Below are 115,343 nucleotides of genomic sequence, written 5' to 3' on the forward strand. Positions count from 1 at the left end.
ATATACAGGAGATACATCAAACCTCTGGAAACCTATGAATACTTACACTTTGAGGGATTCTAAGACGATATTTAACAATCTTGCTTTCCAGGGAGATGTAGGTTTGGATCATAAGTTTGATGATAAAGGTCAGAATTTATCCGTATCATTAAGTTTACAGAGAAACAGAAGCAATAACAATGGTGACATCCAAGAAAGTGTAGACCATGTTCTTTCTGTACAAGATATTACAAGAAGACATTCTGTAAGTAAAACCGTGATAGGAAAAGCAGACTATGAATTACCAATCGGTGAAAATTCCAAACTTGAAGCTGGTTACAGATTGGATATTAATAACAATACCTATGATAATTTTGTAAGCACGACATCTAATAATCCTTTTATTTTAGATTATAATAATAATACGGACTATAAGGAAATGTTCAATGCGTTCTATTTACAATTTAAAAGTAAAATTGGAAGCTTTGCCTACCAGGTAGGATTAAGAGACGAGGTTTCCAATGTTAAGATCAATTATATCAGCCAAAATCCAAACACCCCCCCAATTGATAAAACCAAGAATTACAATAATTTATTTCCAAGTGTATTCTTAAGCTATGATATTGCTAAAAATAATCAGATCTTAGTGAACTATTCGCGCAGGATAGACAGACCAAGATCATTCTTTATGGTTCCTTTCTCAAATTATGTCAATAACCAGAATATTTTTGCGGGAAATATTGATTTAAATCCATCCTATGTAGATTCTTATGAAGTAGGTTATAACCTTACAAAGAAGAAGTTCACCCTGAACCCTACTTTGTATTACAGACATGCCACAGAAGATACGAAAATGTTAGTCTACAGACCGGATGAAAGACAAACGGTATTCTATACAAAACCGGAAAACCTGGGTAATGATGATCGTATAGGTTTGGATCTGAACTTTACCTATGATCCTTTTGCATGGTTCAAAATCATGGGTAGTGCGGATATATTCAGATACAAAACTACAGGAATCACTTCTTACGCTACAATAGATAGAGATGGCTTAGCCCAGACAAGAACATTAGACTTTACAGGTAGTGGCTTCTCTACAAGATTACGTCTTAATACAACCTTCAGACTGGATAAAACGTTAAGTGTACAATTGCAAGGTTTCTACAGAGGAGGACAGAAAACGGTAAACCAGGACAGAAAAGATATGTATGCTCTAAACTTTGGGGCTTCCAAAACGATATGGAAAGGAGACGGAACTATTACTTTCAATATTCAGGATATCTTTAATACAAGAGGTATGGAAGTATTTAATTACACTAGTGACTATACCCGAAGCAGCTTTATGCAATGGCAGCCAAGACAGTTTTCTATCTCTTTAACCTATAGATTCAAACAAGGTGAGAAAATAGAACAACCTAAAAGGAAAAAGGATATTAACTCCAATGAAAATAAAGATGACCAACAAGGTCCAATGTAATACAAAAAGCCCCGAAATTTAAATTTCGGGGCTTTTAATTTTATTTTACTGGTTCTGCTCTTTCTGCTTTTTCTTTTTCAGCTTCGTAGATCCTTTTTCTTAAGTCGCTGGTGGAAAACCTGTGATCTCTTTTGTTATAAAAAATTTCAATTCCCTTTTCTTCACAGTATTGCTTACCTGTAAAATCTCTGTCCATATAATCATCACCAATGATTCTTATGTCGATTACAAAAGATTTTAAGATATCCAGCAAGTCTTCTTCTGTATAGTAAGGGATAATTTCATCTACAGCATTTACTGCTTTTAGTTGAATATAACGTTCAACTATTGTTTGGCTTGGCCTGTTCTTATTGGGTCTGTCATGGGATGGATCAATCTGCAGACCAACAATCAGATAATCACACACTGTTTTTGCTTCTTCAAGCATTTTGATATGCCCAGCATGTAATAAATCAAATGAGGAAAATGTAATACCTATTCTTTGTGTCTTCATATTAATGTTAAAATTAAAATTTCGCTGAAATAAACGTTCTCTTAAATGGATAAAAGACCGGTGATTCAGGGAAGGTGTTTTGTAATTGTTGTTTATAATCGTTTTTAAATTCTTCTTTCAATTCGTTAGGAAGCCTTTCTATATAAGGAAGCATTGCTGTTCCGGAAGCCCAGGTATATACAGCTTCTGCATCTTTAAGAATATGAGGAAATACTTTCTCATATACCGTAATTTCTCTTCCTTTACTTTCAAACAATATCCGGGCGTAGTCTTCAATTGTTAAAACTGTATATTCTCTTTTCCAATCATTATAGGCACTTTTATAGGGTTCTGTATCTGCAACTTTTCTAAGAAGCTGATGTACCACATATTCGTGATTAGAAGGAATCTGCACTGCCAACTGTCCACCTTCCTTGATCTTGCTTATGATTCTTGGAAAAAGCTCTTTATGATTGCTACACCATTGGATGGCAGCATTGGAAATAATCAAATCATAAGTATCTCCCAAATGAAGCTGCTCTTCAATACTTCTTTTTTCAAAGGTCAATCTACTGGTCTTGAAGTGAGCTGCTTTTCCAAGCATTTCTTCAGAAGAATCGATCCCTAAAACCTTTGAGTCTTCCAAATAATCCAAAAGTTTTGAGGTAAGCTCTCCTGTTCCGCATCCTAAATCTATAACGGATATTCCCGTTCTCGATTCTACAAGCTTTAACAGGTCAAAAAAAGGTGCTGAACGTTCTTCTTTAAACTGGTCATATACTTCAGGATTCCAAGCGATAATGATTGTATTTTATAAGTTTAGTTTCTTGAGTTGAGATATTTCTGCCATTCCCAAACTGTCCTTAAAGATTCTTCCAAAGATGTTTCAGATTTCCAGTTAAGCTCTTTTTCTGCTTTAGCAGGATTGGCATAAGCAATCGTAATATCTCCTGCCCTTCTTTCAGAGATCTGATAAGGTACATCTACTCCATTCGCACTTTCAAAAGCTTTTACGATTTCCAAAACAGACGATCCTTTTCCTGTTCCCAAGTTATAAGTATCAATTACGGTTTCATTAGATTGATCTTCCATCAATTTTTTCAGGGCTGCCACATGAGCTTTAGCCAGGTCTACAACATAGATATAATCACGAACAGCTGTTCCGTCTTCTGTTGAATAATCGTCTCCCCAAACATTTAATTTCTCCCGAACTCCCGCAGCGGTCTGCATTACATAAGGAACAAGGTTATTTGGGATTCCTATTGGTAATTCTCCAAGTTTTGCAGATGGATGTGCCCCAATCGGGTTAAAGTACCTTAACAAAGATATTTTACGGTGATAGGCCTTAGCAAAATCAATAAGGATTTCCTCACCCATTTGCTTCGTCTTCCCATAAACGCTTTCAGGCATTTTTAAAGGTGTATTTTCATCAATAGGCATCACATCAGCCTGCCCATATACGGTACATGATGAGCTGAAAATAAAGTTGGAGATTTCTCTTTCTTTAAATTCTTGTAAAATATTAATAAGAGAGAACAGATTATTTTCATAATAATCTACAGGTTTTGCCTGGCTCTCTCCTACAGCTTTAAAAGCTGCAAAATTAATACAACCCTCAATATTATGAGCGTCAAAAACCTGATTAAGAAGTTCTTTACGCTTCAAATCAAAAGGATAAAAAACGGGTTTCTTACCTGTAATTTCCTCAATATTATTTAAAATAAATCTCTCCGAATTAGACAGATCGTCTACAATAACAACATCAAAGTCATTATTAAGAAGTTCCACTACAGTGTGAGAACCAATATATCCAAGTCCTCCGGTAACAAGTATTGCCATTTTTTAATATTCTTTTTTACTCATTATGTGTTCCTATTTCTTCTATTTCGCTTTTTGCGGGATAATGTTTAAAATAATTTATCAGGACTACTGGGCCTACAACAAATAAAACATTTGAAACTATATACAAAAATAAATATGTTTCATGATTTGTCGTTCTTTGATATTTAACATAAAAAATAATTGCATGAAAAATAATCATTAAGAATAAAGAAATATTTAAGTAAGTAAACATTTTTCTTGATTCTTTAAAAATACTCACAAATGTAATAATCAATAAGGGAAAGATTAAAAAGTACAATACATAAATTGGTATTTTAAATGTATTATACTCTTCTCTCAATCCAGCGCCTATTACAAAGATTTTAAACATATTATATGCAAAAAAGATCATCCAGCAAAGGACAAAAATAATTGCAAAAAAATAAGCAAACTTATGCTTTAATATTCTCTCATCATGAAGCATCTCTTATCCCATAAACTCAAGTACAGCATCCGTGATATACTTCAACTGCTCTTCGTCTAATTCAGTATGCATTGGTAGAGAAATTACCTGATCCAAAAGCTTATCTGTATTCACAAAATCAGCAGCATTGCTTTCCTGGAAATATGCTTTTTGCTTTCTTAATGCAACCGGATAATAGATCATTGCAGGAATTTCTTTTTCAGTAAGGAATTTCTGAAGCTCATTACGTTTTCCGTTCAGAATTCTCAATGTATACTGATGAAATACATGAGTAGAACTCTCAGATCGCTGCGGCGTTAAAATATTTTCGTGACCTGCAAATGCCTCATCATAATAATCAGCTGCTTTTCTTCTCGCTTCGTTGTATGAATCCAGGTGTGGTAATTTTTTTCTTAAAACAGCAGCCTGAATACTATCCAGACGAGAATTTACACCCACCTCATCATGATAATATCTTTCGTACATTCCATGGTTTACGATTCCTCTTAAACGGTGTGCCAGTTCATCATTATTGGTGAAGATAGCCCCTCCGTCACCGTAGCATCCAAGATTTTTGGAAGGAAAGAAAGAAGTTGTTCCTACTGTTGCCATTGTCCCGGCATATTTTGATGTTCCGTCAGAGAATGTATATTCTGCACCAATTGCTTGTGCATTATCTTCAATCACATATAAATTGTGCTCTTCAGCAATTTTCAGGATTTCTTCCATATTCGCACACTGTCCGAAGATATGTACAGGAATAATGGCCTTTGTTTTTGGCGTAATTGCCTTTCTCAGAGCCTCTGTTGAAATGGTAAATGTATCATAATCAACATCTACCAAAACTGATTTTAATTTAAGCAGATGAATCACCTCTACAGTTGCTGCAAAGGTAAAATCAGCAGTAATTATTTCGTCTCCCTCCTTCAGATCCAACGCCATAAGAGCAATCTGCAATGCATCAGTTCCATTAGCACATGGAATCACATGTTTTACGTCTAAATAAGACTCCAATTCATTCTGGAAAGACTTCACTTCAGGACCGTTGATAAAAGCTGCGGAATCCATTACATTTAAAACTGCATTGTCTACATCATTCTTTATTTTGTAATACTGACTTTGCAAGTCAACCATCTGAATTTTTTTCATAAATAAATTATTTGTGTAAAAATAAGGATTTTAAAATCCTATCAAAAATTTTATTGATTTTGTTTTTATCTTTATACAAAAATTTATATGAAAAAAATTTTACTCTTTTGTTTCCTAACAGGTTACTCCTATACTTTTGCCCAAACTCAGCTTGTTTTTGTTTATTTTAAAGATAAGCCTAATAAAGCGGCATTTTACGCCAATCCTCTTTCTGAACTTAGCCAAAAATCCCTTAACAGGCGTACAACTTTAGGTCTATCTCTTAATGATCAAGATGCCCCTATAGAACAATCTTACATACAAAATCTTCAAAATCTGGGATTTACCGTTACAGATTATTCGAAATGGCTTAATGGAGCCGCTGTAAATGCTACCACGGCACAAATCACCCTTTTACAAGCACAGCCTTTTGTACTTTCTGTAGAAAGTTTTATCCGAAATGGAGGACCTGTGTTAAAATCAATGGCTGTAAATAAATGGCAAAATACTACAGATACTCAAAAAACACTTACCAATTTTGAATATGGCTCAGGAGAATTGCAGGTTGACCAAGTCAACATAAGACCGCTACATCTTGCTGGCTATACCGGGACCGGAGTCTCTATCGCTGTTATTGATAGCGGATTTCCTACTGTAAATACAGGAAATGCTTTTCTGAGATTACGAAACAATAACAAAATAAAAGGAGGATATGACTTTGTTACTAAATCCAATGACATTTACAATCCATCTCTGAATGCGCATGGCACTGTAGTACTGGGAGCTATAGGTGGTTATCTGGAAAATATATTTGTAGGCTCTGCTCCCGATGCTGATTTCTACCTGTATCGCAGTGAAAATTCTGCTGCTGAAATTCCCGAAGAAGAACTCTACTGGATTGAAGCCGCTGAAGAAGCAGATAGAAAAGGAGTGGAAATTATTACGACCTCACTTGGATATAATGTTTATGACAATCCTCAATACAGCTACACGTATGCTGATATGAACGGGAGCACCTCATTTATTGCAAGAGGAGCAGGAATTGCCGCTGAAAAAGGAATCTTTGTATTGGCTGCAGCAGGAAATTCCGGAGATAAACCCTGGCACTATCTTCTGACCCCGGCAGATAATGCTAAGGTATTTACAATCGGAGCTGTGGATTCTTCAGGAAACACATCTGTATTTTCATCTTTCGGTCCTAATTCTGCTGGGGTTATTAAGCCGGACGGAAGCGCAAGAGGAACAGCTACAGCCACTGTTTTAGGTGATACAACTTATACCAGTACAGGAACTTCTCTTGCCACCCCTATTGCTGCCGGAGGTGTAGCCTGCCTCCTTCAGGCATTTCCCGTTATGAATAGAGATCAGCTCAAAACAAAATTGAGGCAAACCGCTTCTATTTATCCTAATCACACAGATCAAATGGGATACGGCATTCTAAATTTCGGAAGTCTGTATAACAGTGTTCTCAATACCTCTGAAATTGTTAAAAAAGAGAAATTTGCCCTATTCCCAAACCCTGTTAAAAGCATCCTGAATATTGCATCAGAGAATAAAATCAATTCGCTGGAAATTTATGATAACCTGGGAAGATTAATAAGAAAAGCAGACCATCAAAAATCTGTAAAGGTTGATGATTTTGCAAAAGGAGTTTATTATCTGAAAATTCAGACCAATGATAAAGTATATTATGAGAAATTTATAAAGGAATAACTTCTATTTGAACTGATTATAAATTAAAAACGGGCATTGAAGCCCGTTTTTTTTCTTTATATAGATTCTTAAGAATATCCTTTTATTAAGGATAATTTAAGCTGAGTTCCTGCTTGCATTAATGTTTCCGAATAAGGATCTTGTCACTAATTTTTCATAAGCTTCTTTATTTCCCTCTCCTTTCTGAATTTTAATCAGGGCATATTGCTGAATGCTTAGCAATGGTAGAACAATCTTCTCACGGATCTTCACAGATTTTCTGGATAACGGGTCCTCTTCCTGGAGCATTTTGAAACCTGTCAGTTCCAACATGATTTCTTTTGAAAGCTCATATTCACTGAAAAGGATGTTCCAGAAAGCTCCAAATTTGGGATTGTTTTTGATGTAGTAAGTTAACGGGAAGTAAGACTTATTCATACTCATCATTGAGTTCAACACCAAGGTCTTAAAGAAGTCTGAACCTCTATACAATTCTCTTACTTCTTCAAACCTTCCTTGCTCCTTCATCTTCTGCATGGCATAGCCAAAACCAAAAAATCCGGGAACATTCTGCTTCAATTGTGACCATGAACCCACAAATGGGATAGCTCTTAAGTCTTCAAACTTCAGTTCACTTCCGTTTCCTCTCTTCGATGGACGGCTTCCGATATTGGTTTTCCCATAATACTCCAAGGTACTCATCTCCTGAAGATAAGGAACAAACATTGGATGAGCCTTCAGGTCTGAGTATTTCTGATAACTGATATTAGCCAGCTCAATAATCAATGCTCTTTCTTTTTCTGTCAGGTCTTTTTTAGCATTCTTGAATACATCATTTTCAACTCCTGCTGTCAATAACTGTTCAAAATTGTATTGTGCCTGCTCTTTATTTCCAAAAATACTCGTAATGGTCTGTCCTTGAATCGTAAGTTCAATTTTATTGTTAGCAATTGTTTTTCCCTGAGAAGCGTAGAAATCGTGAGTTTTTCCTCCACCTCTTGCCGGAGGCCCGCCTCTACCGTCAAAAAATACTACTTTGATATTATTCTGCTCTGAAAGTTTTGTCAGAACTTCTTTAGCCTTATAAATTTCCCAGTTAGCTTTTAAATATCCACCATCTTTAGTTCCATCAGAGAAGCCCAACATAATTGTCTGTTGATTTCCTCTTCTTTCAAGATGTCTTTTATATACAGGATTCTGATACAGTTCATTCATCACATATTCTGCATTATCAAGCCCTTCCATAGTTTCAAAAAGCGGTACAATATCCATATTGATATCTTCATCCTTATATCTGCAGATCTTAAAGAAGGCATAAACATTCATTACATCTTTCACTGCATCAGAATTAGAAATAATATAACGGTTCATTCCTCTTAATCCGTTGAGATTCTGAATTTCAGAAACCTGAGATACAGTTAATAAGGTGTCTTTTACAATGTCTTCAAAATCATGTGCATTTACAAAATCTGAAGTCTGAATCAATCTGTTGAATTTTTGTTCGTAATCCGCTTCTTCATTTCCATATAATTTTGCAAAAACCTCATCAATAACTTTCTGATGAATTCTACTATCCTGACGGATATCCAACGTCGCGAAATGAGTTCCGAAAATCTTCACACGATCTCTAAAATTTACTAAAAGATCCAAAAACAGAGCATTGTGCTCATTAATTAATATCTTTTCAGCCTCATCGGCTTTCTTTAAAATTGCTTCTGCGGTAATGGTCTTTCCGTTAAAAATGGCCGCATACAACTCCTCACTCAACGCTGTCAAGACTTCAGAAACCCCTCTAAAGCTTAATCTTCTTCTGATAAATTTTAAATGACTGTAATAAGATTTCAGAATTGCTGAGCGAAGTTCTTCTGCTACTCTTTTGGTAACATCTGCTGTCACAAAAGGATTTCCGTCACGATCTCCTCCCGGCCAGAATCCAAGCTGAATAATATCTTCATGCAGATGGAAATGTTCATTTCCAAAAGTCTTTTTAATTTTGGTAAATAGCTCCCCAATGGTATCGTAATATACATATCTCAAATAGGAAATAATACTCAAAGCCTCGTCAATAGGTGTTGGTTTTTCTTTATTCACAAAAGGAGTTTTTCCTAATTGCTGCAAAAGCGTATCAATCTGTGTAACAGAATCACTGGTAATGGCTCCTCTCAAATCCTGAATGATTCTCTGCACTGAACTTGGATAAAACTGAGTTGGATGCGCTGTAAACACCACTTTCACACTGAAATCCTTTAGTTTTTCACGTACTTTTTCAATTTTATGGTCCTGAAAAGAACGTTCAAAAAGATTGGTAACGGTTCCACTATCACTTTCTGAGTGCAGGTTTGGAAATGCAGCATCTTCGATACTATCAAATAAAACTACTTGTCTTTCTATATATTGGATAATCTTAAAAAGCAGTTCAAGTTTCTGCTCTTCGTTCTGTAGATCCGTATGGTTTTTAAAAAATTCTTCAACAATTTCTTCGGGGGTCTTCCCTTCATCATAGCCGGTTTTGCTTTCCTCATAAAGAAAAGGGAGCAACATCCCGATATTCGTCATTTTATCATAGGGCAGGCTCATAAATAATGAATTGTAGATCTGGAATTTGTTCTCCACGATCTGCCTGAATTTTTCTGCGCGTTGGTCGTGTCTCATAATAACAAATGTAAGCGATTTTGGAATTAGTTGAGTTGACAAATGGCAAAAAATAAAAACTTTATTATAAGCTTAAAATTAAAAAATAGTGATGGTAATTACAGTTTATTTAAAACATAGAAAGTAAGTTATTTATAAATCATTCTATCTATATCTTCAATTAAACATTTCGTAACTTTGAATTTTAATTAAGACTTGAATATAACATTATCAGTTGTATTAAAATTTTTCGAAAATGGGTTACATCAGAGAATATTACGAACAAATCGTCAAACTACAGGAATCTGAATGGGAATTCATCGCAGGGTATTTCCGTAGAAAAGTGTATGCTAAAAACGAGATCATTACCCAACAAGGTGATACGGAAAACTTTCTGTCTTTTATTGAATCCGGATTGGTAAGATTTTATATTCCTGATGATGAATATGGTTATACTTTCAGCTTCAGTTTTGAAAAGGAGTTTACTTGTGCGTATGATTCTTTCCTTACCCAAACTCCTTCTGAATACGAGATGCAGGCACTTACCGAAACAGTGGTATGGCAAATTTCTTTTGATGATTTACAGAAAATCTACAGTCAAACCAATGTGGGCAATCATTTAGGGCGTTTTGCTTCCGAGAAACTTTTCCTGGCTAAAAGCAAAAGAGAGCTTTCTTTATTGAAACTTACCGCGAAGGAACGCTATTTAAAGCTATTTACTGAACAGCCTGAACTGCTACAGCGTGTCCCTCTGAAATATATTGCTTCTTACATCGGAATTACTCCGCAGGCTTTAAGCAGAATCCGCAAAAACATTAATTAACATAGGTTCATTGTATACCTTTCCTCTTCTGCTGAACTTTGCAGAAAAAGTATTTCAATGAATTTACCTATTATTGCCTATGGAAATCGCATTTTAAAGCAAAAATGTATACAGATTAACAAAAACAGCCCGGAAATCCAGGACCTGATTACCAACATGTGGGAAACCATGGAAAACTCCAACGGGTGCGGCCTCTCCTCTTCTCAGATCAATAAACCTTTACAGCTTTTTATCGTTGACAGCCAGATTACTTTTGAAAACCTCGACACTGAGAGTCAACTTGTCTATTTCGAAAAGAATGACAAAAGAATCAAAGAAACTTTTATCAATGCCAGGATTATTGATACCTCTGAAGAAACCTGGGAAGATTATGAAGGATGCCTAAGTATTCCCGGTTTGTCTCAAAAGGTAGAAAGACCCTGGAAAATTACTGTCGAATATTTTAATCAGGATTTTATCAAACAAACCAAAACCTTCACCGGATTAACGGCTAGAATTATTCAGCATGAGTACGATCATACACAGGGTGTTTTATATATTGATCGCCTAAAATCACTGACAAGAAAAATGATAGAGTCGAAACTCAAAAAGATTGTCAATGGAAATATTAAAACAGGGTATCCAATGAAATTTTTATAATCTTTCTGAAGCATTAAGAAGCATCAGTAATTTTCGTAAATTTGTCCTGAAAACACCTTTCTTTATGAAAATTATCATCACACTTTCCCTGATCCTTACCAATCTGCTTTCTGCACAGATCACGGTTCCTGATGATTATAAAAAGATCCCGGATATTCTGGATACCACAGAATACCTTTACCCTTTTGTCATTCCCAATAAAGATTACGAATATTGGAGAGTACTTACCAATGATGATGATCCGGACAAAGCTATTATCTATGAAAGCCAGGCTCCTCTTTTTATGACGATTAATGATCCGGCTCCTGAAAAAGGATTCTTTCAGAAATGTATTGGCAATCATTGCTTTTCCTATATTCTTGCCTGCAAAAAAGACAGAACCGTTTATTTTTCCAATGAACAGCAATTAAGGGATTTCATCGGAACAGTTGACAACCTTCCCGAAGCCATTTTAATGGCTAAGACGTATGGTTACTCTATTGATACGCAAAACCGTTTTACAGGGTCTTATAAAATTGAAGACCAATTTATTTCACTGTACGCTTTACAGGCTAAAGGCTGTCCTGTGACGAAGGAATCATTTTTAATTAAGATCAATAGAAAGACAGGAAAACTGGAAGCCAAAAGCAAGGGTATTTATTCAAAAAGTGAAGATTGTACCACTTTATAGCTTTCATAATATACACCCATTTTTTCATAAAAAATATATGTTATTTTTTGCCACGAATGCACCAACAATTTTATTTGTGCATTCGTGGCAATTTAAAGCATTTAGCATTAGATATTAATAGCTCCTTGTCCTGATGCCATCAGATACGCTTCTTTCAATGTTTCTGAATACGTTGGATGCGCATAAGAAATACGGAACATATCTTCTGCTGTCACCTCATATTCCTGGGCAATTACCCCCTGAGCAACCAGATCTGCTGCTCGTGCTCCGATGATATGTACCCCAAGTACCTCTCCATATTTTGGATCCACTAATACTTTTGCAAACCCATCCGTATCCATGGAAGCTCTTGCTCTTGCACTCGCTGAAAACGGGAATTTACCAACATGATAAGCTATATTATTCTTTTTTAGATATTCTTCAGTGTATCCAACGGATGCTACTTCCGGCCAGGTATATACCACAGATGGAATTCTGTCATAATGGATATGATGTTTTTGTCCGTTAATTGTTTCTGCTACCAAAACACCTTCTTCTTCCGCTTTATGGGCAAGCATTGCTCCGCCTATTACATCCCCTATCGCATAGATATTTGAAACGGAAGTACGATTGCTTTCATCCACTTTAATGAATCCACGATCATCCAGCTGTACATCTGTATTTTCTAATCCCAATCCTTTTACGTAGGGACTTCTTCCAACTGCTACCAGAATATAATCAACCTCTAATTTATTTTCTGTCCCATTTTTATCTTTAAAGAATACTTTTGCTTCCGCATCTGAACTTTCAGTTTTATAAACAGCCTGTCCTAAGCGGATATCAACTCCTTCTTTTTTAAGGATTTTCTGAAGGGTTTTTCCTAATTCATGATCCATCCCCGCAATCAGATGATCTGCATATTCAAGAATGATAACCTGAGTGCCAATTCGATTAAAGATGGAAGCCATTTCTACTCCTATGACTCCTCCGCCAATGATAACCATAGATTTCGGTTTTTCTTTCAGAGATAAGGCTTCTGTGGAAGTAATAATCCTCTTTTTATCAATTTCTACTCCCGGAATGGTTGAGGGTTTTGAACCTGTTGCAATAATATAATTTTTGGCAGTGATCTCTTTGGATTCTGTTTCATTAACAACTTTAATATTTGTATTACTGATAAAGCCAGCGGTGCCTTTCAGACGGGTAATTTTATTTTTACTCATTAAAAAATCAAGTCCGTTGGTGTTTTTAGCTACTACTTCAGATTTTCTTTTGTACATCTGGGCAAAATCAAGCTCAATCTTATCAAGTTGAATTCCATGTTCTTTAAATGTATGATGCGCTTCTGCATAATGATGAGTGCTATCCAGCAAAGCCTTTGTTGGGATACAGCCTACATTGGTACAGGTTCCGCCCAATGTTTCATATTTTTCAATAATTACTGTTTTATAACCTAATTGTGCACTTCTTATCGCTGCAACATATCCTCCGGGTCCTGAGCCAATCACGGCAATGTCATAATATTCCATTTGATTTATTAATTATTTATGATTAAATTTACTTGCAAAATAAAAGTAAATTTAATTAAATACTTTCATTTTGCAAGTAATATTTTTAAAATAAAAAATAATGAGTAAAAAAAGGTCAGACTGTCCTATCAGCTGTTCACTGGAAATATGGGGTGATAAATGGTCTTTGCTAATCATCCGTGATCTGATGCTGAATAAAGAATGCACCTACGGAGACCTTCAGAAAGCTGATGAAAAAATAGCATCCAATATTCTGGCGACAAGACTTCAGAATCTATTGGAAAATGGAATTATTGATAAAAAAGATTATCCTGAAAATAAGTTGAAGATATTATACCATCTTACAGAAAAAGGCATTGATCTGATTCCTATTATTGTTGAGATCAATCTGTGGGGAGACAAGTATCTGATAATTCCCGAGGAAAGAAAAAAACTATTGGAAGATATTAAAAGAGATAAAGAAGCTTTCATCAAAAGGGCAAAAATTTATCTTTCCAATGAGGTTAAATAAAGACACTCAAACCATTATCAGTAGAACCGGATTAGGAAATAAGTATTTGATAGCTTTCATGAAATTAAGTCATAGCAATTTTAAAATTTCATTAACTTAATTTTCTCTTTTCATTCCGTAAATTTGGGTTAAATAAATTTAGAACAATGCTTAATTTCGAGTTTAAAAATCCGACCAAAATACTTTTCGGAAAGGGCGAAATCGCTAAAATTTCCAATGAAATTCCTAAAGATGCCAAAATATTAATGATCTACGGTGGTGGAAGCATCAAAAATAATGGGGTTTATGACCAGGTAAAAGAAGCTTTAAAAGACCATGATCTTTATGAATTTGGTGGAGTTCCTGCCAATCCTGAATATGAAGTTTTAATTAATGCCATCAGCTTCATCAAGGAAAATAATATCAACTATCTTCTTGCCGTGGGTGGTGGATCTGTAATTGACGGAACGAAATTCATCTCTGCAGCAGCCCATTATGATGGTGAACCGTGGGATATTCTGAGAAAGCAGGTAAGAACTTTTGAAGGGGAAGGAATGCCGTTTGGCAGTATTCTAACCCTTCCTGCAACCGGTTCGGAAATGAACTCTGGATATGTAATTTCCAGAAGAGAAACCAATGAAAAGTTATCTTCAGGAGGTCCGGGACTTTTCCCACAATTCTCTGTTTTAGATCCTGAAGTCATCAGATCTATTCCTAAAAACCAGATTGTAAACGGAATTACGGATGCCTATACTCATGTGTTGGAACAATATATGACTGCTCCATCTTCTGCTGATCTTCAGGAAAGAATTGCTGAAAGCATCCTGATTAGCCTTCAGGAAACGGCTCCAAAAGTACTGGCTGATGATTTTAACTATGACGCTGCCGGAAACTTTATGTGGTGCTGTACTATGGCATTAAACGGTTTGATTCAAAAAGGAGTTATTACAGACTGGGCTGTACATGCTATGGGCCACGAATTAACAGCTTACTTCGGTATAGACCATGCCAGAACCCTAGCGATCATTGCACCTTCTCACTATCGTTACAACTTTGAGGATAAAAAAGGAAAACTGGCTCAATATGCTGAAAGAGTATGGGGAATTAAAGAAGGAAGCACTGAAGAAAAAGCGGAATTAGGAATTAAAAAACTTGAAGAATTCTTTCACAGCCTGCATATCAAAACCAAACTTTCAGAATATACAGAAGACTATAAAGGAACTGCTGAAAGGGTGGAAAAAGCTTTTACAGATAGAAAGTGGCTGGGACTTGGAGAATATAAAAAACTGACTCCTCAGGATGCTTCCAAGATTGTGGAAATGAGCTATTAATAAGTTTAAAATTCAAAATTTAGAGTTATTTTATTACTTTAAGTTTTGGCTAAAGCATATGATAAAAATGAAAGAGAGAGCGGGCTTTAGTCCGCTCTTCTTAATATTAGAACTTAGATAGTAATGAATGAAAAATGTCTAATAATCTACCCTATTTCCAATTTCTAAATCTTTTAACTCCACAATCACTTAAGCCATATTATTTACAAACATTCGTTTAAAAAAAGATCATTTCATTACATATATTTCAAATTTATTTATATTTTAGCATATTCTTAAATTTGTGAAAATGAAAAAACAGCTACTTTTATTTGCCTTTTCAGCTCTGGCACTTACTTCATGTAATGATGATAACCTTACAGCTTATGAAATGGATATTATGAAAGGGGATTGGAAAGAAGTAAAGACAGAAATTATTTCAGGAAAAGATAATAAAACTGTGCTTGAAACAACAACTCCGGAAGGATGTAGTGCTAAAAATACACTTTTCTTCAGAACGGATTATTATGTAAGTTATACTGCGTATGACGGAAATCCAGATGGAACCAATTGTCAATTTGCCGCTAAAAATGAAGGAAAATACACTTATAATGCAGACTCTAAGGTCCTGAATATCCAACTTTCAGGAGATGAAGAGCTTGAAAATATGAGCTTCAGAGTTGATATGCTTACGCAAACTGAGCTTAGGCTAGCACAATTAGTAGGGAATTATGATAAAGATAAAGACAAGATTATAGATATCACGTACATTACTTATAAAAGATAAAACTTAAACTCCCGCTGATCGGGAGTTTTTTATTACTTTTATCTCAAATTTTAAAACTGAATACAATGAAGAAGATCCTATCAGCATTTCTGTTGCTGTGTTTCACTATTGCCTTTTCTCAGGAAAAAAAGCCAATGTTCTGGCAGGACATCCAGGAATTTAAAAAACAAGATCAGCAAAACCCGCCGCCTCAAAACGCTATTTTATTAATAGGAAGCTCGTCTTTTACCAAATGGACTGATGTAGCGGATTATTTCCCAACTAAAACCATCATCAACAGAGGTTTCGGGGGTTCAAGGCTTACAGATCTTAATTATTTTGCGGATGATCTTTTATCGCCTTATCAACCTAAGCAAATTATTATCTATTGCGGTGAAAACGATTTTGCAGATAATCATCAATTGAAGGCACAAAAAGTAGTAAAGAGATACAAAAGCTTTTACAAAAAAATCCGTGAAAGATTCCCTAATATTGAAGTAGATTACATTTCAATGAAATACTCTCCTAGCAGAGAGAAGCTTTGGCCTCAAATCAAAGAAGCCAACGCCAGGATTGAAACTTTTATGAAAAAACAGTCTCATGCTGAGTTCATAGATGTTACCAAAGCAATGGAAGATGCTAACGGAAAGGTAAGAAGAGATATTTTTGTGGAAGATATGCTTCACTTTAAGCCGGAAGGATATCAAATCTGGACTAAAGTAATGACTCCTTATATGAAATAAAAAAACGGCTGAATATTCAGCCGTTTTTTATTATTTTTTTCTCTTCGATTTAGAGATTGCTTTCTGCTGTGCTCTGTTGGTTCCAAACTTCTTAGGTGCTTTTCTTTTTGAAGGACCACCCCAGTTTTCTTTGGTATTTTTCGCTTTTTTCTCATGGAAAGCTCCTCCACCCTCGTTCAGTTTTACCTGTGCAGGATTTTTCATTACCACTTCATCTTTCTCAGAAGCAATTTTCACAGGATTAATTTTAACATCTTCCGGGAAGTCGTTAAATTTTAGATCTTTATCCATTAAAAGCTCTATATCCAAAAGTAAAGGCTCTTCTTTTTTAGTAACAAAAGTCATTGCCTTACCTTCTTTATCTGCTCTACCTGTTCTACCGATTCTGTGGATATACTGTTCCGGGATATCAGGGGTTTCAAAGTTGATAACATGGGTAATATTTGAAATATCAAGACCTCTTGCCATTACATCTGTTGTAATCAAACCTCTGACCTCTTCATTTTCAAAACTCTTCATGGCCTTAAGCCTGTAGTTTTGAGACTTATTGGAGTGAATTACATCAAACTGCCCAGGGAAAAGCTCATCAATCTTAGTGAAAAGCAGGTCTGCATGTTTTTTATTATTATTAAAAATCAACACCTTAGACATATCTGCATTATTTTTCAGTAAATGCTCAAGAAGGTTGATCTTGGTATTGAAATTCTCAACTTTATAAGCAGTCTGCTCAATTTTTTCAAGCGGAGTTCCAGATTTTGCCAATGAAATTTCTATAGGATTTGCAAAATATTCATCCAACATATCATCTACAGCTTCTGTCATGGTTGCAGAGAAAAGTATATTCTGTCTCTTCTCTTTCATCATTTCAAAAATGTGAGTCAATTGTGGTCTGAACCCAAGGTTAAGCATTTCATCAAATTCATCAATGATAAGCTTCTGAACTTCTTTAAGGGAAATAGCATTGTCTATGGAAAGGTCCATCACTCTACCTGGTGTTCCTACTAAAATATCACATCCGTCATTGAATAAAAGTTTCTGTGTATTGATGTTTTTACCACCATATATTCCAATAACTCTTGCTGTAATATTTTCAGTCAGCTTCTCAAGAATCTCTGTTACCTGTACCACCAATTCTCTTGTAGGAACAAGTACTAGAACCGTTGGATTTCCTGTTTTACTGTATTTCCAAGTCTTCAGAACAGGTAAAAGATAAGCCAAAGTTTTCCCTGTTCCGGTTTGTGCAATTCCCATTACATCTCTCCCGGAAAGGATAGGCTTTAAGCTCTTCTCCTGAATAGGAGTAGGTTCAAATAATTCTAAATCTGCTAAAACATCAAGAATTTTAACCGGCAGGTCAAAATCTGCAAAAGTGAGTTTTTCCATTTTGCAAAGATAGGTATTAATATTAAAATGTAAAATCAGGTTTCAGGCAACAGAAATGATGGTTTGAAAAAAAAAGCAGCCCCAAAATTAAAGTTGAAGCCTAAGATTTAAACCAGAAATCTTTAAACTATCAATTGACCTTTACACTTTTACTGCTTATTTTAATATCATCATCTTTCCATTCACTGGTGGTGATAATCACATTTCCTTTCTTTTTAGGATCTTTTTTAATCGGAAATTTATCTTCTTCCCACTGGTTGCAATGTGTTGAAATAGGATCTACAAGTGGTTTCCATCCTGTTTTTCCTAATGTATAGGCATAGAAAGAATGCCAACAGCTTGTACACCAATTGGGATAAAAACCAATTTCATCCTTACCGTCATTGTTAAGGTCTCCCAGATTGTATAAAACTCCTCCTTTAGCCATCGAAATCGTGAACGGCTTTATATTTTTATCACTGAAATAGATGGTAGTGTCACATTTACCGTCACATTCATCGGTACAGTCACTGATCTTAGCATAAACGTATTCTTTCGTTCCGTTTCCGTCAAAATCCCCTTGAATTTTCTCTTGATTTCCTTCCTGAGCCATAGCAAATACGCCACAGAAAAGCATAATAGGTATCATTAGTTTTTTCATTGTTATATTTTTAATTGGTGTGGGACACGAAGTTCTGGGCTCAAAGCAAAAAATATGTGTCTTAACAACTTGAATCACTTAAATTGTCTCACGATTATTTCCTGGTTACTCTCAGTAAAAGTATGATTATTAAAATAATTGAGAATACAAATCCTAAAACAGCCACTAAAGATAATTCTCCAATTCTCGGTCCTGATTCTGAAACAAAAACAATTGCTGTTGCAATGATATTAGCTCCTAAAATCATGGCTAAAATGAGATTAATAATACTTGATTTTATCAGCTGATTGGTCTTTTCAATATTTTTAATCTCACTGGAAACCGTAAATTTATTTTCATCCAGTTTTTGAAGGACTGAGCGAAGTTCTTTAGGAATTTCATCTACATTATCTGTAAAGTTCATCATCCTGTCCATTCCGGTCTTTAAAAGATTTTTCGGACTGATCTTTTTAGTGAATATCTTTCGAGTATATGGATGAAGACTTTTTACTATATCCAAATCGGGGTTGATATTTCTTCCTACTCCTTCTATCAGGCTGATTCCTTTAAATAAAAGATAGAAATAATCAGGCATATACAACCTGTTATCTTTTAAAATATCCTTCATCTTATTGATAATGACCTGAACATTAATATCCTTTAATGATGAGCTGTGAACAAAGTTCAGAATGTCTTCCACATCGTTTTCAAATCTTCTTTCGTCAGGAATTTCGTAGCTCACCGCCATTTTTTTAAGATAACGGACTATTTTATGTGAATTTTTGGAAACAAAACTTACAATCAGGTTTTCCAAAATCTCTTTATCATTGGGCTGAATCTTTCCAACCGCTCCAAAATCAATAAATACAATTTTTCCATCTTTTTTTACTAAAATATTTCCTGCATGCGGGTCAGCATGGAAGAACCCGTAATCTAAAATCTGGGAAACAAAAAGTCTTAATCCGGTTTCAGAAACTTTTACAGGATCAATATCATTAGCCAGAAGAACAGCTTTATCCGTAACCTTGATTCCATCAATGAATTCCATGCAAAGAATATTGTTGTTTGAAAATTCTTCGTACACTTTAGGAACATAGGTTTCTTTATTATTTTTAAAATTGAGGCGAAACTGTTGGATATTATTCTTCTCATTAATTAGAGAAACTTCTTCTAATAAAGATCTTTCAAATGTAGAAATAGCCTGCTTAAGATTCAGCTTCTCTCCTATTTCCGAGTAGGTTGAAATTAATTTTTCAATATCTTTAATGAGCAATAGGTCATCTTCAATGACTGACTGAACATCAGGCTTTCTAAGTTTCAAAATAACCGGGCTTCCATCCAGTAAAACAGCTTTATAAACCTGTGCGATAGAGGCTGTGGCTAAAGGCTCTTTCTGAATTTCCATGAAATGATCCTTTACAGAGATATTAAACTCACTTTCCAGTGCATCTTCCACATCCATATCTACGGTTTCCACTTTATCCTGCAGTTTTTGCAATTCCTGAATCAGTTCCGGAGGCAACAGATCTTCCCTATTGCTGAATGCTTGTCCAAGCTTTACAAAAGTAGGTCCCAATTCTTCTAAAGCCAGCCTGATTCTTTCGTAAACGGTTCCTTTTGAAATAATCTCATCAGAATTACCGGAAAGATCTTCCTGTTTATTCCCTCCATTCATTCTTGCAAGAATATCTTTAAAGCCGTATTTACTTAACACGGAGATCAGTCTTGCAGATCTTTTCAGTTTTCTTTGTTGCTTATCAAACATAGTGTATCAATAATAAGTGCAATTTACTCCAAAAACTATTCCTAATCATTTTTAATTAAAAGACAAACATAACATTACGATCATAGGATTAAAAATTTCATCACATAATCAACATTTTATATCATTATTTCTAAACATAGTGAAAAAACAATGCTATATATAGTAATATTTTATATATTTACAGAGTACAAACATCAAAACAAACCAATAAAAGTATTAAAACATGAAAAATTTACGCAACAGCAAACTTTCAAGAGAACAATTAAAAAATGTTTCAGGAAGCGGAATCATTATCGGTGGTGGAAAGTGCTCATATCAGTGCTGTCCTACTGATGGACTTCCAAAATGTCCTGGCTTAATTTGCCCTGCAGTGGTTTGCCCCGCAATATAAATAATAGGCTCAAAAAATTTTAGGTAAAACAAAAACAGAATGCTTTTGCATTCTGTTTTGCAATATAGCTTCGTTATTTAAGAAATAAGAGATCCTATTTTATAAGGTACTATTAAACTCATCAAAAAAATAATATGAAAAATTTACACAAAAGCAAACTTTCGAGAGAACAATTAAAGGGAATTTCAGGAAATGGTATTATTATCGGTGGCAACTGCTCAAATCAGTGCTGTCCTACTGATGGAAGACCAACATGCCCAGGACTTATCTGCCCTGATATTCTTTGCCCGGAGTATGTATAAGATATTTTTTTAAATTTTAGGTAAAATTAAAGCAGAGTGCAGGAGCACTCTGCTTTGTTTTTTTAAACAAGTAAAAACATCTGTTGTAGGCTACTCCACACAACAAATCAATATCATTAAATATAACCCAGAGTGATTATTCAGAATCTTTCAAATATAAAAATTCTTTTTATTTAGGTTATATCTTAAGCTCCGCCCAGTCAACAACTTTTATATCTGACACTCTATAACAATAAAAAGGATACAATATCGTTTTTCTAATAAGAATAGTCTTCTTAAATTTTACACAACTTAACCAAAAAAAATATTAAAATGAAAAATTTACACAAAAACAAACTGTCAAGAGAACAGCTGAAAGATATTTCAGGAAAAGGTCATATCATTGGCTGCACATATGAGTGCTGTCCAGCTGACGGAAGACCTCTTTGCCCAGGTTATTATTGCCCTGCTGTAGTATGTCCGAAGTATGTATAGCTTTGTCATCCGTTAGGAGCAGGATTCATTACCTGGTCGCAACCCGTATTTTTAAAAATTAAATAAAAAATCCTGCCTTTATGCAGGATTTTCTTTATTTAAAATAAGTTCTTATCATTTATTTAAGGTAAGTATCATAAAGATCTCTACGTCGGTCTTTCATTACCTGAACAGAGCCATTGTGATGGAGATCCTTCAATAAATTCAAATCTACATCTACAATCAATGTCATTTCCGTATTAGGAGTAGCTTCTCCTTTTACCGCATTGGATGGGAACGCAAAATCTGAAGGAGTAAATACAGCTGCCTGCCCAAACTGAATATCCATATTGTTTACTTTAGGAAGATTTCCTACACAACCTGCAATGGCGACATAGCATTCGTTTTCTATAGCTCTGGCGGCTGCGCAATGGCGAACTCTCATATAAGCATTCTGAGTATCGGTAAGATATGGGACAAACAGTATTTTCATTCCCTGATCCGCAAGAATTCTTGGCAATTCGGGAAACTCTACATCATAACAGATCACAAGACCTATTTTACCACAATCTGTATCAAAAACTTTTATTTCACTTCCTCCCTTCATTCCATAATACCTCTTTTCGTTTGGGGTAATGTGAATTTTCCTATATTCATCCATACGGCCATCACGGTGAAGAAGATAGCTGACATTATACAAATCATTTGTATCATTATCGAAAACAGGCATACTTCCGGAAATGATATTAACGTTATAGCTGATGGCCAATTCAGAAATTTTCTTTTTAATCTCTTCGGTAAGCTTGGCCAGCTCTATCATACTATCCCTTTCTGAAAGATTATTGAAAGGGGCCAGCAATGGTGTATTGAAAAGTTCCGGAAACAACACGAAATCTGATTTGTAGTCTCCCATTACATTAACGAAAAATTCTACCTGTTCGTAAAAGGCTTCTATGTCTTTAAAATGCCTCATCTGCCACTGTACCAATCCAAGACGGATAATACTATCCTGCATGGTATTCGGGTTTTTGCTGTAGTAAATATTATTCCACTGCAGAAGGACTGCATTCTCTCTGGATGCTTCATCTTCGGGAAGATATTTTTTTAACACCCTGATCGGCAAGAAATTATTTGAAAGCTGAAAAGACAACACAGGATCATAAATTTCCTTGTCCCTCACTCTTCGTATATATTCTCTCGGAGAAAGTTCGTGGCTGTATTTATGATAACTCGGGATTCTACCCCCCAGAATAATGGATTTCAGATTCAAAAGCTCACAAAGTTCTTTTCTTGCGTCATATAGTCTTCTCCCAAGACGTAATTCACGATATTCAGGATCTACAAAAACTTCTATTCCATACAAAACATTTCCTTTTGAGGTGTGGGTATTGAAGGTATAATTCCCTGTAATATCACTATAAGTATGATCGTCCCCGAATTCATCATAATTTACAATAATAGAAAGCGCCACTGCAGCCAGTTTTCCATCTACTGTGATACAGATTTGCCCATCAGGAAACATTCTTGTGAGTTTTTCTATACTTTTCTTAGACCATATGGATTCCGACATCTGTGGATACGCTCTTTTCATTGTTGCTGCCAACTCTTCATAATCCTGAACAGTCAGGGGTCTTGTTTCTATTTGCATTGGGTGTATTTTTACTTAAATTTAGTGAAAATTTGTTTTTAACAGGTAATTACTAAGCAAAACATTAACCAAAGCATCAAATAAAAATGGTAATAATTTTTTAAATCAAAGTGAATGTCCTATTTGTAAAAAACTTTAGACAAAGGGCAAGATATTTTCAGCATCTGAAATAAATATTCAAGAGGTAAAAGTATTCTTTACTTTTATTTAAGAGGAGCATTGTTATTAAACTATCTTATCTACCATAAGCATGTGCTGTTCAAATTAATATATTGTTTATTAATCACTTTAAATATTTTACTTATCATTTTTTCATTAAAACAATTCTAATAAAAAATCCTACCTGAATGAACAGATAGGATTTATATTTAAAATTCAAGTCAAAAATTATTCCCACTCAATTGTTGCAGGTGGTTTGCTTGAAATATCGTAAGCTACTCTGTTAATCCCTCTTACTTCGTTGATGATTCTGCTGGAAACAGTATCTAAGAATTCATAAGGAAGTCTACTCCAAGTTGCCGTCATAAAGTCGATCGTGTTAGCCGAACGAACTACTGCTGTGTATTCGTAAGTTCTTTCGTCACCCATTACTCCTACAGATTTTACAGGAAGCAATACTACGAATGCCTGAGATACTTTTTCGTAAAGGTCATTTTTGTATAGTTCCTCAATGAAAATATCATCAGCCTCCTGAAGGATTCTTACTTTTTCAGCATCTACAGCACCTAATACTCTGATTCCTAATCCAGGTCCAGGGAACGGGTGTCTGTATACCAAGTGATGAGGAATTCCTAATTCTTCTCCCACTCTTCTTACTTCGTCCTTGAAAAGTTCTCTTAATGGCTCTAATAGCTCGAATTCCATATCTTCAGGAAGCCCTCCAACATTGTGGTGAGACTTAATTACTGCAGAAGGTCCATTTACAGACTGGCTCTCGATTACGTCAGGGTAAATTGTTCCCTGAGCTAAGAATTTAGCGCCTTCAATTTTGTGAGATTCTTCATCAAATACATGGATAAATTCGTTTCCGATAATTTTTCTCTTCGCTTCAGGATCATCTACTCCTGCTAATTTTGAAAGAAATCTTTCCTTAGCATCTACCATTTTAATGTTCATATGGAAGTGCTCTCCATACTGATCCATTACTTTTTTTCCTTCATCTTTTCTCAGTAATCCTGTATCAACAAAAATACAAGTTAGCTGATCTCCGATTGCTTTATGAATTAAAACAGCCGCTACAGATGAATCAACACCTCCTGAAAGACCAAGGATAACCTTGTTGTCTCCTACTTTTTCACGGATTTCTTCAACTGTTTTCTCGATATAGTTGGTCAGTTTCCAGTTTTTCTCTGCATTACAGATTCCGAATACGAAGTTTTCAAGCATTTTTCCTCCTTCTTCCGTATGGGAAACTTCCGGATGAAACTGAACGCAGAAGATTTTTTTATCTTCATTGGAAATAGAAGCAATAACTCCTGATTTTGCGTTTAGTTCAAAACCTGCGGGCAGTTCTCCAACTTCATCAAAGTGGCTCATCCAAACTACAGAGTTCTGAGTTACTCCTTTTAATAAAGAGCTCTCTTTAACGATCTCAAGATTAGCCTTTCCATACTCCCCTTTCTCTCCTTTGTTTACTTTTCCTCCTAAAAGGTGAGCAGTCATCTGCATTCCATAGCAAATACCCAAAACAGGTACTCCCTGTTCGTATAATTCTTTTTCAACCAGGTGAGCATTTTCTGCGTTTACAGAACTTGGTCCCCCGGAAAGGATAATTCCTTTTGGCTGCTTTGCTAAAATATCTTGTAAAGGTGTATTGAATGGTAAGATTTCAGAGTACACCCCCATCTCACGGATTCTTCTTCCGATAAGCTGGTTGTACTGGGATCCGAAATCTAAAATAATAATACCGTTGTTCATTTTTGATGATTGATTTGTTTGAAAGATATCAGATTTCAGACCTCAGATTTCAGATTATTAATCTGAAATCCGGATACTGTCACCTGAGCTCTTATTTCTAATTATTAACTGCTTTACAAAAAAAGACTTGGAATGACTCCAAATCTTTTTTCGTGATTTTTATTAAAACTTTCCGATGTCTTCTCTATAGAAGCCGTAATCGAAATGTACGTGGGCTGCGTCTTCGTAAACTTTTTTGCGGGCATCTTCGAAAGTAGCACCTGTAGCTACGATGTTCAATACTCTACCACCATTGGAAACTACTTTATCTCCTTTTGTGATAGCTCCTGCATATAACAGTTTACTGTGTTTTACTTTGTCTTCTCCTGTAATTTCGAAGCCTGTTTCAATGTTTCTTGGGTAACCTCCTGAACACATTACCAAACAAACTGCTTTTTCGTCTTTAAACTTAAGCTGGATGTCTTTTCCATCCATACAGTCCTGGATCACATCTAAAAGATTGTTTTCCATAAGCGCCATCAATACCTGAGTTTCAGGATCTCCGAATCTCATGTTGTATTCAAGAAGATAAGCTCCGTTCTTAGTCACCATTAATCCGAAGAAAATGATGCCTTTGAAACTGAACCCTTCTGCTTTAAGACCTTTAATAGTAGGTTCTAAAATATTTTGTTCAAAATCAGCATAGTGTCCCTGAGTGAATTCCGGGCTTGGAGCCACTGAACCCATCCCTCCTGTATTTGGTCCTGTATCTCCGTTTCCAGCTTTCTTATAATCTTTTGCCGCAATACAAGGGAACAATTTTTCACCGTTTGAGAAAGCGATGATGGATGCTTCAAAACCTTGTAAATATTCTTCGATTACCAAACGGATACCAGCGTCTCCATAGATTCTTCTGATCATGAAGTCGTGGATCGTAGCTTCAGCTTCTTCAAGGTTGTCACAGATAACAACCCCTTTTCCACCTGCTAAACCACTTGCCTTAATCACTAAAGGATATGGCTGTGTCTGGATATATTCTTTTGCTTCGTTATATGAATCAAATACTACCGCTTTAGCTGTCTTGATATCATAGGTCTGCATAAATTTCTTAGAGAAAGCCTTACTTCCTTCCAGGCTTGCTACTTTCTGAGTAGGTCCGAAAACCTTAAGGTCATGCTTTTTGAACTCATCCTTGATCCCTGCTACCAATGGAGCTTCCGGGCCAACGATGGTTAAATCAACCTTCTCTTTAATAGCGAAATCTCTAAGTTCTTTGATTTCTGATAAATGAACATTTTTCCCTATTGCATCGGTAGTAGCATTCCCGTTAGCAAAAAACATTTTAGAAATTCTTGGGTCATTCTGAAGCTTTGCTGCTAAAGCAGACTCTCTACCGCCTTCACCTATGATTAATATTCTCATACTTTATTTATTATCTAGTCTTATTCTACAAATATATAATTTTGGATGCTAAAATTACAATCCCTAATTATTTTTAATTCTATTTTAATTAGTGGAAAAAGTGTCTAACCCCAGTAAACATCATTGGAATACTGTGCTCATTAGCAGCTTCTATACTGTCCTGATCTTTTACACTTCCTCCAGGCTGAATGATTGCTTTGATACCTTCCTGAGCGCAGAAATCTACGACATCACGGAAAGGGAAAAATGCATCAGAAGCGAGTACCAAATCTCCTGTGAATTTTTCTTTTGCTCTTTCAATTGCCTGTTGTGTAGCCCAGATTCTGTTTACCTGTCCACCTCCGATTCCAAAAGCCTGGATCCCGTTGGAAACCACAATAGCGTTAGATTTCACATATTTCACAACTCTCTGAGAGAAAAGCAATGCTTTTTTCTGTTCTTCAGTAGGCTGAGTTTCAGTAACTACTTTGATGTCATCCGAAAAGTGTAAATCATTATCCTGAACCAAGATACCACCGTCTACTTTTACCCATGTTTTCTTGTCAGAAACAGGGTTTACGATTTTGATGATTCTCAGGTTTTTCTTTTTTCTTAAAATTTCAAGAGCTTCTTCGTCGAAATCCGGAGCCATTACAATCTCAAGGAATGTTTTATTCAGCTCTTCAGCCGTTGCAGCATCGATCTTATAGTTCATAGCAACAATTCCGCCAAAGATAGAAACCGGATCACATTCGAAAGTTTTTTGATAAGTTTCTAATGCTGATGTACCAATCGCTACTCCACAAGGGGTAGAGTGTTTTACTGCACAACAAGCCATCTCTTCTTTGAACTCAGTAACTACTTTCCAGCAAAGGTCCATATCACGAAGGTTATTGAAAGAAAGCTCTTTACCTCCAAGCTGTTCGAAGTCTTTCATCGCTCCGTTCTCGAAAGTAGAAACATAGTAAGCTGCTGACTGGTGAGGGTTTTCACCGTATCTAAGATCAGAAACTTTTTTGTAAGATGCATTTAAATACGTTGGATATTCTTCATCTAAAAGCATTCTTGAAATAGCAGCATCATAAGCTGATGTAAGGTTGAATACTTTTCCTGCAAGCTTCTTACGGGTTTCAATATAAGTATCCCCGTTTTGCTCCATTTCTATTTTTACTGTTGTATAATCTTCTACATCAGTAATTACCGTAACAGAATCAAAGTTTTTCGCTGCAGAACGAAGCATTGATGGACCTCCGATATCGATAAACTCTACTTTCTCATGTAAAGAAATGTTTTTGTTCACATTTTCAAAGAAAGGATAAAGGTTTACGATCACCATGTCAATCAGACCAATTCCGTGCTCCTGAACAGTTTTCATGTGCTCTTCGTTGTTACGAACCGCTAACAGTCCACCGTGAACTTTTGGATGTAAAGTTTTCACTCTTCCGTCCAACATTTCAGGGAAATTGGTTACCTCATCAATCTGAATTGGATTTAAACCAGCGTCTTTCAAATGTTTGAACGTTCCTCCTGTGGAGATCAACTCATAATTCTGAGCTTCCAAAAACTGTGCGAATTCAATTAATCCACTTTTGTCAGAAACACTGATTAAAACTCTCTTTTTACTCATTTTACTTTCGATTTTTACTTTTCACAGTTATTTCAAACTGTATCCGGGTCTTTCACCTCCGGATTACTTTTTATTTTACTTAGATTTTTTTTTCAATATAACTATAACAATGAGATTCTTCGCTATGCTCAGAATGACAATTACAATTATTGGTAAACTGGTACATTGTTATATTGGTATATTATTTATTTCCCAGGACTTTATTGATCGCTAACGGAAATATCTCATATTCAATCTGGTGAACTTTCTGGGCTAAGGTTTCGGGAGTATCCTCTGCCGTTACTTCAAAAGATTTCTGAAGAATAGCCTCTCCTTCATCAATACCCGGTGTTACAAAATGAACTGTTGCCCCACTCTCTACCTCTTTAGCTTCAATAACAGCATTATGAACGTTCATTCCCCACATTCCTTTTCCTCCAAATTTCGGAAGCAATGCCGGATGAATATTGATTATTTTACCGTTCCAGTTTTCGCAGAATTCAGGTTTTAAAATGGATAGGAATCCTGCCAATACAATAAGGTCTGTATTTTGTGGGATTACTTTAGCCAATTCGCTGCTGAAATTCTTTCCTCTTGGAATCAGTACGTTTTCTATATTATGATTTTCTGCTCTTTCCAATCCGAAACATTCTCTGTCTGCCACGACTAAAGACACTTTTGCATTCTGAATTTCTCCAGCTTCAATGGTATCAATGATTCTCTGCAGATTGGTTCCTGAACCAGATACAAGCACTACAATGTTCTTCATATTTATTTGATAGCCTTCTGTTAAGATTTAAAACCTTGACAAGGCTTTTTTTACATCTTACAGTCTCCTGTTTGATTTATTTTATTATTACCCGATGTGTTCCATCCAGTCTTTCTATTTCCTCAACATAAAACCTTGGAGTAAAATCATCACATCCTGATTTTGAATTGATTTCCAAACGTCCCTTCAACCTATAAGTCATATAATACTGATCGGTACGGTTATCATAAAAATAATCTTTGAAATCGAAAGGATCAAGACCATTTTTTGTTTCAGGATTGATATCTCTTCCTATTAAAAGGTGATATCGTGGATCATCTACTTTTTTAACTTTAGCATCATCATTTTCATCTCCGCAGGCATATTGCATAAATGTGGCTTCGATGGTAATGAATTCTCCTAAAGATGTTTTATGTTTCCAGCTATAAAATCCCCAATATCCGACTCCGAGAAGTACTATTGCAATGATAAAGTAGCGGATGGATTTCTTCATTTATAATGTAACAATGTATCAGTCTGGCAATGTAACAATTGGTACACTGTACATTACCAAATTGTTATATTATTTATAATGATAAATTGATTTTCTCTGCTCCTTCCGTGATTTCTCCGATTTCGTAAGCATCATCTAAAAGGTGTAATACTTTTTCAGCATGTTCAGCATCTACAACGATTACCATTCCTACACCCATATTGAAAGTACCGTGCATTTCTTCACGAGCAATTCCACCTCTCTTCTCCAGCTCAAGCATTACACTTGGAATTCTGATTTTAGAACCGTCGATAGAAGCACAAAGCCCTTCAGGAATAATTCTTGGTACGTTTTCGTACAATCCTCCTCCTGTAATGTGAGCAATTCCACCTACTTTTACCTCTTCCAATACTTTATGAATGTCTTTGAAGTATAATCTTGTGGGAACTAAAAGAGTTTCATATAAAGGTTTTCCTTCAAACTCCTCTTCGAAGTTCGGGAATACTTTTCTTACTAAAGAGAATCCGTTGGAGTGAAATCCTGAGCTTGGCAATGCAATAATTTTGTTACCTGCTTTGATGTTTGAACCATCAATGATCTGGTCTTTTTCTACAATTCCTACGCAGAATCCGGCAACATCATAATCTCCAGGCTGGTACATTCCCGGCATTTCAGCAGTTTCACCACCAATTAATGCACAGTTGTTATCTTTACAAGCATTTACCATTCCAAGAACAATTTCAGCTGCAATTTCAGAATCCAACTTTCCACAAGCTAAATAATCTAAGAAGAATAATGGCTTAGCACCGTGGCAAAGAATATCATTGGCACACATTGCGAAACAGTCTACTCCTATAGAGTCATATTTTTTGGTATCCAAAGCTACTTTCAGTTTCGTTCCTACTCCATCTGTTCCTGAAACAAGAACCGGATTTTTATATCCACCGATTTCATAGAAAGCACCAAAACTTCCCAAGTGATTCAACACATTGGAATTGTGGGTTTCGCCAACTGCTTTTTTAATCTTGTCAACCGTTTTGTATCCTTCTTCTTTGTCTACTCCTGCTGATTTGTAAGTGTTGCTCATGTCTGCTTAGATTTTTTAGATTATCAGATTCCAGTTCTCAGATTATTTATGATCTGATGCCTGTAGTCTTACTATCTTTATATATTTCAATTTACTTTTTATTTCAAATTTAGAAAACAAAAAAGCCGACAATCTTTTCAGATTATCGGCCGTTATTTTATCTCAGAATTTCAGAGCCCACAATTTTCCCTTTATGAGAAAAACATTGTTTATAGGAGGTCTGAATTTTCATCTCTTTTCTTTTTGCAAAAATAGTAATTTTAAATGAATATTCAAATTCTATTTTTCAAGGATGGTTTCAATCGCCGCAATCTTCTTTATTTTTTCTTTTAATTCACTGTTTTTCTCAGCATTAGAGATTTTTTGCTCAGCTTTATCAAAGTTATCATTGAAGAAAGGAAGTGAGAAAGTTTCTACCACATTTCCACCATGAAAAGGAAAACGCTTAGAGGCAGCTTCCAAAACTCCTGCTCCACCTCTACCTCCTGGTGATGTAGACATCAATAGCATTGGAACTTCATTCCATACGGTTCTGTCTTTGATTCTGGATACCCAATCAAATACATTTTTGAATGCTGTAGAATACGTACCGTTATGCTCTCCCAAAGAAACTAATAGTAAATCTGCGCCATCAATTTTTGCAGCAAAATCATGTGCTTCCTGAGGAACTCCTCCTGCTAATTCTCTTTCATGCTTATAGATTGGCATTTCGAAAGGATTTAAATCAATCACTTCTACTTCTCCTTTATCAAATAATGTTGACGCATAAGCTACCAACTGCTTGTTTATTGAAACTTCTGAATTACTTCCTGCTATTGCTAAGATTTTCATATGTAGTATTTATTTTTAAGTTATATAAAATCAACATGTGTAATGATTTCACTCATGTTGATTTTATATTATTTTTAATTTTTAAGGATACAAATTTAGTTTTTTATTTAAGATAAGAAGGCAACTCCATCGGTACTTCCATTAATAATATTTCAGTGTCTTCTATAGCTTCAATATTAAAGCTTTGGGTATCCCAGATTCCCAATCCGTCTCTTTCATTCAGTACACGGTCTCCTACTTTTGCACTTCCTTTTAAAACGAATGCGTACACTCCATTGTCTTTTTTGTTCAACATATAATTTTTACCGTTTCCTTTTTTGAAGTTGGCGATATTAAACCACGCATCCTGATGAATCCATACTCCGTCATCATTTTTATTAGGTGATAAAATCTGTTGGAATCCATTGATCTTTTCACCTTCTTTAATGCTTTTCTGGTCATATCTTGGTGCAACATTCAATTCTTTAGGGAACACCCAGATTTGTAAGAACTTTACTTCTTCGTCTTTATTTTTGTTGTATTCACTATGTTGTACTCCGGTTCCGGCACTCATCACCTGAATCTCCCCTTTTTTAATTACCGCCGTAGTACCCATTGAGTCTTTATGTTCCAGATCTCCTTCTAAAGGAATGGAAATAATTTCCATATCCCTGTGCGGGTGTGTCCCGAATCCCATTCCCTGAGAAACGGTATCGTCGTTCAATACTCTCAATACTCCAAAGTTCATTCTGTCTTTGTTCTGATAGTTTGCAAAACTGAATGTATGGTAAGAGTTTAACCAACCATGATTAGCATGGCCTCTTGAATCTGCTTTATGATATACTGTTTTCATTTCTTGATTATTTATGGTACAAATGTACGGGATGGAATGGTCATAAAAAGTTGATGTAAGATAAGAAAGGAAACTTAAGGGCAAAGAAGGCTGTGAAAGATAATGATTAGGATAGTTTTCTCGCAGATCACACAAATTTTACAGATGTTTATATTTTATTCTTCCTGTTTTTCAGATTCCATCCAACTCTTATCTCCTTTTCCTAAAATGCTTCTTTAATTTTAGACCCTTTCTTCAAATAAAAGAATAAGACACAGATAATCAACATTAGCACTATCAGTACTCCAAGAATGACAGAGATATAATTAGAAAAATGCCCAAGAACATTCGTTACAATCCCGGTTCCGATTTGATTGGCAGCCATAAGAAATCCTGAAACTAACACTGAATAGCTTGGAAATTCAACCGTACCCCAACCCATAGAACCAGGAAATATACTTCCCATACAAAATCCTATTAAAAACATCATCAGTAATAAAATATGGATATTGGGATAGATCAGCAGCAGTAAAAGTAAAAGACCTACCCAAAGTGGAGCGGTTATAAAGAATAAAGACAAGTCAAATTTTTTAGAAAAAACTCCGAATAAAAGCCGGTTTAAAGCAATTCCACCCCAGAATAAAGATAAGCCAAGGCTTGCATTACCATTATCCAACCCTTTATTTTTAAGAATCACCCCTCCAAAACTCCCAAAAGTTCCTTCTACACAACCGTATAAAATGATAGCAGCAAAAAATATCCATAGCTTTTGAGGAATTTTAAAATGATCAGGAAGCTCGAAAAATGTTCCTTTATCAATTTTAAGCAATAAAAAGACAATGAAAACAAAGCTCACCACAATGAATATTAATCCGGGAACATACATCCAATATTTAACATCTCCTATCAGATTCATCATCAATGGAGAGGTTGACGTCCCCAACCCTACCAGAAACTGAAGGATTAAAATAGCTGAAGAGTTTTTTTTCTCAAATAAACTCGCGGCCAAAGGGTTGAGGGTTGTAATGGAAAACCCAAATCCCATTCCTGTACAGGCAACTAAAATCAAGAGTATAGGAAACAATAACGATTTTTCAGTTATAAAATAATGCAGAAACCATAAAGTACCTGTTGAGGCAAGCATTAACAACACCCCAATGACCAGCATTACCTTAGGTCCCCATTTATTAACCAAAAACGGAGCACTTAAACAGGAAATAATAATACAGATTACCTGAGGTACAAATAAATTACCAAACTGAGAGGAAGAAAGTGCAAACAAAGAAGAATCCATAAAAGCATTTCCCAATGCCGGAAAAATCACAAAATTTACTCCGGTCAGGAAAGCCAATAAGAAAACAACAATGATAATAACTTTCTTAGAATCCATCCATTTACTTTAAAACATCATTTTTGAGATATTCTCCTACTCTTAACGCCATTGCAATAATCGTGAGCGCCGGATTTACCGCTCCGCTGGAAACAAAGAATCCGCCGTCCACAATGTATAGGTTTTCCAGATCATGGGCTTTGCAGTAAGTATCAACTACCGAAGTTTCAGGATCAATCCCCATCTTTGTTGTTCCATTTTGATGGGCGGGTGATGCAATATCCATTCCTTTACTGAAGTAATATCCTTTGAACAGGAAGCTTTCAAATTTCCCTGATGCTTTTAAAGCTTTGATCAATTCTGCTTTTAAGAACTCATGTCCTTTCTGGTTATTGTCTGTGTAACTAATTTTAATTTGTCCGTCTTCGACCGTTACCCGGTTTTCAGAATCCGGTAAATCTTCTGAGGTCAGCCAGAAATCAACCGCATGTTTTGCCATTAAATCAAAGGTAAAGCCCGGAGCAGGAATCGGGCTGTCTGCTTTAATCTGGTTTTCATCTGATTTGCCTAACATCTGAATATGTCCTAAAGGAAATTCATATCCTCTGGCGGCATGATAGAAATCGTTGATTCCAAATGTCTTTCCAAATTTGGTAGGATTAGGCTCCGTATACAAAGCGATCAAAGCTGTATTCTGATGAAACATATAATTTCTTCCCACCTGGTCTGAAGTATTGGCAAGTCCATTGGGAAACTGATTGTTTTTACTTTGCAACAATATTGCTGCCGAGTTAATTGCTCCTGCTGAAAGAACAACAAGCTCTGCGGTCAATACTTTGGTGCCTTCTCCCTGTTCTATAATAACTTCAGTAATTCTTTTTCCTGAGCTATCGGTATTGAGCTTTACAACTTTTGCATTCGTCATCAATTCTACATTTGGATATTTCAATGCTTTTGACAAGGCACAAAGATGAGCATCTGCTTTTCTTTCAGAAGCATCGGGGAAGCCATCAAAACGATCTAATGTATAAGGAGCATTAGCAGTGCTGTGAGGCTTAAAGTTGACTCCGATGGGCAATTCAAAAGGATGCAGTCCATAATCTGTTAATTCATCAACAATTTCCTGAATTCTTGGCTCGTGAGGTAATGGCAAATGAGGATAAGGTTCCGATTCAAAAGGCTCAGTAGGATCAGATCCTCTTTTTCCATGCACATAAAAAAGTTTTTCGGCTTCCAAATAATAAGCTTTTAAATCATCATATTGGATAGGCCAGGCAGGAGAAACACCATCATAATGCTGAATTTCCTTAAAATCCTCTTCTCTTAGACGAAATAAAGCTGCTCCATAGAATTTGGTATTTCCACCCACATTATAGTGCATTCCTGGTCGAAAAGTCTTTCCGTGTTTATCCAGCCAAACCTCGGTTGTTGTATATCTGTTTTTCTGAAAAACCTCTACAGAATTCCAGTTTTCTTTTTCCACCGGAACATAATCTCCTCTTTCCAGAATCAGTATCTTTTTTCCACTATCAGCCAGTTTATAAGCCATAGTAGAACCCCCAGCTCCGGTTCCTATGATGATGATATCGTACATTTTTTAGAATTTGGTGCATCTAATTTAGAGATAAAAAAGTCAGAACCAGCTTAACAAAATGTTAATTTTCAATCAATTGAATATATTTTTCATTTCACACAGATCACACAGATTCCGCAGATTTTTATCTAAAAGGTATTACTCAATTTAATTTTTAATCCAATCTGTGAGATTATTATAAATTATAATGAAAAATGATATAGGTTTTGGAAGGGATTTAAAATATGAAAGCGGGCTAAAGCCCGCTTCTATTAAATTTTGATACCATTATTTTATAGATGGATTGTCGTCTTTATATATTTAACTAAAAATGTACCTGCTTGATCTCTTCTTCAATCTCTTTAGGTGTTTCATCCTCAGATTTAACAAAGATCATCGTTACTACAGCTCCAATCAGCATGCAGACACCACCTACAACCACATAATCCATGGCTTGTTTTCCAAAAATACTGCTTACAATAGGTCCTCCAAATAAACCATTGATGATCTGCGGAATGACAATAAAGAAATTGAATATTCCCATATAAACGCCCATTTTTCTCTGTGGAATCACTTCAATCAGCATTGCATAAGGCATTGCCAGGATACTGGCCCAGGCAAATCCTAATCCAATCATTGAAATCCATAGATTATCTACATCTTTAATAAAATACATAGAAATTAATCCTAAACCTCCACATAATAAAGCTAAAGCGTGGGTCTGCTTCTTACCTATCCATTTAGCAATCGGTGTCAATAAAAATGCAAAAGGAATGGCCCACAGGTTGTACATTCCAAACAGCTTACCTGTTAAATCTCCGGCGTCATTGAATGCTTTTGAATGGGTATCTTCAGGGGAGAGTCCCAAATGATGGGTGGCCAAAGCACTAGTGGTAAATACCCACATCGTAAATAATGCAAACCATGAGAAGAACTGAACAATTCCCAGTTTTTTCATTTGAGCAGGAATACCTGCAAAATCTTTAAAGATATCTGAGAATTTAGATTTTTCATGCTCTATCTCTTTTCCATCTTCAAATGCAGCAAATTCTTCAGGAGAGTATTCTTTAGTTGTAATAATGGTATACAGAATAGAAATAATCAGTAATACTGCCCCTACATAAAAGGAATAAATTACATTGTCAGCAACAAAACCTTTAGGTGCTACGTTAGAAACTCCTAATTTAGTCAGCCAATCCGGTAAATAAGACCCCAATACAGCTCCAAAACCAATCAGAATCGTTTGTACCGAAAACCCGATTGTTCCCTGATGTTTGGGAAGCATATCACCCACCAAAGCTCTGAAGGGTTCCATGGCAACATTTACGGAGGCATCCATCATCGCCAGGAAAATTACAGCTAATAAAAGGGCGTTAGCGGCAAACATTTGAGTTACAGAAGCAGCATTCGGAAGCAATACCAATCCTATAGCACATAAAACAGCACCAATCAGGAAATAAGGTTTCCTTCTCCCCAACGGACTCCAGGTATTATCTCCCATATGTCCGATAATAGGCTGCACAATGAGTCCCGTAATGGGAGCTACCAGCCAGAACCAGGATAATTCGTGAACATCTGCTCCTAAATTAGCAAGAATACGGCTTGCATTTCCATTCTGTAATCCGAATGCCATTTGGATTCCCAGGAACCCCATACTCATGTTGATAATCTGAGTAAGTGAAAGTTCCGGTTTCATTTTTCCAGCCATCGTTATCTTTATGCTTATTTTGTTTTTAATTCTTTAATCAAAACGTCTTCAATGGCTGTTTTATCAGCCACTACTTTATCTACAACATCATTAGGGACTGTCATAGAAAGGACGTATTGTTTGACTTTCCATTGGCCGTTGATTTTTTCTACAACACCTGAACCACGGCAGATTTTCATTTGAGTGTCCAATAATTCATCAAACCACGCCAATTTTCCATCTTTATTGAAATGAATATTTCTTTTTAATGCTGTAAAATTCCAGGTTTTCTTTTTATCGAAATGAGGTTTTGCCCAAACCATGAATTCTTTTTTATTCCAGATTTCAGTAGCATCTGTTCCGATAAAGGTAGATTCATCAGCAAAAAAATTAAAGTACTCCGTATAATCAGCTTTTGCAGCAGCTGCATTGAAAGCATCAAGCATAGTGCTGATCTCTGATTTTTCTTTTTCAAATGTTTTGTTTGATTGTGCTGATACTACTGTAAATCCAAATAAAAACAGGATGAGTGTATGAACAGCTATTAATTTTTTCATAGGTATTATTTATTTTTCAAGTTCAATGATTAGTGGTGTTTTAGCAGGAATTGTCAAAGTATTCTGTAAAGTGAATTCCTTTCCTGAAATAACGTCTTTTCCTCTGGAAAATCCTTTTAATGATTCTTCAAAATATTTTAAGTCTAACGTCTGATCTTTTTTATTATTGTTGATGACTACCATTACACTTTCCTTCTCATTGTATCTGAAATAAGTGAAAACATTATCTTTAGGAACAAAGTTTTTTGTTTTTCCGGTATGAATGACTTCTTTCCCTTTTCTCCAGTTCAGTAGTTTTTGTGTAAACTGATAAAATTCTTTTTGTCCAGAAGTCTGTGTTGCAGGATTGAAAGCATTCTGTTTATCAGATTTCCAGCCGCCCGGAAAATCTCTGCGGATATCAGCATCACCTCCTTTTTCTTTATTTCCACGCATTCCTACTTCTGATCCGTAATAGATCTGTGGAATTCCACGGACCGTTGAGATCAGAGTCAATCCCATTTTGTAGGCATTAGGATTTGCATTGAAGATCTCATTCCATCTTTCGGTATCATGATTTTCAAAGAAGACCATGACATTATTGATATCCGGATAAAGGAAATCACTGCTAAATGAATCATAAAGCTTTATCAAGCCTTTGTCCCACCCTTCTTCTTCTTTAAAAGCTTTCGGCATATCTCCAAACAAAGTAAAATCCATTACAGAGGGCAGATTTGAATTGTATCCGGCAGCTTCTCCTGTTTTTGAATTTCTTTGCCAGGCTGAAATTTGTCCTGCTGTTCCCAGCCAGGTTTCTCCTACGATATTAAATTTCGGATATTCATCAGTAATTGCTTTGGCCCACTTTGCCATAGCTTCCTTGTCATTGTAAGGATAGGTATCTACCCGGAAACCTCCTAATTCAGCGTATTCAATCCACCAAATAGCATTTTGGGTTAAATATTTTAAAACCAATGGATTTTTCTGGTTGATATCAGGCATTGTTTTATCAAACCATCCATCCAGTGCATATTTCTTATCCATTTCCGAAGCATTAGGATCAAATTGCGTGGATATTTTATAATTAGATCTCTTGAAGCCATTATCTCCTTCTTTGAACCAATGAATCCAGTCTTTTGTGGGAAGATCTTTTATCATCCAGTGTGAAACACCCCAGTGATTGGTAACATAATCCATCACCAGCTTCATATTTCTTTTGTTTAATTCCTGGGAAAGTTTTTTATAATCTTCATTGGTTCCGTAGCGGGCATCAATTTTATAAAGATCGGTTTGAGCATATCCATGGTAAGAGTATACTTTTTCATTATCTTCATTGACAGGTGTTAACCAAACAGCCGTTGCACCAAGGTTTTGGATGTAGTCAAGATTGTTGATAATTCCCCGAAGATCTCCTCCATGTCTTCCATTGGGTAAGCTGCGATCTGCTTTTTCAGTTAATTCCGGAACAGAATCATTCTTTTCGTCTCCATTCGCAAAACGATCCGGCATAATCAGGTACATCACATCTCTTGAGGTATAGGATTCCCGATCTGCAGATCCAGAATTTCTCTGCTTCAGCTCATAGGTATAAGATCCAATATTCTTTTTATTTTTTTCAATATTAATGGTAAACTTCGGAACGTTGATTTCATTGGTATTGACTGTAATAAAAACATAATTCGGATTTTCTACTTTTTGAATGTCTTTAATTTTTACACCATCTGAAAGAGAGATCTCATTATGGGCAATTCCTTTTCCGTAAACAAGGATTTGAAGTTCAGGATTTTTCATTCCCTTCCACCAGAAAGCCGGTTCTACTTTTTCCAATACTTTTGATTGGGAAAAAGCTACTGAAGCAGCGGAAAGGGCAAAAATTGTATATATTCTTCTCATAACTTAGTCTTAATCTTCCGTTTAATCATCAGCTGTGTACTCTGAAATGCTATTAAGAACACTGCTCATCATTTTGGAAAACAGCAAGTTACATTAAAACACACAACATTTTAAGTATGAACAACTTAGCAGCAAATTACGAAAAAACTTTAGAGTTATTACAAAATAATGTGTAGAATTCTCTTTTATTTATCAACCTTACCGGGACTCTTTGGTTTGGTAAAATTCTATACTAAAATACAGCAGTATTTATGTCTCATATTGAAAGAAAATAACAATATTTCACTATCATCACCTTATTTTTTTATTAAATTTTCATTAAAACGCTGGTAAAACACAATATTAAATCTAAAAAATTCCCATTTTATCTATTTAATGCTTAGTTTTACAGAAAAAATGTTTGATTTTAGTAAAATGTTTGAAAGTGATGGACCGGACATTGTTTATCCCTGGGCTATCCCTATGTTTGCGGGCATTATTTTTATAGAGATGGCATACAGCCACTTCAATAAAGAAAAGCTTTATGAAACTAAAGATGTAGCGACCAATGTGCTTTTAGCGCTTTTAAATTACAGCTTGGATATCATTATGAAAGGGTTTTCCATGCTTGTTATGATGTTCTTTTACTATCATCGCATTTTTGATTGGGAAGTTGGAATATGGTACTGGATTGCAGTATTCCTGGCCCAGGATTTTGCTTATTACGTTCACCATTATGTAGATCATCATTCCCGTGTCTTCTGGGCGGTACATATTACCCATCATAATTCTGATTATTTTAATATTACCACAGGATTCAGAAGTCCTGTATTTCAGCCTTTGTACAGATATCTGTTCTTTTCTCCCCTAGCATTAGTAGGGTTCCATCCGCTACATGTTATGGTTGCTTATTCTGCTATTCAGATTTATGGAACTTTTGTGCATACGCAATCTATAAAAAGCATGGGCTTCCTGGAACATATTCTAGTAACACCTTCCCACCATCGTGTGCACCATGCGTGTAATATCAAATACCTGGACCGTAATATGGGAATGGGATTAATTATCTGGGACAAAATCTTCGGAACATTTGAAAAGGAAGATCCGGAAGTACCTGTAAAATATGGGATCTATCCTAAAATGAAGTCTAAAGATCCGGCCACTGTTCTTTTTTACGAATGGAGAAGAATTGGAAAGGATCTTAGACAGCCAGGGCTTTCTTTCAAAGATCGTCTGAAATACCTCTTCTATTCTCCGGGGTGGAGACATGACGGCACTGGCAAAACCGTAAAACAATTCCAGAAGGAATACAAAGAAAAAATCAGAAATAAACCACAACCTGCTCAGGCAGAACAGATAGAACAGGTAGAACAAACAGAAATTACTGAGCCTGAATACACTCCAAATTAAACAATAAAAATTCCCCAAGCAATTGACCTGCCTGGGGAATTTTTATTTGCTATGTTATTTGAATATAATTGATAATAGTGAAATCAAAACACTCATTTACTTTCAATGTAAGTAGCACTAATCAATTGATTAGGTTTTAGATAAACGATATTTTTTTGAAAGTCTAAAAATAAGTTAAACCTTTTTAGAATTTCATTGCCCAGAATATTCATTCTGGAGCCTGTTACGGGTCTGCTTTGAGATAAAAGCTGTACAGGAATGTCTTTTAGTTTTGTTTTTCCTAATGATAAAGATTGGAGATTGGAGGTCATGACAGGAATTTCATTTCCCTGAGCCCCTTTCATGATTACTTTTTTAATGACCGTCATTTTATCCGTAGGGAATCCCTGCTCATTTAATAAAGGGCCATCCAACATTGCTGTTCTCTGGTATCCTGTATCAAACAAATACCAATCATTATTTTTAATTTTATCTTGAGCAATGCCCACTTGTACCAAGAAAACGTTATTAAAATACTTGATTGGAACCGGCGAATATTGAGATTTTACATGAGATGGAAGCTTAGAATGTACAACCATTAATCCCTTATCATGATTTAATTCTACAATCATTCCATCAAATAAATCCCAGCCAAATCTACCATCTGTACCATGCCCGGTAAGTTGTGCCGGGTAGATATTAAAATCTTTGTATTCTTTTTTTCCGATTTGTAGAATATTGGTTCCCGATTTTAATGAGCTTTTAATTTTATTCTTTAAAGTCTCCTGTGTAAGGACAAGATCACTTGTTCCTGTATCAAAGTTAAGCAGAAGGGTATCCACTTTATTGAGTATTGTTTTTACGAATATTGTATTCTGCTCATTCATATGAAGCTTCAGCGTATCTTTAAAAGACATTTTACTAAAATCTTTCGGAGGCAAGGATTCAATTCTCGTAAGCGCTGAATCTTTACCCTTCAAAAGAATGATAAAATCTTTTTTTTCTCCTTTTTTAAGGTCTACAACAAGAGAGTCGATATCTGTTTTTATAGTAACCCGTTTATTAGAAGTCGCTATTTTGGATACCGTATATACATCCGTTTTAATTTTAGGATCTATATTCCAATCTGTTTTTAAGCCATTATCTTTTTCATAAATGACAGCTTTAGGTCCGTTTGCTTTTAGAATAGGTAATGTATTCTGGGCAAATGAAAAAGAAGTTAAAAACGAGACAATACATAATGATAAAAAAGATTTCATTTCTCAATATTATTTAAAATTAAATACAAAATTTACCCAAATAGGTCATTACAACATCTATTTTGGTATTTCCTATTGTAGTGCCATCATGAAAACAGTTGTCTGTAGGAGCAATATAAAACTGATAGGGTTTTTGCTTCACTTTAATCACAGGATAGGTTGGATAGTGCTCTAGAAAATAATCTGTAATGTTTTCATTTGTTATCACCACATCCTTAAGTTCTTCTTTTTCTTTAAGCATATTATGTGCCTGTTTCATCGTAAGATTAACAAATAAAAAGTAGCGAGGCTGTTCCCCTAAATTTATGGTAAATCTATTCCCGTACTGATAACAGGTATGCAAAGTCATATCTTTAGAACTGTCTTTATGAACTCCAATAAAATGAATATCTTTGAATGTATAATTTTCAGGCAGTTTTCTTTTATTTAAAGATACCACTTCACTATTAGGATAATTGGTTGCCACACTCATAAATCTATAAGGTGCTAATGAAATTTCGTCTAATACCCCATTAAGATGAGTATTTAATTCCTGAACCAACTCTTTATTTTCGATAAATTTTTGAAATGCATCCCCATCTGAAGTTGCTGAATGCAGGTTTAATTTATGGAAAACATCCTTCAGCTCTTCAGGAATTTCTCCTAGGAAAACAGAATTATAATCCTTTTTATTAATGTGATCTCCTTTTATGGTACCCAGTTCCTGTTCGGATAGTTTTCTCCAGTCCCTTTTTGCTAAATGGGCATTGGGTTCATACTGTGCTTTGAACTTAATATCTTTGAATACAATTTCTACAGGCTCCTGTTTTGAATGATGAACAAGGCCGGAATTGATTTCTAAAACATCTTCTAAATTCTCACCGTATATTTTGATTCCTGATTTTAATTTCATAGTCATTAGTAATTATTAAATTCTCCCACAAACACCATTGTTATATCAAACTTTTTATTCCCTAGTGTACTTCCATCATGAATGAAATTATCTGTAGGAGCAATATAATATTGGTAAGGTTTTACTTCTATTCTTATCACCGGATAATTAGGATACAGTGAAAAGAATAATTCTACAATATTATCCGAAGTAACAGAAACCTCATGGTAATGCTTCTTAACATCATTATAAATTTGTTTCAATGTTAAATTGACAAAATACAGATATCTGGATTCTTCACTAATATTGATAGAGATCCTATTGTCTGATTTATATGCTGTATTAGGCGTAAACTTTGTACTCTGATCGATATGTAAACCGGTATATTTTATATGTTCCCTATTATAGAGATGAAAAGTCGTGGTATGCATATCCGGGAGACATCTTGTAATGCGATGAAACCTGTATCTTTGAGTATCAGATTTTTGATTAAGAAATTGATTCAAAACTTCATTAAGCTTTAATGTAAGTTTTTCATCTTCCTGAAATTTGGGCTGAACATCAAAAAGGGTCTTGCACTCCTCCAGTTTTATGGCTTTAAATAATGTTTTCAATTCATCCGGAATCTCACCCAATCCTAAAGTATTGAACATTTTATTATGCTTCCCTGCAGTAGAAAGCATTTTATATTCAGTTTCAGTAAGATCCCGCCATTGATCATCAGGTAAATAAGCGTTATCAAAATACTCAATTCCTGTATTGACTCCTTTCTCAGCAATCACTCCTGTATTAATTTTAAGCTGACTGGTCCAGTTGGAACCGGAATCTCCAGCCAGATACATTCCTTTCTTCAGATTCATGCTAAACGATAATGCATTAATTTTTCTTTAACCTCAGATTCAATCATAATTTCTTCATTGTCAAATTCCAACTCATGTACTATATCTTCGTAAGAAACTTTTGACAATTCCATTTCCTTTTGTGTTTCTGGTGGAATTCCATCAATAATATCATTCTGAATATAAGTGATAAGTTTAATCATATCATGGCAATAAATGGTAGGATTATCAAATCCCTTTTCATTAGAATAACGATTGCCTAAAAATCCACCGCCGCAGAAGTCATAAATAGAACAGTTAAGACATTTCTGTGATACCATGGCATGAGCGTTCATATACACATCAAAAAGTCTATCTTTAAAAACATCACCAATAGCATGGGTATGAATATTAATATCATTTCTGGTTATTCCTTCATAACAAGCTCGTATAAAGTCTGCAACCTCTAAATTACCATTGGTTTCCAATACGGCAACACCATTGATATTTTTACCTAAAATCTGATCTCCTTCATCCTCGCCTACAATCAGGTCAATAAGTGTTTTAAAAAACCTTACACTCATCCTATCATTATCGTTCTTCCAAATCTTAAATAGCTCTATAAGCCAATCTGCATAGGGAGTATAATTTTTGGTATTAACGAACTCCTTTTCCATTCCTTCAGGAAGCTGATCAAAATGACCATCTGGTAGAAGAATATTAAGGCCTTTTACTTGAAGGTTTTTCACTTCATCATAAAGTTCCTGAGGGGGTATTTTAATATTAATTACAGACAATATTCCGTTGAGTCCATAATTTTGGCCCAGCATAATGGCTTCTTTTACTTCTTCGTAAGAACCTTTTCCATTATGAAAAACACGGTATTTATCATGGTATTCTTTCGGCCCGTCTATACTTATTCCTACTCTGATATCTAATTCATTAAAGAGTTGATACCACTCATCACCTAACCCAACACCGTTGGTTTGGATCACAAAGTCAAAGTAATGATCTGGAAGTATTTCTTTAAAAATTTTGATAGATTCACGATAAAACTCTTTGGATATTAATAAAGGCTCTCCTCCATGAAAGACAATTTGTATAGTATTCAAATTATTTTCCAGGCAATATTCATTCAGTTTAGTTGCGAAAGCTTTTATGGTATCAATTGACATGAACTTAGGCTGCTTCAGATAAGTCTTATCGCCTAAATTATACATGTAACAATACGAACAGTTGAGATTGCATCTACTTGCAACCTTTAATACAAAAGATGTAATCATATCATATCTTATCTTATTGGAAAAAAAATAGTTCTCCGCCATAGCGAAGAACTATACATTTTAATTTAGCAATTACAATTTAGTAGTAGCTAATAAGAATTGATCAGCTCTATTATAAGCAGCAGAAGCCCCTGATCTCGCTGTTACGCTACAATTATCAGGTGAGATAATAACTGTATTACCACCACCAAAAATAGATTTGTATAAATCTACATTTTCAGAAGACTGCATCGCTTTTTTAAGGATGTTCTTTTGCTCTAAGTTACTTGTAATTTTTAATTTCTTTTCATGTTAAAATAGTTTTGGTTAATAAATTATAATAATTCTCCAAATATAGATATTTTATCAAACGAAAAAGAAACTTTTACAAAATAATTACTTTTTTAATAGTTATTGCAAAACCGCCACTTCTAGCCATTTTAAAATTAATTTTTGACTTACTCGTGATTGTTTTGTTATAAATATGATAACTTTGAGGATTATCGATATAATCAGCATCTTTACCATCTTCATAGATGGTAGCCTCATAAGTTTTTCCTTTATCCAGGAATGAGAAATCTACCGTGTATTCACGTTTGTTTTCATCAGTAATTCCTCCCACAAACCAGTTTTCTGTACCTTTTGCTTTTCTTGCAGTGATTACATAATCTCCCGGTTCTGCAGATAAAATCTTCGTATCATCCCAATCAGCAGCCACATCTTTGATAAACTGGAACGCATCCATATGCTTTTTATAGTTTTCAGGAAGATCGGCAGCCATTTGAAGCGGCATATACATCGTTACATATAGAGCAAGCTGCTTTGCTAATGTAGTTTTCACAAAACGTGTATCTCCAGGGAAATAATAATCTAATTTAGTTTGGAAAATTCCCGGCGTGTAATCCATAGAACCACCCATCCATCTTGTAAATGGAAGTACAGTCTGATGATCCGGCTTATTTCCTCCGAATGCTTCATACTCTGTTCCACGTGCTGCTTCTGCTGAGATGTAATTCGGATAGGTACGGCTTTCTCCTGTAGGACGAACAGACTCGTGAGAATTTACCATGATTTTATAGTCGTTCGCTTTTTCAGCAATTCTATAATAGTGGTTGATGGTCCATTGAGAATAATGATGCTCTCCTCTTGGAATAATATCACCTACATATCCTGTTTTTACAGCATCATAACCATATTTATTCATTGTTTGGAAAGCTTTATCAGCCCATCTTTCATAGTTCGTAGCGGAACCAGAAGTTTCGTGGTGCATGATAAGTTTAATTCCTTTTGAATGTGCGTAATCGTTCAGCATTTTGATATCAAAATCCGGATAAGGAGTAATAAAATCGAAAACAAACTCTTTAGAATGTCCGAACCAGTCTTCCCAGCCAATGTTCCAGCCTTCGATCAATAATCCCTGAAATCCATTTTCAGCTGCGAAGTCAATATATTCCTTAACTTTTGTATTATTAGCCGCATGTTTCCCATTAGGAGTTAACTTCGTAAAATCGGTTTTACCTAAATGAACATTTTCGGCTGTAGAATATGCCCATTGAGATTTTCCAATAATCATTTCCCACCAAACTCCCATGTATTTTGTAGGGTGAATATAAGACGTATCTGTATATTTTGTAGGCTCGTTAAGGTTAAAGATCATTTTAGAATCCATTACCTCTTCAGCTTTTGGTGCTACGATAATGGTTCTCCAAGGCGTTACTGATGGCGTCTGGATATATCCCTTCGCTCCTTGTCTGTCAGCCGTTAAATGCGTTTTGAACTTAAAGTTCTGAGCATCTACTTCAAGGTGTGAAGCCGGATAATCTAATACTGCTGCTTCTGCAACGTTGATGTATAAAGGTGATTTTCCTTCTTTTTTAAGCATTAATGGAGACTGAACTGCATTTTTCACCAAACTCTGTGAAGCATTGGCATCATATGCTTTATCCCATTTTGCAGGAATTTCAGAAACTTTTGTTTCCTGATATTGATATTCCTGGGAATCATAATCTGCTACGATCCACCAAGCCTTCATATCGGTTGGAAAATCGATTTCAGAATCTTCCTCTCTGATAACGAAATAATTAAGATTTTTCTGTTGAGGGAATTCATATCTGAATCCAAGACCATCATTGAACAATCTAAACTTTACTACAATACTTCTATCTGTAGAAGATTGATTTAGCGTAACGGCCAATTCATTGTAGTGGTTGATATAGTTTTTCTTTTCTCCCAAAACCGGCTGCCAAGTCTCGTTTTTGGAATCTCTTTTTTCATCTACCTTGGCAAAACCGTTGTTAAGATCGTATTTTGCATCTTCTGGTTTGGCAATTTCAGAAGCAAACTTTATGGCTGTGTCTTTAAATAATCTCAATCCTAATTTTGAATCTTCAACTACCACCGCACCATTGTATTTCAAATTATAGAAAGGAACTCCATCTTTTAACTGGAAGTTCATTTCAAATTTACCATCCGGCGATTTTAAAGATTGTGCTTTCACACCTGTAAACATCATTGAGAGCAAGAGTGCTCCAACTGTAATTTTCTTCATAATGACTATTTATTAACTTAAAAAAATAGATAAAGTGCTGCGGTAAAGCAGCACTTTGCTTTATTTTAACTTGATTTTTTTTAATATACTGGGATTACAGAGAATTCTGCTGTAATATCATTGAAATACACATCGTATTTGAATGCTTCACTTACAGGAATATTTCCTCCCCCAAGATCTGCTACTCCAAAAAATTCTTTGGCTACTCCCCAGTTTGTTCCCCAATCATGATTGGCTCTGAATTTAAATTCACCTGAACTTAGGTTTACATTTTTCTTCACCCAGATATGAGGGTCAAAAGTTGATTTTTCCATATCTACATCAGTACTCCAATCTCCTGAAGCAGATCCAATCATAGAAATAGTAGTATATACTATTGTAGGATCTCCCATAGATGTTAAAGTATATTTTGATGCATTGACATCAACAGTCAGCTTATAATACCCTGCCGTTGCTACCGGAATATTTGAAGAACCTCCGCCTGCAAGCAAAGCTCCAGCTGAAGCCCCTAATCCGTATTGATTATCCCAAGATCCAGGAGTTTGAATAAGCTTAAACCCTCCTGCAGCAAAATATCCTGTATACGAGTATACTCCAGCAGTAGCCGTTTTTTGTAAAGGATATAATTTTGCATTGGTTGCTGAGTTATCCCAAACCGCAGCAGTAGCATCACCAATAAGATAAAGATCTGTATAATTATATATAGGTCCTAAGATATAAGGTGTTACAGCTAATGTAATTACATTGGAATAAAATGATGCCGTTCCTACCACTGTTTTTACTCTTACTTCTACCTGGTTAACTTCGTTAGGAGTAGCTCCTAAACTCAATAACAAGGTATTCAATTGTTTATTGGTCATTGAATAAGGAGACGTTACAACATCTAAAGATTTACCATCTTTAAAATTATTTCCTTTAAGCCCTATTTCTATTTTCGGAGCAGAAACTACAGCCAAATCGAAAGTTGATTTTGCCCATGTAAAATTAACTGCTGTATCATCTAAATGAGTCTTATCTAAAACTATAGTCGTCTTATCGGATGATATTTTGCTCTGAGCCGTTTCATTAAGTATTGCCTGATCTTCATCTTTACACGAAGCAACCAACATCCCAAGAATGGCTATTGTGAATATTTTAAAAAAATGTTTCATTTTCAGTTTCAGTTTTAAAAAATTAATACCCAGGATTTTGTGTTAAATTCGGGTTAGAAGATAAGGCTGTATTCGGAATAGGAAATACATTATAATTAGGTGAAATTGCAGTTCCATCTTTCACCCCTCCTTTCCAAGGCCATAGGTATGAACCTCCTGTAAACTTGTCAAATCTAATTAAATCAGTTCTTCTCTGCCCTTCTAAGTTGAATTCTCTTGCTCTTTCCGCTAAAATGAAATCTAAAGTAAGATTACCTGCGTTGATTGTGGATGCTGTTCTCTTTCCTCTCAATTCATTCATGTAGGTTAAAGCCTGCCCCAAGTTTGCCGTAGAAGCTCCTCTTATTGCACATTCTGCATACGTAAGATATGCTTCTGACAATCTGAATACAGGAAAATCTGCTCCAGAAAAATCTGTTGTTTCTGAAGGTCCTGATGTTCTTAAATTTCTAAACTTTGTTGAAGGATAACCATCTGTCCATGTTTTATAATCTGTCATTTCATATTCATGACCTGTCTGCCAGAATAATTTCCCTCTTTGATCCGGAGTAGTAGTTACAGCATTGGCACTACCACCATTGTAATCAGTAAGGCTGTTTCCAAAAAGGCCATACCAAGCTTTTGAAGCTCTGTGACCTCCCCATCCGTCACCTTTAATTCCAAGAAGAGCAGGATTCAAAGTAGAAGGAGATCCTCCGGTACTTCCATTAATGATATAAGTAGAGTTACCATAGCTTTGTGTCCCGATCGGGTCAGCAATTAATGGGAAAATGATTTCAGGAGAAGTATTATTGTCTGCAGAGAACATTCTTACAAAATTGGTATCTAAAGTATACCCTCCTTCGTCAATTACTTTCTTAGCGTAAGTAGCAGCATCATTCCATCTTGCCGTACCTGTATACACCTGAGCGTTAAGATACAATCTGGATAATAACATCTGTACTGTGGCTTTGTTTACGTGACCATATTCAGTTTTACTGGCAATAGTAGGTTCTATGGCCAACAATTCGCTTTCTACATATTTGAATAATTCTATTCTTGAAGCCTGTTCCTTAGGTGTTGGATTGGCAAGGTCTTTTTCTGTAACAATTACTCCTTTCCCAAAGCAATCAATCATATAAAAATAAGCAAAAGCTCTGATGAATCTCAGCTCACCAATGTATTGCTCTTTATTACTAATATTAGCTTTCCCAAAAGCATCAATCAGTGCATTTGCTTGTGGTACAGTATAATAAACTCTATCAAAAAGATATCTGAAAAACTTATTATCGGAAGTCCATTTGGTTGTAGTTGTTAACTGGTCTAGCCCGTTATCCCCCCATCTGTTCTTCATTCCATCAGCTGTAAAGTCTTCAAGATTAATAATTCCTCTCAGAAAAACAGTTTCTCCTTTGTCATCTCCTGTAATATCTGCCTCACCAGGTCCTTTTGCACTTGACATAGACAGTGATGCATACACTTTTGCTAAAAGACCATTGGCAGCGTTAGGCTGAGATTCAAGAAGTTGTTCTAAAGTTAAAAGGTATTCAGGCTCTGTATTCAATTCATTCAGACATGAAGTTGTAGAAACTAAAGCGAATGATAATAGTATTATTTTAAATTTATTAAGTTTCATGTGTGTCAAATTTTAAAAATCAAGATTTACTCCAAAAGTGTATATTCTAGGTCTTGGATAGAAGTTGGCATCTATCGCATTGAAGTTTTCAGGATCCTGACCTACATATTTATTTGTAATAAGAAATGCGTTATTTACAGCACCATAAACTCTTAAGCTTGTACCTTTAAACAACTTATCAAACTTATATCCTAGTGTAATGTTCTCACAACGTAAGAAAGTTGCATCATGCAAGTTGTAATCTGACAACCCTTCTGCATCTCCTTTTGTTCTGAATCTAGGATCGGCAGCTCCATCATAAAAATTAAGAACATTGAATAAACTATTACTGTTTACCGGGTTAGAAGCTTCTGTGTATCCTCTGTTTACTCTGGCAGCATAATAAACCTTTCCTCCTATCTGACCTCTAAAACTAGCTGATAAATCAAAATTCTTATAATTTACAGATGTTCCGAATCCAAATGTCCATTTAGGTCTAAGAGGTACAAAAGATTTATCTGCATCGTTGATAATTCCATCTCCGTTTTTATCTACAAAAGCACCAGGAATTACTCTTCCATTACTATCGTAAGCCTGTTGGTATACCCATGCAGAGTAAGGCTGCTGCCCAACAGCATGATAGGCTAAAAGTACTCCTGTTCCTGCAAACGCAAGAGAAGATTCATTAGCTCCAACTTTATCTCTTCCTTTCAAATCATCTACTGTTCCTATATTATAGGCGATGTTTCCGTTCAGATCCCAATTAAGATCCTGCGTTCTTACAGGGTTAACATTAAAGGAGGCTTCAAAACCTTTATTTGTAAGGCTTCCCACATTATCAATAAACTCATTTGAAAGCATCTGACCTGATGGGAAAGGCACTCTAGCCAATAAGTCTGTTGTTTTTCTATAATAATACTCTATCGATCCGGATATTCTTCGGTTTTTAGTTCCAAAATCGACCCCAGCATTATAAGTAGTTGTTTTTTCCCAAGTTAAGTATGGGTTGTATGGAAGAGCAGTAAATAATTCAGGAATAATAGCTCCATTCGGCAAAATAGTTCTTGGAAAATAGAAATATCTGGTATCTCCGATTTCATATAAAGGATTATAAGGATAGAATCCGGCTGATCCGGTAATATCCTGCTGTCCTGTTTTCCCCCATCCTAATCTTAATTTCAGTTCTGAGAATCCTGAATTCTCCATCCACTTCTCATCATTTAGTTTCCAGGCAAAAGCTGCTGCCGGGAAGTGCCCCCATCTTTTATTTGAAGGGAAGAGAGAGGAACCATCAGCACGATAACTCAGTGTGAATAAATATTTATTCTGGATGTCAATATTTGCTCTTCCAAAGAATGACTGGATATTTAATACATTCCTGTAATTGTTAATATATTTATTATATGGAGACTCCTGGCGAACACCTGAAGGATCATCCATGTTAAATAACTGTTTCGACCCTTTATTATCAAAATTCTGATAAGAATATCCTCCTTGAACATCAAACTTTGAAATAAACTTATCATCATACTTTTTACTATACACTAAATAAGCATCTAATAGTTTGTTGAAAATATTCTGCTCTTCACCATAATTCAGGCCTGGATTATAAATTCCACCTACAGCAACATTATTCTGGTAAACAGTTCTGTACGACTGTAAAGCATTATCTCCATATACCTCACGGATTTTTGCGTAAGAAGACTCTGCTCCCAAGTTAACAACAGCTCTTAAATCCGGTAGAAAATGCATTTTATAATCTAATTCAACATTTCCAAGGAACTTTTGTACTTTTTCAGGTCTTGTACGTTGCATCAAGATGGCAACAGGATTTCTTGCACCCGCCATTACATACCCGTTAAAAGTCTGATAATAACTTCCATCCTGATTATATATAGGCTTCGTAGGATCTGCTGTTATTGCTGATCCAATTGCTCCATCTGCATCAATTGTATTTTTGTTGGAGAAAATATTCTTTATATTAATATCAACTTTTAAATGATTGTCAAATAAAGTTGGAGTCAATTTCATTGACGCTGTATATCGATCATAGTCGTTAGTCTTTACAATCCCCTGTGTATTATTATATCCAAATGAAAATCTCGCAGGAATTGATTTAAACAAATTAGATCTTATACTCAAATTATGGTCTGTAGAAACGGAAGTTCTGAAAATCGCATCCTGCCAATTGGTATTGTACATGGTCTGCTTTCCATTTTCCGTAACCCCTAGCATACTGGCATAGGTTGGGTTGTATTCATGTATAAATTTCTCAAAAGTAGGACCATCCATTACATCAATCGTCTTAGTCACCTTACCTATCGAAATATTTCCACTATAATTGATTCTCATTCTTCCAGAGGAACCTTTTTTCGTAGTAATAATAATAACCCCATTGGAAGCTCTGGAACCGTAAATAGCAGTAGCAGATGCATCCTTTAATATTGAGAATGATTCAATATCATTCGGGTTTACTAACGATAATGGATTGGAAACTCCAGCAGGGTTTCCAGAATCTAAAGGAACACCATCAATTACTATTAAAGGATTATTGTTAGCAGTTAATGAAGCTCCTCCTCTAATTCTAATATTAGGTTTTGAATCCGGAGCACCACCATCACTGGTAATCCTAACCCCTGGTGCTTTACCATTAATTAATTGGTCTGCGGAAACAATTGCTCCTTTATTAAAGTCTTTTTCAGAAACAGCAGTTACAGAACCTGTTAAATCCGACTTCTTTTTAGCACCATATCCAATCAAGACAACCTCCTCGATTTTCTTCTCTTTGGTGGCAGTGTCTTTAGTCTGCGCATGCATTACTGTACTTGCCAGTAAAAAAGCGGGCGCTATTTTTAATACCGTTGTAAAATTCTTCACAATTTTATTTTTATAGTTTCGTTTTTCAGTCTTAAACCCGGCTTGTAGCCAGTGTTGCAATTTAAAAAAAAATTAGAATTATCATAATTTTAATATAAATTATGAAAAAATTATGTATATTACGAAACCCTTTTTAGTTAAAATTATACGCCTCAATATTTTACACGATAGTATGCTATGCATAATATTTATTTTACATTAACAAAAAGTTAAACATGTGTTTAACTTAAATTCATATTGAACTTCGAAAAACTGGAACTTTCACCATAATAACTCCACAAAGAGCGGTATTCAAGAGATAATCCTTATCTTTGTAGTCAAAACTTTACTATAAATGTCAAACAGAAAGATGATTACGGCAGCTTTGCCTTATGCAAACGGTCCGGTTCATATAGGACATTTGGCAGGTGTTTATATTCCTGCGGATGTTTACGCAAGATTTCAAAGAAGATTAGGAAAAGATGTAGCTTTTATCTGTGGTTCGGATGAACATGGTATTCCTATTACCATAAGAGCTAAAAAAGAGGGAGTTACTCCACAGGATATTGTTGACAAATATCACGGGATTATTAAAAAATCTTTTGCTGATCTGGGAATTTCTTTTGATGAATATTCAAGAACAACTTCCCCAAAGCATTATGAAACCAGCCAGGATTTCTTCAAAGTTCTTTATGAAAAAGGAAAATTCACTGAAGAGGTTTCTGAACAATATTTTGATGAACAAGCGGGAGAATTCCTTGCAGATCGTTATATTGTAGGAACCTGCCCGAATTGTGGTAATGAAAACGCTTACGGTGATCAGTGTGAGAAATGTGGTTCTACCCTTTCTCCCTCTGAATTGATCAACCCGAAGTCAATGCTTAGCGGAAATGTTCCTATTCTTAAAGATACAAAAAACTGGTATCTGCCTCTTAACGAATATGAAGATTTCTTAAACGAATGGATTATCGAAGGTCATAAAGATGACTGGAAACCTAACGTATACGGCCAGGTTAAATCATGGTTAAACGATGGGTTAAAGCCACGTGCCATGACCAGAGATCTGAACTGGGGAGTTCCCGTTCCGCTTCCGAATGCAGAAGGAAAAGTTCTTTACGTTTGGTTTGATGCTCCAATCGGGTATATTTCATTTACTAAAGAATGGGCGGAGAAAAACGGAAAAGACTGGAAAGATTACTGGCAAAGTGAAAACAGTGACCTGGTACACTTTATCGGAAAGGATAATATCGTATTCCACTGTATTATCTTCCCAGCGATGATGAAAGCTCACGGAGACTATATCATGCCTAAAAACGTACCTGCTTTTGAATTCCTGAACCTAGAGAATGATAAAATCTCAACATCAAGAAACTGGGCAGTTTGGGCACATGAATATGTAGAAGACTTCCCTGGACAACAGGATGTTTTAAGATATGCTCTTCTTTCTTCAGCTCCTGAGACTAAGGACAATAACTTTACATGGAAAGACTTTCAGACGAAGAACAATTCTGAATTGGTAGGTATCTTCGGAAACTTCATCAACAGAGTTGCGGTTCTTATTCATAAATATTATGACGGAGTTGTACCTCAAGGAGACATTAACAGCCCGGAATTAAAAGAGATCAATAAAGCTGCTACTGAAATTTCAGGATTCCTTGATAAATATGAATTCAGAAATGCTTTATCAGCCTTAATGAACCTTGCGAGATTTGGAAACCAATATCTTCAGACTGAAGAGCCTTGGAAAACCATCAAAGACAATCCGGAGAAAGCGGCTCAGTCTTTATTTGTAGGAGCTCAGATCGCAGTTGCTTTGGCTCAGTTATGTGAACCGTTCATGCCTTTCAGTTCTGAAAAACTATTGAACATGTTCAATGTTGAAAAGAAAAGCTGGAGTGATGTTGAAACTCAGTCTGTTCTAATTGAAGCAGGCCACAAAATCAACGAAGCCTCTCTTCTGTTCTCAAAAATTGAAGACAATGTCATTGAATCTCAGATTCAAAAGCTGGAAGACACGAAACAAAATAATAAGAAAACAAACCCTAACGCTAACCCAATGAAAGAAGAAATCACTTTTGATGATTTTACTAAAATAGATCTTAGAACAGCAACTATTGTAGAAGCTGAAAAGGTAGAAAAAGCAGATAAATTACTAAAACTTACTGTAGATACAGGAGTAGATGTAAGAACTGTAGTTTCAGGAATTGCAGAAAGCTTTACCCCAGAAGAGGTAATTGGTAAGCAGGTCATGATCCTATTAAACCTTGCTCCAAGAAAGATCAGAGGTATTGAATCTCAGGGAATGTTATTATTAACGACTAAACCGGATGGTAAATTATCTTTCGTAACACCGGATGACAGCAATGTTGAAAACGGTATTGAGATTGGATAATTACTCCTTACTATAAAGATTAAGGCTGTTTCTATAGGAAGCAGCCTTTCTTTTTGATGATAAACAATAGGTTCTCGCAGATTCTGCAGATCATCCCGAAAATATTTTTAGAAAACATTTGGTATTTTTTTATATTTGCTGCCATCATTATGGTTAATAAAAACGTTTTAAGGAAACTCCCCGACTCAGAATTAGAAAAATATTTAAAGGAAGGCAATCGTTTTGTGCCGGAAGCGGTACAAATGGCTTATGAAATCCTTAAAGAAAGAGGGCGAATTTTTACTGGGCAAGAAGAAACTGCCGTTCAGCAACTCATTCAAAGAAAAAAAGAAGCAGAGGAAGCAAAATCTTTAGAAGAGAAAGAACTCTGGAGAGATCATATAACAGAGGATCCTAATGCCATAAAGCTTTTTCCCAGAGAAATGATATTCATTATCAGCCTCATTTTAGGAACCGTTCCAGGAGCTATTTTATTGGGAATGAATTTTATTAAACTTAAAAAATATTTCCCTGCTGTTATCACCATTATTTTCGGATTTATCTTTGTTCCTATTCAGAGTTTTCTTGTCCCTATGATACATAGTCTTAGTTCTAAAGACTTTTTTACTATTAAAAGAAGTCCTGAGTTTATGGTTGCAGGATTAGGAGCATTTATTTTATTTATATTTTGGGTAATCTTTACACCAAAAAAGCTGCCCTACCGAGCAGCTTCCTATATTTTACCCCTTATTATCTGTGTAATAATGGCTGTTTTAATCACCATCAATTATCAGGGGTTATTTTCTAGTTATATCTTGGTCAGCTTCGCCAAATAAGAGTCTTCATCCTTCAATACCTTCTCCATTTTAAACCCATTATGCTCAGCAGCATTTTTCAACGTATTGAAATCAAGGTAAAGCCATGTAATCGGCTTTTCAGATTCACCTTTATAATGAACAATATATTCAAGCTCTCCGTAATATCCTCCGGCAGGAATGTATACTCCACCATCTTCATCACGATCAAACATATAGAGAATATCAGTACTGTCAATCAGAATCTGCCCTCCTTCATTCAACAAGCTTCCTAATTTCTGAAGATAAGTATCAATTTTAGATAATCCTTCAAAAATTCCGGTTCCGTTCATCAATAGTAAAACAGTATCGAATGTTTCTCCTGAAAAATCAAGGATATTTGCACAAACAGCCTTGTTGATTCCTCTTAATTGACAAACCTCAATAGATTTCGGAGAAATATCCAAAGCGATAACATCAAGGTCAGCATCATTCTGAAGATACAAAGCATGTGAACCGGCACCGGCACCAATATCCAGAACTTTTCCTCTGGATAACTGCAAAGCTTTTTGCTCAATTTCATTCATATCTTCAAAATCCCTGAATAAATAATCTACAGGAAGTTCATCCAATTCAGAAATTGATGTTTCTGTCTGCAGGTCTTCAGGATTTGCATCATGGTAATAATCCCAGATGGCTTGGCCCATTAAATCTTTCATAATGGCAAAGATACGGCTTCACAGCGTAAAATTCAAAGTTCAAGGTTAAAGCTTAAGGTTCCTGTTACCCCATCTACATTCTTTCAGCCTCTTAATCTAGAGTTTACTATGCTATTGATTCTTTTTCTTCATGTCTGTCTGCTTGTGACTCGTTTTCGGCTTTTCCTGATTTCCAGTAAGAAAATGCGTAAAGTTCTTTTGAAGTCCAGTTTTTTTCTTTTCGGAGATACGTTCTTACTTCTTTAACGCTAGAGAATTCACAAGCTACATATCCGAATTTTGAAGTTTCAGGAATATCAATACTTTTTACGGCATCAGCAATCTCACTACTGAACTGAGGCTGGGCATTATGAAGCCATTTAAATTCAATATCTGCTTTGGTGTTCAATATCTGTTCATCTTCTTTTCCATGAACTTCGATAATACAAACTCCTTTTGCGGTTTCAGGAAGGGTTTCTAAAATAGCACTCAAAACAGGAATTGCCGTAGCATCACCTGCCAATAAATACCATTCTGCTTCAGGATACAGCTCTTTTCCATCCAGGCGCATCATTACCCCAAGTTTCCCCCCTGCTTCTGCTTCTCTTGCCCATTTTGAAGCTGGTCCTCCGTCTCCATGATCTGCAAAATCAATGAAAATTTCATTTTTTTCCAAATCAATTCCTCTGTGGGTATAGGTTCTGATGGCCGGCGCCACTTCTTTTGGCGGATACACCCATTCATCATTTTCTATAGTCGGAAAATGCACTTCATTTAATCCAACCGGAGGAATGGCAATTTTATTATTGTCTCCTATCGTGGTATTTTTGAACAAATGAACTTCAGGAGAATACAGATACACTCTGATGAAATGATCCGTAATGTATTCTTTTCTGGTGACTTCGGCAATGAACTGCCCTGTTGAAATTTGAGCCATAACTGAAATGTTTTTTTAATTAAAATCCGGCTTCCGATCAATATCAGAAACCGGATTTGTAGAAAGTATTTAATTCAGATTAAAGCAGTAGTACCTTAATCTTATTTTTTAAAATTCAAAAGTGTAAGACAGGTTAAATGTTCTGCCTCTTCCTTTATAATTAAACAGGTCCGGAATTCCATAGCTTGAATATAAAACCTGGGAACGTTTGCTCCAGATGGTTTGATAATCTGTATTGAAAAGATTCTGAATTCCAAGGTTGAACTTCCCAAACTGGAATCGGTACCCTATCATTAGATCTGAGGTATTGTATCCTTCAATTACGTTCTTAAGTTCATCCTTCTGCTTGAAATTCTGTAAAGACTGGAATCTAAATGACCAGTTTTTCACATTATACCCAATGTATGTAACCAACTTGGATGGCGAAGCATTATAAATTTCCTGTTTCTGCCATTCTCCTTTATTGTCTACTTCAGATTTGATTAATAATCCGCTTGCTCCGAAATAAACTCCATTGTTCATGGAATAAGAAATCTCTGCTTCGATTCCCATATTTCTTAATTTCAGATCGTTAACAAGAATCTGGAATGTATTTTTATCTACAGCTACAGTTTTGTCAGAATTACTTAAGAATCCGGCAACCTGTGCTCTCAGCCCACCTTTATTAATACGGTATCCTACTTCAAACTGATTGGTTTTGATGGCCTGTAAAGGTTGCTCTTTGACATTGATACTGGAAACTACATCCCAATGGGTTCCATTCAGTTTATAGGTTCCTATTCCATAATATTTAGCAGGATCTGCTAAGCTTGCACCTTGGGAAAATGTTCCCCATACCTGGTGCTGCTCGCTGATTTTATACAGTAATCCTGCATTGGCTAATGTGACATTATACGAGCTTTCTCCTCCCGGAATGGCTGAAGCAGAGGCTCCATATCCCATAGCAATCTGTGTCTGTTGTACAGAGCCTACAAAATCATCCATTTTTACGTTGATGTGCTGGTAACGTACTCCTGCATTAAGCTGTAACTTAGGAATAATATTATATTTTGCCTGAACGTATCCTGCATAACTTTGGGAATGGTTAGTAGGATATCTTCCCAACCTGTATTGAGTCTGGTTAATTAATCCGCCGCTGGACATTGTTTTAGTAATATCATATACTGATTGTGTCCCTTCAAATTTTTCAAAATCTATATCAGCTCCATAAGTTACATTCAATCCTTTCCATGATTTTGACAATAACGCTTTTATTCCTGAATAATAGGTATCCTGCTGAGATGAAGACATATAAGCTGCGCTTTTTTTATCTGCCAAAGCTACATTGCCAGGAAAAGGATAAAACCCTAGCTTCTCTCCTCTCGTCGCAAGCTGAATGTACAGATCCTGACCTCCTAAAATATTATTCCCGTTATAGGCAACGGTTGCCATGTAACGTTCTGTTCCTATGTTTTTATCAGAGGAAAAACCATCTCTCATTTCCAGCAAACTTCCGTCTTTCTTGGTAAAAGCGCTTAGGTTTTGGCCTAAATACAAACTTCTGTCTCCATTGAATTTTGAGTTATAATATTGAACAGAAGCTGTTATTTTATGTTTATTGTTAAACTGATACCCTCCGGTCGCAAGAACGTCAATAGATTGATTGTACTGAAGATCGGTTTGGGTAATATCTGTAAAAAGCTGTTTTTGATCTGCGCCGTACACTCCACCATTTTGCTGGTAAGCAACTCCAAGTCTCCCGAAGAACTTCTCTCCTTTCCCTGAAATAGCTTGAGCCGCACGGAAATCATGGTCATCTTTTCCCATAAAACCTGTACGAACTCCCAATTCAGTTTCCCCGCTGATTCCTTTTTTAGAAGGTACTTTCGTAATAATATTAATAATACCACCGGTTGCATTTCCACCATAGATAGAACTGGCTCCGGAAAGTACCTCAATTCTTTCAATATTAAATGGATCAATAGCATCCAGCTGACGACTGATGGCACGGATACTATTCAGAGAAACCCCATCAATCATTACCAATGCAGAACGTCCTCTCATATTCTGTCCGTAATTGGTTCTTCCCTGTGGACCAATATCCATACTTGGGATTAAAATGGATAACATTTCCTTAATCGGAACTCCACTTTTGGCCTGTTCCTGAATTTTTTCTTTCTGTACAACCCAAACGGTACCGGGAATTTCAGAAATTTTAGTAGGTTTTCTTGATGCTACGATAACCACATCTTCTATACCTTTAGAGGCTACAGAATCTTTAACAGTTTGGGAAAACATTAATCCCGATGCTAATAGACCTATGAATGCATAATGCTTTTTCATTCCTTCAAATCAAAGTTTTATAATCCTGCAAATATAATTCTTATTTAGAACTAATAAAAACAATGAGGACTGAAATTTTTCAGTTTTTGAATTAAAAGGCTGGAAGAAGTAACAAAGGTTGGAAGCTTCATTTGTCTTATAATTAATAGATGGAACAATAGGCGTTAATCTTCTTTCATTATTTCAAGCTTCGCTCCTAAAATAGTAAAATCCCAGCCCAACAAAGGACCAGGATTTTACAGTGAAAAACAAGGTATCTTTACATCGCAGGTCCGGCTGCGTCTTTTATTTCTTCTAATAATTTTTTTCGTTCACGAAGTCTCCTTCTTGCAATAACAGATTTACCACTAAGTACTCTGATAAATCTGAAATATTGGAATCGTTTGGCTCCGAAATGGTGGGTTATTACATACAATAAGACTCCAAAGCCAATCAGAACAATAAATCCGAAGATCTTTTTAGTTGCTATTAAAATAGCATTAAGCTGGATGGTTTTCATATTACCCATAACATATTGTGGAGTTACCGTCATTCCATCCATATAAACAGCAAGATCTCCTACTGCTGTAATCTGAAAACGGTATTGTAACCAAGAGTATAAAGTTGAAAAAATACCTACGGCTAAAAAGGTTCTCCAAACCAATACCAATCCTATGGCTGCAAGCATTTCATCCATTTCAAGCTTATCTAAAGTATAAAACCATACAGAGATAAACAATGAACACATTCCATAGCCCTTTAAAAACATGGGTAAATACCAGTTATCATAGTTGAATTCCAGTACCATAGAAAAATACATAATGATGGCATAGCCTACCATTCCTGCAAACCCTGAAAAAATATACATTTTCAATGGTTTTTCATTCTTAAACCAAAATATAGCAATCACTCCAGCCAAAATGATTCCCGGTATCATCAGCATGTTCAGCCTGGCATTAGTCAATTGATCATATCCTAAAACTCCCACGGCAAAAGTAGTCTGGATAGAAGCTGTTCCGAGGAACATTCCCAACCAAAACAGCATAAACAAGCCATTTTGTACGTTACTTTTTGTAAAAATTTTAAATGAAAGATAAGGTCTTTTTAATGTTAACTGACGAATGGAAAGTAATGCAAAGCTCACAAATGCAGCAATACTTGCATTAATGATATTCTTCGAGTTCCACCAATCCTGCTGTCTTCCAAAAGCATATACATAGGCCGAAAACATAAAGGTGGACACAAAAAGTAAGATACTCAGCCAATCAATATAATGCAATGGAACTTTCAGGGCAAAATATTTATCATGCATAAAAATCCAGTGGATTAATGCTAAAACAAAGCATAGAACCGCAGCAAAAATGTAAAACTGCTGCCAGTTGTAAAGGAGTGCAAATTCTGCTGAATAATAAGCTGCTACCTGATTCATCACCAGAACAAATGTATAAAACACGCCATAAAACATTCCTCGGTTTCCAATCATTACCATCAATGGCAGGAAAAGTTCAATGGTTACCATCATCTTCATAAATCCGATCAGTAAGGCAGAAAACACGAAGATCATTGGCTGTAAAGTGGTCGCGTTGATATAACTCAATAGTCCTAAAAGCACTAAAAGCAATACCATTTTATCTCTTACTTTGAATCTCATTTTAATTCTGAGGACAACAGGCATGCAGGCTCCCATTCCAATAGTGGTTGCATAATTCGCCCACATAAAATATTCTGTCATAGCCCCGGTACCACTCACCAAATAGCTGATATTCCCAGTATACACCCCACCAATCGGCATTACTACGGCGAGCAGCAATACAATCAGCAGAAGCTGTACCGGTTTAGGTACCCAGTCGCTATATAATCCTTTGTTGTACATATTTTTTTAGATAATAGATTTCAGATATCAGATAATAGACTTTTACTTTTCAACCTTCCTTTTTCATCCGGCATACAGTCTGGAACCTGATATCTTCCATCTTTTAGTGTTTATTAATGTTCACATTCATATTCATTCCTGCCCCCAGCTTATCCAGGTCTTCTTTTGTATTGGAAGTAGTGAATTCAATTCTTACAGGGATTCTTTGCTGTACTTTAATAAAGTTTCCGGTAGAGTTATCGGTTGGTACACTTGAATATCTTGATCCGGTAGCTGCAGAAACAGCAGTTACTACTCCTTCAAATGTCTTTCCTCCTAAAGCATCTGCCGTCATGGTCATCTTCTCTCCTACTTTAATATTAGGCATCTGGCTTTCAAGGAAGTTGGCTGTTACCCATTTCTGACCATTCAATACGATAGTTGCCACTTGTTGGCCGGGTTGAATCAATTGTCCTTCAGAAATCGTTCTTCTTCCCATCACCCCATCATAAGGTGCTGTGATTACAATATAAGAAAGGTTAATTCTCGCCATATCCAGTGCAGATTTTGTTCTTTTGATCTCAGCATCATTGATTCCCAATCTGCTTTTCACTTCTGTAGTGGAAAGATTTGCGGATTGTTTTTGATTTACTAATGTCTCATAAGCCGCCTTTTGAGCATCGTACTCTGTTTTTACCTGATCATATTGTTGTCTTGTAACTGCTTCAGCAGATAAAAGATTTTTGTATCTGTTCAGGTTCTGTTCAGCATTCCAAAGTCTTGCTTTTGCTCCGGCAATATTAGATTGCATTACATTTACATTGTTGGAAACAGTATTGATAGAAGAACTGGTTGCTGTTTTTTGAGCCATAGCATTTTGATAAGCTGCCTCAGCCTGTCCCAATTGTGTCAGGATTTCTCGTTCGTCCAAAACCACCAGTGTATCTCCTTTTTTTACTCTTTGGTGTTCAATAAATTTAATTTCTTTGATGTAAGCAGAAACCCTTGTATTGATAGGGTTGATGAATTCTTCTACTTGAGCAGCTTCCGTATAGGTTTTGTTTCCGATGTGGAAATATTCACGGATGAGCCAGAATAACCCAAATCCAATCACCAGAAAAACGATGATATTGGAAATGATGGCTCTGATTTTATTTTTTTTGTTTTGCTTTTTTTTGTTTTCTCCACTTGGTGTTGCCGGAGTGGATGTGGTATTTTGAGTGGTTTGTTCCTTGTTTTCCATTGTGTTGATTTTCAGTTTTAAAAAATTAAAGTGTCCCGGTAGATTTCAAAAGGTTATAATATTGATACAAAACGTTGATCTCTGCATTGGCAAAATCCAGCTCCGATTGCAGTTTCTGGTTCTGCGCATCAATCATTTCCGCCTGCACAGCCAATTGGTTCAGATATTTGGCTTCAGTAATTTTGTAATTTTCTTCTGCCAGCCTTTTGGAATCATTAAGAATATCTGCCTGTTGAATCGCTTCCTGATATTTGGTATACGCTGCATTCACGCCCATATCTACATTCTGCTGTACCAAAGTCATAGCATCATTAGCCTGGTTCTTCTGCAGTTCACCTAATTTTACTCTTTCTTTAGTTTTATACAGGGTATCAATATTGTAACTAAGAGAAACACCTGTCTGCCAACCTCCTGAATACATATCCAAGACAGGATTTCTCGTAGTAATGGGTCTCTGTAAGGTATATCCACCGAATCCTGCCACAGTAGGTGAATTATCAGTTTTAATAATTTCAATATTCTTATCAGCGACCGCAATATTTTTCTGTGCAGACTTTAACACTGGATTGCTGTCATGAGCAAGACTCATATAATAATCCATTCCGATTCCTGATTCTTTGTTCGTCAAATTTTCAGTGGGAACAATTTCAGTATCAGAAGATAGCCCTAATGCAATATTCAGATTATAATTAAGAATTTTTCTATTGTTGGAAAGGGTAAGAATTCCCTGATCCAGATTTTTAAGGGCAAGTTCTCCACGAATTACTTCATTTCTGGTTACCATTCCCTGTTGATAGAATTTCTGAATATTCTTAAGACGTTCCTGAGCTAACTTCTTATTATTCTGAAACACTTCTTCCTGATTGATAATCTTGTAGACATCCAGATAGTTTGAAATCACTAAAAATTTTACATCCTGTTTATTTTTCTCCAAATCCAGTTCAGAAAGCTGTTCACGAAGCCCTGCCATTTCAATGGATTTATTTACCAATCCTCCTTTGAAGATCAGCTGTGTTGCCTGAACAGCGTAAGAACTTCCGTAGTGAGGCATCGGAACTTTTGTAGAATTAGAAAAGTCTTTATCGATAGCTACAGCATCTCCCAAATAGAATTGGCTTGTAGAAGCGGTGATGGTTGGAAGTTTCTGAAGCTTTACAACGTTGATATTCTGTTTGGCAATATCAATATTCTGAGCTGAAACCTTCAACTGCTGATGATTCTGGACTGCCAGTTCGGCAATCTCACCTGCGGTCATCTGTTTTACCTGTTGTGAAAAAAACAGCGCAGGAAAAGCTGCTATCAGAACTGATAGTGCTGTTTTTATATTCTTTGTCATTTTACCTTGTTTTACAGATGCAAAGTTAGAACAACAACAAATTCAATCAAATGTTTGATTTTTGGAAAAAGATGTTCAAATGTAAGATTTTAACTTTCGAACTGATGTCTGTATTGTCTTGGGCTTACCTCCAGATGTTTTTTAAAAAAGTGAGAAAATGCATACTGATCGCTAAAGCCGAGGATCGAAGAAATCTCAGAAACAGGTTTACTAGAAGAGTTTAAAAGCACTTTCGCTTCATTGATAACGATTAAAGCGATGATGTGACTTGCGGTCTTTCCGGTAACGTCTTTCACCACCGATGATAGATGTCTGGTTGTAATGGATTGTCGTTCGGCATAGAACTCAACGGTTCTTTCTGTAAGGTGATATTCAGAAAGGTCTGTAAGAAAAACAAAGACAATTTCTTCCTGTCTGGACATCTGGTTCATAGAATTATTATCTTCTTTGGAAATAATTCCCGCCATCTGATAGCAGAATACAGAAAAAAGATGTTCCACCATTTCTTTTTTGTACAGCATCTCTGTTTCAGAATCAAGGATGTATTTCAGGAAGTTGACGCTTTTCCACACAACCTCCATTTCATCTTCCGGAAAAGGAACTCCTTTATTCATCTGCTGTCTGAAGTATCGATATGTAATCAATCTATTGAATTTCAAAGATAAAGCAGAAATAAAATCCCTTTTATAAGAAACCATTCTCGACTGAAAGTCATCGCTTACTGCTACTACTTCATAAATAGTCTGCGGATCGGTTACCATAAACATATTGGCAGAAACCTCCAGATCGCTAAAGTGCTGACGAAGTTTTATGGTTCCTGATTTAATAAAAATAAATGCCGGATTTTCGGGCCGGAATGGTTTATCAACGGCAATTCTCTCAAAAATATTACGTTCCGTAGAGATTTCAACTCCGAACTTTTCTAAGGCAGACATAACACAAATGTAAGCAATCTTATCACCGATTACAAAATTTTATTATTTTAGCATTAATCCAATTCCTGTCAGTATGAGAAAGGTTGATTTATTATTTGCAGAATATAGCAAGAGCCATAGAAATGCGACTAACAAGTTCATTCACTGGTTTTGCGTACCCCTAATTTTTTGTTCTATCCTCGGATTTATTTCGTTGATTCCTTCCCCCCATTTCTGTATTTCTTATTTTGGATGCATTAGTATCATCAGTTTAATTGCTATTGTCATCATCAGTTTGTATTATATCAGACTGTCCCTGCTCATTGGTTTCATAATGATCTTTACAATGCTGTTGGCAGAACACTTTATTTATTGTACCAATATCAGTTTGGGTAAACAGTCCTGGATTATATATCTGAGTGTCTTTTTAATTACCTGGATTCTTCAGTTTATCGGGCATAAAATTGAAGGTAAAAAGCCTTCTTTTCTTAAAGATATTCAGTTTTTACTGATCGGGCCGATATGGCTTTTAAGTTTTATTCTTAAAAAGACAGGAATAAGATATTAACTTATTGGGCTTATTCTTTTAAACAATTTTGTAGACCCTTATTTTTTCTAAGCATGGTTTTTGATAGTATTCATGAAAAATTAACTATTCATGAGAACAATACTGTTACCTTTACTTTTCATTGCCTTTATCAGTTGCAGTAAATCTAATGCTGATAAGCATTCCGTGAATGCTGCTCTTACAGAAATAATAATGGAAGATGAAGCTCCACGTCCCCCCTCTTCCCTTTCTGAAAAACTTCTTCCTGATAATAAATCGTCCACTTCTGCTGAAATTAAAACAGATACGATATCCCGTAAAATCATCAAAAACGGAAATATGAGAATTCAGGTTGGTGAGATAAAAAAAGCGCAAACCCTCGTCAATGACATTCTGAAAAAGAACAATGCTTATATCCAGAAAGAAGAATTTCAGAATACCGATATGAATGAAACCATGAATCTAACCATCCGGGTTCCTCACAAGAATTTTGATGCACTTATCAACTCATTTTCTGATGGTGTAGGTTCTGTGTTATCTAAAAATATTTCATCAGATGATGTGACAGAGGAATATACTGATGTATCCATAAAACTGGCCAACAAAAAAATCTATCTTGAAAAGTATAGGGATATGCTTAAAAGTGCGAAAACCACTAAAGATATGCTGGAAATTCAGGAAAAGATCCGTGTACTGGAAGATGAAATTGATGTGGCTGAAGGCAGACTCCGCTTTATAGACGACAGGGTGAATTACAGCACTTTAAATTTAAGTTTATATAAAGAAAAAGTAAGAAGCTCTGCAACGTCTAAAATTGGATTCGGAAGCCGGTTTGTAGATTCTCTGACAGAAGGATGGAACAGTTTTGTAGCCTTTTTATTAGGGATTATTTCCTTTTGGCCATTCTTTTTGCTAATTCCCCTGGTGATTTTCCTATGGAAAAAATGGAAAAAGAGAAAACCGTAATTTTTTCAATATAAACATACATAAGAAAGCCGAATCACTATTGAGATTCGGCTTTTATTTTATTGGGCATATTTTGTTGGAAGATCCGGATAATCATCTTTTAATGGGATTGTTTTTCCTCCTTTAGAGACTTCAGCTTTGGGATGCTCGTTTTTAAACAGTTTAAAAGTAATAAAAACAGGTTCATTACTCTTCATCTTGTTCAACTCTTTAAAAGCGTCCAAAATTTCCTGACTGTCAAAGGAATAACTACTTCCGTATTTCTGTGTATTTCCCCAATCTATTAAAATCCTATTTGGAATATTTCTTCGTTTCGCATCCTCAAAGGTTTCATTGTCTGTTCTCATTGATTTACCATCAAAAGCATAGGCAGAAATTTCTGAAATTTTCTCAGCATCTTCAGTTTCAATTTTCACTCCCCACAAATACTTTTGTATTAAAATATCTGAATAATCTGATACTTCTTTCAGGGAAGGAAATTCATTATACTCGTTACCGGCATACTTTCTGTACACCAACATTTTCAATGCTCCCGGTATTTCTTTTGCCTGAAAATTTGCAACTAATTTTGACCCAAAACTCTTATTCTTCGACTGCTCAACCATCATCAAAACCTTCCCTTCCGGTTGAATTTCTACCTTCAAATCTGCTCCCAAGCTTTTATTTTCTAATAAAGTCTTCATTTTATCCAAAGGAAGTCTTACATTCAGCTGATAGAACTTTTTCTCTTCAACAGAAAAGTATTTAACGGATAAAGAATCGGGCAGCAAATCATCCTGAGTCCAAAAATAAGCGGAATCAGATCCTTTTTTTGAAACAATTAATTTAGAAGAATCGAACTCTAATCTATTTTCAGATTGATTAAAAGTATTGATAAAAACAGCATCAAGAATTTTTAACATCCCTGATTTCTCATCTGATGAATTCGGTTCTAGGCTTATGATCTTTGCTGACCAGCTTAATTTATCAAATTCCTTTTTTTTCACCAACGTAATTCCATACAGAATAACCAGCAATATAAAAATGCCTGCCAAACAAAAATTCAAGTAATCGATGACCGTTTTCTTCATGTTTTTAGTGGTTAAAGGATCTTCCTAAAGCTGCTAAAAAACTCAATGCTATAAAGCCTAAAATTGAAATAATTACTATAAAAACAGTAAAATATTTAAAAGATTTTTTATATCTGGATTCTCCAATAAACATAGTAAGAAAAATAGAAACTACCGGTATTAAAAAACAAACAAAATCAAAACTTAAACCTTCCCCTATCTTAACCTCGAGATCTACATAATCCAAGTATTTAATAAGTAATACCTGGATACAAAACAATAGAAAAACGGTAAGAAATGGGTTATTTTTCATCATTATTTTTTTATTTTCCTAATACGAATACAGCAGGAACTTTATGAAGCTCAGGCTTTTGTTTCTGCCAGTCTTTTATTGTTTTCGTCTTGATAAATTCATGCTCAGGATCATTGATATTAGCAGCGATGCAAAGTTTTGTATTGGGGGACAAAAACTTCGTCAGGTCTTCAATAAGCTGATTGTTTCTGTAAGGAGTTTCCATAAAAATTTGTGAATATCCTGTTTTCTGAACTACACTTTCCAGCTGTTGAATCTGCTTCTTCTTTTCACTTTTATCAATCGGAAGATATCCATTAAATGTAAATTCCTGCCCGTTGAATCCACTGGATATTAATGCCAGAATAATAGATGATGGTCCTGAAATAGGAATGACCCTGATATTTTTTTCATGGCACCATTTTACCATCAGGTTTCCCGGATCTGCAATACAAGGCAATCCTGCCTCTGAAAGCAGCCCGAAGTCCTGCCCTTTCAACATCAGCTGTTGCGCTTCTTTGATGTCAGCATTTTCTGTATACTTATCCAATAAAAACAGTTTCAGATCAGCCTGTTTCTTTTCAGGAGCAAAGAATTTAACCACCTTTCTGGCGGTTTTCTCATTTTCCACAAAGAAGTAATCCGTTTGCATGATATATTCCTTAATAACCGGCGCAAAATGAGTGATAGAAGTATTTTCTGATAAGTAAGCAGGGAGTAAAAAAAGCATTGTTTTATTTTTTAGTTCTTTCGTTTAATGATGGTTGTGGGAAGTATTTTGCAAGGTCCATGGAGAAGGTTACAGAAGTTATTTTCCAGATTCCGTTAATCTTCATCAGCATCCAGATCTCTTTTCCCCAGTTTTCCATTTTTCCGTCATACCAAAAACTGTAATCGAAATTGGCAGAAGCTACTGCTCCATCTTCAACGATTTTAATATTGTCAAATTTTTCTTCAGACTTGTCATCTTTAAAGCCTTTGATGAAAGCTTTATAATCATCAGCAAAATAATATTCTGCTTTAGGATTTTTCTCCAGACGTTTCGCCTGTGTCCTATCTTTATAGATTCCAGTCCAAAGTACAGGTTCCTGAAATAACGACAGGTATTGAGCTTCATTTCTTGTTTTAATACTTTCCATAAAGTCATTCATTACTTTAAGTATTTCTTTTTCATCTTTGGTTTGAGCGAAAGAGAAATTAAAGCCAAGTACAAGTAATAATAATAGTTTTTTCATGATTATGTTATTAGGATTTGCTTTCTGATGACATCACATCCCTTCTCCAAAAGTTGGAAAACATCTTCAAAATCTTTCATATCTCCCCAATACGGATCCGGAACTTCAGCATTTTCGCGATCTCCCAACACCTCCAGAAACAATGATATTTTCTGGCGTTCTTCTTCATTTTTAGCTTTGGAAACAACATCTTCAAACACGTCTATATCCATACAGTAAATCTTATCAAAAGTTTCATAATCTGCCCTTGTGATAGGTCTGGATCTTTGTCTGGAAATATCAACACTATGATTAGCTGCTGTTTTAATGGCTCTTTTATCCGGATGTTCTCCTTCATGCATGGAAATGGTTCCCGCAGAATCTACCATAAAGCTTTCGGGTACTTTTGTTTTCATAATTCCTTCTGCCAAAGGGCTTCTGCATATATTTCCGAGACAAACCATCAGGATTTTCATAGTCTGATATTTAATAAATTAAACTGCAATCAACTTGTATTGTTTTAACAAATCTAAATAAAAAATGAAGAATATAACTATTCTTCATTCTTTAATATTTTAGCTTAAGATCATCTTACTGCTTAATTCTTTCGGTAAGATCCTTAACGTATTTCTTGATTTCTTTATCAATTTTCGATACATCTTTGATGGTATCACAAGCATACATTACTGTAGAGTGGTCCTTCCCTCCCATTTCTTCACCAATTTTAGTGAATGTGGAATTGGTAAATTCTTTTGAGAAATACATAGCCAACTGTCTTGGTAATGCAATCTCTCTCTTTCTTGTTTTAGAAAGAAGCTGCTCTTTTTTGATTCCAAAATAGTCGCATACTACTTCCTGAATATAAGGAATATTGATGACCTTCTTTTGGTTGGCAGCAATTCTGTTGATGGTTTCCTTTAATAATTCAAGACTTAAGTCTCTCTTATATACTGTAGAATATGCAATTACCGAGTTGATAACCCCGATTAATTCTCTAACATTTGTTTTAGTTTCAACAGCAAGGAAATCAAGCATATCACCAGGAAGTACAATTCCGTCTCTGCTTAGTTTGTCTTCAATGATCTGTCTTCTTGTAGATAAATCCGGAGATTTGATTTCTGCAGAAAGTCCCCATTTGAAACGGGAAACAATTCTGTCCTGGATATCCATGATGTCTGCAGGTGCTTTATCAGAAGTCAGGATAATCTGCTTTCCATTTTGGTGCAAGTGATCAAAAATATGGAAGAAACTGTCCTGCGTTGCCGATTTTCCTGATAAGAACTGAATATCATCAATAATCAGTACATCTACCATTTGATAGAAATTAGCAAATTCTGTTTGCTTATGTGCTTTTGCAGCTGAAATAAACTGCTGAATGAATTTCTCTGAAGACAAATAAAGAACTACTTTGTCTGGAAACTGATTCTTAACTTCAAGACCAACAGCCTGTCCTAAGTGTGTTTTTCCTACTCCATATCCTCCATATAAGAATAATGGGTTGAATGCTGTAGCTCCCGGTCTTTTTGCAATAGATCTTGCGACGGTAGCTGCAAATTTATTACTCTCTCCTTCTACATAACTATCAAAAGAATAGTCTGGTTTCAAGTTAGAATCAATATTTACTTTTCTAATTCCAGGGACCACAAAAGGGTTTACAATATTAGCAGAGAATCCTTGTGGCATTGTTTCCTGTGTTTTTGGAGTAGGAACGCTTTGTCCCTTCATATTCATGGTAACCGGCTTTTCCTCACCTTTTGGTCTGTTTTCCATTACAGAATACCATAATTTCACTCCTTTTCCAACATTTTTCTTCAGGGCAGCAGAAAGTAAGGACAAGTAATTATCCTCGATATATTCCTTGTAAAAATCGCTCGGTACGATAAGCGTAAGGTTATTAGACACTAATGAAAGTGGCTGCACCTTATCGAATAACATATCGAAAGATTTTTCAAGTTTTTTCAGGTCAGAATTATCTTCAGCTGCGTTCAAGTTATCGCGCATAAACTGAAGGCACTTCTGCCATATCATCATTAAATTGTCATCCATTTTTATGCCCTGATTATTCTTTTGTTTGTACTGTTTTTAGAAGGGAGACAAAGGTCCAATATTTTCTTTTTAAAAAAAAATATTGCAGGTATTGATTATTTAAAAATATATTTGTATGTATAATTTAAGACCTAAAATGATACACACAACACACTCAATAAGAGTACGTTACGCAGAAACAGACCCCATGAAATATGTATACTATGGCAACTACGCCGAGTACTTTGAAGTAGGCCGGGTTGAACTCTTCAGAAGTATAGGAATTTCATACGATGAAATTGAAAACCAAGGAATTTGGCTGCCTGTTTCGGACTACAAAATTAAGTATATTCGCCCAGCTTTATATGACCAAAAATTAGAAATTCACACGTACGTAAAAAAAATTCCCGGGGTAAGAATTGAATTTGAGTATGAAATTTACAATGAAGAGCATATTAAAATTACCGAAGCATCTACTACTCTTTTCTTTTTAGATGCTAAAACAAATAAAGTCATTAAATGCCCGGATTTCTTGATGGAGATGATTGAAGCAAATTGGGAGAAGCCATGAGAAGATGGATTATAAGAGTTTGTGATAAGAAATATGAGACAATAACTCTATCGCCAACGACTTTAAACCTTATTCCATCCTTTAACTTTCGAGTATAATTTGCACCTTTGCACTTTTATTAACCTAAACCTTATATCAATATTATGAAGATTGCATTTTTGGGGCCTCATGCCAGCTTTACCCAGCTTGCCGCTGCACAGCTCTTTCCTGATGATGAGCTTTTACCACAGGCGAGCATTCTGGACTGTTTTGGAGCAGTAGAGAACGGGGATACACTCAAAGCTGTTGTTCCTTTGGAAAACTCTATTGAAGGCACTGTATCCATGACGCTGGATTATTTATATAAGACACCGTCTATTAAAATTGAAGCAGAAGCAGTAATGCCCATTGCCCACCACTTAATGATTCATCCTGAAAATTCTGTTGAGGAAATAGAAAGGATTTATTCACATCCACAGGCACTGGCTCAGAGCTTTCATTTTTTAGATACTCATTATAAAGAAATTCCCAAACAGGATTTTTCTTCTACAGCCGCTGCCGCTAAGTTCGTTTCAGAGAATAAGGACACTAAAATTGCTGCAGTAGCCAATCAGTTTGCTGCTAACTTATATGGTTTGAAAATTATCAATCGTAATATTCAGGATTTTGAACAGAATCATACCCGGTTTATCATCATTTCCAAACGGCAAAACAAATACGACAATAGCCAGCTGGAAACATTAGGAGAGAAATCAGGAATGCTTGTTACCCTTCCTGAAGATCATCCAGGAGGGTTACATCAAGTGCTGTCAGTTTTCGCATGGAGGAAAATGAACCTCAGCAAAATTGAATCCAGAACATTAAAGACCGGATTAGGTAATTATTTCTTTTTTATCAATGTGGAAGGCCCATGGAAGGATATCCTTCACGGGAATGCCCTGAAGGAGCTTGAATCTATTAACGCAGAAGTAGATTTCCTTGGAAATTATAAAGAATTTCTTTTAGAAAGCTAAAAATAGTTACACATATCAACCCAAAACCAGCACTATTATCAAAATAATAGTGCTTTTTTATTGAATTTTTTCAGTAAAAAATATTTTTTTTCATCATAAAGATCCTGAGAGCAATAGCTTATAACTCAAAAAAAATAACCCACACAATAGGGATATTTATTTTTTACAACCCTCTCAAATACACTAGTTTAGAAAAATAAAATAAAAATAACTCGTAATTAAAATATGTAATAATATATTACAAAATATAAACATACGTTTAAAAATATTACATCATATTAATGTTAATTGTGAAAATTTCACAATTTAGAGTATAATTTTATTGTATATTTGTTAGCAACTAAATAAAAATCTTGATCATGAAAACTAAACTTTACAGCCTAATGTTGGCATGTGCAGCATTGCCATTATTTTCACAAGTAGGAATTAATACTAATGCCCCAACAGCAACACTGGATGTCAATGGGACAATGAGAGTTCGAGTTACCCCTCCTGCAGCTACAGTGACCGGATATCAGATTTTAGCCCAGGACGCCGCCACTACTGAGGTATTTGCAATGGACCCACAGCTTTTAATAGGCGCCTCTAATACAAACACCTCTATTTATGCTGCCAAAAAAACCGCTGGTATCAGTCTTTTAAGCCTTGGACTCTTTCCTTCCGGTTTTAGAGCAGTTAATTTCCTTGCAGCAGAAAGAACTCTTGGATCAGCAGCATTGTTCAATGATACCGATAATACTTATACAATTCCTTCTACAGGTGTTTATGCAATAGGATTCAGTTTCCGTTATGGAACAGGGCTACAAGCTTCTATCTTAGCAAATAGCCCGGGAATTGGTATCGTAAGAACCAGAGCCGGAGTTGCTGCAACGATTGATAGCCGTGCTTTTAGTGGAGCCAACCTGGTATTGTTAAGTTTAACAATTTCTGAAAGTTCACTTAATTCAGCATATTCATTCCAGGCAGGTGACAAAGTTTCATTCGGACTTGTAGGATCTACCGCTCTTGACGTAGGATTACTAGGTTCCAGTATCGCTTCATTCTACATTTATAAAATATCCAATTAACAGAGACATATTGTTAGTTATCTATATCGTTAGCCCATCGCAATATAAGCGATGGGTTAATTTTTAATACCATTTAAATTTCTTTATATTTGATAAAAACTAAATAATGAATGAATATCTTGCGGTGATCCTGATTGTAGCTATTGCCATTATTTTCAACAACCTGAATACCAAAATCAGGAAACTTGAAAAAGAGGTATCAGATCTTAATTCTAAAATCAATAAAAAAATACTACAACCTGAACTCCCGCAGGAAGCAATTCATGCTGAAGAAATCTTCACTCCAGCACCAACACAAGTTTATGAGCCCCAAAGGGAAATTATCACTCCTAATGAAAATACCGAACCCGCTACAACGATTCAAAAAGACTGGCTCAATCCTGTTTTTGAGTTTTTAAAACAAAATATTCTTACCGTAATTGGTATTTTCACTTTAGTTCTGGGAATAGGCTACTTTGTAAAATATGCCATTGATAAAAACTGGATCGGAGAAACCGCAAGATCAGGAATTGGGCTTTGTACCGGAGCTGCCATTATACTTACAGGGCATTTTCTCAGAAAAAATTACAAAACATTTGCCTCCATCATTACCGGAGGCGGAATTGCCGTTTTATATTTCACAACCACCATTGCTTTCAGGGAATATCATCTTTTAACCCAGAATACAGCCTTTGTGATTACTTCAATCATTACCGCAGTTTCTATTGCTCTATCTTACTATTACAAAAGTGAAGTTTTAATTATCTTTTCATTAATAGGTGGATTTACAGCACCTCTGATGATTAGCACAGGAGAAAGCAATTATTTATTCCTTTTTACTTATCTGACTTTATTAAATATAGGTATGTTGGTTGCGGCCTTCCTACAACACTGGAAAAGCGTTGGATGGACCGCCTATATTTTCACCAGTATTTATCTTTTGTACTGGACTATAGATCTGCCTGAACTTTTGAGCATTGCTTTTTATATTATCAATTATATTATTTTTTACATTTTTGCCCTTCAGGATTACTTCAGGAAAAACGAACTTTCGGTACCCGATATTTTAATGCTTGCCTTTATTAACTGCTCAAGTATTATAGGACTGACTTATATCTTCAATGAATTACAGTATGAACCTGTCATTATTTTCCCTATTATTTTTGCCTTGGTAAATGCTATCCTTCTTTTCAGAGAATATGGAAAAAGAAATTTTGAAACTTCTTTTTCTGTTTTTGCAGGAATAACAGTCAGCCTGATTACAATAGCTGTTGCTTTACAGTTTAAAACTCATCTTATAACCAGCGTTTGGGCTATAGAAACTACCCTGCTTCTTTTTATATGGAAAAAAACAGGGTATAAAATTTTCAAAACCTGTTTTCATATTCTTTTTCCATTGGTCATTTTCGCACAGCTTATTACCTGGTGTGAGTATTATAATACCAAAAACCTCAGCATCATATTCAATCCTGTATTTTTAACCAGTCTGGTTACCATTCTTTCCATCGGGATCAACTTATATTTATTAAAAGATACCCGTGAAAAAGCAGAATCAGAAACCAAAACTTTTTTTGAAGATCTAACTACAGCAGCAAGCTATGGAGTTATTTATACAGCCCTTCTTCTTGAAATCATTTATCATATTAATACCATGCCCTGGGCTGCAATTACCAGTGTAGGATTATTATACAGCATCTGTTATATTTTTATATTGTTACTTTTCAGAAAAAAACTAAGCCTTGCTCATGATCTACAAACAGGGCTGATCTATCTGTTTCTTTTCCTTATTATGATTAATATTTCTGTTTCCACCTCATCAGTAGTTACAGATATTTTATCGAAACAGCTTCCAAACAGTTTTTATCTCTTACATTTACTTCAATGGATACCTTTTATATATGTATGTATAAAAATCATTCCTGATACAAAATTCCATCAGTCTAAAATATCATATTGGATCATTTCTCTGGCGTTCGTTGTCTCAATCAGCTGTGAGCTACATCATTTATATGTATTAGCCAATTCTCACCATGTGACAGACTCCTATCCTGTGAAAAATCATTTCAATATCCTTTACCTTCCTATCATCTGGGCCCTCCTAGCCAGTATATTTATTTATATAGGATTAAGAAAAAACATTCAGGAATACAACAAGATTGGGTTTACTCTGATTGGTTTAATGGTGTTAAAACTTTATGGTTACGATGTATGGCAAATGGATAACATTTCAAGGATCAGTGCGTTTATTGCCCTTGGAATTATTTTGCTGTTAAGTTCATTCACTTTCCAGCGCGTTAAGAATATTATCAAAAATATGGTTGAAACGAAAGAAAAAAGCGAAGAGAATAAGGATTTATAATGAGACTAAAAGTTTTTATCTCTAAATAAAATTTAAAACATTTCAATATTTAATTCACATTTTATAAAAAATAACTATATTTATCACGTTTTTAACAGTTACATATTCTGATTATGAAAAAATTACTCTATTCTTTTTTAATACTTTCATCTGCAACTTTATTTGCACAAAAAAAGCTTGCAGTTGCTGATAATATCATTGGAACTGAAGACCTGTTCAAATCGAATGCCGCTCAGATGCAGGTCCTGAAAGTTTATAACAATGCAGCAAGCCTTCCTGCCAATTTAAAAAAATACAGTTCTGTTTTTACAAACGGAGTTACTGTATATAAATTCAAGAGCAGTAATGGACTTGATAGAATGACATTGGCCCAGCTGAATAAGCAAAATGACATCCCTGCCAACAATTCTGTTTTCATTGACGACCAGGAATTTACAGATTCATCTACTAAAATATTCACGTCAATTATGGAAAAGACAGAAAAAAAGGATTACAACGGAAAGCCAACTTACTTTATCTATACAACGAAGTAATTTTTAACAATATAAAAAAAGGATAGCGTTTTTCATGCTATCCTTTTTTATTTAATATTTTTTTCCCCACTTCTTTTTCAGTTCTTCATAGATCTTTTTTTCTGTGGAATTATTTCCAGGTTCATACAGTTTTACCTCTCTAATTTCCTGAGGAAGGAAATCCTGCTCTACAAAGTTTCCTTCATAGGAATGGGCATACTTATATTCTTTTCCATAATCCAGATCCTTCATCAACTTGGTCGGAGCATTTCTTAAATGAAGAGGTACAGGTAAATTTCCCGTTTGCTTTACTAAAGCCATTGCTTCATTAATAGCCATATACGCAGAATTACTCTTAGGAGAGACAGCAAGATACACAGCCGTTTCGCTTAGAATAATTCTTGCCTCAGGATTTCCGATCACATTGATAGCCTGAAAACAGTTATTGGCAATCACCAGCGCATTAGGATTGGCCAGCCCAATATCTTCTGCTGCCAGAATCAGCATTCTTCTTGCAATAAACTTAATATCTTCTCCTCCAACAAGCATTCTCGCCAACCAATATACCGCTCCGTTTGGATCACCTCCACGCATTGATTTAATGAAAGCAGAGATAATATCATAATGCTGCTCACCATTCTTATCATACAACGCCATGGTTTCCTGCAGAACTTCCAGTACATCTGAATTAATAATCTCCTTGGTGTCTGTATTTTTATACTGATTCAAAACCAGTTCTACGGAATTAATCAGTTTTCTGGCATCTCCTCCTGAATATTGGATAAGGGCTTCTTTTTCAAGAATTTTAAAATCTGTTCCTTCGTCTTTATTATATCTCTTGGAAGCAATATCAATAAGTTCCTCAAGTTTTTCATAGCTTAAAGCTTTCAGAACATAAACCTGGCTTCTGGATAACAAAGCAGAAACAACTTCAAAACTTGGATTTTCTGTCGTAGCTCCTATCAAAACGATCCAGCCTTTTTCTACAGCATGCAACAACGAATCCTGCTGAGATTTATTGAAACGATGAATCTCATCAATAAATAAAATAGGAGATTTTCCGGAAAATAAATTCTGTTTTTTAGCATCTTCAATTACATCTCGGACATCTTTCACTCCTGAAGAAACAGCAGAAAGCTTATAAAACTTCCTTCCTGAGCTTTCGGAAATAATTTCTGCCAGCGTAGTCTTTCCTGTTCCCGGAGGTCCCCAAAAGATCAGGGAATTCAGGCTATTGTTTTCGATCATTTTTCTGATCGTCCCTTTTTCGCCGGTAAGATGTTCCTGCCCCAAAACTTCGTCCAGGGTTTTAGGTCTTAATTTCTCGGCTAATGGAATATTTTGATTCAAAGTACTTTTATTTTTTTAAGATCAATATTTCAGATTTCTAAGCTCTGAAACTTCTAACAAAATTAAACTAATTTTCATTTTTTTACCCTATTTTTGCATTGTTTTGAAACTTACATTCAATAAAATCATTACATTTCCTATGGTAATTTTGATAAAATTTTACCAATGGTTCATCTCGCCCCTACTTCCTAAAAATTGCCGTTACGAACCCACTTGCTCTCATTATATGATAGAGTCTTTACGGGTTCATGGTCTATTTAAAGGTTTCTGGCTGGGATTTAAAAGGATTTTAAGATGTCATCCGTGGGGAGGAAGTGGCTACGATCCTGTTCCACCAAAACATAAGCATCCATAAAAAATAACAAACTATTAAATCAATAGAAAAATGAGTACTACTTTTTTCAGAATTTACCTTGTCATATTTGCATTGGTTACCCAGTTCCTTTTTGCACAGGAGTACCCTGGAGGTTTATCTGATGGGACTTTAGATATCAATGGCAACAATACTCCAGTAAAGATCTATTCTACGACAGAGTTAGGAGACCTTGCAGCATTTCCTGACAGGGAGATTAAAGACAATGTTCTTGTTATCCTTAACGAATCTAATTTTGAGCCTGCTTACTATACCTATGGCGCTTCAACACTGGCAAGATTCAAAGACTCCCAATACCAATTTTTTGATAAGAACTTTAAACTCATCAACACCCCTCCTACCAAAGATAACATCACAACATTCAAATATGCTGTAAAGTCTGCAAAACCTATTGCTGAGGCGGATAAAGTAGAACTTAAAACATCCTTTAAAATATGGGACCCTTCAAAGGGTATTAATATTGGGATATTTACATTACACTTCTACAGCTTAATGTTTGTTTTCGCATTTGGTTTCGGATATATTTTAATGACAAGGATCTTTAAGATTGACAATGTTAACCAAAAATACCTTGAACCTCTTTTCACATGGACATTGATAGGAACGATCCTGGGAGCAAGATTAGGACACGTTATTTTTTATCAGCCAGAACTGTTTAAAGAAGATTTCTGGAGTGTATTTTTACCTATCAGTACCAAAAACGGTCTCAAATTCACCGGGTTCTCCGGATTGGCAAGCCACGGGGCAACCATAGCCTTAATTCTTACCACTCTTTATTATTCATATAAAATTATCAAAAAAAATCCTTTTTGGGTATATGACAGATTAGGAATCGTGGTAGCTTTAGGAGGTGCCTTTGTAAGAATGGGGAACTTCTTCAATTCTGAAATTGTAGGAAAACCAGCTGATCCAAACTCTCCGTTTGCCTTACTGTTTCCACAACAAAGCAGCGAATATGGGCTTACAGTTCCACGTTATCCAAGCCAGTTATTTGAGGCAGTAGGATATGTTGCCCTGTTCATTTTATTATGGATTCTTTATAGAAAAACTAATAAAAAATACCAGCAAGGATGGCTATTCGGACTATTCTTTATCATTCTTTGGGCGATCAGATTCTTTGTAGAATTCCTGAAAGAACCTCAAGGTGATGAATTTATTCAGATCGGTGGTTTAAATACGGGGCAGGTTCTGTCTATCCCTTTTATGATTGCTGGGGTAATTATCATGATTGTTTCCAAAAAATTTAAAATTACGGAAGCAGAAAACGAGAAACCTGAATAAAATAAATAGAACATCTAATCAATCTTGATTTAAAATATAAAAGGCAAATTTGTAAATTACAGATTTGCCTTTTTTACGTTTAAGCTTTACTTTATGTTCATAAACTTCGCTCTACCTTATTATTCAGTTCAGTAAAAACATTTCCCAGTTCATCAATAACATCCGTAGGAAGCATGGACTCTTTTGAATGTTTTTCAGCAGCAAAATCAGCGGCTTTTCCGTGTAGCCATACTCCAAAAATACAGGTATTTTTTTCTGAATATCCTTGTGCTAAAAGTGAGGTCAGAATCCCGGTCAGAATATCACCACTTCCTCCTTTGGCCAATCCGGCATTTCCAGTCAGGTTATAATAAACATCTCCTACCGGTGTAATGATTTGTGTATGATGATCCTTCAATACAATATAAATTCCAAGTTCCTTAGCCTTCTCTCTTGCCAGTTCTAATCTTTTAAATGAATTTTCCGTTTTTCCAAACAACCTTTCAAATTCTTTGGGATGAGGGGTAATAATTGATTTCTCTGGAATTAACTGATGGTTTCTCTGGTCTTCAGAAATAATATTTAACGCATCGGCATCCAAAACCAATGGAGACTGATAATCTTTCAGGAACTTCAAAAGTCCCGTTTGAGTATCCTCATATGTTCCCAAGCCGGGACCTATCCCTATGGTATTCTCTTTATCTACATTAAAATCGCTAATCAACTGTTGCCCTCCTTCTATAAATATGGCTTCCGGGCAAGAGGTTTGCAATACCTCATATCCACACTGGGGAGCTAATGTAAAAGTAAGTCCGGCACCCGTTTTCAAAACAGATTTTGTGGCCAGTACTGCTGCTCCTATCTTACCATAACTTCCCCCTATAATAATTGCTTTACCATAATTTCCTTTGTGGGCAAATTCATTTCTAGGATTGAAAAGTGATTCCGCAAAAGAGTCATCAGTCACCCAATAATCAGTCTCGGTCCTTTCATGATATTCTTCGCTCAGTCCAATATTTAGAATAATTACTTTTCCGGTATACCTTCCTGTTTCCGGATGAAGAAAACTTCGTTTCCAACATTGAAAACTTAGGGTATAATTGGCTTTTAAAACCACAGAATCACGATCAAAAAAAGCATCAGTAGAAAGTCCGGATGGAACATCAATTGAAATTTTAATAGTATCTTTTTTATTAATCCAATCTACCAATTCTTTGTACCCATCAGCTAAAGGTCTTGATAATCCTGTTCCGAAAAGCGCATCAATAATAATTGTGTTATCATCAAGGGGATAATGCTCCACCTCATCAAACTTTCGAACAGAAATGCCCGAAATTTCCCTTAGTCTTTCAAGGTTCACGGAAGCATCTTCTGAGAATTTTCCTTTAGGATCATTAACAAATACATCTACATCAAATCCTTTCAGATAAAGCATTCTTGCCACTGCCAACCCATCACCACCATTATTACCATTACCACAAAACAAAACAGCCTTTCTATGAACCTTACAATGTTCAGATATCCAATTTGTTACAACTGTTGAAGCTCTTTCCATCAATTGAATAGAAGATATAGGTTCATGAGAAATCGTAAATTGGTCCCAGCTTCGAATTTGTTCAGCAGTGAATATTTTCATAAGTACATCTGATTATTAAATAAATTATATATAAAAGATATTTTATTATGATAAAGCCCATATAACAAAAATACATGGACACCATTAATGAGATAAAATATAAGGATAAAGTTACAATTTCTATTAAAACAGATAATATGAATTTAGAATAAAAGTCAGCTTTTTTGGAATAAAAAACTATAAAAAGTAGTGTTTTTTACATTTTTTAATTATATTTTTGTGTGTATACTAATTAAAAAAATATAAATTATGGGATTTGTTAAGGAATTTAAAGAGTTTGCCTTTAAAGGAAATGTTCTCGATCTTGCTGTCGGTGTAATCATTGGTGCAGCATTTGGTAAAATTGTTTCGTCTTTGGTTGAAGATGTTATCACCCCTTTGATCTTAAACCCTGCTCTTAAAGCAGCGGGAGCAGAAAATATCGCTAAACTAACCTGGAATGGTGTAGCTTACGGAAACTTCCTGTCTGCAGTGATCAGCTTTCTGTGTATTGCTATGGTTCTTTTCTTTATCATTAAAGGAGCTAATAAAGTCAACAAAAAAGAAGCTCCGGCTCCAGCAGGACCTACAGAGGATCAAAAGCTATTAGCTGAGATCAGAGATTTACTGAAAAGTAAAAACAATATATAATCTGTTCATTAACGGTTTACAATATAAAAGCACCTTCATGCAGAAGGTGCTTTTGCTTTTATCTTATGGATCTGATTATTGGATCTGTAAAATACTGGAAATCTGATCTGCCAGAGAAAGACCGATTCTATCCTGAGCTTCAAGCGTAGAAGCGCCTGTATGTGGAGTCAGGGATATTTTAGAATGGTTTAAAATTTCTTTAGAAGGCGTTGGCTCATTGATGAAAACATCCAGTCCTGCAAATCTTACTTTACCGGAATCCAAAGCATCAATTAAAGCAGATTCATCAATCACTCCTCCTCTGGAACAGTTAACGATAGCCACTCCATCTTTCATAATTTCAAACTCACTTTTACCAATCATATATCCGTCTTTCTGAGCCGGAACATGAAGTGTAATAAAGTCTGAATGCTTCAAAACTTCCTGCAATGGTTCCGTTTCTATATCTACATTGATGAACTGATTGTTGTAGAACTTTACTTTGATACTTGCTTTTCCTACATTATTATCTGCAGCAACCACTCTCATCCCAAGCCCAAGAGCTATTCTTGCGACTTCCTGGCCTATTCTTCCCATCCCAATGATTCCGATGGTTTTTCCTCTTAGCTCAATTCCTGCTGCATATGCTTTTTTAAGACCTGCAAATTCTGTATCTCCTACCAAAGGCATTTTTCTGTTGGAATCCTGAAGAAATCTAGCTCCGGAAAACAAATGGGCAAAAACAAGTTCAGCCACTGATTCCGAAGAAGCCGCCGGCGTATTGATGACATGGATTCCTTTTTCTCTTGCATAATCTACATCAATATTATCCATTCCTACACCCCCTCTTCCAATGATTTCGAGCGATGGACAACCGTCAATAATATCTTTTCTCACCTGTGTAGCACTTCTTACCAATAAAGTACGAACTTGGTGCTCGTTAATATAATCTACTAAAAATTCCTGTGGAACTTTTGTAGTAATCACCTCGAATCCTTTTTCTGTTAATGCATCAATTCCAGATTGGTCCAGGCCGTCATTAGCTAAAACTTTCATAAATACAACTATGTTTTAAAAGTAGAAAGATTTAAAAATTAAAGGATACACTCCATTCAATTTTTAAATCTTTCTTTATATTAATTTATTCTTCGTCTTCTTTGAAAACTTCTATGGTTACTTGCTTTTCTACCAGATCAGTAAATCTTCCCTTGTATCTCGTAGCTCGTACCAAATGATTATCAATCCAGTGATAATTACCTCCTCTTGGCTTTCCACAAAGTACACTGTGGTACTTGAACCCATGTTTATCCAGCCAATCGATTGTGATTTGCTTCAGGTTTTCGGTTCTTGAGGTAAAGAAACAGATCTGATGCCCTTCATCATACCATTTATTAATTGTTTTCAACGCGTCAGGGTATGGTTCACAGGTAACCATTCTTTCCGGTTCTTCATTAGGAACATCATCTGTAATAGTTCCGTCTATATCGATTAAGTAATTTTTAACTCCATCCTTGAGAATAGGACTGATATGCTCTACGTATTCTAATTCCATCACGAAAATTTGTGTAACAAAGTTAAGGCTTTTATACCTACCAGATGTATTAATCTTAGTTTATGTTAAAAATTTACTATAAAAATCGTTATTTAACAAATAATATAAACATTTTATTCATCTTTTAGTGCTTTATGATTAAAATTTTTCTTTTTAAAATCTAATTTAACTATCGAAATAGAGAATATTTGGGGGTTAATGAATCTTACCATAAATTTTAAATTGCTTTTTTATTTTCTTTCCTCTCCATTCAAAAGATATAATGTTTTCCTAAAAATTTCCAAAATACATTAATTACACTTACATTTGTAGAAATGGAAGAATTAGTAGTTTTAGTAAATCCTGATGATGTGGTTTTGGGCTTGATGGAAAAACAGCAAGCTCACGTTAATGGCCTGTTACACCGTGCTTTTTCTGTATTTCTGTTCAATTCGAAAGGCGAAATGCTTCTTCAGAAAAGAGCATCAGGAAAGTACCATTCTCCCAGTCAATGGACCAATGCTGTCTGTTCTCACCCCAGAATTGGGGAAACTTATCTGGCCGGAGCCCAAAGAAGATTAAAAGAAGAATTGGGAATTGAGGCTGAACTTTCGGAAAAATTCAATTTTATTTACAAAGCAGATGTAGGAGGTGACCTTTGGGAACATGAACTTGACTATGTTTTTGTAGGAAATTATGAATCAAACTTTAATCTGAATAAAGAGGAAGTGGAAGAAGTAAGATTTATTTCCCCCGAAGATTTGGATCAAGAAATTTCTGAAAATCCTGAACACTTTACAGAATGGTTCAAAATCATTCTCGAAGAATATAAACACCATTTTTAACGATGAAAAAAATTCTTTTCTTAACCGCCATCCTATCTGGAAGTTTATTTTTTGCCCAAAAAGCAACAACTTATGATAGTGCTAACTACTCTATCAACGTTCCTGAAGGCTGGAGATCAACCAATGACAGTGATATCATCAATATTTTCCCTACAAGTGAGATCGGAGCGATTACTATTTCTGAGTACCACGACTTAAACCTTCCCAAGGCTGAAACGAAAAAATTCATTCTGGCACTTTACAAATCTCAGGATGAAGAAAAAAAGGTAAAGGAAAACAGAGGTAAAAAAGGATATACAGAGTATTTCTACGAATATTTTGATGAAAAAGAAAAACTTTTCTGGATTACAAGAGCTTTTCAAAAAGATAAAGATTTGTATCTGGTAACTATTAACTGTGGCCAGAAATTCTGGAACGGAAACTATATGACCCTATTTAATGAGACTTTTAACAGTTTTAAAATAAAGAAATAAAAATTAAATATGAAGAAAACAGCTTTGTACGACAAACATGTTTCATTAGGAGCTAAGATCGTACCTTTCGCAGGTTTTGAAATGCCTGTACAATATTCAGGAGTAACAGAAGAGCATTTTGCAGTAAGAGAAAAAGCAGGATTATTTGATGTTTCCCACATGGGACAGTTTTTCATCGAAGGTCCGGGATCTAAAGATCTTTTGCAATTTGTGACCACTAACAATGTAGATACTCTTGAAAACGGAAAAGCTCAGTACTCATGTCTTCCCAACGAAAACGGAGGAATCGTAGACGACCTTATCGTTTACAAAATGGAGGATGACAAATACTTTGTAGTTGTAAACGCTTCCAATATTGACAAAGACTGGAACCATATTTCAAAATATAATACTTTCGGAGCAAAAATGACCAACGCTTCTGATGACATGTCATTATTAGCAGTTCAAGGTCCTAAAGCGACTGAAATTCTTCAAAAACTTACTGATGTAAACCTTTCTGAAATTCCTTACTATAATTTTACTGTAGGAAGTGTTGCGGGAGTAAATGATGTTATTATTTCTAATACAGGATACACAGGAAGCGGAGGCTTTGAGATCTATTTCAAAAATGAAAACGCAGAAAAGCTTTGGGATGAAGTAATGAAGGCTGGTGAAGCTGAAGGAATTGTTCCTTGCGGTTTGGCTGCCAGAGATACTTTAAGACTTGAAAAAGGATTCTGTCTTTACGGAAATGATATCGACGATACAACTTCTCCAATTGAAGCAGGTCTTGGATGGATCACTAAATTTGATAAAGAATTCGTTTCCAAAGAAGTTTTCGCAAAACAGAAAGAGGAAGGTGTTACCAGAAAATTAGTAGCTTTTGAATTAACGGACAAGGGAGTTCCAAGACACGACTACCCTGTTGTAGATGCAGAAGGAAATGTAATTGGAAAAGTAACTTCCGGAACTCAGTCTCCGATGAAGAAAATAGGGTTAGGTCTTGCTTATGTAGACAAGCCTCATTTTAAATTAGGTTCTGAGATCTTTATCCAGGTAAGAAATAAAAACATTCCTGCAAAAGTGGTGAAAGCTCCTTTTGTATAAGCGTTTTTAACAATATAAAAAGAGGCTGGAAGTAGTTCCGGCCTCTTTTATTTTTAATAGCAGATACAGCAGACCTTTCTGTCCGGACTACAGGCATCTCCTACTCCGGGTGTATTAGAAAGTACACCTCCAGCGGGTCCACATAAGGTGAAACAATTAACCAAAGGAGGTCTTACTCCACCGATAATTTCTTTTAACGCTGATCTGTTAAGATTTCTCGTTTGTAAAAAGTTTTTTGTCATGATTTTATTTTTTAGTCATTATAAAGTTAACTATTTAATAATTAACTAATTAAAAATAAATCACAAATCATAGATAAACTTAGTTTTTCGGAAAGTGCTGAAAGCAATAATCATTTCCGATACGGGTATAATGTTTACATCTTGTCCCTGCCTTTGTTATCCCCAGACATTGGTTTCCTTTATTGATTCCACTGGTCTTTTTAGGGTGTGAAACCATGCCATACACAGATGATGCAGTACCCGGATTACATATTTTACAGGGTTGAAGTCCTATTTCCAATGCTTTATTTAAAGGAAGGCTTGAAGAAACATTTTTTACCATTCTGCATGATGAGCTATGAAACTTTGAGCCTGAAGGAGTCCTATAAACGATCTGCCCTTGTAAGTTGATGGCAAAACAAAGCAATATGGAAATCAGGAATTTCATTCACTCACTCCAAAGAATGTTCTTAAAGCCTCTACATTATTTTTATCGTTTCCTACAAAAATGTCCTTATCCGTCATAAAGACAGGGCGTTTTAAGAAAGTATAGTGATCCAGTAACAATTCTTTAAAATCTTTTTCACCCAAAGACTTTACGTCTAAACCTCTCAACTTGATCTGAGTAGATTTTTTGCTAAACAAAGCTTCATAAGACTTCGTCAGTTTATGCATTTCTGTTAATTCTTCTTTGGTAATAGGTTGTTTTTTAATCTCACGTAGCTCCCAGTCTGTAAGATCAAATTGTGCTAAAATTTTTCTGCAGGTATCGCACGTATTCAGATAAAATACTTTCTTCATTGTTATTCTTGTCTGTTATTTGTTAAAATTCTACTTCATTATTATTTCGTCTTTCAAAAGTAGGATTTAATCTAAAACTTTCGAAATTATTAAATAACTTTATTCAAATTTTATAAAGATGCAGAACAAACCTATTACTTTTCAATTTATTTCGGAGCCATCAGATGTCAATTACGGTGGAAATGTACACGGCGGAAGCGTTATGAAATGGATTGATCAGGCAGGCTATGCGTGTGCTACTACCTGGAGTGGAAATTATTCGGTGACAGTATATGTTGGAGGAATCCGTTTTTATGAACCTATTAAAATTGGTGAAGTGGTAAAAGTAGATGCTCAGGTTATCTATACGGGAAGTTCAAGCATGCATATTTCTATCAACGTCTTTTCCCGAAATCTAAAACAGCCTACTTTTGATAAAAAAACTCACTGCATCATTGTTTTTGTTGCTGTAGATGAAAATGGTAAAAAGCTTCCAGTTCCCAAATGGATTCCTGAAACGGAAGAAGACAAACAAAAAGAACAATACGCCAAGCGTCTGATGGAATTGAGAACGCAGATTGAAGATGAGATGAAGCCGTTTTTATAAGAGCTGAAAGATTTAAGCATACGAGTTGCGGATTTTAGCCGTGATGATTATTGATTGAAAAAATACACCTCAAAATTAAAATAGAAGTCCGAAATCTACTTTTCATATTATTTTATTGTACAATAAATTAGGATTATCTAATTTAGTATCAACCTATTCCAGCCATAATATGAAAAATATCCTTACCATTGTTGTCATCCTATTGACAGGTTTTACTCAGGCACAGACCCACAGGTTTATTTATGAACTTCAATATAAGATGGATTCTACGGAAATAGGTTATGAAAAGCTGAATATGATTCTGGATATTACACCGAAAGAAGTAAAATTCTATGGGAAAGGTCTCGCCACTACGGATTCTCTGAATAAAAAATTCGGAATGAATTCCAGCTATACTGATATGACAGGTCAAGTAGTGAAAAGAAAGATCAATTCTTTTGATAATGAAAATTATATCAACATTAAAAATGGGTACTATTCATTTAAAACGACAGATAAAATCAATTGGTTGATTGCTGATGAAACTAAAAAGATAGAAAATTACACCTTACAAAAAGCAACCACAAAGTTTGGAGGAAGAAACTGGACCGCGTGGTTTTGTAAAGAGATTCCATTTAATGAGGGCCCTTTTAAACTGCGTGGATTACCTGGTTTGATCTTTGAATTATCAGATGCTAAGAAAAATTTCATTTATACTCTTGTCAAAAGCAGAAAACTTACGGAAAACTACTCTACTGCAGATTTTCTGGAATCCAATTTCGGAAACAAAGCCATCCCTATCAATGAAAAGCAAAAATATAAGCTGATTATGGAATTTTACAATGATCCTTTCGCCTTTGAAAGAAATAATTTCAGCAAATCTAATAATGATCTGAAAATTAACATCAACGGAAAAGAAATTCATAATGTAGATGAGCTGAATACTCAAACCAAGAGTATGCAGGAGGTTATCAGAAAATATAATAACCCTATTGAGATCGATAAGGCGATGCATTATCCTATTTACTAAATATAAATATTACCAATTCTTATAGATTTCGATTGAATCTCAGATGAAAGTGATGTGATGTTTTTTAAGTTTTGGCTAAAGCCAAATGGAGTTGTTATTTATTGTAAGGCGGGCTAAAGCCCACCTCTATTGATGTTGATACCCGCATGGCCAGCTGTTGTTTAACGATATTACTTTTTACTTTTTACTTTTTACTTTTTACTTTTTACTTTTAATCATAATTTATATCTTTGTAACATCAAAAGGAAATGGTGTTCTTCCTTACCCAACCGCTTTACAAAAGCTGATGACGCCTGATTGAGAGATTATTAACAAATAACTAATCAGGATTATTATGTCAAAAAATCAACGAACACTTGGTAAAAAAGCAGCTTTTCATACTCAGTTTTTCTTCAGAAAATTTCCGGCGATCCCTTATATTTTTAAATGGCTGGCTATCAGCCTTATTATTGGATCCTTGGTAGGAAGTGCTTCGGCAGGATTTTTACAATCATTAGAATGGGCTACCCGCTTCAGGGAAAACCATGTATGGCTGATTGCTTTACTTCCTGTTGCTGGTTTTTTAATTGGCCTTTTATATTATTACTGGGGAAAAGAGGTAGAAGCCGGAAATAATCTTCTGATCGACAATATTCATGATCCGAAAGGGATTATTCCGTTCAAAATGGCTCCTTTTGTTTATTTGGGAACTATTGCTACTCATTTTTTTGGAGGTTCAGCAGGTCGTGAAGGAACAGCCCTTCAGATGGCCGGGGCTATTGCAGATCAGCTTACCCGACCATTTAAGCTCGATAAAAACGAAAGAAGAATATTAATTATTTCTGCCATTGCTGCCGGCTTTGGCTCTGTTTTCGGAACTCCTTTGGCTGGAGCTGTTTTCGGACTTGAGGTTTTTCTGGTTGGAAGAATAAGATACAATGCCCTATTTCCAGCATTTGCATCAGCCATACTCGCAGATTGGGCTACCAATCTATGGAATGTAAAACACACTCATTATCATATTGACTTTATCCCCAAACTAGAGTTTCTACCAATTATATACAGTATTTTAGCTGGAATTGCTTTTGGAATTTGTGCTGCGGCATTCAGTAAAATTATTCATTGGACCGGTTCTCTTTTTAAATTAAAAATTAAATACCCCCCTTTTCGCCCGGTTGTTGGCGGAATTATTATCGCTCTGGCTGTTTTGCTCATGGGGACAACACGGTATATCGGTCTTGGAATTCCTGTAATTCTCGAGTCTTTTGAAAAGCAGCTTCCGTTGTATGATTTTGCCTTAAAAATGGCTTTTACCATCATTACTCTTTCTGCAGGATTCAAAGGAGGTGAAGTTACTCCATTGTTCTTTATCGGAGCTACATTAGGGAGTGCATTATCCCTGTTTATCCCACTGCCATTTGGTTTATTAGCAGGAATGGGGTTTGTTGCCGTATTTGCCGGAGCTACCAATACGCCATTAGCCTGTATGCTGATGGGAATTGAATTATTTGGAGCTGAATGTGGTGTATATATTGCCATTGCATGTGTGGTTTCTTACCTTCTTTCAGGACATAATAGTATTTACACTAGACAAAAGATTGGTGAAGCTAAAAACAGAAGATATGAGAACATGCAGGATAGGTCTATTTCGGATTTTCTTTAAGATGGTAAACCACCTCGACAAACATTTAAAAAATTCTTGTCTCTTCTCCACTTAAGAAATGATTCTCCATCGAATTTTATTCCTTTTAGGATAATGTTAAAATTAAAAATTGATTGGCAAATTCCGGTTTTCATATATAAATACTCCAAACGTTCAATCTCTTCTTCGTCATTAATCCAAATCACGGACCACGAAATCCGCATCTCGAATCTCTCCTAATCCTCTTCCATTCTCAAGCACTCCTATTCGAAATACAACTATAATCCGTACTTTTGCACTATGTTCGATTACAGGTTAAAAGTTTTCCATACCGTAGCTTCCAGACTGAGTTTTACCAAAGCTTCTGAGGAGCTTCATATTTCACAGCCGGCAGTTACAAAACACATCAAAGAAATTGAAGTTCAGCTGAGCACCAAATTATTTGACAGAAAAGGAACTTCTATACAGTTAACACAAAGCGGCAAAATCCTGTTTGAATATGCTGAAAAAATCAGAAACATCTACCGTGATCTGGAATTTGAGATCAGCCAGATCAATCAACAGCATAAGGGAAAACTGATTATTGGAGCCAGTACCTCTGTTGCCCAATACATCCTACCTGAAATCCTTGCTAAATTTAATGCCTACTATAAAGACATTAAAATAGAACTTCTGACCGGAAATACAGAAGCCATTTCAGCTCTTTTAAAAGAAGAAAAAATTGATCTGGGTATCATTGAAGGAGAATCACAATCTTCATATTTTGACTATAAGACCTTTAAACCTGATGAAATTGTTCTCGCTGCCAAGTCAGATCATCCTTTAGCCCATAAAACACTAAATATTAAAGACCTTTATCAGCTTAATCTTATTTTCCGTGAGCAAGGTTCCGGAACTCTTGAATTCATACAAAATCGGTTAAAGGAAAAAGAAATTAACATCAATGAACTGAATACCGTTATCCAATTGGGAAGCAGCGAAAGTATCAAAAATTATCTTCTTCATTCGGACTGTATGGCTTTTCTTTCCATCAGCACCATTCTGAATGAGTTGAAAAATAATATTCTTACGGTTATTGACATAAAAAATTTCAGCATTGAAAGAGATTTTCATTTTATTCTGCCTAAAGGAGAACAGTCTGAGTTGATCGAGTTGTTTTTAAGGTTTGCAGAGTAATTGCCTGCTGTATACACCGAAGATGATACATGACAAAAAACTATTATTTGTGGTATGTTGACCACACTGTTTTTTTAGGTTTTGGCTAAAGCCAATGAATAGATTAATTTTTTAGATGAATTAAAAACCTATCTATTGATGTTGATATGGATAATTGTTCTTTAACGACAATACTTTCTTATTTCTTATTTATAACTTATAGTTATCCAACATAACAAAATACAATTTACTTTATAATAACATATTGCCGAATTTTGAACCAGATTTAAAAAGTTCGCTATATGAAAGATTTCATTCTCAATGAAACAACACGAAAAGTAATTTTTATTGGAATGGCGGTTTTATGCCTGACTCCATTAGTTTCTTCTCCCATTGCTCTCGCATTAGGCTTTGCCCTGGCTGTTTTTATGGGAAATCCATTTGAAAAACATTTGCATCACTATATTCATCTGTTGTTACAGATCTCTATTGTCGGATTAGGTTTTGGATTAAAACTGGATGAAGCGCTTCATGCCGGAAAAACAGGATTGATGTTAACTGTAGTAAGTATTATCAGTGTAATGGTCCTGGGATATTTTCTAGGAAAAATCTTTAAACTTGAAAGACCGTTATCCTATCTCCTGTCTGCCGGAACTGCCATCTGCGGAGGAAGTGCCATTGCTGCGGTTGCTCCTATCATCAAACCCAGCACAAAGCAAATTTCTTTGGCATTGGCTATTGTTTTTACATTGAACTCTATTGCATTGTTTGTTTATCCTGCTGTTGGACATCTTTTGCATCTTTCCCAGGAACAGTTCGGATTATGGTGTGCAGTAGGAATTCATGATACAAGTTCTGTGGTAGGAGCAGCCAGTAAATATGGTAATGAGGCTCTAAAAATTGCAACTACGGTTAAATTAGCCCGTGCTTTATGGATTATTCCGGTTTCTCTGATTACCATGTTCATTTTTAAAAGCAAAGATTCAAAAATTAAAATTCCATGGTTTATTGGTTATTTCATTTTGGCTATTCTGCTGAATACTTATTTTCCCGTTATGGATCAATTCAGTACTATTATTACCTCTTTTGCTAAATCCGGGCTGAATCTGACTTTATTTTTTATCGGTTCTACCCTTTCCATTCAAACTTTGAAAACGATAGGTTTTAAGCCTCTGTTTACAGCTGTACTGCTTTGGGTAACTATTAGTATTGGAAGCCTGCTATATATTATTCATTAAAAGCAGCAGCACCCTTCTGAAATCAGAAGGGTGCTGCCTATTAAATGTGGAAATGTTTATTCATCCATAACAATTTCTTAAACCTCTCCGCAAGTATAAACCTGCAGACAGCCCATATATATTGAGCAATAATCCGGGCCTGTTACAGCACCTGAACAACTGCATCCACAAAGAGATAAATCTGGTTTTCCGCTTACTCCTCCTGTAATATTTTTAAGATCTTGTTTTTTTAGCTTTTTAGCATTTTTAATAATGTTCATGTGATTTAGTTTTTTGATTAAACAATATAGTTTTAGTTACATTCCAAAGTTAAACAAATATTAATCACATGCAACCTATTTTATTATTTTTTTAAATAAAAGACTGATTACAAATAAATTAATATATTAAAAAACATAAAAACCCATCTCTATTTATTAAACAAGTTAAATATAATAGTCAATATAAAGCTTCCGAAATAAGCTTTAATAGCAAGTAAAAATGAATTTGAATAAAACTAATATAAGAAATTGGTGATTTTAATAAATGTCTGCAACCTTACCTATTCTTAAATTTTAATAAAAAATAAAAACCTTTCGATTTCTCAAAAGGTTTTCTAATCAATGATAATGTTTTCAGTTAACAGGTCATTACCTGCAAACATCTTTTATATTCTATACAATACGACGGGCCCGTCACTGCACCTGTGCAGCTACAGCCACATTTTGAAAGATCTGGAGTAATTGCACCGCCAACACCTCCTACAATATCTTTAAGAGTATGTCTTTCCAGCTTTTTAGCATTTTTAAAAATGTTTTGTGACATGATGATTTGATTTTAATTAGACATATATTTTGTTAGTTCGTTTTTAAAATTAAATAAATAAAAGTTATTCAAGACATAAAAAAATGTTAATTAACTCAATTTCACATATTTAAAAACAGATGACTATCTATCATTCAGTGAACTCAAGATCTCTGTCATGAGTTTCTGAGATCGTCAATGAAGAATAAAATGCCAATCCAAATACTACCAGCCCTACAATCGCAGCACTTCCCACTACTGAAAAATTACCTTTAAGAGAATCAAAAGCCAAAATCATTACAGGAACCAATCCTCTTACCATATTCGGAACAGTAGTGGTTGCTGTATTTCTGATATTGGTTCCAAACTGTTCTGCTGCCAGCGTAACAAACATCGCCCAATATCCGGTACCAAAGCCCAGCCATACACAAAATAAGTAGTACTTTGTCTCCGTATTGGTATTTCCAAACAGCATAATCCCTACCCCAACCAAAGTGAAAAGCAGCATATAAAATATGGCCATCTTACGCGATTTCAAAGCATGCGAAATAAAACCGCTCATCAGATCACCAACGGAAATACCTACATAAGCCCACATAATTGCTTTTCCAGGGTTAAGATCCTCAATTCCGAATTCAGGCGCAAATTGATTGGCTAAAACAGCCAGAATCCCTATACAATACCACGTAGGCAACCCCACAGCAATACATTTCAAATATCGTATCAACCTATCTTTATGGGTAAAAAAAGACAGAAAATTGCCTTTAGAAACGCTTTTATGTTCAATATTTTTATAGATTCCGGATTCTGAAACACTTATTCTCAGTAATAACAGCAGAATTCCCATTATTCCGCCAATGATGTAAGAGATATTCCAGCCTCCCGCTAGTTCTACCGTTAATTGAGCCACAACAGCTCCCATTAATCCAAAACCAGCAACCACAGAGGTTCCTATTGCTCTTAAATTCTTCGGCAGACTCTCAGAAACCAGGGTAATTCCGGCTCCAAGCTCTCCAGCAAGACCTATTCCTGCAATAAACCTTAAAGCTGCATATTGATATACTAAATGCTCTTTTGGAAAATAAGGTAAAAAACCACAGGCAATATTTGCCAGGGAATAAACCAGAATAGATCCAAAGAGCACGGAAAGCCTTCCTTTTTTATCTCCAAAGACTCCCCAGAATACTCCTCCGATGAGAAGCCCTACCATCTGACAGTTCAGGATAAAAGTTCCGTCAGCATCGGGATTCAGTCCTAATGCTTTTAAACTGGGAATTCTTACAATTCCAAACAGGAGCAGGTCATAGATATCTACGAAATAGCCAAGGGCTGAAATAATAACGGGAATAGAGAAAATGTACTTCAATTTTGAAGACAGAGATAATTCTTGCATTGTTAAGTTTTGATAAAAATAAAAAAACCTTTCAATTTCTTGAAAGGTTTTTATAAAATATCTTGTTCCGCTTATTATCTTGCAATATTCACGGCTCTTGTTTCTCTGATTACAGTTACTTTCACCTGTCCAGGGTAAGTAAGTTCATTCTGGATCTTTTCAGAGATATCGTAAGAAAGTTGAGAAGCAACTTCGTCGTTTACTTTTCCACTCTCTACCATTACTCTTAATTCTCTACCTGCCTGAATTGCGTAAGCGCTTGATACGCCATCAAAGCTTAATGCTGCAGATTCAAGATCCTTTAGTCTCTGGATATAAGATTCCAACACTTGTCTTCTCGCTCCCGGTCTTGCTCCTGAGATCGCATCGGCTACCTGAATGATTGGAGATAATAGAGACTTCATCTCAATCTCGTCGTGGTGAGCACCAATAGCATTTACTACTTCTGGATTTTCACCGTATTTCTCAGCCCACTGCATTCCTAATAAAGCGTGTGGTAATTCTGATTCCTGCTCAGGAACTTTACCAATATCATGTAATAGACCAGCTCTCTTAGCTAACTTAACGTTTAATCCTAATTCAGCAGCCATAGTTGCAGCGATATTTGCCACTTCTCTTGAGTGCTGTAATAAGTTTTGTCCGTAAGAAGAACGGTATTTCATTCTACCAACAATCTTGATTAATTCAGGATGTAATCCGTGGATTCCTAAATCAATAATAGTTCTCTTTCCTACTTCAATGATCTCTTCTTCAATTTGTTTTCTTGTCTTTTCTACAACTTCTTCGATTCTTGCCGGGTGAATTCTACCATCGGTAACCAATCTGTGAAGTGAGAGTCTTGCAATCTCTCTTCTTACAGGATCGAAGCATGAAAGAAGAATTGCTTCAGGGGTATCATCAACGATGATCTCTACTCCTGTTACCGCTTCTAAAGCACGGATGTTTCTACCTTCTCTACCGATGATTCTACCTTTTACCTCGTCAGATTCAATATTGAATACTGATACTGAGTTCTCGATAGCCTGTTCTGTTCCGATTCTCTGAATCGTTTGGATAACAATCTTTCTTGCTTCGTTCTTAGCATTCATCTGAGCTTCCTCCATAATACCCTGAACGTGTGCCTGAGCTCTTGTTTTAGCTTCAGCTTTCATGGTTTCTACCAATTCTGCTTTGGCTTCATCAGCAGTATAATTAGAGATTTTTTCAAGTATTTCTACTTTTTTAGCGGTAGCTACATCTAATTCCTGTTGTTTTCTGTCTAGAATCTCGTTCTTCTTAGCGTAATCTGCAATCTGTCTGTCTAAATCTTTTTCAAGTTTTCCAGTCTTACTAAGCTCATCATTCAGCTTATGTTCCTTGTCCTTAGTCCTTTTTTCAACTTCCTGCATTTTCTTTTCGCGGGACTGGATATCAGCATCGTGCTGTGATTTCAATTCAAGGAATTTTTCTTTAGCCTGAAGATTCTTTTCTTTCTTTATGGATTCAGCCTGTACGTTAGCTTTTTCTATAAGGTTTTCGGCGTTTTTATTAGCATCATCTATAATAAATTTTGCCTTAGTATTCAGAGAGCTTCTTGAGAAAAACATTCCCACTGCTGCACCAATTACTAAACAAACAACACCGACTATAACTTCTATCATAATGTATATTGAGTTTTAATTGTATTCATATCCTTTAAAAATAAAAAAGCCCACAATAATCCAGAGATTGAGAGTAAACTCCTAATCAACACGATTTGAACTGATTTCCACTGTCTGTAATCCGGAAGACCGGCACGCCATTCAGAGGACATTTGTTCGGTAATTGTTTAGCGTTGAGTTTACCTTTAATGTGTTAGAATCATTGTAGGCAGCTTGTTCAGGAAAAAAAATCTATTTCCCGATTTCATTCAACGATTGATTGATCTGTTCTAATCTTTCGTTGGTTGAATTAATATTTTTTTCGTAGTTAAGAGAAACTACTTCCGCATTGGTTCCCAGTTTTAGGGCACACATCGCTAAAGCATCCTGTTTATCTCTTACATCGAAGTTTTGTTCAAAATCTTTAATCATATTCTCGATCTGCTTCCCTACCTTACGCAACGTTTCTTCTTCTGCTGCCGGTACGTTCAGCGGATACACTCTTCCTGCAATGTTTACGGTTATTCTCCTTACCTCCATTATAGTCCACTGTTTTGAAGCTGAGCAATACAGAAATCAATTTCTTTTACCAATCTATTGATATGGTTTTTCATTAACCTATTGTGTTCAGGATTTCCTGATATTGCTGAATAAAGTTTTATATTTTTTTGTTCTTCTGCTAATACCTGATTTCTTCTTCTTTCCTCATCATATTTCACCTTCAGCTCTTCATGCTCACTACTTAATTCTGATAACTTTTCAGTAAGATTTCTGTAATTCTTTTGCAGAGCCAAAATTTTTCTCTCTAATTCTGAAAAATTGTTTTCTAAATCTTGAAGCATTTCAGGTTTGTATATTCTAACTAGAAGCAAAAATAAAAAAATATTAACACTAACAAAAATAAATAGTCCTATATTTTGATCTGCCAACAAAAAAGGAGATGCAAAAGCATCTCCTGAGTATTTTTAATATGATAATTTCTTATTCGAATTTCAGTACAAACATTACAGCTCTGGTCTGTAATGTAGAGACTGCAGAAGCCCAGTAAGGAGGTGTAGTAGCATTATCAGCTACTTTTTCATTGTTCATAAAGAATGTTCCTCTAATGGCAGGGGTCAGTTTAAATTTGTTGAAATAAAACTGGATTCCCATTTCTGCAGACCACGCAAAGTTGTGAGTGGTAGATCTAAAGATCTGCTGCATGTTGTCATCTGTAGAACTGGAATTAGACTGTAGGTTCACTACATAATTCACCCCAGCTGCAACATAAGGTCTTGAGTTATACCATCTTCTTCCGTGAAGTTCCAAAAGTACCGGAATGTCAACCAATGTAGATTTAATATCCCTTACTTTATCTTTTTCCTGTAAAGGGATCGGCGTGAAAGGAGGATTCGTTACAGATCCACCTGCATACGCATCATTGGATTGTGTATTAAAAGTCAGCTGTCTTTGTGCAAACTGCAACCCCGGCTCTACTCTTACATCCAGATAATCATTCAGTCTCCATTTTGCAATAAGCCCGGCACCGAAGCTGTAACTTTCTTTGGTACTGGTAACAAGATTCTGATTATCTTTCATCCCATAGGTTGGATGTAATACGATTCGGTAGTCCAGCTTATTCCCGTTCAAATAAAAACCCCAACTGAATTTCTGCTCGTCGAAATCTTCCAACTTGTCCATTCTGTTTCGGGTTCTAAATTGCGCGTTTGCAAAAACGGCAACATTTACTGAGGTTAAAACCAGTGCTTTTAATAGAAATTTATTCATAGGTTACTTTGTTGCTTTATAAATTGTGGCTATACCCAAACTTAATTTTTTATATTCAACTTTCTTAAATCCCGTATCTAAAAGAATTTGCTTCATCTTCTCCCCAAAAGGAAAAGCATTTACAGAATCCGGAAGGTATGTATACGCCCTATTATCTTTGGAAACCAGCTTACCTATTGCAGGTAATATATTTTTGAAATAAAACATATACAATGGTCCCATGAAACCCTCAACCTTTGAAAACTCCAGTATATAAACACTCTTGTTATCTTTAACTACTCTTCTTAACTCTGCCAAACCTTTGGTAAGGTTCTCAAAATTCCTTACTCCAAATGCAACGGAAACAGCATCAAATCTATTGTCCTCGAAAGGTAAATTTTCTGCATCTCCTTTTTGCATGGAAATTTTGCCGTCTAATTTAAGTTTTTTTATTTTAATAACGCCAACATTGAGCATTTGTTGTGATAAATCTAAACCAACTACTTTTGAACCGGTTCCTTTTTCAATTGTAATTGCCAGATCTCCCGTTCCAGTAGCCACATCCAGCACTTCTTGCGGGTTATCATTTTTCATCCATTTTACCAATTTATTTCTCCATAAAATATCAATTTTCATGGATAAAACACGGTTCAAAAGGTCATACTTCGGCGCAATATTGTCGAACATATCCTCTACCTGGCTTTTCTTAGTAGCCTCAGAATTGTAGGGAGTAACTTTAGTGATATCTTTTGTCAAAACTTAAAACTTGTAATATTCTTTATAATAATTTAGGAAATCCTGCTTTCTGAAGACTTTTGATCTTGATTCCACTTGCTGGACATTTTTGATCACTTTGTCATAATCTTCATCTACATTGTAATAAAAATCTTCTGTGTAAAGCTTATTGAAACGCTTTGCTCCTCCGTAGTAGTCCTTCCCGTCAATAACGGTTTTGTCAAGAGCCGTTAATAACGAATCTTTTTTAAGGTTATACCCGTAGTACTGGTCATTCACGTAGTAATCCTGATGCGCAATATTGAGCAGACCACGAAGTTTGTTGACTTCAAATGCAGAATCGTAAAGCATTTTTTTATTCTGATCGAAAACCTGAATAGAGTTTTTTCCCTTATTCAAATCCACATGCACATACTGCCCCGCTGATATAATTCCTTCAGAACCATTATTGATTTTAAAGTAATACGTATTCGGGGTAGGATTATCTACCACATAATAATTCTTCTTGGCTAAAAAAAGGAAGTAGATCCCAAAGGCAACGATAAACGCCACACCTGCAATAAGTAAGCCTTTTAAGGATGGGTTGTTTTTCATAGATTGTAAAGTACAATTTTTGCAAATTTAATAATATTTTTAATTCTCCGTTATTAATATTAATTATTAACTTTGCATCTTTAAAAAAATCATATAAACGAATGCCGAATACGATCATTATTGGCTCTGGATCTTACATTCCGAACAGAGTTATTGGTAGAGATTACTTCATGAATTCCGAGTTCTATACTGAAGACGGAGTAAAGATTGAAAAGCCTGTGGAAGAGACCATTGCGAAGTTTGTAGAAATTACAGAAATCGAAAACAGGAGATTCATTGAGGATGATCTTTCCAACTCACAGATCGGTTATGAAGCCGCAAAAATTGCCCTTGAGGATGCAAAAGTTGACGGCGAAGAACTGGATTATATTATTTACGCAAGTAATTTCGGGGAAGTTACTGAGAACGGATACGCAGACTTTATGCCAACGATGGCAGCAAGAGTGAAAAATAAACTGGGAATTAAAAACAGAAAATGCGTAACGTATGACATGATTTTCGGATGTCCGGGATGGGTGGAAGGTATGATTTTAGCAGACAACCTGATTAAGGCTAAAGTTGCCAAAACCATCCTTATTATCGGAGCTGAAACATTAAGCCGTGTAACAGATCCTTATGACAGAAACAGAATGATCTTTGCTGATGGTGCTGGTGCAGTAGTAGTAAAAGCTACAGATGAAGAAAATGTAGGAATCATCGCCCACAATACCATTTGTGATAATGGCCCTGAATTAAACTACCTTGAAAATCAACCTTCCATCAACAAGGAGGTAGATCAAAAACGTTTGTATGTAAGAATGTTGGGTAGAAAAATCTACGAATACGCTCTTAAAAACGTTCCTGTAGCCATCAAAGATACGATTACCGATGCTGGTCTTTCTATCGAAGATATCGACAAAATTCTTATCCACCAGGCTAATGCAAAAATGGACTATGCTATGATTGAAAGACTTCACAGGCTTTATGATGTGAAAGAATATGATCACGCAATCTCTCCTATGACGATCCAAAACCTTGGAAACACATCTGTGGCAACCATTCCTACTATGTATGATTTAATAATTAAAGGAAAAATGGAAGGTCAATCGTTTAAAGAGAATGGTAACATTATAATGACTTCGGTAGGTGCCGGAATGAACATTAATGCTATCGTTTACAGATTTCCTTAAAAATAATTTTAATTAAAAATATAAAAAAGCACAAAGGAAGTCTTCTTTTGTGCTTTTTTTGAATCAGAATATGCAAAAGAATTTTTTAATTATTGCCGGAATCTTCCTATTTCTGGAAGTTTATATTTATCAGGCTGTCAGAACGCTGACCGACAATTTCTGGATAAGAACCAGCTATTGGGTAATCTCCTTAATTATTTATGGAATATTTGCTTATGAAGTTACCCACTACCAGAGATCAGACCGCAGCACACTGAGAGCCCAGATCATGATCTCACTATTTCTGGTATTTATACTTCCAAAAATATTTATTGTTTTATTCTTATTAATTGATGACCTCATCAGATTCGGAGGCTATCTGATAGGATTTGCAAAACCGGCTGAAAACTTTTTTCCGGAAAGGCGTAAATTTCTGAGCCTTGTAGGATTGGGAATGAGCGGTGTGCTTTCCGCCTTGTTCATAGACGGAATTACATTCGGGAAATACCGTCACAAGGTAAGAAGAGTGAAAGTAAAGTTCTCTAATCTACCAAAGGCTTTTAAAGGATATAAAATCATTCAGATCTCTGATGTTCACAGTGGAAGCTTTCCCGATCCAAGTAAACTGCAACACGCTGTTGACCTGATTAATGAGCAAAAACCGGATCTTGTTTTATTTACCGGAGATATGGTAAATAATGTAGCAGATGAATTCAAACCCTTTATTCCTTTGTTTTCACAGATTAAAGCTAAGGATGGTAAACTTGCAGTGTTAGGAAATCACGATTATGGTGATTATGTAACCTGGGAATCACCTGCAGCTAAAAAAGAAAACCTTGACACTTTGATTGATTATGAAAAGCAGGCAGGATTTGATATGCTTAGAAATGAACACAGAGTCATCGAGAAAGACGGTGAGAAACTCTACATTCTGGGGGTTGAAAACTGGGGACTGAAACCTTTTCCTCAGTTTGGAAAAATTGACGATGCCTTAAAAGGTGTTCCAGAATCCGCTACAAAGATCTTAATGAGTCATGACCCTACCCACTTTGATTATGTAGTGAAAAAACACCCAGAAAACATTCATCTGACCCTTTCAGGTCATACTCACGGAATGCAGTTTGGGCTGGATCTTAAAAATATCAAATGGTCCCCTGTTCAATATCGTTATCCAAAATGGGCGGATCTGTATGAAAGTGAAGGAAAATTACTGTATGTAAACAGAGGATTTGGTGTATTGGGATACCCGGGAAGAGTTGGTGTTCTTCCAGAAATCACACTTTTTGAACTAAGCTAGTTAAGGTTTAAGGTTTAAGGTTTAAGGTTTAAGGTTTAAGGTTGGAAATTAAGGAATTAAAAATTGGCTATCATGACAAACGGCCACTCTCCAATACCTGCAATCTGACAACTACCATCTGCAACCTAAAAAATATAATCTTTCATACGGGAAGTTGCCATATCTCTCTCGTTAAGAAAAGTAAGGAGGGCATCTAATTTGTCCTCCATTTTTTTGCCCGAAAATAAGCTTCGGTAAAAAGGAATATCAAAGGGATGTTTTTTGAAATCTGTAAACTGCCATGCATTAAGATAAATCAGCACAAATTCTTCATTCTGCAATGTCTCTAGTACCATGTTCTCATAATACTTCATTGGCAGCATCTGAAATACAAAATCATTGTAAGGTAATTGGCTGTAAGGAGAGATACTTTCCGGCACAATACTCAGCCCATCTTCTTCTGTAATCTCAGTATCTCTTCTCAGGCGTTTGAACGGAAAAAGGATATTCGCATTATCAATATTGGAAACATAATTAAACTCCAAAAGCTTCAGATTCTCCTGTGGAATTTTTACATCTTTCTGACGAATACCTCTAATCTGTTTTTCCAAAAGATCCTGAATATTCTTCTTGGCATTTTCAATTTCTTCAAGATTTGAACCTTGATTATAAAAAGCAATTTCATGCCCTTTGGATGAAATTGCTTTTATAAGATTCTGCAGTTTTTCAGTAAGAGAAATCTCAATAAAAAAACTTGCTTTTATATCATGAATATCTAAAATTCTGAGAATTGCTTTTGTATTCTCTTCTGTAATTTTCAACCTTACATCACTGGTAATCTGAGAGCCATTTTTTGTTCCAGCTTCAATATTTGCAATGTTAAAAGTCAATAATATCATTTCAATTAAATTTTAGATAAAAACTATAATAAGCTAAAAATCAAATGTTAAAGGATTAATTATTTAAAGTATTACTTTACATTATTAATTCTTTGCTAATTTTACTCTTAGATTCTTAATCATGTCTTTCGTCATTTCAGAAATTCCAAAATCATAAGCTAATCCCCAGTCTTTTTTAGCAACAGAATCATCAATAGAAGCAGGCCAAGAATCTGCAATTGCCTGTCTGAAATCAGGGTTATAATCAATGCTGAAATCCGGAATTTCTTTCTTGATTTCTTCTGCCAGTTCTTTTGGCGTAAATGACATTCCCCCTAAATTATAAGACGAACGAACGGTCAAACTTTCCTTCGGCGCATCCATTAATTTCAGCGTTGCGTTGATGGCATCATCCATATACAACATTGGCATTCCTGTGTCTTCAGAAATGAAACTTGTATACTTACCATCTTCAATAGCTTTATAGAAAATTTCAACAGCATAGTCAGTTGTTCCCCCCCCTGCCGGAGTCTTCCAGGAGATCAACCCAGGATACCTGATACTTCTTACATCCACGCCATATTTGTCGAAATAGTATTCGCACCACTTCTCCCCTGCCATCTTAGAAATCCCATACACTGTTGTTGGGTTCAGCACTACCTCCTGTCCTACATCATGTTTTGGAATTCCTTTTCCAAACACCGCGATAGAACTTGGCCAGAAGATCTTTTTAAGAAGCCCTTCTTTAGCCATTTCACAAAAATGAAGAAGTGGTTCAAGATTTAATTTCCATGCGAAAATAGGCTGCTTTTCCGAAGTACCGGATAAAAGCGATGCAAGGTGATACACTGTAGTGATGTCGTAATCCTTTACAACTTGTCTCACTAATTGAGTATTGGTAACATCCATTCTTTCATAGTGCCCCGCAGAGGTAATTCCTTCCTGCCATCTGTCCAGCCCTGAAGCGACAACATTTTCCGCTCCATGAATTTCAACAAGTCTATTGGTAAGCTCGGTGCCAATTTGTCCCAGAGCACCTGTAATCAGTATTCTTTCCGTATAGGATTCCATTTTTTAGATTTTTTTAGAATTGTACAAAAGTAAAAAAAACATGTCAACCATAATAATAAAGGTGTATTTAAAATACATTCCCCAATTGCCATGATTTTTTTTAAAGGTAAATTCTGAGAAAAGCAGGAAACTTGATGAGAGAAGCCATTAAAGTCTTTACAACAATGGAAAATCAAACGTATTCCCTATTGAGCATACTTATATAAGCTATAAGACCCATAGAAAACCTCTTCATCTCTCTATCTTACTTTCCTGGCTCCAACCCTAAGTTATTAATGTAATTTCCATATTTTTGTATAAGAAAAACAATCATTATGAAGAAGATTTTAATAGCTTCGATTATTTTAGCCAGTCAGCTTAGCTGGGCCCAATTTACAGATATCAATATTGTAAAAGAGGTAAAGGTTAAGAATAAAGGTGTAGTGGTATCTGCACATCCACTAGCTAGTGAAGCGGGGGCAAAAATCCTGAGAATGGGAGGAAATGCTTATGATGCCATTACAGCTACTCAGTATGCATTAGCTGTAGTATATCCGCAGGCAGGAAACATTGGCGGCGGCGGATTTCTGGTGGGTGTAAAAAATAATGGTGAAAGATTCACTTTGGATTACAGAGAAACAGCTCCTAAAAAAGCCTCCAGGGATATGTATCTCGATAAAAATGGAAAAGCCAACACAGACCTATCTCAAAACGGACGTCTAGCGGTAGGTATTCCGGGAAGTGTGGCAGGGTTCTTTGCTACCCTGAAATACTGTAAACTTCCGATGGAAAAGATCATTCAACCCGCTATTGATCTGGCAGAACAAGGATTTGCCATCACGGAACAGGAAGCTGATATGCTTAATAACAATAGAGAACATTTTAAGAAACATAATAAATCTGCTATCATTTTTGTAAAGGATGCTCCATGGAAAGCAGGCGACCTTTTAGTACAGAAAGATCTTGCAGAAACGCTGAAATTGATCCAAAAACTCGGAGCAAAAGGATTCTATGAAGGTAAAACAGCCGATCTCCTGATTGCTGAAATGAAAAAAGGGAACGGAATCATTACTTTTGAAGATCTTAAAAATTATAAGGTTGCTGAAAGAAAAGCCCTGGAGTTTGAATATAAAGGAAACAATGTAGTTTCAATGCCTTTACCTTCCAGTGGCGGGCTGCTTCTTGCTCAAATGCTGAGAATGGCCAGCTTTGAAAACCTTGAAAAATACCAGCAAAATTCAGCACAGGCTGTACAAATTATGACTGAAGCAGAAAGAAGAGCTTTTGCCGACAGAGCAGAATATATGGGTGATCCGGATTTTATCCAGGATAAAACTTCTTACCTTATTTCTGATGAATATTTAAAAGGCAGATGGAAAAGCTTTAGCTTTGATAAAGCCACTCCAAGTTCAGAAGTTGGAAAAATCATAGAACAACCTAAAGAATCTACACAAACCACTCACATTTCTGTGCTTGATAAGGATGGAAATGCAGCCTCCGTAACCACTACGCTGAACGGTTATTATGGTAGTAAAGTTTTGGTTTCCGGAGCCGGATTCTTCTTAAATAATGAAATGGATGATTTCTCTATTAAACCAGGAGTTCCAAATATGTTTGGAGCTGTAGGTGGTGAGGCAAATGCTATACAGCCAAATAAAAGAATGCTTTCTTCCATGACTCCTACGATTCTGCTTAAAAACGGAAAACCTTACATGGTAGTAGGAACTCCGGGAGGAACTACTATTCCTACTTCAGTATACCAATCTATTGTCAATGTGGTTGATTTTAAATTAAATGCTAATATTTCAGTGAATGCACCTAAGTTTCACCACCAGTGGCTTCCGGAAACGATAAAGGTTGAAAATAATTTTCCTGAAAGTACTATTGCTGAACTTAAAAAGAAAAATTACACCTTTGAAAAGGTAAAACAGATTGGAAAAACGGAAGTTATTGTCCTTGATGAAAACGGAAACATCCATGCTGTGGCAGACGGACGTGGAGATGACTCTGTAGCAGTAGAATAAACATTACCATACCCCTTCATATAGCTTCGGCTTCATTCCAAAGACCAGATGGACTACAGGGAATGAAGCCGAAGTCTTTTTTTGCACCACCCAAGTCTGAAACCACAGATTATTTTTCATGACTTTTGTCAGTTTTTAAGATGAAATTTCTTAATTTTCGCCCTTAAAAAAACAAAACGACTGTTCATTGAAAACAAAAAAAATATACAATCAGCTCTATTTTCAGGTTATTATCGCCATCACTGCAGGTGTTCTTCTTGGAAACTTTTATCCTGAACTGGGAGAAAAAATGAAACCTTTAGGAGATGGCTTCATCAAATTGGTAAAAATGATTATTGCTCCGGTCATTTTCATTACCCTCACCCTGGGAATTGCCCATATGACGGATCTCAAAAAAGTAGGAAGAATTGCCATAAAAGCCATGATTTATTTCTTCACCTTCTCTACCCTAGCTCTTATCATTGGCCTTGTGGTTGGAAATCTTTTACAGCCTGGTCATGGTTTAAATATTGATCCGGCAACCCTTACCGGAAATGTATCAGAATATCAGCAGAAGGCTCATGAATCCACACTTACGGGTTTCATTATGAACATTATCCCTGAAACACTTTTCAGTCCTTTGGTAGGTGAAAACATCCTTCAGGTTCTTCTTATTGCTATTTTAACAGGCGTTGCCCTGGTTTTAACGAAGGAAAAAAGCCAAAAAGTAACCGATTTTCTTCAGGCTCTGTCTGCTCCGATATTCAAAATCGTCCATATTCTGATGAAACTTGCACCCGTAGGTGCTTTCGGGGCAATGGCATTTACTATAGGAAAATATGGACTACATTCTGTTCTGAATCTTATATTCCTGGTAGCTACATTCTATATTACCTCTTTCCTTTTTGTAGTTTTAGTGTTAGGAGCAGTGGCATGGTATAACGGTTTTAACATTTTCAAACTATTACTTTATCTAAAAGAAGAGCTTCTTTTGGTTTTAGGGACAAGTTCTTCGGAATCTGCCCTTCCTGGAATCATGGAGAAAATGGAAAAGGCAGGCTGCTCACGAACTATAGTAGGCCTTGTAGTTCCTACGGGTTATTCTTTCAATCTTGATGGAACAAATATCTATATGACTCTTGCTTCCTTATTTATAGCACAGGCCCTCAATATTCATCTTCCTATTGAAAAACAACTGATGCTTCTTTTAGTAGCCATGCTAAGCTCAAAAGGGGCTGCGGGTGTTACTGGCGCAGGGTTTGTAACATTGGCAGCAACATTAGCCGTTGTTCCAGAAATCCCTATAGCCGGAATGACTTTGATTCTCGGAATTGATAAGTTTATGAGCGAATGTCGTGCATTAACCAATGTTATCGGGAATTCTGTGGCCACTGTTGTTGTGGCAAATTGGGAGAAACAACTGGATAAGGATCAATTACAATATTGTTTGGATCATCCTTATGAGATAGAAAAGAAATTAGAAATTTGATTTGAGTGAAAAGAATCGATATGTCGGAAATTATTGTCTGACTTTAAACACTGATGTACCCACCCAATAAAAAAAATGGAATACTGGTCTTTCAAAATAGAAATGATAGTTGTGATAAAAATACAATCACAAGAGTGAACCTGAAAAATGGGTTACCTCAAAGATTCTTTAGAAAATGTAAAAAAGATTTTGGTGATATTTACGGCTTTGACGGAACAAACTAAATAACACTTTACACCAAAATATTCAAACTTGCTGGTTGTACTTTCACATGAATGGGTGATTCTATCTTATTAAACTCACCATCAAGGTGCCAGTTTTTGGTATTTACTTTAAATGAAATTTCTGAAACAGGAAGATAAGTTACGTATTCATCATCCTTTAATTTCTTCGTAAACATTCTGAAAGCGAACAATGCGGAATAGGTCAAAGGGAACTTTTTTACCAAAACCATATCTACCAACCCATCGCTTTTGCTTGCTTGGGGTGCAATATAGGCGTTATTCCCAAACTGGCGGGTATTGGCAACATTAAGCATCAGGTACCTGCCGTTGTACTGCTTATATTCTTCCTCAAAAAAAGTAACTTTGATAGGTCTATAATTGAAGAATGTCTTCAGGGAAACTTTGATATAGTTTTTAAATCCACGGCTTGTCTTTTCAAACTCTTTTACCACTTTCCCGTCAAAACCTGTTCCTGAAACATTGATGGAAAGCCTGTCATTGACCGTAAATGTATCAATTTTTCTGGATTGCTTAGCTTTTATTTTCTCCAAAAGTTCATCCAGATTCTTACTGAAACGGGTCTCATTGGAAAATCCGTTTCCTGAACCTGCCGGGAAAATTGCCAGTATTTTGTCTGTAAAAATCAGGTTCTTGGCTACGGTAGAAATGGTTCCATCTCCTCCAATAGCTACAAAAATATCGACTTCATTAAAATGCTTTTTAATAAATTCGTCTGTTCCCGGAATAGATTCAGAGACATAGTACAAAGGCCTACCTACCTTATTTTTAAGTTCATTCAAAAACGGCTGATAATTCTTTTTGGCCGAAAAAGGATTGATGATAAAAGCTACTTTTTCCATTACCACAAAAATAGAAAATGCTTCCTGAACCCGGAAGCATTAAGTTATTTAATTTTCATTCTTTCTTTAAATTCTGCATTTAATGTGCTCTTCAGCTCTTCCCATGAAATAGGAATTGTAATATCTCCTGCTGCAAATGCCGCAATTTCATATGGACTATAGTGAAAATACAGGTTTTTATCATCAAAATAGAAGTTATCTGAGGCCGGAATTTTTTCCACCAACAACATTTCGGAATTCTTTACGCTTCCGTCTCCATCCATTGTACCACTATTGATATTATCAATATTTTTCATGAGCATCGCTTCTAGCTTACTTTTTGGAGTGGAAGTAATATCTTTTAATTCTAATTTCTTATTATTTTTAAGATCAAAAACCCTTTCTGAGAACCCGTAATTATCATGTGCTCCTCCTTCATATCCGCTTCCCGTATATTGAATATGAACATACCCATTGGTGTCGGATACCAAATTCATATGAGAGCTTGAATACCAGTCCTGAGCATAAGTAATGTCTGAAGCCCAATCTTTACTGTCTTTTTTTACAGAATTGAAATAATTATTTTTTTCATTCTCCAAATAAGCTTGAAGTCCAGCTTTAGAAAAATCTTTTATTTTATCATTCTGGAAATAGATACTGTCTAAAAGCGCTTTATCTTTTATAGTAGGAAATACTAACAATTTGGATGTATACGTAAGTTTTAACGAATCTGTAATTTTTGTAGAATCTTTTATTACTAGTGAATCTACTGCAAATTCTTCGGATTTTTTATTTTCCGTTTTCTCCATTGACGTTGCTGTTACTTCATTTTTCTTACAGGCAGTAAAAACAAAGAATGAAGAAAGTGCAAGAACGGAAATCATATTTTTCATAATTTTAATTTTGGGTATTCAATACAAAAACCATTCAAAAGATGAATGGTTTTAGAAAATTTATTTAAAAAAATAAAATTAAGGTTACAAACAACTCATAATTATTTCTTTACTAAGCTGATAACCTGATTTTCCTGTTTGGAAGCCACTTCCCAAATTTGTTTGAACGCAGGATAGTATTCTTTAGGATAATTGGCACTGGAAACTTTTGTAGTAGTAGTTACTTCTAACCTATTTCCTTTTTGTTCAATAATATAACTGTATGCGATCTCTTTATCATCTGTTACAATTCTTTTATTTTTTGGCAATTCTTCAATTACATTTCATCAATCTTATTGATCTGAACTGTTGTAAAATCTTTTCTGATAACAGCATTAGCATTTTTCCTTAAGTTTTCTGGAATTGTAGAAGCCGGATAGATTTGGGCAAGGTACATTGAGGCTGTAGACAATGCCCCAAGAAATAATATTTTCATCATGGTTATTATAATTGGACAAAAATAATAAAATAGTGATAATTGTTAAAGAAAACTTAAAAAAAATAACATTGTAAAATTAAATACCCCAAACAATAACTACAATATATTGATTTTCAAAAATTTAAATTATTAAATTCTCCCAATTTAATGAAATAATAAAGGCTCCACATCGTGAAGCCTCAACTAATACTTAAAAAAGCATTATCCTAAATTTACCTTAAATAAGGTTGTAAATAATCAAAGGTTCTTTATATACAAGCAAAAATGACGGTTTGAATGTATAGGTCTTTTGAATCATTTAAAATTAAAAATATTTTAATATGAAACGGTAAGTTTCATATTGTCTGCGGTTTCAAATTTAAAATAATTTTCAATTGTTATAATTCAATGATTATAGAATTAATTATACAGAAGAGTACAATAAATACTACAAATCATTATAGTATCCAATAAAAAAAGACTCCATTTCTGAAGTCTTTAAATTTTCTATTTATTTTTTAATCATTCGGAATTCTTTTACTGTCATAGGTATCACTTCCAAGGCCCAGAACCGGAATAAAAATAAACCCAAAGAAAAACAGCAAGATTGTGTAAATCGGAGTTTCTTTTCCAAAACCTTTCGCCAATCTGTCATTGACTACCCAAGCAGCATAAAGATTTACAAATGGAATTAGGAATAAGATGATCCACCATATTGGCTTTTTCACAATATCCAACATCACAACCGCATTATAGATAGGAACAAAAGCTGCCCAGGCATCTTCTCTACCTGCTTTTTTAAAGATTTTGAACATACAATATCCATAAAACAGATATATTAGTAAGCTCATGAACATTGATCCAATCCCTAATCCTGCACCAGCTGCACCAGAAACCGCGTCTACTCCATTGTAGGAGTCTGTTTGTAAAAGAGTTAACATATTATTATTTTTTTTGGTTTATCCAAATATAAAAAAAGCTTCTAAATAATTAGAAGCTTTTTTTGATATTTTAAAAAACGTTTATGCATCAATTTTTGCATATTTTGCATTTTTCTCGATAAACTCTCTTCTTGGCGGAACCTCATCTCCCATCAACATTGAGAAAACACTATCTGCCTCTACTGCATTATCAATCGTTACTTGTTTCAGAATTCTGTGTTCAGGATTAAGAGTTGTCTCCCAAAGCTGCTCAGGGTTCATTTCTCCAAGACCTTTATAACGCTGTACTTCAACACCTTTCCCATCCGGAGACATTTCTAAAGTAAACTCTTCACGCTCTTTCTCGTTGTAAGCGTATATTTTTTTGTTCCCTCTTTTCAATAAATACAAAGGAGGTTGAGCAATATAAATATACCCGTTCTCAATAAGCTCCTTCATATATCTGAAGAAGAAAGTAAGAATCAAGGTAGAAATGTGAGATCCATCAATATCGGCATCGGTCATGATAACAATTTTATGGTATCTTAACTTAGCCATATTCAATGCCTTGCTATCTTCTTCTGTCCCTACAGAAACTCCAAGAGCAGTATAGATGTTTCTGATCTCTTCGTTATCATATACTTTATGAAGCATAGATTTTTCTACGTTCAAAATTTTACCTCTTAATGGAAGAATAGCCTGGAAGTGTCTGTCACGTCCTTGTTTAGCTGTTCCACCTGCGGAATCTCCCTCTACAAGGAAAATTTCAGATTCTGCCGGGTCTTTGGAAGAACAGTCAGATAGTTTCCCAGGAAGCCCTGAACCTCCCATTGGAGATTTTCTCTGAACCATTTCACGAGCTTTCTTAGCAGCCTGTCTTGCTTTTGCAGCCAAAACAACTTTCTGAACGATCTGTTTTGCTTCATTAGGGTTTTCTTCAAGGAAATTCGTTAACATTTCCCCTACAATTTTATCTACAGCCCCGGAAACTTCAGAGTTTCCTAGTTTTGTTTTCGTTTGTCCTTCAAACTGAGGTTCCATTACTTTTACAGAAATTACAGCCGTTAACCCCTCACGGAAGTCATCCCCTGTAATTTCTACTTTTTCTTTTTGTGGGATCCCCAAATCATCAGCATATTTCTTAAGAGTTCTCGTTAAAGCACGTCTGAAACCTGCTAAGTGAGTTCCTCCTTCATGAGTGTTGATGTTATTTACATATGAGTGAAGGTTCTCATTGAAGGAAGTATTGTAACGCATTGCTACTTCTACAGGAATATTATCTCTTTCTCCTTCCATGAAAATCACATGTTCCATAATAGATTCACGATTTCCATCGATATAAGCAACAAATTCCTTTAATCCTCCTTCAGAATGGAAAATTTCTGATCTGAAAGAACCGTCTTCTAATTTCTCTCTTTCATCGGTAAGGGTAATCGTAATTCCCTTGTTAAGGTAAGAAAGTTCTCTTAAGCGGCTTGCTAAAGTATCATAATTATAAACTAATTCTGTAAAAATAGTATCATCCGGCTGGAAAAACTGTTTTGTTCCTCTTTTGTCACTATTTCCAATTTCTTCAACACCTGTTTGTGCTTTTCCTTTGGAATAGATCTGCTGATAAACGTTTCCATCTCTGTAAACCGTAGTGATCATCTCGTTGGAAAGTGCATTCACACACGATACTCCAACCCCGTGAAGACCTCCTGAAACCTTGTAAGAGTCTTTATCAAACTTACCTCCGGCTCCAATTTTTGTCATTACAACCTCAAGAGCAGATTTTTGTTCTTTTTCGTGGAAGTCAACCGGAATACCTCTACCGTTATCGCTCACTTCGATCCCGTTTCCTTCTTTAATGGCAACAAAGATCGTGTCGCAGAATCCTGCCAATGCTTCGTCGATAGAGTTATCTACTACTTCATAAACCAAATGATGGAGACCTCTTAATCCCACATCACCAATGTACATTGAAGGACGCATACGTACGTGCTCCATTCCTTCCAATGCCTGAATACTACTAGCTGTATATTGTTTTTGACTCATATTAAATATTAAAAATCTTGCTATATGCAAAGACTTACAAATATCGTGATTTTTTTCGAGGTATGAAAGTTAAAAAGTGTCAAAAAAATGTAGAGTTTTCTTAGCGAAAACATAAGGAATGGCTAGCCAATAAAAGATTCAAAATTAAAATGTATTACTGAAATATCAACTGTTTTAAATCATACTCAACATCAATAATTTATGCGTAAATTTATTTACTGAAAAGTTGATATTATGGATGATTTTATAGCTGCCCGCGCCCAGATGGCGCTTTCTCTGGGCTTCCATATCATATTCTCCTGTGTGGGAATGGTAATGCCTTTCTTAATGGCTTTTGCCCATTGGAAATACCTGAAAACCAAAAATGAAGTGTATAAAGGCCTCACAAAAGCCTGGAGCAAAGGAGTTGCGATCTTATTTGCTACCGGTGCTGTTTCAGGAACGATGCTTTCCTTTGAGCTGGGACTTTTATGGCCCGGATTTATGAAACACGCAGGTCCTATCTTCGGAATGCCCTTCTCATTAGAAGGTACTGCTTTCTTTATTGAAGCCATCGCCATTGGATTCTTCTTATATGGATGGGATAAGTTCAATAAGTGGTTTCACTGGTTCTGCGGTTTTCTTGTAGGAGTAAGCGGGTTGGCATCCGGTATTTTAGTAGTAGCCGCCAATGCCTGGATGAACTCTCCTGCCGGTTTCGATTATATTAACGGACAATACCTTAATATAGATCCTATTAAAGCCATGTTTAATGATGCATGGTTTCCACAGGCTCTTCACATGACCGTTGCTGCTTTTTGTGCTACAGGATTTGCAGTAGCCGGAGTTCATGCCTTTTTAATTATGCGAAAAAAGAATGTGGAGTTTCATACCAAAGCATTCAGAATTGCAGTGGGTTTTGCTCTAATTGGAGCGTTTGGAGCCCCTTTAAGTGGAGATGTAGCTGCAAAGTCTGTTGCAGAAAGGCAACCTATCAAATTAGCAGCTATGGAAGCTCACTTTGAAACGGAAAAAGGGGCTGCCTTTGTAATTGGTGGAATTCCTGATGAGGAGAAGGAGGAAATAAAATATGCAATTAAAATCCCCAAAGTATTAAGCTTTCTGGTAAGCAATGATTTCAATGCTGAAGTAAAAGGGCTTAAAGACTTCCCAAGAGACGAATGGCCACCGATAGCGGTTACCCATTATGCCTTTCAGATTATGATTTTCTTTGGAGTAATAATGATCTGCATAGGAACGGTATATCTTTATGCTTTCTTCTTTAAAAAGGAATGGCTGACCAAAAACTGGTTATTAAAAACATTTCTAATTGCTACTCCATTTGGATATATTGCCCTGGAAGCAGGATGGACTGTTACTGAAGTAGGAAGACAGCCTTGGATTATTTATGGAGTGATGAGAACAATAGATGCCGTAACCCCAATGCCGGGAATACAGTATTCATTCTATTTTTTCACCGCAATCTTTATATCCTTATCATTGATTCTGATCTTCCTTTTAAGAAGACAAGTCCAAATGGTCCCTAGACTTTACGATCCAACAGACCCACAGTTTAACGATAAAAACAAAAAATCATGATCTACATTGTTATAGGATTTCTCTGGCTTTCCATCTGTCTTTATATTATTCTGGGCGGGGCTGACTTTGGGGCAGGTATTGTAGAACTTTTTACGAATAAAAAAGCCCGCCATAAAACTCATGAAATTATGTATGAATCAATTGCCCCCGTCTGGGAAGCCAATCACATGTGGCTGATTATTGCCATTGTTATCCTTTTTGTAGGCTTTCCTGAGATTTATACTACAATGTCTACCTATCTTCATATTCCTTTAGTCTTAATGCTTGTAGGAATTATTGCAAGAGGAACAGCCTTTACATTCAGGCACTATGATGCAGTAAAGGACAACTGGCAGGTTTTATATACTCAGATTTTCTATTATGCCAGTCTTTTAACCCCATTCTTTTTGGGATTAATTGCAGCAGCAACGGTTTCATACTCTATCAATCCTGATGCTACTACCTTTTTGGATCTGTATGTTTACAGCTGGCTGAATTGGTTTGGAGTTTCTGTAGGTTTATTCACTGTAGCATTGTGTGCTTATCTTGCTTCTATCTTTTCATTGAGAGAAACCCGTGGGAAAGAAGAATTGCTATTAATGATCAGAAAATCAAAACAAACAATGATCTTTGTTGTCATTACAGGAGTTCTTGTATTCGCTACAGCTTACCTTTCGGATATTCCTCTTTTAACCTGGGTATTTTCAAAACCTTTAGGAATCATGGCGATTGCTTTTGCCACGGTTGCTTTATTGCTTATTTTAAGAGCTCTCAACAACCAGAAATTACTTCCTGTAAGAGCTCTGGCAGGCTTTCAAATGGTTATGATCCTTGTGGCGGCAACTTATCAGCACAACCCGGATATTATCTTATTAGGTAATGGGCAACATCTTTCACTGTTAGAACATATGGCACCTCCCAAGACTATTTCTGCATTGGGATGGGCATTGATGCTAGGTTCATTATTTATTCTTCCGTTTTTATTTTACCTGATGGCTTCATTCAGTAAGCTGAGAAAATAAGTAAATATGCAAAGTTATAAGGACAAAACAGAACTTATTGAAGAGATCAAAACAAGATACCATCTTTATGATCAG

The 115,343-nt window shown here is 35.6% G+C and carries 107 protein-coding genes and 1 riboswitch (2 of these 108 cut by a window edge); of the genes, 40 read left to right on the forward strand and 67 right to left on the reverse strand.

Annotated features, from left to right (window positions below; genetic code table 11):
• On the forward strand, nucleotides 1-1,456 hold the 3' portion of the coding sequence (locus NBX25_RS06085) for a TonB-dependent receptor domain-containing protein (RefSeq protein WP_250253124.1). 1,151 nt of this gene lie to the left of the window's left edge; 1,456 of the gene's 2,607 nt are visible here — the last part of the coding sequence; its start codon lies beyond the left edge, outside the window; it ends in the stop codon at nucleotides 1,454-1,456.
• A gap of 40 nt (nucleotides 1,457-1,496) precedes the next feature.
• On the opposite strand, the gene NBX25_RS06090 is transcribed toward NBX25_RS06085, so the two are convergent.
• The 4 genes from NBX25_RS06090 to NBX25_RS06105 all read right to left on the reverse strand — a co-directional run bounded on the left by NBX25_RS06090 (nucleotide 1,497) and on the right by NBX25_RS06105 (nucleotide 5,361).
• Nucleotides 1,497-1,949 (reverse strand): adenylyltransferase/cytidyltransferase family protein, encoded by a 453-nt coding sequence (locus tag NBX25_RS06090; protein ID WP_123908206.1) that lies wholly within the window; start codon nucleotides 1,947-1,949, stop codon nucleotides 1,497-1,499.
• A gap of 13 nt (nucleotides 1,950-1,962) precedes the next feature.
• Nucleotides 1,963-2,733, reverse strand: coding sequence for a methyltransferase domain-containing protein (locus NBX25_RS06095; RefSeq protein WP_349815569.1), 771 nt, complete (start codon nucleotides 2,731-2,733; stop codon nucleotides 1,963-1,965).
• A 14-nt stretch (nucleotides 2,734-2,747) separates the two neighbouring features.
• On the reverse strand, nucleotides 2,748-3,767 hold the full coding sequence (gene galE, locus NBX25_RS06100) for a UDP-glucose 4-epimerase GalE (protein ID WP_250253127.1): 1,020 nt from the start codon (nucleotides 3,765-3,767) through the stop codon (nucleotides 2,748-2,750).
• A 469-nt stretch (nucleotides 3,768-4,236) separates the two neighbouring features.
• The gene (locus NBX25_RS06105) at nucleotides 4,237-5,361 is read right to left on the reverse strand and encodes a DegT/DnrJ/EryC1/StrS family aminotransferase (protein ID WP_123908209.1); all 1,125 of its coding nucleotides are present in this window, start codon (nucleotides 5,359-5,361) and stop codon (nucleotides 4,237-4,239) included.
• 87 nt (nucleotides 5,362-5,448) lie between these two features.
• On the opposite strand from NBX25_RS06105, the gene NBX25_RS06110 reads away from it, so the two are divergent.
• The gene (locus NBX25_RS06110) at nucleotides 5,449-7,053 is read left to right on the forward strand and encodes a S8 family peptidase (RefSeq protein ID WP_250253129.1); all 1,605 of its coding nucleotides are present in this window, start codon (nucleotides 5,449-5,451) and stop codon (nucleotides 7,051-7,053) included.
• Between the two features lie 96 nt (nucleotides 7,054-7,149).
• Here NBX25_RS06110 and NBX25_RS06115 read toward each other — a convergent pair whose 3' ends face one another.
• Complete coding sequence (locus tag NBX25_RS06115) at nucleotides 7,150-9,684, reverse strand: phosphoenolpyruvate carboxylase (protein ID WP_250253131.1); 2,535 nt, start codon at nucleotides 9,682-9,684, stop codon at nucleotides 7,150-7,152.
• 235 nt (nucleotides 9,685-9,919) lie between these two features.
• On the opposite strand from NBX25_RS06115, the gene NBX25_RS06120 reads away from it, so the two are divergent.
• The 3 genes from NBX25_RS06120 (at nucleotide 9,920) to NBX25_RS06130 (ending at nucleotide 11,795) form a co-directional block, all read left to right on the forward strand.
• Nucleotides 9,920-10,486 carry a Crp/Fnr family transcriptional regulator gene (locus tag NBX25_RS06120; RefSeq protein ID WP_123908212.1) on the forward strand — a complete coding sequence of 189 codons (567 nt, stop codon included), beginning with the start codon at nucleotides 9,920-9,922 and terminating at the stop codon, nucleotides 10,484-10,486.
• A gap of 57 nt (nucleotides 10,487-10,543) precedes the next feature.
• Nucleotides 10,544-11,125: a peptide deformylase gene (gene def, locus NBX25_RS06125; RefSeq protein ID WP_250253133.1), complete on the forward strand. Its 582-nt coding sequence runs from the start codon at nucleotides 10,544-10,546 to the stop codon at nucleotides 11,123-11,125.
• A gap of 64 nt (nucleotides 11,126-11,189) precedes the next feature.
• Nucleotides 11,190-11,795, forward strand: a complete 606-nt coding sequence (locus tag NBX25_RS06130; protein WP_250253134.1) for a hypothetical protein — start codon at nucleotides 11,190-11,192, stop codon at nucleotides 11,793-11,795.
• 107 nt (nucleotides 11,796-11,902) lie between these two features.
• On the opposite strand, the gene lpdA is transcribed toward NBX25_RS06130, so the two are convergent.
• Nucleotides 11,903-13,303, reverse strand: coding sequence for a dihydrolipoyl dehydrogenase (gene lpdA / locus NBX25_RS06135; protein WP_250253136.1), 1,401 nt, complete (start codon nucleotides 13,301-13,303; stop codon nucleotides 11,903-11,905).
• Nucleotides 13,304-13,403: 100 nt separating this feature from the next.
• Here lpdA and NBX25_RS06140 point away from each other — a divergent pair, with 100 nt between their 5' ends.
• The 4 genes from NBX25_RS06140 to NBX25_RS06155 all read left to right on the forward strand — a co-directional run bounded on the left by NBX25_RS06140 (nucleotide 13,404) and on the right by NBX25_RS06155 (nucleotide 16,612).
• Nucleotides 13,404-13,814 (forward strand): winged helix-turn-helix transcriptional regulator, encoded by a 411-nt coding sequence (locus NBX25_RS06140; RefSeq protein WP_250253137.1) that lies wholly within the window; start codon nucleotides 13,404-13,406, stop codon nucleotides 13,812-13,814.
• Between the two features lie 146 nt (nucleotides 13,815-13,960).
• Nucleotides 13,961-15,124, forward strand: coding sequence for an iron-containing alcohol dehydrogenase (locus NBX25_RS06145; protein ID WP_250253138.1), 1,164 nt, complete (start codon nucleotides 13,961-13,963; stop codon nucleotides 15,122-15,124).
• A 289-nt stretch (nucleotides 15,125-15,413) separates the two neighbouring features.
• Nucleotides 15,414-15,890 (forward strand): lipocalin family protein, encoded by a 477-nt coding sequence (locus tag NBX25_RS06150; protein ID WP_123908218.1) that lies wholly within the window; start codon nucleotides 15,414-15,416, stop codon nucleotides 15,888-15,890.
• Nucleotides 15,891-15,955: 65 nt separating this feature from the next.
• Nucleotides 15,956-16,612: a GDSL-type esterase/lipase family protein gene (locus tag NBX25_RS06155; RefSeq protein WP_250253140.1), complete on the forward strand. Its 657-nt coding sequence runs from the start codon at nucleotides 15,956-15,958 to the stop codon at nucleotides 16,610-16,612.
• 30 nt (nucleotides 16,613-16,642) lie between these two features.
• Here the strand turns inward: NBX25_RS06155 and NBX25_RS06160 are convergent, their stop codons facing one another.
• From NBX25_RS06160 to NBX25_RS06170, 3 genes are all read right to left on the reverse strand, one after another.
• On the reverse strand, nucleotides 16,643-17,995 hold the full coding sequence (locus NBX25_RS06160) for a DEAD/DEAH box helicase (protein WP_123908221.1): 1,353 nt from the start codon (nucleotides 17,993-17,995) through the stop codon (nucleotides 16,643-16,645).
• A 130-nt stretch (nucleotides 17,996-18,125) separates the two neighbouring features.
• Entirely contained in the window at nucleotides 18,126-18,635 is a 510-nt protein-coding gene (locus NBX25_RS06165) for a hypothetical protein (RefSeq protein WP_250253142.1), read from the reverse strand.
• Nucleotides 18,636-18,729: 94 nt separating this feature from the next.
• Nucleotides 18,730-20,379 carry an ABC1 kinase family protein gene (locus tag NBX25_RS06170; RefSeq protein WP_250253143.1) on the reverse strand — a complete coding sequence of 550 codons (1,650 nt, stop codon included), beginning with the start codon at nucleotides 20,377-20,379 and terminating at the stop codon, nucleotides 18,730-18,732.
• A 223-nt stretch (nucleotides 20,380-20,602) separates the two neighbouring features.
• Here NBX25_RS06170 and NBX25_RS06175 point away from each other — a divergent pair, with 223 nt between their 5' ends.
• The 3 genes from NBX25_RS06175 (at nucleotide 20,603) to NBX25_RS06185 (ending at nucleotide 21,546) form a co-directional block, all read left to right on the forward strand.
• A complete protein-coding gene (locus tag NBX25_RS06175) occupies nucleotides 20,603-20,770 on the forward strand; it encodes a hypothetical protein (RefSeq protein WP_164464375.1) in 168 nt (55 codons plus the stop codon).
• 134 nt (nucleotides 20,771-20,904) lie between these two features.
• Nucleotides 20,905-21,072, forward strand: coding sequence for a hypothetical protein (locus NBX25_RS06180; RefSeq protein WP_250253145.1), 168 nt, complete (start codon nucleotides 20,905-20,907; stop codon nucleotides 21,070-21,072).
• A gap of 312 nt (nucleotides 21,073-21,384) precedes the next feature.
• Nucleotides 21,385-21,546, forward strand: a complete 162-nt coding sequence (locus tag NBX25_RS06185; RefSeq protein WP_164464377.1) for a hypothetical protein — start codon at nucleotides 21,385-21,387, stop codon at nucleotides 21,544-21,546.
• 118 nt (nucleotides 21,547-21,664) lie between these two features.
• Here NBX25_RS06185 and NBX25_RS06190 read toward each other — a convergent pair whose 3' ends face one another.
• The 14 genes from NBX25_RS06190 to NBX25_RS06255 form a co-directional block, all read right to left on the reverse strand.
• The gene (locus NBX25_RS06190; protein WP_250253146.1) at nucleotides 21,665-23,173 is read right to left on the reverse strand and encodes a bifunctional GNAT family N-acetyltransferase/carbon-nitrogen hydrolase family protein; all 1,509 of its coding nucleotides are present in this window, start codon (nucleotides 23,171-23,173) and stop codon (nucleotides 21,665-21,667) included.
• Between the two features lie 387 nt (nucleotides 23,174-23,560).
• The gene (gene guaA / locus NBX25_RS06195; protein ID WP_123908224.1) at nucleotides 23,561-25,090 is read right to left on the reverse strand and encodes a glutamine-hydrolyzing GMP synthase; all 1,530 of its coding nucleotides are present in this window, start codon (nucleotides 25,088-25,090) and stop codon (nucleotides 23,561-23,563) included.
• A 162-nt stretch (nucleotides 25,091-25,252) separates the two neighbouring features.
• Nucleotides 25,253-26,491: a phosphoribosylamine--glycine ligase gene (purD, locus tag NBX25_RS06200; RefSeq protein WP_123908225.1), complete on the reverse strand. Its 1,239-nt coding sequence runs from the start codon at nucleotides 26,489-26,491 to the stop codon at nucleotides 25,253-25,255.
• Nucleotides 26,492-26,579: 88 nt separating this feature from the next.
• A complete protein-coding gene (gene purH, locus NBX25_RS06205; protein ID WP_123908226.1) occupies nucleotides 26,580-28,097 on the reverse strand; it encodes a bifunctional phosphoribosylaminoimidazolecarboxamide formyltransferase/IMP cyclohydrolase in 1,518 nt (505 codons plus the stop codon).
• A 181-nt stretch (nucleotides 28,098-28,278) separates the two neighbouring features.
• Complete coding sequence (gene purN, locus NBX25_RS06210; protein WP_250253148.1) at nucleotides 28,279-28,845, reverse strand: phosphoribosylglycinamide formyltransferase; 567 nt, start codon at nucleotides 28,843-28,845, stop codon at nucleotides 28,279-28,281.
• 76 nt (nucleotides 28,846-28,921) lie between these two features.
• Nucleotides 28,922-29,338, reverse strand: coding sequence for a hypothetical protein (locus NBX25_RS06215; RefSeq protein WP_250253149.1), 417 nt, complete (start codon nucleotides 29,336-29,338; stop codon nucleotides 28,922-28,924).
• Between the two features lie 73 nt (nucleotides 29,339-29,411).
• Nucleotides 29,412-30,404: a phosphoribosylformylglycinamidine cyclo-ligase gene (gene purM, locus NBX25_RS06220; protein ID WP_115971124.1), complete on the reverse strand. Its 993-nt coding sequence runs from the start codon at nucleotides 30,402-30,404 to the stop codon at nucleotides 29,412-29,414.
• A 279-nt stretch (nucleotides 30,405-30,683) separates the two neighbouring features.
• A complete protein-coding gene (locus NBX25_RS06225; RefSeq protein WP_250253150.1) occupies nucleotides 30,684-31,235 on the reverse strand; it encodes an NADPH-dependent FMN reductase in 552 nt (183 codons plus the stop codon).
• 103 nt (nucleotides 31,236-31,338) lie between these two features.
• Entirely contained in the window at nucleotides 31,339-32,067 is a 729-nt protein-coding gene (locus NBX25_RS06230) for a pirin family protein (protein ID WP_123860163.1), read from the reverse strand.
• Between the two features lie 202 nt (nucleotides 32,068-32,269).
• Nucleotides 32,270-33,436 (reverse strand): MFS transporter, encoded by a 1,167-nt coding sequence (locus tag NBX25_RS06235; protein WP_250253152.1) that lies wholly within the window; start codon nucleotides 33,434-33,436, stop codon nucleotides 32,270-32,272.
• 4 nt (nucleotides 33,437-33,440) lie between these two features.
• Entirely contained in the window at nucleotides 33,441-34,970 is a 1,530-nt protein-coding gene (locus NBX25_RS06240; protein WP_250253153.1) for a GMC oxidoreductase, read from the reverse strand.
• A 304-nt stretch (nucleotides 34,971-35,274) separates the two neighbouring features.
• Nucleotides 35,275-36,657, reverse strand: a complete 1,383-nt coding sequence (locus tag NBX25_RS06245) for an MFS transporter (protein ID WP_123908231.1) — start codon at nucleotides 36,655-36,657, stop codon at nucleotides 35,275-35,277.
• Nucleotides 36,658-36,671: 14 nt separating this feature from the next.
• On the reverse strand, nucleotides 36,672-37,193 hold the full coding sequence (locus NBX25_RS06250) for a nuclear transport factor 2 family protein (protein ID WP_250253155.1): 522 nt from the start codon (nucleotides 37,191-37,193) through the stop codon (nucleotides 36,672-36,674).
• Nucleotides 37,194-37,202: 9 nt separating this feature from the next.
• Complete coding sequence (locus NBX25_RS06255; RefSeq protein ID WP_250253157.1) at nucleotides 37,203-39,065, reverse strand: glycoside hydrolase family 13 protein; 1,863 nt, start codon at nucleotides 39,063-39,065, stop codon at nucleotides 37,203-37,205.
• 396 nt (nucleotides 39,066-39,461) lie between these two features.
• Between NBX25_RS06255 and NBX25_RS06260 the strand changes: the two genes are divergently transcribed.
• Nucleotides 39,462-40,454, forward strand: a complete 993-nt coding sequence (locus NBX25_RS06260) for a sterol desaturase family protein (RefSeq protein WP_123908234.1) — start codon at nucleotides 39,462-39,464, stop codon at nucleotides 40,452-40,454.
• 92 nt (nucleotides 40,455-40,546) lie between these two features.
• Here the strand turns inward: NBX25_RS06260 and NBX25_RS06265 are convergent, their stop codons facing one another.
• From NBX25_RS06265 to NBX25_RS06300, 8 genes are all read right to left on the reverse strand, one after another.
• On the reverse strand, nucleotides 40,547-41,692 hold the full coding sequence (locus NBX25_RS06265; RefSeq protein WP_250253158.1) for a hypothetical protein: 1,146 nt from the start codon (nucleotides 41,690-41,692) through the stop codon (nucleotides 40,547-40,549).
• 19 nt (nucleotides 41,693-41,711) lie between these two features.
• On the reverse strand, nucleotides 41,712-42,584 hold the full coding sequence (locus NBX25_RS06270) for a hypothetical protein (protein WP_250253159.1): 873 nt from the start codon (nucleotides 42,582-42,584) through the stop codon (nucleotides 41,712-41,714).
• A gap of 5 nt (nucleotides 42,585-42,589) precedes the next feature.
• The gene (locus tag NBX25_RS06275) at nucleotides 42,590-43,423 is read right to left on the reverse strand and encodes a hypothetical protein (RefSeq protein ID WP_250253161.1); all 834 of its coding nucleotides are present in this window, start codon (nucleotides 43,421-43,423) and stop codon (nucleotides 42,590-42,592) included.
• A complete protein-coding gene (locus tag NBX25_RS06280; RefSeq protein ID WP_349815567.1) occupies nucleotides 43,420-44,706 on the reverse strand; it encodes a radical SAM protein in 1,287 nt (428 codons plus the stop codon). Before NBX25_RS06280 ends, NBX25_RS06275 begins: the two co-directional genes overlap by 4 nt.
• 322 nt (nucleotides 44,707-45,028) lie before the next feature.
• Nucleotides 45,029-47,191, reverse strand: a complete 2,163-nt coding sequence (locus tag NBX25_RS06285) for a glycoside hydrolase family 97 protein (RefSeq protein ID WP_250253163.1) — start codon at nucleotides 47,189-47,191, stop codon at nucleotides 45,029-45,031.
• Between the two features lie 80 nt (nucleotides 47,192-47,271).
• Entirely contained in the window at nucleotides 47,272-48,342 is a 1,071-nt protein-coding gene (locus NBX25_RS06290; protein WP_123908239.1) for a SusE domain-containing protein, read from the reverse strand.
• Between the two features lie 22 nt (nucleotides 48,343-48,364).
• Nucleotides 48,365-49,957: a RagB/SusD family nutrient uptake outer membrane protein gene (locus tag NBX25_RS06295; protein ID WP_123908240.1), complete on the reverse strand. Its 1,593-nt coding sequence runs from the start codon at nucleotides 49,955-49,957 to the stop codon at nucleotides 48,365-48,367.
• Nucleotides 49,958-49,969: 12 nt separating this feature from the next.
• Nucleotides 49,970-52,813 (reverse strand): SusC/RagA family TonB-linked outer membrane protein, encoded by a 2,844-nt coding sequence (locus NBX25_RS06300; protein WP_123908241.1) that lies wholly within the window; start codon nucleotides 52,811-52,813, stop codon nucleotides 49,970-49,972.
• Nucleotides 52,814-53,147: 334 nt separating this feature from the next.
• On the opposite strand from NBX25_RS06300, the gene metG reads away from it, so the two are divergent.
• Together metG and NBX25_RS06310 are read left to right on the forward strand one after the other, a co-directional pair.
• A complete protein-coding gene (gene metG, locus NBX25_RS06305; protein ID WP_250253168.1) occupies nucleotides 53,148-55,184 on the forward strand; it encodes a methionine--tRNA ligase in 2,037 nt (678 codons plus the stop codon).
• Nucleotides 55,185-55,333: 149 nt separating this feature from the next.
• Nucleotides 55,334-55,999, forward strand: a complete 666-nt coding sequence (locus NBX25_RS06310; RefSeq protein WP_250253170.1) for a hypothetical protein — start codon at nucleotides 55,334-55,336, stop codon at nucleotides 55,997-55,999.
• Here NBX25_RS06310 and NBX25_RS06315 read toward each other — a convergent pair.
• The 7 genes from NBX25_RS06315 to NBX25_RS06345 form a co-directional block, all read right to left on the reverse strand.
• Nucleotides 55,972-56,676 carry a class I SAM-dependent methyltransferase gene (locus NBX25_RS06315; RefSeq protein WP_123908244.1) on the reverse strand — a complete coding sequence of 235 codons (705 nt, stop codon included), beginning with the start codon at nucleotides 56,674-56,676 and terminating at the stop codon, nucleotides 55,972-55,974. The two genes, NBX25_RS06310 and NBX25_RS06315, sit on opposite strands and share 28 nt — an antisense overlap.
• A gap of 106 nt (nucleotides 56,677-56,782) precedes the next feature.
• Nucleotides 56,783-57,592, reverse strand: coding sequence for a siderophore-interacting protein (locus tag NBX25_RS06320; RefSeq protein ID WP_123908245.1), 810 nt, complete (start codon nucleotides 57,590-57,592; stop codon nucleotides 56,783-56,785).
• A 108-nt stretch (nucleotides 57,593-57,700) separates the two neighbouring features.
• The gene (locus tag NBX25_RS06325; RefSeq protein WP_123908246.1) at nucleotides 57,701-59,914 is read right to left on the reverse strand and encodes a TonB-dependent receptor; all 2,214 of its coding nucleotides are present in this window, start codon (nucleotides 59,912-59,914) and stop codon (nucleotides 57,701-57,703) included.
• 259 nt (nucleotides 59,915-60,173) lie between these two features.
• Complete coding sequence (locus NBX25_RS06330; protein WP_250253171.1) at nucleotides 60,174-61,766, reverse strand: MFS transporter; 1,593 nt, start codon at nucleotides 61,764-61,766, stop codon at nucleotides 60,174-60,176.
• A 103-nt stretch (nucleotides 61,767-61,869) separates the two neighbouring features.
• Entirely contained in the window at nucleotides 61,870-62,988 is a 1,119-nt protein-coding gene (locus NBX25_RS06335; protein ID WP_123908248.1) for an HlyD family secretion protein, read from the reverse strand.
• A 25-nt stretch (nucleotides 62,989-63,013) separates the two neighbouring features.
• Nucleotides 63,014-64,324, reverse strand: coding sequence for a TolC family protein (locus tag NBX25_RS06340; protein WP_123860141.1), 1,311 nt, complete (start codon nucleotides 64,322-64,324; stop codon nucleotides 63,014-63,016).
• A gap of 89 nt (nucleotides 64,325-64,413) precedes the next feature.
• Nucleotides 64,414-65,259, reverse strand: a complete 846-nt coding sequence (locus tag NBX25_RS06345; protein WP_123860140.1) for a helix-turn-helix domain-containing protein — start codon at nucleotides 65,257-65,259, stop codon at nucleotides 64,414-64,416.
• A gap of 73 nt (nucleotides 65,260-65,332) precedes the next feature.
• Here NBX25_RS06345 and NBX25_RS06350 point away from each other — a divergent pair, with 73 nt between their 5' ends.
• Together NBX25_RS06350 and NBX25_RS06355 are read left to right on the forward strand one after the other, a co-directional pair.
• Nucleotides 65,333-65,806 carry an Mpo1 family 2-hydroxy fatty acid dioxygenase gene (locus NBX25_RS06350; RefSeq protein ID WP_250253172.1) on the forward strand — a complete coding sequence of 158 codons (474 nt, stop codon included), beginning with the start codon at nucleotides 65,333-65,335 and terminating at the stop codon, nucleotides 65,804-65,806.
• A 90-nt stretch (nucleotides 65,807-65,896) separates the two neighbouring features.
• Entirely contained in the window at nucleotides 65,897-66,751 is an 855-nt protein-coding gene (locus NBX25_RS06355; RefSeq protein ID WP_250253173.1) for a DUF4349 domain-containing protein, read from the forward strand.
• A gap of 59 nt (nucleotides 66,752-66,810) precedes the next feature.
• Here NBX25_RS06355 and NBX25_RS06360 read toward each other — a convergent pair whose 3' ends face one another.
• The 5 genes from NBX25_RS06360 to dnaA all read right to left on the reverse strand — a co-directional run bounded on the left by NBX25_RS06360 (nucleotide 66,811) and on the right by dnaA (nucleotide 71,352).
• Nucleotides 66,811-67,821 carry a DUF2931 family protein gene (locus tag NBX25_RS06360; RefSeq protein WP_250253174.1) on the reverse strand — a complete coding sequence of 337 codons (1,011 nt, stop codon included), beginning with the start codon at nucleotides 67,819-67,821 and terminating at the stop codon, nucleotides 66,811-66,813.
• Nucleotides 67,822-68,123: 302 nt separating this feature from the next.
• A complete protein-coding gene (locus NBX25_RS06365; protein WP_250253175.1) occupies nucleotides 68,124-68,822 on the reverse strand; it encodes an SAM-dependent methyltransferase in 699 nt (232 codons plus the stop codon).
• A gap of 4 nt (nucleotides 68,823-68,826) precedes the next feature.
• Nucleotides 68,827-69,327, reverse strand: coding sequence for a nuclear transport factor 2 family protein (locus NBX25_RS06370; protein WP_123860134.1), 501 nt, complete (start codon nucleotides 69,325-69,327; stop codon nucleotides 68,827-68,829).
• Between the two features lie 2 nt (nucleotides 69,328-69,329).
• Entirely contained in the window at nucleotides 69,330-69,782 is a 453-nt protein-coding gene (locus NBX25_RS06375) for a low molecular weight protein-tyrosine-phosphatase (RefSeq protein ID WP_250253176.1), read from the reverse strand.
• A 115-nt stretch (nucleotides 69,783-69,897) separates the two neighbouring features.
• A complete protein-coding gene (dnaA, locus tag NBX25_RS06380) occupies nucleotides 69,898-71,352 on the reverse strand; it encodes a chromosomal replication initiator protein DnaA (protein WP_045495212.1) in 1,455 nt (484 codons plus the stop codon).
• A 136-nt stretch (nucleotides 71,353-71,488) separates the two neighbouring features.
• Between dnaA and NBX25_RS06385 the strand changes: the two genes are divergently transcribed.
• The 5 genes from NBX25_RS06385 (at nucleotide 71,489) to NBX25_RS06405 (ending at nucleotide 76,832) form a co-directional block, all read left to right on the forward strand.
• Nucleotides 71,489-71,902: an acyl-CoA thioesterase gene (locus NBX25_RS06385; protein WP_250253395.1), complete on the forward strand. Its 414-nt coding sequence runs from the start codon at nucleotides 71,489-71,491 to the stop codon at nucleotides 71,900-71,902.
• A 143-nt stretch (nucleotides 71,903-72,045) separates the two neighbouring features.
• Complete coding sequence (gene pheA, locus NBX25_RS06390; protein WP_250253178.1) at nucleotides 72,046-72,894, forward strand: prephenate dehydratase; 849 nt, start codon at nucleotides 72,046-72,048, stop codon at nucleotides 72,892-72,894.
• Between the two features lie 359 nt (nucleotides 72,895-73,253).
• The gene (locus NBX25_RS06395) at nucleotides 73,254-73,961 is read left to right on the forward strand and encodes a hypothetical protein (RefSeq protein ID WP_250253179.1); all 708 of its coding nucleotides are present in this window, start codon (nucleotides 73,254-73,256) and stop codon (nucleotides 73,959-73,961) included.
• Nucleotides 73,962-74,067: 106 nt separating this feature from the next.
• Complete coding sequence (locus NBX25_RS06400; protein WP_250253181.1) at nucleotides 74,068-76,299, forward strand: DUF2339 domain-containing protein; 2,232 nt, start codon at nucleotides 74,068-74,070, stop codon at nucleotides 76,297-76,299.
• A gap of 113 nt (nucleotides 76,300-76,412) precedes the next feature.
• A complete protein-coding gene (locus NBX25_RS06405; protein WP_123908259.1) occupies nucleotides 76,413-76,832 on the forward strand; it encodes a hypothetical protein in 420 nt (139 codons plus the stop codon).
• Nucleotides 76,833-76,883: 51 nt separating this feature from the next.
• On the opposite strand, the gene NBX25_RS06410 is transcribed toward NBX25_RS06405, so the two are convergent.
• Nucleotides 76,884-78,161, reverse strand: coding sequence for a replication-associated recombination protein A (locus NBX25_RS06410; RefSeq protein ID WP_250253183.1), 1,278 nt, complete (start codon nucleotides 78,159-78,161; stop codon nucleotides 76,884-76,886).
• A 139-nt stretch (nucleotides 78,162-78,300) separates the two neighbouring features.
• On the opposite strand from NBX25_RS06410, the gene yidD reads away from it, so the two are divergent.
• Together yidD and lgt are read left to right on the forward strand one after the other, a co-directional pair.
• Nucleotides 78,301-78,516 carry a membrane protein insertion efficiency factor YidD gene (gene yidD / locus NBX25_RS06415; RefSeq protein ID WP_228412940.1) on the forward strand — a complete coding sequence of 72 codons (216 nt, stop codon included), beginning with the start codon at nucleotides 78,301-78,303 and terminating at the stop codon, nucleotides 78,514-78,516.
• 450 nt (nucleotides 78,517-78,966) lie between these two features.
• Nucleotides 78,967-79,815 carry a prolipoprotein diacylglyceryl transferase gene (gene lgt, locus NBX25_RS06420; RefSeq protein WP_123911745.1) on the forward strand — a complete coding sequence of 283 codons (849 nt, stop codon included), beginning with the start codon at nucleotides 78,967-78,969 and terminating at the stop codon, nucleotides 79,813-79,815.
• Nucleotides 79,816-79,912: 97 nt separating this feature from the next.
• Here the strand turns inward: lgt and NBX25_RS06425 are convergent, their stop codons facing one another.
• The gene (locus tag NBX25_RS06425; RefSeq protein WP_250253184.1) at nucleotides 79,913-81,430 is read right to left on the reverse strand and encodes an NAD(P)H-hydrate dehydratase; all 1,518 of its coding nucleotides are present in this window, start codon (nucleotides 81,428-81,430) and stop codon (nucleotides 79,913-79,915) included.
• Nucleotides 81,431-81,679: 249 nt separating this feature from the next.
• On the opposite strand from NBX25_RS06425, the gene mscL reads away from it, so the two are divergent.
• Nucleotides 81,680-82,060 carry a large conductance mechanosensitive channel protein MscL gene (mscL, locus tag NBX25_RS06430; RefSeq protein ID WP_123908262.1) on the forward strand — a complete coding sequence of 127 codons (381 nt, stop codon included), beginning with the start codon at nucleotides 81,680-81,682 and terminating at the stop codon, nucleotides 82,058-82,060.
• A 75-nt stretch (nucleotides 82,061-82,135) separates the two neighbouring features.
• Here mscL and NBX25_RS06435 read toward each other — a convergent pair whose 3' ends face one another.
• Together NBX25_RS06435 and NBX25_RS06440 are read right to left on the reverse strand one after the other, a co-directional pair.
• Nucleotides 82,136-83,095, reverse strand: a complete 960-nt coding sequence (locus NBX25_RS06435) for a D-2-hydroxyacid dehydrogenase (protein ID WP_123908263.1) — start codon at nucleotides 83,093-83,095, stop codon at nucleotides 82,136-82,138.
• Nucleotides 83,096-83,180: 85 nt separating this feature from the next.
• Nucleotides 83,181-83,591 carry an LNS2 domain-containing protein gene (locus NBX25_RS06440; RefSeq protein WP_123908264.1) on the reverse strand — a complete coding sequence of 137 codons (411 nt, stop codon included), beginning with the start codon at nucleotides 83,589-83,591 and terminating at the stop codon, nucleotides 83,181-83,183.
• Nucleotides 83,592-83,905: 314 nt separating this feature from the next.
• On the opposite strand from NBX25_RS06440, the gene idi reads away from it, so the two are divergent.
• The 3 genes from idi to gcvT are packed head-to-tail and all read left to right on the forward strand — an operon-like array spanning nucleotide 83,906 to nucleotide 85,974.
• On the forward strand, nucleotides 83,906-84,415 hold the full coding sequence (gene idi, locus NBX25_RS06445; protein ID WP_250253186.1) for an isopentenyl-diphosphate Delta-isomerase: 510 nt from the start codon (nucleotides 83,906-83,908) through the stop codon (nucleotides 84,413-84,415).
• A 2-nt stretch (nucleotides 84,416-84,417) separates the two neighbouring features.
• Entirely contained in the window at nucleotides 84,418-84,888 is a 471-nt protein-coding gene (locus tag NBX25_RS06450; RefSeq protein ID WP_123908266.1) for a hypothetical protein, read from the forward strand.
• Between the two features lie 9 nt (nucleotides 84,889-84,897).
• Entirely contained in the window at nucleotides 84,898-85,974 is a 1,077-nt protein-coding gene (gene gcvT, locus NBX25_RS06455; protein WP_123908267.1) for a glycine cleavage system aminomethyltransferase GcvT, read from the forward strand.
• Between the two features lie 53 nt (nucleotides 85,975-86,027).
• Here gcvT and NBX25_RS06460 read toward each other — a convergent pair whose 3' ends face one another.
• The 3 genes from NBX25_RS06460 to NBX25_RS06470 all read right to left on the reverse strand — a co-directional run bounded on the left by NBX25_RS06460 (nucleotide 86,028) and on the right by NBX25_RS06470 (nucleotide 86,996).
• Entirely contained in the window at nucleotides 86,028-86,216 is a 189-nt protein-coding gene (locus tag NBX25_RS06460) for a hypothetical protein (RefSeq protein WP_123860121.1), read from the reverse strand.
• A gap of 79 nt (nucleotides 86,217-86,295) precedes the next feature.
• Nucleotides 86,296-86,643 (reverse strand): hypothetical protein, encoded by a 348-nt coding sequence (locus NBX25_RS06465; protein WP_123908268.1) that lies wholly within the window; start codon nucleotides 86,641-86,643, stop codon nucleotides 86,296-86,298.
• Nucleotides 86,640-86,996, reverse strand: coding sequence for an arsenate reductase family protein (locus tag NBX25_RS06470; protein WP_123908269.1), 357 nt, complete (start codon nucleotides 86,994-86,996; stop codon nucleotides 86,640-86,642). The genes NBX25_RS06465 and NBX25_RS06470 overlap by 4 nt, the downstream gene beginning before the upstream one ends.
• A gap of 118 nt (nucleotides 86,997-87,114) precedes the next feature.
• Between NBX25_RS06470 and NBX25_RS06475 the strand changes: the two genes are divergently transcribed.
• The 5 genes from NBX25_RS06475 to NBX25_RS06495 all read left to right on the forward strand — a co-directional run bounded on the left by NBX25_RS06475 (nucleotide 87,115) and on the right by NBX25_RS06495 (nucleotide 92,605).
• Nucleotides 87,115-87,582: an acyl-CoA thioesterase gene (locus NBX25_RS06475; RefSeq protein ID WP_115971082.1), complete on the forward strand. Its 468-nt coding sequence runs from the start codon at nucleotides 87,115-87,117 to the stop codon at nucleotides 87,580-87,582.
• Between the two features lie 169 nt (nucleotides 87,583-87,751).
• Nucleotides 87,752-88,591, forward strand: a complete 840-nt coding sequence (locus NBX25_RS06480; protein WP_250253188.1) for a GLPGLI family protein — start codon at nucleotides 87,752-87,754, stop codon at nucleotides 88,589-88,591.
• 235 nt (nucleotides 88,592-88,826) lie between these two features.
• Nucleotides 88,827-88,894: riboswitch (Fluoride riboswitch) on the forward strand.
• 31 nt (nucleotides 88,895-88,925) lie between these two features.
• On the forward strand, nucleotides 88,926-90,233 hold the full coding sequence (locus NBX25_RS06485) for a voltage-gated chloride channel family protein (RefSeq protein ID WP_250253190.1): 1,308 nt from the start codon (nucleotides 88,926-88,928) through the stop codon (nucleotides 90,231-90,233).
• Between the two features lie 279 nt (nucleotides 90,234-90,512).
• A complete protein-coding gene (locus NBX25_RS06490) occupies nucleotides 90,513-91,388 on the forward strand; it encodes a LysR substrate-binding domain-containing protein (protein ID WP_123908271.1) in 876 nt (291 codons plus the stop codon).
• Between the two features lie 281 nt (nucleotides 91,389-91,669).
• Nucleotides 91,670-92,605, forward strand: coding sequence for a YeiH family protein (locus NBX25_RS06495; protein ID WP_250253192.1), 936 nt, complete (start codon nucleotides 91,670-91,672; stop codon nucleotides 92,603-92,605).
• 77 nt (nucleotides 92,606-92,682) lie between these two features.
• On the opposite strand, the gene NBX25_RS06500 is transcribed toward NBX25_RS06495, so the two are convergent.
• The 9 genes from NBX25_RS06500 to NBX25_RS06540 all read right to left on the reverse strand — a co-directional run bounded on the left by NBX25_RS06500 (nucleotide 92,683) and on the right by NBX25_RS06540 (nucleotide 99,475).
• A complete protein-coding gene (locus NBX25_RS06500; protein ID WP_250253194.1) occupies nucleotides 92,683-92,865 on the reverse strand; it encodes a hypothetical protein in 183 nt (60 codons plus the stop codon).
• Between the two features lie 358 nt (nucleotides 92,866-93,223).
• A complete protein-coding gene (locus tag NBX25_RS06505) occupies nucleotides 93,224-93,409 on the reverse strand; it encodes a hypothetical protein (protein ID WP_123908274.1) in 186 nt (61 codons plus the stop codon).
• 130 nt (nucleotides 93,410-93,539) lie between these two features.
• A complete protein-coding gene (locus tag NBX25_RS06510) occupies nucleotides 93,540-94,781 on the reverse strand; it encodes an MFS transporter (RefSeq protein WP_123908275.1) in 1,242 nt (413 codons plus the stop codon).
• A gap of 74 nt (nucleotides 94,782-94,855) precedes the next feature.
• Nucleotides 94,856-96,421, reverse strand: a complete 1,566-nt coding sequence (gene rny / locus NBX25_RS06515; RefSeq protein ID WP_185145585.1) for a ribonuclease Y — start codon at nucleotides 96,419-96,421, stop codon at nucleotides 94,856-94,858.
• A 231-nt stretch (nucleotides 96,422-96,652) separates the two neighbouring features.
• Entirely contained in the window at nucleotides 96,653-96,940 is a 288-nt protein-coding gene (locus NBX25_RS06520; RefSeq protein ID WP_089733225.1) for a cell division protein ZapA, read from the reverse strand.
• Nucleotides 96,940-97,329 carry a hypothetical protein gene (locus NBX25_RS06525; RefSeq protein WP_250253196.1) on the reverse strand — a complete coding sequence of 130 codons (390 nt, stop codon included), beginning with the start codon at nucleotides 97,327-97,329 and terminating at the stop codon, nucleotides 96,940-96,942. The genes NBX25_RS06520 and NBX25_RS06525 overlap by 1 nt, the downstream gene beginning before the upstream one ends.
• A gap of 52 nt (nucleotides 97,330-97,381) precedes the next feature.
• On the reverse strand, nucleotides 97,382-98,167 hold the full coding sequence (gene porT, locus NBX25_RS06530; RefSeq protein WP_123908277.1) for a type IX secretion/gliding motility protein PorT/SprT: 786 nt from the start codon (nucleotides 98,165-98,167) through the stop codon (nucleotides 97,382-97,384).
• Between the two features lie 3 nt (nucleotides 98,168-98,170).
• Nucleotides 98,171-98,902 carry a bifunctional demethylmenaquinone methyltransferase/2-methoxy-6-polyprenyl-1,4-benzoquinol methylase UbiE gene (gene ubiE, locus NBX25_RS06535; RefSeq protein WP_123908278.1) on the reverse strand — a complete coding sequence of 244 codons (732 nt, stop codon included), beginning with the start codon at nucleotides 98,900-98,902 and terminating at the stop codon, nucleotides 98,171-98,173.
• Nucleotides 98,903-98,905: 3 nt separating this feature from the next.
• Nucleotides 98,906-99,475, reverse strand: a complete 570-nt coding sequence (locus NBX25_RS06540; protein WP_123908279.1) for a hypothetical protein — start codon at nucleotides 99,473-99,475, stop codon at nucleotides 98,906-98,908.
• A gap of 101 nt (nucleotides 99,476-99,576) precedes the next feature.
• On the opposite strand from NBX25_RS06540, the gene NBX25_RS06545 reads away from it, so the two are divergent.
• Nucleotides 99,577-100,644 carry a 3-oxoacyl-ACP synthase III family protein gene (locus tag NBX25_RS06545; protein ID WP_123908280.1) on the forward strand — a complete coding sequence of 356 codons (1,068 nt, stop codon included), beginning with the start codon at nucleotides 99,577-99,579 and terminating at the stop codon, nucleotides 100,642-100,644.
• Between the two features lie 70 nt (nucleotides 100,645-100,714).
• A complete protein-coding gene (locus tag NBX25_RS06550; protein ID WP_250253198.1) occupies nucleotides 100,715-101,920 on the forward strand; it encodes a metallophosphoesterase in 1,206 nt (401 codons plus the stop codon).
• Nucleotides 101,921-102,045: 125 nt separating this feature from the next.
• Here NBX25_RS06550 and NBX25_RS06555 read toward each other — a convergent pair whose 3' ends face one another.
• Both NBX25_RS06555 and NBX25_RS06560 read right to left on the reverse strand, forming a co-directional pair.
• A complete protein-coding gene (locus NBX25_RS06555) occupies nucleotides 102,046-102,798 on the reverse strand; it encodes a polysaccharide deacetylase family protein (RefSeq protein WP_123908282.1) in 753 nt (250 codons plus the stop codon).
• An 84-nt stretch (nucleotides 102,799-102,882) separates the two neighbouring features.
• The gene (locus tag NBX25_RS06560) at nucleotides 102,883-103,848 is read right to left on the reverse strand and encodes an NAD-dependent epimerase/dehydratase family protein (protein ID WP_123908283.1); all 966 of its coding nucleotides are present in this window, start codon (nucleotides 103,846-103,848) and stop codon (nucleotides 102,883-102,885) included.
• 314 nt (nucleotides 103,849-104,162) lie between these two features.
• Here NBX25_RS06560 and ggt point away from each other — a divergent pair, with 314 nt between their 5' ends.
• Both ggt and NBX25_RS06570 read left to right on the forward strand, forming a co-directional pair.
• Nucleotides 104,163-105,851, forward strand: a complete 1,689-nt coding sequence (gene ggt, locus NBX25_RS06565) for a gamma-glutamyltransferase (RefSeq protein ID WP_123908284.1) — start codon at nucleotides 104,163-104,165, stop codon at nucleotides 105,849-105,851.
• A gap of 187 nt (nucleotides 105,852-106,038) precedes the next feature.
• The gene (locus tag NBX25_RS06570) at nucleotides 106,039-107,319 is read left to right on the forward strand and encodes a dicarboxylate/amino acid:cation symporter (protein ID WP_250253199.1); all 1,281 of its coding nucleotides are present in this window, start codon (nucleotides 106,039-106,041) and stop codon (nucleotides 107,317-107,319) included.
• Nucleotides 107,320-107,551: 232 nt separating this feature from the next.
• Here the strand turns inward: NBX25_RS06570 and NBX25_RS06575 are convergent, their stop codons facing one another.
• The 6 genes from NBX25_RS06575 to gyrB all read right to left on the reverse strand — a co-directional run bounded on the left by NBX25_RS06575 (nucleotide 107,552) and on the right by gyrB (nucleotide 112,689).
• On the reverse strand, nucleotides 107,552-108,403 hold the full coding sequence (locus NBX25_RS06575; RefSeq protein WP_123908290.1) for a diacylglycerol/lipid kinase family protein: 852 nt from the start codon (nucleotides 108,401-108,403) through the stop codon (nucleotides 107,552-107,554).
• 44 nt (nucleotides 108,404-108,447) lie between these two features.
• Nucleotides 108,448-109,275 carry an RsiV family protein gene (locus tag NBX25_RS06580; protein ID WP_250253201.1) on the reverse strand — a complete coding sequence of 276 codons (828 nt, stop codon included), beginning with the start codon at nucleotides 109,273-109,275 and terminating at the stop codon, nucleotides 108,448-108,450.
• A 101-nt stretch (nucleotides 109,276-109,376) separates the two neighbouring features.
• Nucleotides 109,377-109,583: a DUF3858 domain-containing protein gene (locus NBX25_RS06585; protein WP_250253203.1), complete on the reverse strand. Its 207-nt coding sequence runs from the start codon at nucleotides 109,581-109,583 to the stop codon at nucleotides 109,377-109,379.
• A gap of 8 nt (nucleotides 109,584-109,591) precedes the next feature.
• Entirely contained in the window at nucleotides 109,592-109,753 is a 162-nt protein-coding gene (locus NBX25_RS06590) for a hypothetical protein (protein WP_250253204.1), read from the reverse strand.
• Between the two features lie 497 nt (nucleotides 109,754-110,250).
• A complete protein-coding gene (locus NBX25_RS06595; RefSeq protein WP_123908297.1) occupies nucleotides 110,251-110,673 on the reverse strand; it encodes a DUF5684 domain-containing protein in 423 nt (140 codons plus the stop codon).
• 81 nt (nucleotides 110,674-110,754) lie between these two features.
• Entirely contained in the window at nucleotides 110,755-112,689 is a 1,935-nt protein-coding gene (gene gyrB, locus NBX25_RS06600) for a DNA topoisomerase (ATP-hydrolyzing) subunit B (RefSeq protein ID WP_250253206.1), read from the reverse strand.
• Between the two features lie 234 nt (nucleotides 112,690-112,923).
• Between gyrB and NBX25_RS06605 the strand changes: the two genes are divergently transcribed.
• The 3 genes in view from NBX25_RS06605 to NBX25_RS06615 are tightly spaced (at most 6 nt apart) and all read left to right on the forward strand, a layout consistent with a single transcriptional unit that may run on beyond the window.
• On the forward strand, nucleotides 112,924-114,267 hold the full coding sequence (locus NBX25_RS06605; protein WP_123908300.1) for a cytochrome ubiquinol oxidase subunit I: 1,344 nt from the start codon (nucleotides 112,924-112,926) through the stop codon (nucleotides 114,265-114,267).
• Nucleotides 114,264-115,268: a cytochrome d ubiquinol oxidase subunit II gene (locus NBX25_RS06610; RefSeq protein WP_123860093.1), complete on the forward strand. Its 1,005-nt coding sequence runs from the start codon at nucleotides 114,264-114,266 to the stop codon at nucleotides 115,266-115,268. Before NBX25_RS06605 ends, NBX25_RS06610 begins: the two co-directional genes overlap by 4 nt.
• Nucleotides 115,269-115,274: 6 nt before the next feature.
• On the forward strand, nucleotides 115,275-115,343 hold the 5' end (the start) of the coding sequence (locus tag NBX25_RS06615; protein ID WP_250253207.1) for a ClbS/DfsB family four-helix bundle protein. The gene runs 447 nt beyond the window's last position; 69 of the gene's 516 nt are visible here — the first part of the coding sequence; its start codon is at nucleotides 115,275-115,277; its stop codon lies off the right edge, out of view.

It is taken from the genome of Chryseobacterium sp. Marseille-Q3244 (genome assembly GCF_940807095.1).
Classification (GTDB): Bacteria; Bacteroidota; Bacteroidia; order Flavobacteriales; family Weeksellaceae; genus Chryseobacterium.

Excerpts from the sequence above, each read along its gene's own strand:
- NBX25_RS06090 (WP_123908206.1), bottom strand. The coding sequence starts at position 1,949 with ATGAAGACACAAAGAATAGGTATTACATTTTCCTCATTTGATTTATTA.
- galE (WP_250253127.1), bottom strand. The coding sequence starts at position 3,767 with ATGGCAATACTTGTTACCGGAGGACTTGGATATATTGGTTCTCACACT.
- NBX25_RS06105 (WP_123908209.1), bottom strand. The coding sequence starts at position 5,361 with ATGAAAAAAATTCAGATGGTTGACTTGCAAAGTCAGTATTACAAAATA.
- NBX25_RS06110 (WP_250253129.1), top strand. The coding sequence starts at position 5,449 with ATGAAAAAAATTTTACTCTTTTGTTTCCTAACAGGTTACTCCTATACT.
- NBX25_RS06115 (WP_250253131.1), bottom strand. The coding sequence starts at position 9,684 with ATGAGACACGACCAACGCGCAGAAAAATTCAGGCAGATCGTGGAGAAC.
- NBX25_RS06120 (WP_123908212.1), top strand. The coding sequence starts at position 9,920 with ATGGGTTACATCAGAGAATATTACGAACAAATCGTCAAACTACAGGAA.
- def (WP_250253133.1), top strand. The coding sequence starts at position 10,544 with ATGAATTTACCTATTATTGCCTATGGAAATCGCATTTTAAAGCAAAAA.
- NBX25_RS06130 (WP_250253134.1), top strand. The coding sequence starts at position 11,190 with ATGAAAATTATCATCACACTTTCCCTGATCCTTACCAATCTGCTTTCT.
- lpdA (WP_250253136.1), bottom strand. The coding sequence starts at position 13,303 with ATGGAATATTATGACATTGCCGTGATTGGCTCAGGACCCGGAGGATAT.
- NBX25_RS06140 (WP_250253137.1), top strand. The coding sequence starts at position 13,404 with ATGAGTAAAAAAAGGTCAGACTGTCCTATCAGCTGTTCACTGGAAATA.
- NBX25_RS06145 (WP_250253138.1), top strand. The coding sequence starts at position 13,961 with ATGCTTAATTTCGAGTTTAAAAATCCGACCAAAATACTTTTCGGAAAG.
- NBX25_RS06150 (WP_123908218.1), top strand. The coding sequence starts at position 15,414 with ATGAAAAAACAGCTACTTTTATTTGCCTTTTCAGCTCTGGCACTTACT.
- NBX25_RS06155 (WP_250253140.1), top strand. The coding sequence starts at position 15,956 with ATGAAGAAGATCCTATCAGCATTTCTGTTGCTGTGTTTCACTATTGCC.
- NBX25_RS06160 (WP_123908221.1), bottom strand. The coding sequence starts at position 17,995 with ATGGAAAAACTCACTTTTGCAGATTTTGACCTGCCGGTTAAAATTCTT.
- NBX25_RS06165 (WP_250253142.1), bottom strand. The coding sequence starts at position 18,635 with ATGAAAAAACTAATGATACCTATTATGCTTTTCTGTGGCGTATTTGCT.
- NBX25_RS06170 (WP_250253143.1), bottom strand. The coding sequence starts at position 20,379 with ATGTTTGATAAGCAACAAAGAAAACTGAAAAGATCTGCAAGACTGATC.
- NBX25_RS06175 (WP_164464375.1), top strand. The coding sequence starts at position 20,603 with ATGAAAAATTTACGCAACAGCAAACTTTCAAGAGAACAATTAAAAAAT.
- NBX25_RS06180 (WP_250253145.1), top strand. The coding sequence starts at position 20,905 with ATGAAAAATTTACACAAAAGCAAACTTTCGAGAGAACAATTAAAGGGA.
- NBX25_RS06185 (WP_164464377.1), top strand. The coding sequence starts at position 21,385 with ATGAAAAATTTACACAAAAACAAACTGTCAAGAGAACAGCTGAAAGAT.
- NBX25_RS06190 (WP_250253146.1), bottom strand. The coding sequence starts at position 23,173 with ATGCAAATAGAAACAAGACCCCTGACTGTTCAGGATTATGAAGAGTTG.
- guaA (WP_123908224.1), bottom strand. The coding sequence starts at position 25,090 with ATGAACAACGGTATTATTATTTTAGATTTCGGATCCCAGTACAACCAG.
- purD (WP_123908225.1), bottom strand. The coding sequence starts at position 26,491 with ATGAGAATATTAATCATAGGTGAAGGCGGTAGAGAGTCTGCTTTAGCA.
- purH (WP_123908226.1), bottom strand. The coding sequence starts at position 28,097 with ATGAGTAAAAAGAGAGTTTTAATCAGTGTTTCTGACAAAAGTGGATTA.
- purN (WP_250253148.1), bottom strand. The coding sequence starts at position 28,845 with ATGAAGAACATTGTAGTGCTTGTATCTGGTTCAGGAACCAATCTGCAG.
- NBX25_RS06215 (WP_250253149.1), bottom strand. The coding sequence starts at position 29,338 with ATGAAGAAATCCATCCGCTACTTTATCATTGCAATAGTACTTCTCGGA.
- purM (WP_115971124.1), bottom strand. The coding sequence starts at position 30,404 with ATGAGCAACACTTACAAATCAGCAGGAGTAGACAAAGAAGAAGGATAC.
- NBX25_RS06225 (WP_250253150.1), bottom strand. The coding sequence starts at position 31,235 with ATGAAAATCTTAGCAATAGCAGGAAGTAATTCAGAAGTTTCAATAAAC.
- NBX25_RS06230 (WP_123860163.1), bottom strand. The coding sequence starts at position 32,067 with ATGAAAACAGTATATCATAAAGCAGATTCAAGAGGCCATGCTAATCAT.
- NBX25_RS06235 (WP_250253152.1), bottom strand. The coding sequence starts at position 33,436 with ATGGATTCTAAGAAAGTTATTATCATTGTTGTTTTCTTATTGGCTTTC.
- NBX25_RS06240 (WP_250253153.1), bottom strand. The coding sequence starts at position 34,970 with ATGTACGATATCATCATCATAGGAACCGGAGCTGGGGGTTCTACTATG.
- NBX25_RS06245 (WP_123908231.1), bottom strand. The coding sequence starts at position 36,657 with ATGGCTGGAAAAATGAAACCGGAACTTTCACTTACTCAGATTATCAAC.
- NBX25_RS06250 (WP_250253155.1), bottom strand. The coding sequence starts at position 37,193 with ATGAAAAAATTAATAGCTGTTCATACACTCATCCTGTTTTTATTTGGA.
- NBX25_RS06255 (WP_250253157.1), bottom strand. The coding sequence starts at position 39,065 with ATGAGAAGAATATATACAATTTTTGCCCTTTCCGCTGCTTCAGTAGCT.
- NBX25_RS06260 (WP_123908234.1), top strand. The coding sequence starts at position 39,462 with ATGTTTGATTTTAGTAAAATGTTTGAAAGTGATGGACCGGACATTGTT.
- NBX25_RS06265 (WP_250253158.1), bottom strand. The coding sequence starts at position 41,692 with ATGAAATCTTTTTTATCATTATGTATTGTCTCGTTTTTAACTTCTTTT.
- NBX25_RS06270 (WP_250253159.1), bottom strand. The coding sequence starts at position 42,584 with ATGAAATTAAAATCAGGAATCAAAATATACGGTGAGAATTTAGAAGAT.
- NBX25_RS06275 (WP_250253161.1), bottom strand. The coding sequence starts at position 43,423 with ATGAATCTGAAGAAAGGAATGTATCTGGCTGGAGATTCCGGTTCCAAC.
- NBX25_RS06280 (WP_349815567.1), bottom strand. The coding sequence starts at position 44,706 with ATGGCGGAGAACTATTTTTTTTCCAATAAGATAAGATATGATATGATT.
- NBX25_RS06285 (WP_250253163.1), bottom strand. The coding sequence starts at position 47,191 with ATGAAGAAAATTACAGTTGGAGCACTCTTGCTCTCAATGATGTTTACA.
- NBX25_RS06290 (WP_123908239.1), bottom strand. The coding sequence starts at position 48,342 with ATGAAACATTTTTTTAAAATATTCACAATAGCCATTCTTGGGATGTTG.
- NBX25_RS06295 (WP_123908240.1), bottom strand. The coding sequence starts at position 49,957 with ATGAAACTTAATAAATTTAAAATAATACTATTATCATTCGCTTTAGTT.
- metG (WP_250253168.1), top strand. The coding sequence starts at position 53,148 with ATGTCAAACAGAAAGATGATTACGGCAGCTTTGCCTTATGCAAACGGT.
- NBX25_RS06310 (WP_250253170.1), top strand. The coding sequence starts at position 55,334 with ATGGTTAATAAAAACGTTTTAAGGAAACTCCCCGACTCAGAATTAGAA.
- NBX25_RS06315 (WP_123908244.1), bottom strand. The coding sequence starts at position 56,676 with ATGAAAGATTTAATGGGCCAAGCCATCTGGGATTATTACCATGATGCA.
- NBX25_RS06320 (WP_123908245.1), bottom strand. The coding sequence starts at position 57,592 with ATGGCTCAAATTTCAACAGGGCAGTTCATTGCCGAAGTCACCAGAAAA.
- NBX25_RS06325 (WP_123908246.1), bottom strand. The coding sequence starts at position 59,914 with ATGAAAAAGCATTATGCATTCATAGGTCTATTAGCATCGGGATTAATG.
- NBX25_RS06330 (WP_250253171.1), bottom strand. The coding sequence starts at position 61,766 with ATGTACAACAAAGGATTATATAGCGACTGGGTACCTAAACCGGTACAG.
- NBX25_RS06335 (WP_123908248.1), bottom strand. The coding sequence starts at position 62,988 with ATGGAAAACAAGGAACAAACCACTCAAAATACCACATCCACTCCGGCA.
- NBX25_RS06340 (WP_123860141.1), bottom strand. The coding sequence starts at position 64,324 with ATGACAAAGAATATAAAAACAGCACTATCAGTTCTGATAGCAGCTTTT.
- NBX25_RS06345 (WP_123860140.1), bottom strand. The coding sequence starts at position 65,259 with ATGTCTGCCTTAGAAAAGTTCGGAGTTGAAATCTCTACGGAACGTAAT.
- NBX25_RS06350 (WP_250253172.1), top strand. The coding sequence starts at position 65,333 with ATGAGAAAGGTTGATTTATTATTTGCAGAATATAGCAAGAGCCATAGA.
- NBX25_RS06355 (WP_250253173.1), top strand. The coding sequence starts at position 65,897 with ATGAGAACAATACTGTTACCTTTACTTTTCATTGCCTTTATCAGTTGC.
- NBX25_RS06360 (WP_250253174.1), bottom strand. The coding sequence starts at position 67,821 with ATGAAGAAAACGGTCATCGATTACTTGAATTTTTGTTTGGCAGGCATT.
- NBX25_RS06365 (WP_250253175.1), bottom strand. The coding sequence starts at position 68,822 with ATGCTTTTTTTACTCCCTGCTTACTTATCAGAAAATACTTCTATCACT.
- NBX25_RS06370 (WP_123860134.1), bottom strand. The coding sequence starts at position 69,327 with ATGAAAAAACTATTATTATTACTTGTACTTGGCTTTAATTTCTCTTTC.
- NBX25_RS06375 (WP_250253176.1), bottom strand. The coding sequence starts at position 69,782 with ATGAAAATCCTGATGGTTTGTCTCGGAAATATATGCAGAAGCCCTTTG.
- dnaA (WP_045495212.1), bottom strand. The coding sequence starts at position 71,352 with ATGGATGACAATTTAATGATGATATGGCAGAAGTGCCTTCAGTTTATG.
- NBX25_RS06385 (WP_250253395.1), top strand. The coding sequence starts at position 71,489 with ATGATACACACAACACACTCAATAAGAGTACGTTACGCAGAAACAGAC.
- pheA (WP_250253178.1), top strand. The coding sequence starts at position 72,046 with ATGAAGATTGCATTTTTGGGGCCTCATGCCAGCTTTACCCAGCTTGCC.
- NBX25_RS06395 (WP_250253179.1), top strand. The coding sequence starts at position 73,254 with ATGAAAACTAAACTTTACAGCCTAATGTTGGCATGTGCAGCATTGCCA.
- NBX25_RS06400 (WP_250253181.1), top strand. The coding sequence starts at position 74,068 with ATGAATGAATATCTTGCGGTGATCCTGATTGTAGCTATTGCCATTATT.
- NBX25_RS06405 (WP_123908259.1), top strand. The coding sequence starts at position 76,413 with ATGAAAAAATTACTCTATTCTTTTTTAATACTTTCATCTGCAACTTTA.
- yidD (WP_228412940.1), top strand. The coding sequence starts at position 78,301 with ATGGTAATTTTGATAAAATTTTACCAATGGTTCATCTCGCCCCTACTT.
- NBX25_RS06425 (WP_250253184.1), bottom strand. The coding sequence starts at position 81,430 with ATGAAAATATTCACTGCTGAACAAATTCGAAGCTGGGACCAATTTACG.
- mscL (WP_123908262.1), top strand. The coding sequence starts at position 81,680 with ATGGGATTTGTTAAGGAATTTAAAGAGTTTGCCTTTAAAGGAAATGTT.
- NBX25_RS06435 (WP_123908263.1), bottom strand. The coding sequence starts at position 83,095 with ATGAAAGTTTTAGCTAATGACGGCCTGGACCAATCTGGAATTGATGCA.
- NBX25_RS06440 (WP_123908264.1), bottom strand. The coding sequence starts at position 83,591 with ATGGAATTAGAATACGTAGAGCATATCAGTCCTATTCTCAAGGATGGA.
- idi (WP_250253186.1), top strand. The coding sequence starts at position 83,906 with ATGGAAGAATTAGTAGTTTTAGTAAATCCTGATGATGTGGTTTTGGGC.
- NBX25_RS06450 (WP_123908266.1), top strand. The coding sequence starts at position 84,418 with ATGAAAAAAATTCTTTTCTTAACCGCCATCCTATCTGGAAGTTTATTT.
- gcvT (WP_123908267.1), top strand. The coding sequence starts at position 84,898 with ATGAAGAAAACAGCTTTGTACGACAAACATGTTTCATTAGGAGCTAAG.
- NBX25_RS06460 (WP_123860121.1), bottom strand. The coding sequence starts at position 86,216 with ATGACAAAAAACTTTTTACAAACGAGAAATCTTAACAGATCAGCGTTA.
- NBX25_RS06465 (WP_123908268.1), bottom strand. The coding sequence starts at position 86,643 with ATGAAATTCCTGATTTCCATATTGCTTTGTTTTGCCATCAACTTACAA.
- NBX25_RS06470 (WP_123908269.1), bottom strand. The coding sequence starts at position 86,996 with ATGAAGAAAGTATTTTATCTGAATACGTGCGATACCTGCAGAAAAATT.
- NBX25_RS06475 (WP_115971082.1), top strand. The coding sequence starts at position 87,115 with ATGCAGAACAAACCTATTACTTTTCAATTTATTTCGGAGCCATCAGAT.
- NBX25_RS06480 (WP_250253188.1), top strand. The coding sequence starts at position 87,752 with ATGAAAAATATCCTTACCATTGTTGTCATCCTATTGACAGGTTTTACT.
- NBX25_RS06485 (WP_250253190.1), top strand. The coding sequence starts at position 88,926 with ATGTCAAAAAATCAACGAACACTTGGTAAAAAAGCAGCTTTTCATACT.
- NBX25_RS06490 (WP_123908271.1), top strand. The coding sequence starts at position 90,513 with ATGTTCGATTACAGGTTAAAAGTTTTCCATACCGTAGCTTCCAGACTG.
- NBX25_RS06495 (WP_250253192.1), top strand. The coding sequence starts at position 91,670 with ATGAAAGATTTCATTCTCAATGAAACAACACGAAAAGTAATTTTTATT.
- NBX25_RS06500 (WP_250253194.1), bottom strand. The coding sequence starts at position 92,865 with ATGAACATTATTAAAAATGCTAAAAAGCTAAAAAAACAAGATCTTAAA.
- NBX25_RS06505 (WP_123908274.1), bottom strand. The coding sequence starts at position 93,409 with ATGTCACAAAACATTTTTAAAAATGCTAAAAAGCTGGAAAGACATACT.
- NBX25_RS06510 (WP_123908275.1), bottom strand. The coding sequence starts at position 94,781 with ATGCAAGAATTATCTCTGTCTTCAAAATTGAAGTACATTTTCTCTATT.
- rny (WP_185145585.1), bottom strand. The coding sequence starts at position 96,421 with ATGATAGAAGTTATAGTCGGTGTTGTTTGTTTAGTAATTGGTGCAGCA.
- NBX25_RS06520 (WP_089733225.1), bottom strand. The coding sequence starts at position 96,940 with ATGGAGGTAAGGAGAATAACCGTAAACATTGCAGGAAGAGTGTATCCG.
- porT (WP_123908277.1), bottom strand. The coding sequence starts at position 98,167 with ATGAATAAATTTCTATTAAAAGCACTGGTTTTAACCTCAGTAAATGTT.
- NBX25_RS06540 (WP_123908279.1), bottom strand. The coding sequence starts at position 99,475 with ATGAAAAACAACCCATCCTTAAAAGGCTTACTTATTGCAGGTGTGGCG.
- NBX25_RS06545 (WP_123908280.1), top strand. The coding sequence starts at position 99,577 with ATGCCGAATACGATCATTATTGGCTCTGGATCTTACATTCCGAACAGA.
- NBX25_RS06550 (WP_250253198.1), top strand. The coding sequence starts at position 100,715 with ATGCAAAAGAATTTTTTAATTATTGCCGGAATCTTCCTATTTCTGGAA.
- NBX25_RS06555 (WP_123908282.1), bottom strand. The coding sequence starts at position 102,798 with ATGATATTATTGACTTTTAACATTGCAAATATTGAAGCTGGAACAAAA.
- NBX25_RS06560 (WP_123908283.1), bottom strand. The coding sequence starts at position 103,848 with ATGGAATCCTATACGGAAAGAATACTGATTACAGGTGCTCTGGGACAA.
- ggt (WP_123908284.1), top strand. The coding sequence starts at position 104,163 with ATGAAGAAGATTTTAATAGCTTCGATTATTTTAGCCAGTCAGCTTAGC.
- NBX25_RS06575 (WP_123908290.1), bottom strand. The coding sequence starts at position 108,403 with ATGGAAAAAGTAGCTTTTATCATCAATCCTTTTTCGGCCAAAAAGAAT.
- NBX25_RS06580 (WP_250253201.1), bottom strand. The coding sequence starts at position 109,275 with ATGAAAAATATGATTTCCGTTCTTGCACTTTCTTCATTCTTTGTTTTT.
- NBX25_RS06590 (WP_250253204.1), bottom strand. The coding sequence starts at position 109,753 with ATGATGAAAATATTATTTCTTGGGGCATTGTCTACAGCCTCAATGTAC.
- NBX25_RS06595 (WP_123908297.1), bottom strand. The coding sequence starts at position 110,673 with ATGTTAACTCTTTTACAAACAGACTCCTACAATGGAGTAGACGCGGTT.
- gyrB (WP_250253206.1), bottom strand. The coding sequence starts at position 112,689 with ATGAGTCAAAAACAATATACAGCTAGTAGTATTCAGGCATTGGAAGGA.
- NBX25_RS06605 (WP_123908300.1), top strand. The coding sequence starts at position 112,924 with ATGGATGATTTTATAGCTGCCCGCGCCCAGATGGCGCTTTCTCTGGGC.
- NBX25_RS06610 (WP_123860093.1), top strand. The coding sequence starts at position 114,264 with ATGATCTACATTGTTATAGGATTTCTCTGGCTTTCCATCTGTCTTTAT.